The sequence below is a fragment of the Bradyrhizobium sp. BLXBL-01 genome (genome assembly GCF_051853025.1).
GTDB lineage: Bacteria > Pseudomonadota > Alphaproteobacteria > Rhizobiales > Xanthobacteraceae > Bradyrhizobium.
In genome coordinates this window covers 7348676-7459877 of record NZ_CP182471.1, presented here as the reverse complement: position 1 = coordinate 7459877, position 111202 = coordinate 7348676, and the positions used below count along the sequence as shown (strand labels likewise).

The window sequence follows — 111202 nt, the reverse complement described above, 5'->3', positions numbered from 1 at the left end:
GACGAGGACCATGGCTGACCGCGGCGCACTCAAATTTGTTGGATTCATCTTCGCGACTGCGACGCTGGCCGTGATGCTGGTCGCCGGCATGGTGGTGAAGGGCTATGCCGATGGCGCCTACACGCTGGAAGCCTCGACCGTGGAAGCGGCCCGGTAAGAAGTCGTTAATGATCGCGGCCGGCATCCGGCCGCAGCTCAGCGGCTGTAGACGAACGCCAGGATGGCGATCGCAACCGCCAGCAGCCCGACAAAGCGCAGCATGATCGTGCCGAACTGATTCGGCGCGGGCCGCAACGGGATCGGGTCCGTGGTGTCGGGCCGAATGCTTTCCATGACATGTCCCCTGAGCCCGGCCGCGACGGCACGGGCGCTTGGCGTTTGTCGCCGGGAAGGGGCGGTGGGTTCAATGGTGGGCGTTGGCCGCGCCACATTCTCGCTGTCATGCCCCGGCTTGACCGGGGCATCCAGTACGCCGCGGCTTCTCGGCTAAATCGCTGGCGTCTCTGGAATACTGGATCGCCCGGTCAAGCCGGGCGATGACACCTTCGTTGAGGAGAGTGTGCAGCCATCACCTTCCCCAAATCAAAACCGCCGCGTCCCTTCCGGAACGCGGCGGCCAATGATGCGTTCGTGTGGGCGATCAGCTGTTGCGCAGGCCGTCGGCGGCGCGCTTCCACTGCGCGACGTTGTCGGCGATCATGCGGGTCGACTTCATTGCGGCCTGGCTGAGCTGGGCGTAGCCGGAGATCTCGCGCTGGACGCGCTGGCCTTCGGCGTGGAGCAGGTCGCGCAGGCTCTCGAGTTCGGAGATCAAATTCTCGATCTCGGCGAGCGAGGTGCCGGCGACGCGCTGGATCAGCGAATTGACGTTGTTGACGGTGGCTTCCGCGCTCGGATCGAGCGGCGGCGCGTCGGTGGTGCCCGATGCCGGACGGCGCAGATAGGCGATGTCGTTGCGGACGAAATCGCGGATGCCGGCTTCGACCTCGGTCACGGCGGCAAGGTTGGTGTCGACCGTCTCGGTCTCGGTGGCTTCGACCTTTTCAGGACGCATGGCGTTCATCGTTGTTCCCCTGTTCGCGTTGAGCGCAGCGCGAGTGTCCCCCGCACGACGACGTCTGTGAGGCAGGCCGCATCAGGGCGTCCGATTTTGACCGCAAATGGGCCGAGATGCGGCAAGGACGGACCATTCGGGGGTTTTGCCGTGGCGTATGGTTAGGGAAGTGTGAATCGGCGGCTGCGGCGAGGTTAGGGCGCAACTCGGCCGGTGCCTCACTTCCTCGCCCCGCTTGCGGGGAGAGGCGAAGCTACCAGCTCTTCTTGAAGCCCGCGGTCACGCTCTTGTTCAGCGTGCCTTGCGAGGTTTCACCGACCGAGCCGGAAACGGTGACGTTGTCGAACAGCTTCTGCTCCGCGCCGACCTTGCGCAGCCATTTGTCGTCGGTGGTCGACAGCGTCTGGCCGGCAATGACGCTGGTGCCGGTGTCGGTCACGGTGACCTTGGCGCTCTGGTCGGTCTCGTAATTGCGCGTGACGTGGCCGCCGATGCCGGGGACCGCACTGCTGCCCTGCTGGTTGACGCTGTACCCGTTCTGCAGCGTCAGCGAGGTGTCGCCCGACAGCGGCACCGATTTGATCAGTGACGCCCCGATCTTGCTGTGCTCGGCGCCGGGATCGACCCTGGCTTCCACCGCGGTCTTGTCCCAGATCGCGCCCGCGCCCGGCGCGGTTGCCGTCGCCCAGGCGCTGCCCGAGGATTGCGGCAGGTTGCCGCCGTTGCTGGCCTTCTGCGCCAGCAGCTCGGACATCGTCTTGGGCTCGCTGGCCACCGTCATGTCGGCGCCGATCCGCGTATCCCAGAACGAGAATACGGATTGCTTGACCGTCACCGCGGAGGAGCCGTTGGCATTGGGGTTCGATGACCAGTCGAGGCCTTCCCTGGCGGCGGCCTGGGCGCGCTTCTTGGCGGCCATCGGGTCGATGCCGGTCCCCGCATCGACCGCGAGCTGGCTCCAGTCGAGCTTGTCGACGTCGATGCCCTTCATGATGTCGGGATCATTGACCTCGGGAGCTTCGGCCGCCTCGGCCTCGTCGTCGGATGGCGGTGAGGAGAAGGGCGGAATGATCTGCGCCTGTAACGTCAGCGCCGAGCCCAAAATGAATGCGGCCGCCAGCAACGGCAGCCTGGTCCAGCCAAACCCTGTCGAGAATTCCATCGTCCTGCCCACGAACCCCAGCGCATGCTGTCGGCCGCACTATAGCGGCCGCAATGACCATGCGCCATTCCGGCGCTGAAAGTGCCGATTTATCGTTGCGGAATTGTGGCGGGTCGCAAGGGGACGCGAACCAACGGGCCGCGCGAATGGCGCGCGCCCGATGACGAGCTCGTGATGCGACGGCATCCGGCGGGGCTGGAGGCCAGGACGTCGCGATCGCCTTCGTCATCGGTCCCGAACAGCGGGGCCCGTTGGCGTCCCCCCTAAAGCGCGATGATCATCATCGCGCTTCAGGTTGTTGTTTGTGCATGATCTTTTCGGAAAACCGCTTCGCACTTTGCGCTAACGCGGCCCTTCGGGTCCGGATCATGCGTCAGCCGACGCTGGTCATCTTCGGCAGATGAATGGCGCGGCCGAGTGCCTGCTCGACCAGATCGAAGGTGTCGATCAGCACCCGCATGTTGATCAGCTTGCCGGCCTTGAACTGGGCGAACTGCGCCACGCGCAAGCTGATCGGCTTGTTGGAATCCAGGGCCGTCAGCGAATAGCGCAGCATCGAGGCGGCGGAATCGACGCCCAGCATGATGCTCTCGCGGTCGAAGCGGCGGACGTGGAAATTGTCGGCGAGCTGGCGGATGACGTCGAGCACGGCATCCTTGCCCTGGCGCGCGCCGAGGAACGGAAACATGTCGATCGGGCCGTAGAGCGCCCATTCGACGTCCTCGTCGATCAAGGCCTCGATATCCCTAAAATGCCGGTCGTTGATCGCGCGGTGCAACGCGCGCGAGAAACGCCAGAGACTGTGCTCTGTCATTGGGGCAGTCCTGAAGCTGGCTTTGCGGAAGAAACGGAAAACAACCCCACGCGCAGTCGGGCGCCGGAGCTCAACTTATTTGTATACGAATGAAATAGCAGATTTCGGCCAAAACGCAATTCACGTTTTTGCAATGCACACTTGATCGCTCTTTGTGAGATTTACAATAGGGTCCCGTAATTGTCCTGGTCTCGACGCTCACCGCCCCGTGATCAGCGGCCCGATCTCCCGTTCCAGCACCTGCTGCACCAGGTCGTAGGAATCGATTATCTCGCGGATCTGCGCCACTAGCCCGCCGCGGAACGTGTAGAACACCGCGATGTCGAACTGCACGATGCGGTCGTTGCTGCGCTTCTTGAAAAAAGCGTGCAGGTAGGTCGCGACCGCCTCGCCCTCGGCGACGATGTGCGGCATCTTGTAGCGAATCTCCGAATAGCGCGACCAGACCGTCTGCCACAGCTCGCGCAGCTCCTGCTTGCCATGGCGCGGCACCATGTGCGGCAGCACGTCGATCGGCGCGTGGGTGAGGAAATAGACGTCGTCCGTGCAGCAGGCCAGCGCCGTCTCGATGTCGCCGCGCGCGAAGGCATCGAGCAGGTGCACGACGCGTTGGCGATTCAGCTGCTCCACCGTCATTCCGCCGATCCTCGTTGGGCCCCGTGACGTCGCGCAACGCTAACGCGCGGTGCCGCGCACCGGCAATCCGCGAAATCACAGGGATGTTGCAGACGTTTTGACGCATGAGCGCAATGCGCGGTTCATGGCGCGCAACTGTGGGTTGAGTTGTGGGATGGCTGCACGAATTCGAGCCCTATCCAATTGCGTGGCGCGCAGCACGCATGGCGCCGAGCGCAGTGTCACCGCGACGCCGGATCGCGCTGGGAGGGTTGGGAAGTCTCCGCGAGTCCTACGATGATCGGGAGGCAGCGCTCCTTCAACACGTCATTGCGAGCGCAGCGAAGCAATCCAGAGTCTTTCCGCGGACGGGTTTCTGGATTGCTTCGCTGCGCTCGCAATGACGACGTGGAGAGCAGCTGTGGGCTCAACCCGGACTTTGGCTTCCCGCCCGCGTCGCGTGACCCATCTCACATCGCCCCACCGGCGCCGCGGCTACCGTCATCGGCATGTCATCAGGGAGACGTGCCATGGCCGCCATCGCCACCGTCAGAAAGTCCCGCCTGCATAACGCGCTCGAGGGCCTCGCGCTGACCGCGACCCTGCAGAGCTTCCCGACCTTCGCCGCTGCGGCCTTCCTGCTCAAGCTCGTGGGCAACCACGACCTCGTCGGTGACCCCGGCGTCGCCATCTTCGTCGCATTCGCCTCGCTCGCCCACGCAATGCTGGCGGTGACCTTGGGTCCGAGCTTCCCGCAGCTCTTCAAGACCGTCTACGAGCCGAAATTCTTCGAGGCCCATCTGCCGCTCTCCGACAAGATCACGGCCTGGCGCACCCAGCCCGTCGCCTCGCTGCAACTGGTGACGATCGTGCTGCTGCTGTCGGTGATGGCCGTGGTGACGGCGAGCGTGGGGTGAGGGGTAATCTCTCTTCGTGTCATCCCGGGGCGCCGCAGAGCGGCGAGCTATGATGCGCAATTGCGTACCTGAGAATTCATAACCACGAACGTCGCCGATAAACCTGCGCCGCCTACCTCTTCTTCCACCCACCCCGTCTTCCCGGCGCGCCGCCCGTCGACTTCGGCGCGGGCCCGAACTCCGGCCCCGACTGCCGCGAATCCGTCGGCTGGATGATGCGGCTCGTGCTGCCGAACGGCTTTGACGGCAACGCGCGGCTCTCGCGATACGGCAGCGATTCCGGGCCGTGCATCTCGTCTAGATGCGGCTTGTGGACGCGGGAGCCCTTGCCGCCGCCGGCCTTGAGCGCGGTTGCGGCGCTCTTGTTCTTCATGGCGCTGACGGGGAGGTTGGCGGCATTGCCGTATTTCTTCGCCCCCGCATAGGCGCCGGCCTTGCCCGCGACGGTGCGCTGCTTGGCGGTGGGGTCGTCGACCACGGCCAGCTCCGTGGCGCGCAGGCGCTTGACCTCGTCGCGCAGGCGGGCGGCTTCCTCGAAGTTCAGATCGGCGGCGGCCTCGCGCATCCTCGTTTCGAGATCGGCGAGCACGGCTTCAAAGTTGTGGCCGATCGAGATGACGTCGTCGGTCATGTCGTGACCGCCGACCTCGACCAGCACGTGGTCGCGTTCGTAGACCGAGTTGAGGATGTCGCCGATCTGCTTCTTCACGCTTTCCGGCGTGATGCCGTTGGCATTGTTGTACTCGACCTGCTTCTCGCGGCGGCGGTTGGTCTCGGCGATGGCGCGCTCCATCGAGCCGGTCATCTGATCGGCATAGAGGATCACCTTGCCGTCGACGTTGCGCGCGGCGCGGCCGATGGTCTGGATCAGCGAGGTCTCGCTGCGCAAAAAACCTTCCTTGTCGGCATCCAAGATCGCGACCAGCGCGCATTCGGGAATGTCGAGGCCTTCGCGCAACAGGTTGATGCCGACCAGTGCGTCGAACGCACCCAAGCGCAGGTCGCGGATGATCTCGATACGCTCGATCGTGTCGATATCGGAGTGCATGTAGCGGACGCGAATGCCCTGCTCATGCAGATATTCGGTGAGGTCCTCGGCCATGCGTTTTGTGAGGACCGTGATCAGCGAGCGATAGCCCGCTTGCGCGGTCGCGCGCACCTCGCCGACGAGATCGTCGACTTGCGTGCGCGCCGGGCGGATGTCCACGGGCGGATCGATCAGCCCGGTGGGGCGAATGACCTGCTCGACGAACACGCCGCCGCTCTCGTTCAGCTCCCAGCCGCTCGGCGTCGCCGACACCGCAACCGTCTGCGGTCGCATCATGTCCCATTCCTCGAAGCGGAGCGGGCGGTTGTCCATGCAGGAGGGCAGGCGGAAGCCGTATTCGGCCAGCGTCGCCTTGCGGCGGAAGTCGCCGCGGAACATGGCGCCGATCTGCGGGATGGTGACGTGGCTTTCGTCAGCGAAGATCAGCGCGTTGTCGGGCACGTATTCGAACAGCGTCGGCGGCGGCTCGCCGGGGCGGCGCCCGGTGAGGTAGCGCGAATAGTTCTCGATGCCGGCGCAGCTGCCCGTCGCCTCCATCATCTCGAGATCGAAGGTGGTGCGCTGCTCCAGCCGCTGCGCTTCCAAAAGGCGCCCCTGGTTGTTGAGCTGGTCGAGCCGCTGCTTCAATTCGAACTTGATCGACTTGATCGCCTGCACCAGCGTCGGCCGCGGCGTCACGTAGTGCGAGTTGGCGTACATCTTGATGAATTCGAGCTCGTCCTGCTTGTGGCCGGTGAGCGGATCGAACTCCTCGATATTCTCGATGGTGTCGCCGAACAAATTCACGCGCCAGGCGCGGTCTTCATAGTGCGCCGGGAAGATGTCGATGACGTCGCCGCGCACGCGAAACGTGCCGCGGGTGAAATCGGCCTGGGTGCGCTTGTACTGCAGGGCGACGAGGTCGGCGATCAGCTGGCGCTGGTCGATGCGCTCGCCCTTCTTCAGCGCGAAGGTCATCGCGGTGTAGGTCTCGACCGAGCCGATACCGTAGATGCAGGACACCGAAGCGACGATGATGACGTCGTCGCGCTCGAGCAGCGCGCGCGTCGCCGAGTGGCGCATGCGGTCGATCTGCTCGTTGATCGAGGAATCCTTTTCGATGTACGTGTCCGTGCGGGGCACATACGCTTCCGGCTGGTAGTAGTCGTAATAGCTGACGAAATACTCGACCGCGTTGTCCGGAAAAAAGTTCTTGAACTCGCCATAGAGCTGCGCGGCCAGCGTCTTGTTCGGCGCCAGGATCAGGGCCGGGCGCTGCGTCGCCTCGATCACCTTGGCCATGGTGTAGGTCTTGCCCGAGCCGGTGACCCCGAGCAGCACCTGCGAACGGTCGTTGCGGTTGATGCCCTCGACCAGCTCGGCGATCGCGGTCGGCTGGTCGCCCTTGGGCTCGTAGGACGACTTGATCTCGAAGCGCACGCCGCCTTCGGACTTTTCCGGGCGCGGCGGCCGGTGCGGCGTCCACACCTTCATGGAGCCGTCGTTCTTGCGGAACTCCGGCCGGCCCTCGCGGATCAACGATTCCAGCGCATCCGCGGTGGCTTTGACGCCCAGTGCCTCCATCTTGGAACGCGGCGGACGCGCCAGCGCCTCGGCATCGTCCTCCTCGGTGGGCAGGCCGAGCTGTCGCGCCAGTTCCGGATCGAGCGTCGGAATCGTGGCCGCGGTTCCGTAATTGGCTTGCGGCGCCTCCTCCAGCCCAGCAAGCTCACTGGACTGACGAGCGCCCGGCGGCTGCGGATTGGGCCGCAGCGGCATCGGCCGCGCCGTGTCTTGCGGAAACTCCTTCGGCGTCGAAGCCCGCGCGCGATGCGCGGCGGCCTCGCCCCCGGCGCGGCGGTCGCGCGAATTGTCAGGCGGCGGCTGCAGGCCTGTGCCTGATCCCAAGCCCGCATCGCCGCGATTGATCGCGGGATTGAGCAATTCGGCCAGCGCCGGCCCGATCGGTTGCACATCAGGGCGATGCGCCTTCGAGTTCGGAGCCTTGGTTTTGGGGGATTTGGGGAGAGCAGGTTTCTTCGCCATGAGGCGAATATGGGACGAGTCCGCCCCGCAATAAAGGGTGAATGCCCGTGGCCATGCAGGCTGCTGACAGCAGGTTGGCAGCAGCCTTGCGGTTCACGCCGCCGGCAGCGGCCCGTCGTCGTTCCCGGCGGCGACATTCGGCTCGAGGATGTCGAGATGAATGCCACCGCAATCGGTGCAGCGCATGGTCCAGTACTCGCATCCGGCGCGGCCGCCGATCACGCGGAGCACTGTGAGATCGCCGTCGCATTCCGGGCAATTGGACAGCACTGCGCGGGCGTAGATCCGCGGCTGCGCTGCATCGGTTTCGATGATGGACATGACCGGTTTCCCCCCTTTTTCGCCGCCCTGTCGCTGGTCCGCCTGCGGACCGCCTATTCGTCGTCGCTGCCGGCCCGCAGGCGGAAACGATCGATGTGGTGCTTGGCATCGGCAATCGCGGCATCGCGATCGGGCCAGGCGAAGCCGACTTCCATGGCCGGAAACAGCACGCCGTCGATGGCCACCGGGCTGAGATCGGCACGGCGGATCCGCGCGTGCCACAGCCCCTTGCCAGCTTCGAAGGATTCGATGTCAAAGCCGTCGTAGAGGGTCGTCATGAGTGTAGGTCCCACGTTTCTTTTCGGAGGGTCAGGGGACCACATTTGCGGATTTTGGGATGTGAAGCCGTTCACAAGCAGGCGGCTTTTTTTGCCCGCCTTCAGTTCCGCGCTGCAGCGCGGCCGATCTTGCGCGGGCGGGCAGCGGGTTCCGATGCTGCCCGCATGATCCAGCGGCGGAACGCGGCAAAGTCGCGCTGCTCGGTCTGGAAGCTGCGATAGAGCAGGTACCAGCGCATGCCCTTGGGCACCGAGAGGTCGAACGGCGCCACCAGCCGGCCGGCCGCGAGATCGTCGTCGATATAGGGGCGGATGCCCATGGCGATGCCGAGCCCGTCGGCCGCGGCCTGCAGCGCCTGGCCATAGAACTGGAACTCGGGCCCGCGCGCGCTGATCCTCGCCGTGCCGGCCGCCTTCAGCCAGATCGGCCAATCCTCGGGTGAGTGCGCGACGCGGATCAGGCTCGGTCCCTTCAGGTCGGCCGGGCGCTTCAATCCGCCGGCCAGGCGCGGCACGCAGACGGGGGTGAGGTCGCCGGCGAACAGCGGCTCGGCGACGAGGCCGGGCCAGTCGCCGGTGCCGAGCTTGATGCCGCAGCTCCAGTCCTCGCCGAATGGCACCGCGGCGCCGCCGGTGGTGAAGCGCACCTCGATGTCGGGCTCCTCGCTGCGAAACTCCGACAGGCGCGGGATCAGCCAGCGCATCGCGAAGGTGTGGCCGACGCCGATGGTGAGCACGCGCACGCTGGCAGGCGCCGTCACCTGTGCCGTCAGGCTCGCCAGCGCATCGAAGATCGGGGTCAGCCCGCCTTGATAGGCGCGGCCCGCCTGCGTCAGCACCAGGCGATTGGCCTTGCGCTCGAACAGGGCGACGCCGAGCCGTTCTTCGAGCAGGTGCACCATGCGGCTGACGGCGGCCGCCGATACGCTCAGCTCCAGCCCGGCCGCGGCAAAGCTGCCGGTCCGCGCCGCCGCCTCGAACGCCTTGATGCCGTTGAGAAACAACAGCCGCCGCAAATGACCCACCCTCAGGAAAGCTGATGCCAGGGCAAGATAACTCAGTTTGCGCGAGAGGGGCAAGCGAGGCACGTTCCTCTTCGCCTCTCCCCGCTTGCGGGGAGAGGCCGACGCGCGAAGCGCGGCGGGTGAGGGGACTCTTCCGACTGTTACGGTGATCGCGGATATAGCCCCTCACCCCACCCTCTCCCCGTAAGAACGGGGAGAGGGAGCAGACAGCTTTGCGTCCCTTGCTCGCTACCCCGGAGACCCTCGTGACGCCCATCATGATCGCTGCCCTCGGATTGCTGATGGTGGCCACCGCGTTCCTGTCGGGGCTGTTCGGCATGGCGGGCGGGCTGATCCTGATCGGCGTGCTGCTGGCCTTGATGCCGCTGCCGACCGCGATGGTGCTGCATGCGATCACGCAGATGGCCTCGAACGGCTGGCGCGCGTTTCTGTGGCGGGCGCATATCCGCTGGCGGCCGGTTGCGAACTACATGGTCGGCGCGACTGTGGCGCTTGCCGCCTGGTCGCTGACCCGTTACGTGCCGGACAAGCCGACGGCGCTGCTGCTGCTCGGCGCCACGCCGTTCATGGCGCGGCTCTTGCCCGCCAACATCAAGCCGGACCCCGACAGGCTATGGCAGGGCACGGTCTATGGCACGATCTGCATGGGCTTGATGCTGATGACCGGCGTCTCCGGCCCGCTGCTCGACACCTTCTTCCTCGGCGGCGATTTCGGCCGGCGCGAGAAGGTGGCGACGAAGGCGATGTGCCAGCTCATCAGCCATTTCACCAAGCTGATCTATTTCGGCGGCATCATCGACCAGGCCGCGAGCCTCGATCCCGTGCTCGCCGCCGTCGCGATCGCAGCCTCGATGCTCGGCACCACGCTGGCGCGGCGCATCCTCGAGGCCATGACCGACCAGCAGTTCATCGCCTGGTCCAACAAGCTGATCACCACCATCGCCTGCTACTACATCGCCTATGGCGGCTGGCTGTTGCTGCGTGCGCCGGTTCTGGCCGCCTTCGACAAGGGAGGTTTGCAATGAGCTGTAACGCCGATCCCCTGGTGCTGGACTTCGTCGAATGGGTGGCGCGCGAGCCGCGCGCCTACGCCGAGGTGCTCGCGACCTGGAAGACCTCGTGTCCGCGCCTCACCATCTGGGAAGACGCCGCCGAGCGCGGCTACGTCGCGCGCGAGACGATTGCAGGTCTCGGGCTGGTGATCGCGGTGACGGAAGGTGGCGAGAGGCTGTTGCGCGCCAACGGGCGGTGACGCGCACCTCTTTCCACATCGTCATTGCGAGCGCCAGCGAAGCAATCCAGAATGTCTCCGCGGCGGCAGTCTGGATTGCTTCGCTGCGCTCGCAATGACGGAATAACGATCATGTCGCTCAAACTCTACGAACTCGTCGGCACCGATCCTACGCGCCCCTTCAGCCCGTATTGCTGGCGCACGCGGATGGCGCTGGCGCACAAGGGCCTTGTGGCGGAGACGCTGCCCTGGCGCTTTACCGAGAAGAGTGCGATCGCGCCGCACGGCTCGGAGAGGGTTCCGGTGCTGCTGCATCACGACAAGGCCGTCGTCGATTCCTGGACCATCGCGAACTATCTCGAGGACACTTTTTCGGATCGCCCGTCGCTGTTCGGCGGCGAGGGCGGCCGCGCCATGGCGCGCATGATCAATGCGTGGGGCGACATCGCGATCGTCGGCGGTCTCTCTCCGCTTGTTATCGCCGACATCCCGAAGAATCTGAATGAGGTCGATGCCGCCTATTTCCGCAAGTCGCGCGAGGCGCGGTTCGGCAAGGGCCTGGAAGAGGTCCAGGCGAGCCGCGACACCGGCGTCGTCGCGTTCCGCAAATCGCTCGAGATCATGCGCCAGACGTTCAAGACGCAGCCCTTCATCGGCGGGCAGGCACCGAACTACGCCGACTACATCGTGTTCGGCGGATTCCAATGGGCGCGCGTGGTCAGCCCGTTCAAGCTGCTCGACGCGGATGATCCGGTCTATGCCTGGCGCGAAAAGCTGCTGGATGCGTTCGACGGCATGGCGCGGAAGTCGCCGGGACACACGGTGTAGTTTGGTAGGGTGGACAAAGGCGCAAAGCGCCGTCTCTTGATCGCCAAGAATGCGTGGGCACGCTTCCGCCTTCGCTCTTCGAGCTACGGCGGACAAGTCGCATTGCCTACCCTACGATACTACGATACTGCCTCCGCCGCCGCTTTCCTTAAACACTCCCGGCACAGGCAGTCCTCGCCCTCGAGCGGCATCGGCAGCCGTGCCGTCTCCTCCGCGCACCAGCAATTGCCCGAGAGATCGCAGCCGAATTCGCTGCCGCAGCGGGAACAGGTGAGACGGCGCGCAAGTGCCGGCGCTGACGGCATTTCTTTCGGATTTGTCATGATTTACGTCGAAGCTTCGCCGTCATTTTCATGTCGGGTTCATCTGTCGCTGCGGTATATTACGCGCCGCCCGCGTCGCAGGAAAGCACCGCCCAACGCGCGAAGGACAGATCATCGATGGCCCGCGATTCGCAAGCCGCGCTCGTCGCGCTCAACCGCTTCGGCTTCGGCGCCCGCGGCGGTGCATCGGGCGATCTCATCAATGCAAGCTCCGACCCGCGCGGCTTCGTGAAGGCGGAGCTTTCGCGTCCCAATGGCGTGCTGCTGGAAGCGCCGGGCCTGCAGTCGACGCCGCAACTCGGGCAGGCCGTGTTTGCCTATCAGGACGAGGTCAAGCAGGCGCGTGAGGCGGCGAAGGCCGCCGCGCCCGTCGAGACGCCGGCCCAAGTGCCTGCCGATCAGAAGCCGCCCTTGCGCCGCAATCTCTCGCTGAATGCGGCGGCAGAGATCACCGGCCAAATGGCCGATGCGAAGCCCGCCGACGGCGCACCGAAGCCGGAGACCATGCAGCCGAGCGCACCCGCGCCGCAGCCCGCCGCCAAGCCAGCGCCGCAGCCGCTCAATGTGATCCAGAAAACCTTTCGCGCCGAGGCGCTGGCGCGGTTGCAGCGCGCCACGCTCGTCGAGTGCGGCTTCACCGAGCGCCTCGTCGCGTTCTGGTCCAATCATTTCTGCATCTCCGCCAGCAAGGGCGAGCTGGCGCGGATCTGGGCCGGCGCGTTCGAGCGCGAGGCGATCCGGCCGCACGTGCTCGGGCGCTTCGCCGACATGCTGAGGGCGGTCGAGCAGCATCCGGCGATGCTGTTCTTCCTCGACAACCAGCAGTCGCTTGGACCTGACTCGCGCGCCGGGCAAAACCGCAAGCGCGGGCTGAACGAAAATCTCGCCCGCGAGATCATGGAGCTGCATACGCTCGGCGTCGGCGGCGGCTACACGCAAGGCGACGTCACCTCGCTCGCGCGCATCATCACCGGCTGGACCTTTGCCGGCAGGCAGGGGCAGCTCGGAATCCCCGGCTCCTTCGTCTTCAACGTCAATGCGCATCAGCCCGGGCCGCAGATCCTGCTCGGCAAGACCTACGACCAGGCGGGCCTCGCACAGGGCGAAGCCGCGCTCGCCGATCTCGCGCGGCATCCCTCGACCGCGAGTTTCATCGCCACCAAGTTCGTCCGTCACTTCGTCGCCGACGATCCGCCGCCGGCGCTCGTTGCGCGCCTGCGCGACGTCTTCGTCAAGACCGACGGCGATCTCAAGGCGCTGGCGACGGCGCTGGTCGATTCCGATCAAGCATGGAAGGCGCCGCTCACCAAGATGCGCTCGCCATACGATTTCCTGGTTGCGAGCGGCCGGCTGCTGGCGCGCGTGCCGGAGGATCCCGGCGCCTATCTGAACAACCTCAATCTGCTCGGCCAGCCGCTGTGGTCGCCGCCGGGCCCCAACGGCTTTCCAGATACCAATGCCGCCTGGGCTGCGCCTGAAGGCATCAAGCTCAGGCTCGACATCGCGGCGCAGATCGGTGCGCGGCTCGGCAACAACATCGATCCGCTCGATCTCCTGGAGTTTGGCGCCGCCGATGCCGCCTCGGCCGAGACGCGGCGGACCATCGAGCGTGCGGAGTCGCGGCAGCAGGCGCTAGCGCTGCTGTTGATGTCGCCGGAAATGCAGAGGAGATGATGATGACCGACTGCGTCGAGAACCGGCTCCTCACGTCCCGCCGTGGTCTGCTGCTCGGCGGCGCCTCGTTTGCAGCCTGGGCCTACTTGCCGAAATTCGCCCGCGCGGCCGACGGGCGCGATCCGCGGTTGGTCGTGGTGATCTTGCGCGGCGCGCTGGACGGGCTCTCGACCGTCGCGCCGATCGGCGACCCCGATTATGCCGGCCTGCACGGATCGATTGCGCTTGCGGCCGATGGTGCGCATCCCGCGATCATGCTGGACTCGTTCTTCGGCCTGCATCCGGCGATGCCGGAATTCGCGCGCATGTATCGCGACAAGCACGCGGCGGTGATCCATGCGATCGCGACGCCCTATCGCGACCGCTCGCATTTCGACGGCCAGGACGTGCTCGAAAGCGGCTATGCCGGCCCGGGCCGCGTGCAGTCCGGCTGGCTCAATCGCGCGCTCGAAGCGCTGCCGCGCGGCGAGCGCGTGTCGAGCGGGCTTGCGGTCGGTCCCACTACGCCGCTGGTGCTGCGCGGCAGCGCGCCGACCGTGGGCTGGGCGCCGGTCGCGCTGCCGCAGGCCGATGACGACACCGCGATGCGCCTCGTCGAGCTCTACCGTCACCGCGATCCCGCCTTGGCCTCCGCGTTGTCGCAAGGCCTCCAGCTCGACAAGGCGGCGAGCGGCGACGATATGAAAGCGACACGCGGCAACGCCGTCGCGCAGATGCGGCAGGTCGCGCGCGGCGCTGCAAAGCTGATGGCGGCCGATGACGGCCCGCGCATCGCCGCGCTCGCCTTCGACGGCTGGGACACGCATGCCAATGAAGGCGGCCCTGTGGGGCGTCTCGCCTTCCTGCTCGGCGGTCTCGACGGCGCGCTCGCCGAGTTCGAGAGCGGCCTCGGGAATCGCTGGCGCGACACTGTCGTGGTCGTCGCCACTGAGTTCGGCCGCACCGCGCGCATCAACGGCACCGAGGGCACCGATCACGGCACCGGCACGATCGCCTTGCTCGCCGGCGGCGCGGTGAAAGGCGGCCGCGTCATTTCGGACTGGCCAGGCCTCAAGCTCGCAAGCCTGTATGAGGGCCGCGACCTCAAGCCGACGACGGATCTGCGCTCGGTGATCAAAGGCGTGCTGCAGGACCAGTTCGGCCTCTCGGACCGTGTGCTCGCGGAAACGGTGTTCCCCGACAGCGCCAGCGCAAGGCCGATGAAGGGGCTGTTAGCTTAACCTCTCCCCGCTCTTTGCGGGGAGAGGTCGGATCGCGCAGCGATCCGGGTGAGGGGCAGAGAACTCTACTGCCACGAACAAAATCCTTCCGACTCGCAAGACGGTTGCGATTGCGCGCACCGTATCTACAATCCACACCGAACTCGCGGAGACAGCCCCTCACCCCACCCTCTCCCCGTAAGAACGGGGCGAGGGAGTGAGAGGGCGGTGCGTCCATCACGGGCGGAGGCAGTGCAATGCGTGGCCACAACGAAAAATCCATCCGACTCGCTCGACGCTTGCGCGCCGATCAGACAGATGTCGAGACGGTTCTCTGGAATCGCATTCGCAATCGGAGGATCGATGGGCACAAATTCGTCAGGCAAGAGCCGATCATCGGCTACATCTGCGATTTCGTATGTCGCGAGAAGCGGATCGTCATAGAGGTCGATGGCGGGCAGCACAATGAGTCCGCAGCGGATGCAATTCGAGACGAGCGCTTGATCAAGAAGGGCTACAAGGTGCTTCGCTTCTGGAACAACGATGTCCTTGGGAATATCGAAGGTGTTCTCACCGTGATTCAGACCGAGCTCGCGGCAGCGGGAGACGGGACCTAACCTCTCCCCGCCCTTCTGCGGGGAGAGGTCGGATCACATCGCAGATGTGATCCGGGTGAGGGGCCTGGCACACTGTTTCCGAGAGGGCAGTCCATCCGACTCCCACATTCACCGTGCGTGCATCGCGCACATCGCCTACAATCGAAACCGAACTCGCGGAGGCAGCCCCTCACCCCACCCTCTCCCCGTAAGAACGGGGAGAGGGAGCGAGAGAGCATCGCATCCCTGACGATCGCGCCTAGAGGAGACACCACCCCATGTACATCGCCATGAACCGCTTCCGCGTCGCCAAGGGCTCCGAGGCTGCCTTCGAGCAGGTCTGGCTCACGCGCGACACCCATCTCGACAAGGTGCCGGGCTTCGTCGAATTTCACCTGCTGCGCGGGCCGGAAGCCGAGGACCACACGCTGTACGCCTCGCACACCGTATGGGCGAATTATGCGGCGTTCGAGGCCTGGACCAAGTCGGAGGCGTTTCGCGCCGCGCATCATAGGGCGGGCGACAACAAGCCGCTTTATCTCGGCCATCCCCAGTTCGAAGGTTTCGAGGTGATGCAGACGGTGGGGCGCGGCGCGAAATAGCGCCGCGCCGCAAAGGTCGGTCGTCGCAAAATCAATCCAGCGTGATCCTGTCGATCTCCGCCGTCTCCTCCGCGCTGAGCTTCCAGGCGATCGCCTTGACGTTCTCCTCGATCTGCTCGACGCGGGTCGCGCCCGCGATCACGCTCGAGACCTGCGGGCGCGCAGCGAGCCAGGAGAAGGCGAGCTCCAGCATCGAATGGCCGCGTGCCTTGGCGAAGGCGGCGAGCTTCTCGACGATGTCCTCGTTGCGCGGTGTGACGTAGCGATCGCGCAGCCGCGGCACCTTGCCGAAACGGGTGTCCGCAGGCGCGGCCTCGCCCTTCCGGTATTTGCCGGTCAACAGGCCGCTCGCGAGCGGGAAGAACGGCAACAGGCCGAGCTCGTATTCCGTCGCGGCCGGCAGCAGGTCCTTCTCGATGTCGCGCACCAGCAGGGAATATTCGTCCTGACAGGAGACGAAGCGGCTGACATTCATCGCACGCGCGACGTATTCGGCTTCCGCGATCCGCCAGGCCGGAAAGTTCGAGTTGCCGATGTAGCGGACCTTGCCTTGGCGCACGAGATCGTCCAGCGCGCGCAGGCTCTCCTCGATCGGCGTCAGCGGGTCGTAATCGTGCTGCTGATAGAGGTCGATGTAATCGGTCTTCAGCCTTTTCAGGCTCGCCTCCACGGCCTCCATGATGTAGCGGCGCGAGGCGCCCTGCTTGGTGCCGTCCTCGGCCATTGGCTTGGCGTATTTCGTCGCCAGCACGATGTCCTTGCGGCGATCGCCGAGCACGGTGCCGAGCACGGTCTCCGAGCCGCCCATGTTCGAATAGATGTCGGCGGTGTCGAATAGCGTGATGCCGAGGTCGAGCGCGCGATGGATCACCTTGCGCGAGGTCTCGAGGTCGGTGCGTTGGCCGAAATTGTTGCAGCCGAGCCCGACCGCGGACACGCGAAGGCCGGAGGCGCCGAGATTGCGAATTTCCATGAATGATCCTGTCGGAGATGAGCGGCGGGACCACCACGCGCCGCAGCAGCAAGCGGGCGGCCGCGCTGCTGCCATGCCGGCAGCGCGGACAAAAAAATGCGGCCCCTGTCAGACGCGGCGACTGACGGGGACCGCTTGGGGCGCATGATCGGTGACGGGGGCCTGACCAGACGCAGGGGCAGCCTAGTCTTGCTATGTTACGCGCGGGTGACAGGCGGAGTTATCCACAGGCCCCCGGGGCTCAGAAGATCTTGCGATAGACGATGAAGCCGGAGCGCTCCGCGACCTTGTCGTACAGGCGCTGCGCCGTGAGATTGGTCTCGTGCGTCTGCCAGTAGACCCGCGGCGAACCCGCCAGTTTCGCCCGATCATACACGCCGTAAATCAACGCCGACGCGACGCCCTTGCCGCGGGCGGCTGGAAGCGTGAACAGGTCCTGCAGATAGCAGGACGGCTCGATCGCGGTGGTGCTGCGATGGAACAGATAATGCGTCAGGCCGAGCAGGCGGCCGTTGTCCTCGGCGACCAGCCCATGCATCGGCTCATAGGCATCAAAGAAGCGCTGCCACGTCATCCGCGTGATCTCGGGCGCGAGCGCGGTCGGACCGGAGCGGCCGTAAAAGGCGTTGTAGCCGTCCCACAGCGGCAGCCATTGATCGTAGTCCTGCCTGGTGACGGCGCGAATGATGAGCGACATGTGAATTTCCGCGATCTCGGGGGTGCGCGACGAAGGGATATCCTTCATACGTGATGATCGTACTGCCGATCAATCGCACACTCGCCTCACTCCGCAGCGCGCAAGTACCGGATCAGCTTGCGGCCGGTCGGATCGCGCAGCGAGCGGTAGTAGTCGGCACGCGCCGGCGCATCGGTGTGGCGCACGAGGTCGGTGACCGGGGTGTAGCTCAGCATCCGCCCGCCGTCGCGCAGTGCGGTGCAGACGAAGCGCAGCACCTCGCCGTTGCGCAGCTTGATGTTGATCGGCGGCGCATCGCCGACCCGCACCATCTCCATGCGCTGCGCGATGAAGGTGCCGAGCTCGTCCTCGGGCAGCTCGAACGCGCCGGTGTCGCGGCCGTGATACATCAGCGCGATGAAGGGCGGCTTGGCGTCGGCGATCTCGTCCGGCACCGCAAAATAATCGCGGAACGCGCGGTTGATGAATTCGGCCCGGGTCTCGGCATCGAGCAGCACGATGCCGATATCGACCTTGTCGAGCGCGGCCGACAGCCGCGCGGCAGTGGCGTGGCTGCGGCGCTCGGCGGCGAAGCTGCCGAGCAGCCGCTCGCGCATCAGCCCGGTGATGCCGGCGGTGCCGAAAGCCGTGACGGCCAGGAGGCCGAGCGGCACCAGATCGGCGGCACCATGGCCGGAAACGCCGTGGCGATGGAGGAAGAACAGTGCCGCGCCGATCACCGCGACAATCGCGGTCGTCACGGCGGAGGCGAGTCCTGCGAGCGCGCCGGCGAGGGCCACGATGCCGACGAACAGCGGGGCGGGCGAGGGCGCGGGGACGAGGCGATCGAGCAGCATCGCCGGCAGCAGGGCCGCTGCCGTCAGCGCCGGACCGGAGATCGCACGCCATCCGAACCGCATGGACCTGTCTCGCTCCTCCCGAACGAGGTAAGGCCGCAACACTGGCTGATTGTTGCGTGACAGCGCTGCGATTTCATGCGGCGTGCTTAAGATGCGCTTGTGCGCAAGCGTAAGGCTTTCGGAAGATTTTAGACCATCTGCGCGTGCTTGACGCGCTGCTGCAGCGTCGGCGCGTTCAGCGTCGACGTGCCTGCGCCCTTGCGCGTGCCGACGATGATCAGCAGCGAGGCCGCGACCAGGATGGCCGCAGTCAGGGTGATTGCAACGACTACCACAGGTGATTTCATCGACGTCCTGTCGCGATGCCGGTCGGCGCGGGCCGCACGGCGCCCTGAAGGCTGGTCCAGGATGAAACGGGAATCAGACCGGCAGGCCCATCGCCATGGTCGCCTTGGTCGACAGCACCGTGAGGGTGACGATCAGGCACAGCGAGAGCGCGGCGACGGCGAGAGAGGCCGCGACCGCATGGGTGAGCCGGGAAGACGCGACGGTAGCGGATGGGCTCTGAAAGCCCGCCGTGCCGGACGCCCGCATCATGGTCTAAATCCTTCAACACGCGAGCGAATCACCCGCGACTTTCCAGAATTTCCAAGTTTCAACCGGCAATATTGCGGCGGCGCCCGCGCCGAAAGTGGCGGGATTGCGGCAAAGACGGCCGTTATGCCCGCTATTCGCCGCAGCGGGGCGCGCCGTCAGGCGCTCGCGGCGATGCTGGCGGGGTCGTCGATGTCGGCCGGGCGCCAGTCCATCGTCACGAAGCCGGGCGTGGCTTCGACGCGTTTCAGCCAGTCCCGGATCGCCGGGAAAGCCTGGAGGTCGAAGTCGCAGCGTTCGGCGAGGTGGGTGTAGCCGTACAACGCGATGTCCGCGACCGTGAGCTGGCGCGCGGCGAAATAGGGGGTGGTCTTGAGGTGGTTCTCCATCACCTGGAGCGCGCCGTAGCCGCGCTCCATCCAGTCCTCCAGCGAATGGGTCTGCAGGTCGCGACCACCCTTGACCAGCGACAGCCAGAAATAGGCCGCGCCGATATTCGGCTCGAGCGCGTGCTGCTCGAAGAACATCCATTGCAGCGCCTCGGCGCGGTCGATGCGGTTCTCCGGCGCGAGCGGTGTGCCGACGGCAACGTACCAGAGGATGGCATTGGATTCGGCGAGATAGCGGTCCTCGCCGACCTCGAGCAGCGGCACCTGGCCCGACGGGTTCTTTGACAGGAAATCCGGCGTGCGGCTCTCGCCGCGCAGAATGTCCACCTCCACAGCTTCGTAAGGCAGGTTGAGCAGCGCCAGCGCAAGGCGGACCTTGTAGCTGTTGCCCGAGCGTTGCATCGAATAGAGCTTGTACATTCTGGCGTTCGAATCCGAGGACGAGAAGACGCGGCGCTCGTTGCCCCGCGAGGCGGTTAAACAATGATGCCGATGCGAATCCGCCGCAAGAGCCGGCCGATAGAAAAACTCGAAAACCCTACCGCATTGCGATGCCTGGGAAGATCATTTCCGCGACGATGCAATTTAGTTCACGCTTGCGTCAACGCGGAGCGGGGCGCGTCGGATAGTCGTTAAGTCGGGGACGATCGCGCACGCTCCCGCGTCGTCATGCCCGGGCTTGTCCCGGGCATCCACGTTCTTCGTGCTGCGCGGCCAGACGTGGATGGCCGGGACAAGCCCGGCCATGACGGAGAAGAACCTGACTCGCAACACGCAGAATTGCTCCGAGGACACGCTTTGCCGGATATGAGCAATTCCGGAGGCAAAGTTGCGCAAAATTGCGGGAAATCGCGGCTTGAACCGCTCCAAATCGTAAACTTTTCCGGGATCGGGCCGAAGTTTCTTGCGGCGCAGCGGCACACGTTTTAGGGTGGCTCATTCCCACAATCAGAGTCGTGAGGCGAAGGGCTTCACGACGCTCGCCAGGAGATGATGATGTCCTTCCTTGCCGCTGCGCTCGACCGTGTGAAGCCGTCCGCGACCATCGCGGTCACGGATAAAGCACGTGCGCTGAAAGCGGCGGGCCGCAACGTCATCGGCCTCGGAGCCGGCGAGCCCGACTTCGACACGCCCGCCAACATCAAGCTGGCGGCCATCCGCGCCATCGAGGCCGGCAAGACCAAGTACACCGCGGTCGACGGCATCCCCGAGCTGAAGGAAGCCATCATCGCGAAGTTTCAGCGCGAGAACGGCGTCGCCTACAAGCCGAACCAGATCATCGTCGGCACCGGCGGCAAGCAGGTGCTCTACAACGCGTTGATGGCGACCATCAATCCGGGCGACGAGGTGATCATTCCCGCGCCCTATTGGGTCAGCTATCCCGAGATGGTTGCGCTCGCGGGCGGTGAGCCGGTGCCGGTGGTCTGCACCGCCGCGACCGGCTTCAAGCTCCAGGCCGAGGCGCTCGAGCGCGCGATCACGCCGAAGACCAAATGGGTCATCCTGTGCTCGCCGTCGAACCCGACCGGAGCTGCCTACACGCGCTCGGAACTGAAAGCGCTCACTGACGTGCTGATGAAGCATCCCCACGTCTGGGTGATGACCGACGACATGTACGAGCATCTCGTCTATGACGACTTCCAGTTCACCACCGTCGCGCAGGTCGAGCCCGGTCTCTACGACCGCACGCTCACGGTGAACGGCGTCTCCAAGGCCTATTGCATGACCGGCTGGCGTATCGGCTATGCCGGCGGCCCGGCGCAGCTCATCAAGGCGATGTCGACGATCCAGTCGCAATCGACCTCGAACCCGTCGTCGATCGCGCAATGGGCTGCGGTGGAAGCGCTGAACGGGCCGCAGGACTTTATCCCCGCCAACAACAAGGTGTTCAAGGAGCGCCGTGACCTCGTCGTCTCCATGCTCAATCAGGCCAAGGGCATCGAGTGTCCGCGCCCCGAGGGCGCCTTCTATGTCTACCCGTCCTGCGCCGGCACGATCGGCAAGACCGCGCCGTCGGGCAAGGTGATCGACAATGACGAGACGTTCGTCACCGAGCTCCTGGAGACCGAAGGCGTCGCCGTGGTGCAAGGGTCGGCCTTCGGCCTTGGACCGGCGTTCCGCATCTCTTACGCGACCAAGACCTCGGACCTCGAAGACGCCTGCAAGCGCATCCAGCGCTTCTGTGGCAATCTGCGGTAAAGCATCTCGCGATAGTGCAGGTTGGAAAGGGCCCGCTTCATGCGGGCCTTTTTTGTTCTGGCATGTGAAGATTTGCTTTGGGCTAGAGGCGCACCTCCATCCCCGTCATTGCGAGCGCAGCGAAGCAATCCAGAATCCCTCCGCGGAAACAGTCTGGATTGCTTCGCTGCGCTCGCAATGACGGAGGATCTGGCACGCTCACGGCTCTTGTGGCATAGACCATCGCGCGGCACCCGCCGCGCCGTCCTGCTCGCATCACATCATCGCCGGAGATATTCATGCGCCGTTCGTTCCTCTTCGCCGGACTCACCGCTGCCGGCCTCATTGCTTCCGTCGTGAGCACTGGTGCGCAGCAGCGGATGGCGCGGGTCGGCGTGCTCGAATGCCGCGGTGGCGCCAGCGTCGGCTTCATCGTGGGGTCGGTGACCCATCTCGGCTGCGTGCTGCGCGCCGACGGCTTGCCTGACGATCGCTACGTCGCGACCATCCGCAAGGTCGGTCTCGACATCGGCATCACCCAGGAGACGGCTTTGGCCTGGGGCGTGTTCGCACCGGTCGACCGGCTCGGCCCCGGCGACCTCGCCGGCAATTACGCCGGCGCGCAGGGCAGCGCCTCGATCGGCGTCGGCCTCGGCGGCAACGTGCTGGTCGGCGGCTCCAACAATTCGATCGCGCTCCAGCCGCTCAGCGTGCAGGGCCAGGTCGGCCTCAATATCGCTGCGGGCCTCGAGAGCCTGGAACTCCGTCCGGGCCGGTAACACTTTTGCGTGTGATCGCGCCGCGCGAAGCGGCGCGATTTTACGGACGACGCACCGCAGCGACGTTTGTTGCTTGCCAAATCTCGGGGAGGGGCAGAGCATCGGCGTTTGCCGACCCAATCATGGGCCGAGCTCCACAAGAAGGAGGCGGCGAATGGGACAAGACGTCAGAAGTCCCCGAGGTCCACGGTGCATCGCGCTGGTGGGCCCTTTCCAAAGCGGTAAAACCACACTTCTGGAAGCAATATTGGCGCGAACGGGCGCAATCCCGCGCGCCGGCAGCGTGGACGCCGGAACGTCCGTCGGCGATGCCACGCCGGAGGCCCGTCATCACAAGATGACCGTCGGCCTCACTGCCGCCACCACGAGTTTCATGGGCGACAGCTACACCTTCCTCGATTGTCCCGGTTCCGTCGAGTTTGCCCACGACATGCGCGCCGCGTTGCCTGCGGTCGACGCCGCAATCGTGGTCTGCGAGGCCGACGAGAAGAAGCTGCCGCAGCTTCAGATCATCCTGCGCGAGCTGGAACAGCTGAAGATCCCGCGTTTCCTGTTCCTCAACAAGATCGACCGCGCCAGCGAGCGCATCCGCGAAACCCTCGCGATGCTGCAGCCCGCCTCGCGCGTGCCGCTGGTGCTGCGCCAGATCCCGATCTGGAAGGGCGAGCTGATCGAGGGCTTCGTCGATCTCGCGCTGGAGCGCGCCTTCATCTATCGCGAGCACAAGGCCTCCGAGGTGATCGCGCTCGAAGGCGGCGATCTCGATCGCGAGAAGGAAGCCCGCTTCTCGATGCTGGAGAAGCTCGCCGATCACGACGATGCGCTGATGGAGCAGCTGCTCGAGGACATCCAGCCGCCGCGCGATGCCGTCTTCGACGATCTCGCCCGCGAATTGCGGGAAGGGCTGATCTGCCCGGTGCTGCTTGGCGCCGCCGCGCGCGAGAACGGCGTGTTGCGCCTGATGAAGGCGTTGCGCCACGAGGCGCCCGGTGTCGCGGAGACGGCCAGACGTCTCGGCGTACCCGAGACCAAGGACGCGCTCGGCTACGTCTTCAAGACGCTGCATTCGCAGCACGGCGGAAAGCTGTCGCTGACGCGGCTGCTCGCCGGCCATCTCGACGACGGCGCCACGCTACAATCCTCATCCGGCGGCGCAGGGCGCATCTCCGGCATCCTCGCCGTCAACGGCGCCTACGACACCAAGCGCGCCTCGGCCGAAGCCGGCGACACCGTGGCGCTCGCCAAGCTCGATCCGGTCAAGACCGGTGACACGGTTTCGAACGGCAAGACGGCGCCCGCGGCATTGATCACAATCGAGCCGACGCCGCCGGTGCTCGCGATCTCGGTCGCGGCCACCGACCGCAAGGACGACGTCAAGCTCGGCCAGGCGCTGACGCGCCTGCACGAGGAGGATCCCTCGCTCATGATCGTGCAGAACGCCCAGACCCACGACACCGTGCTGTGGGGCCAGGGCGAGATGCACCTGCGTGTCGCCAGCGAGCGCTTGCGCGACCGCTTCGGCGTCAAGGTTACCTCGCATCCGCCCGCGATCGGCTATCAGGAGACCATCCGCAAGCCGATCACCCAGCGCGGCCGTCACAAGAAGCAGTCCGGCGGCCACGGCCAGTTCGGCGATGTCGTGCTCGACATCAAGCCGCTGCCGCGCGGCGACGGCTTCAAGTTCGCCGAGAAGGTGGTGGGCGGCGCGGTGCCGCGCAATTACATCCCGGCGGTTGAGGAGGGCGTCGTCGATGGCTTGACGCGCGGTCCGCTCGGCTTCCCCGTCACCGACGTGCAGGTGACGCTGACCGACGGCTCCTATCACAGCGTCGATAGCTCCGATCTCGCCTTCCGCACGGCGGCGCGGGTCGGGCTCAACGAAGGCCTGCCGCAATGCCAGCCGGTGCTGCTGGAGCCGATCCACATGGTCGAGATCGTCTGCCCGACCGACGCCACCGCCAAGATCAACGCGATCCTGTCGGCGCGGCGCGGCCAGATCCTCGGCTTCGACACCCGCGATGGCTGGACCGGCTGGGACTGTGTCCGCGCCATGATGCCGGAAGCGGAGATCGGCGAGCTGATCGTGGAGCTGCGCTCGGCCACCGCCGGCGCGGGCAGCTTCACGCGCCAGTTCGACCACATGGCCGAAGTCACCGGCCGCGCCGCCGACCAGATCATCGCCGCACATCAGCACGCGGCGTGAGTCCGTCTCTCGCGCAGTGAGGGACGCACGCTCTCTCACGCCCTCTCCCCGTTCTTACGGGGAGAGGGATGTGCGGCGCTGTCTCTCCACGCGTCATTGCGAGCGCAGCGAAACAATCCAGAGTCTTTCCGCGGAGGGATTCTGGATTGCTTCGCTTCGCTCGCAATGACGGAGGAGACGCTTGCACCAGCCTCATGATGATGTATTTTACATCATTGTATATGTACAGAATATCACATATAAAATCTGATACGTGAGGCCAAGGTGATCACCTCGTTCCAGATGCGGGCAGCCCGCGCGTTGCTCGGCATCGACCAGAAAACCCTGGCCGAGCTCGCCGGCGTGTCGCTGCCGACCATCCAGCGGATGGAGGCCTCGACCGGCAATGTTCGTGGCGTGGTCGAGACCCTGATCAAGGTGGTCGAGGCGTTCGACCGGGCCGGCGTCGAGCTGATCGGCGAGCAGGCCCGCAGCGACAGCGGCGGACGTGGCGTTCGCTTGAAGGAGCCGGGGCCGCCGCGCCGCGTCGGAGCATGATCGCGCGTTGATCGTGCCCGGCATCAAGTTGGGCTAGCGCATCGTCGCACCTTGGGACGCACGATGCTTCGGAGCATCGTGGGGCCAGCGGAGCACTTTGCTGACATGAGCATCACAGGCGATCAGGCAGGCCGGCTGCACCAGCTGCGTCAGCCGACCTTTGCCGAATTGTATCTGCCGAAGCTCGTCACCGTCTTTCGTGAAGGCTACGGCCTCGCCGATTTCCGCGCCGACGTCTTCGCCGGCCTGACGGTTGCGATCGTCGCCCTGCCGCTGTCGATGGCGATCGCGATCGCCTCGGGCGTGACGCCGGACCGCGGCCTCTACACCGCCGTCGCCGGCGGCTTCATCGCCTCCATGCTCGGCGGCAGCCGGTTCCAGATCGGCGGCCCGGCCGGTGCGTTCATCGTTCTGGTCGCGGCGACCGCGGAGCGGCACGGCGTCGACGGAGTCATCCTCGCCACCATGATGGCGGGCCTGTTCCTGATCGGCGCGGGGCTGCTCAGGGTCGGCACCTACATCAAGTTCATTCCCTATCCCGTCACGGTCGGCTTTACCGCCGGCATCGCCGTCATCATCCTTGCCAGCCAGCTCCGCGATCTCTTCGGCATCACGCTCGCGGGGAAGGAGCCCAGCGAGTTCGTGCCGAAACTCGTCGCACTCGCCGGCGGCCTCAGCACGATCAATCCGTCCGCAGTGCTGGTCGCGATCGTCAGCATCGCCATCATCGCATCCTTGCGGGTCTGGCGTCCGTCCTGGCCCGGCATCCTGATCGCGGTCGTCTTCGCCGCATTCGTGTGTGCAATATTCGCGCTGCCGGTGGAAACGATCGGCTCGCGCTTCGGCGGCATCCCGCGCGAATTGCCATCGCCGGCGCTGCCCGCGTTCTCGCTGGAGAAGGCACGGGCCGTGCTGCCGGATGCGATCGCGTTTGCGCTGCTGGCGGCGATCGAATCGCTGCTGTCGGCCGTGGTGGCCGACGGCATGACCGGCCGCCGTCACCGCTCCAATTGCGAGCTGGTGGCGCAAGGCGCGGCCAATATCGGCTCGGCGCTGTTCGGCGGCATCTGCGTCACCGGGCTGATCGCGCGCACGGCGACCAACATCCGCGCCGGCGCGCGCGGGCCGCTCGCGGGCATGCTGCATTCGGTGTTCCTGCTGCTGTTCATGCTGATCGCGGCCCCGCTCGCGAGCTACATTCCGCTGGCCGCGCTCGCCGCGGTGCTGGTCGTGGTGGCCTGGACCATGGCGGAGAAGCACGAATTCGCCACGCTCGTGCGCTCGTCATGGGGCGATGCCGTGGTGCTGCTCGCGACCTTCCTGCTCACGATCTTCCGCGATCTCACTGAGGGCATCCTGGTCGGCTTCGCGCTGGGTGCGGTGCTGTTCATCCATCGCATGGCGGAGATGACGGGCATCGAGGAGCGCTCGCCGCTGGTTGCGGATGATCGTCCCGACGACGGCAACGGCGACCGCGTGCGTTACGATCCCGCGCTTGCGGTCGACCGCGACGTGCTGGTCTATCGCATCACCGGCGCGTTCTTCTTCGGCGCGGCCTCGGCGATCGGCGGCGTGCTCGACGGCATCGCCGACAAGCGCAAGGCCTTCGTGGTCGATTTCGCGGCGGTGCCGTTCCTGGATTCGACCGCGGCCAACGTGCTCGGCCGCGTCGCCGCCAAGGCGCACCGCCAGGGCATCCGGCTGTTCATCACGGGGGCCTCGCCCGCGGTCCGGCGCGCGCTGCTCACCCATGGCGTCACGCCGCCGCGGGCGCGCTACCGCACGAGCCTCGAGCGGGCCATCGCCGACATCAAGGGCCGGGCCGCCGACGAGTCCGCTGCGAGCTGACCGCGCGCTTGACAGAGCGGGCGCGACGCGAAATGGATCGCCTCGGAAACGACCCGAGGGAAAGATGACCGCGTCCAGGATCCCCGCAGCCTGTCTGATCGGATGGCCGGCCGCGCATTCGCGCTCGCCGCTGATCCACCGTCACTGGCTGCGCACGCTCGGCATTGAGGGCGGCTATGTCATCGAGGCGGTGCCGCCGGAGGATCTGCGCGATTTCGTGCTGCGGCTGTCGCTGCGCGGCTTCGTCGGTGCCAACGTCACCATCCCGCACAAGGAAGCCGTGCTGGCGCTGTCGACCCCCGACGCGCGCGCCCGGGCCGTCGGCGCTGCGAACACGCTGTGGTTCGCCGAGGGCGAGCTGCGCTCGACCAACACCGATGTCGAAGGCTTCATCAACAATCTCGACGCCAGCGCGCCCGGCTGGGACATGGCCAAGGAGGCGCTGGTGTTGGGCGCTGGCGGCGCCGCGCGTGCGGTCGTGTTCGGCCTGCTGGAGCGCGGCATCAGCTGCGTTCATGTCGCCAATCGCACCCTTGCACGAGCCGGGACGCTGGCAAGGCAGTTCGGATCGAATGTGCATCCGCTGCCGTGGGATGCGATCGGGGACGTGCTGCCGGGCGCAAGACTTCTCGTGAACACGACCTCGCTCGGCATGCATGGCCAGCCTTCGCTCGATATCGACGTCGCGCGCCTGCCGCAAGACGCCGTCGTCGCCGACCTCGTCTATGTTCCCCTGGTGACCCCCCTGCTCGCCGCGGCCATGGCGCGCGGCCTGAAGACCGCCGACGGGCTCGGCATGCTGCTGCATCAGGCGGTGCGCGGTTTCGAGCTGTGGTTCGGGCGGCGGCCCGAGGTCACGGCCGAGCTGCGCGCGTTAATCGAGGCCGATCTCACGAAGTCTTGAGAGAATAGTGCGGGGTCTTTCGGAGTTCTCTCTTCCTGGGGACAATCGGAGACCGTCATGTCTGTTCAACGTGCAACTTTCACACGTCCGCTGATCGCCGTCGCGATGGTGGCCGTCTCGACCTATTGCGCCTTCGCCCAGAAGGCGCCGGTGCCGACGCGCGTGCGCGGCACCATCGAAAGCGTCAATGGCGACACCATGCAGGTCAAGTCGCGCAGCGGTGAGGAGGTCAAGCTTCGCCTCGCCTCCGACGTGAACGTGTCGGGCGTTACCAAGATCTCGCTCGCCGACATCAAGCCGGGCTCGTTCATCGGCGCGACCACCGTGCCGGGGCCGGACGGCAGCCAGAACGCCGTCGAGGTGCACGTGTTTCCGGAAGCCATGCGCGGCACCGGCGAAGGCTCGCGGCCCTGGGACCTCAAGCCCAATTCCAGCATGACCAATGCGACGGTGGCCGAGAGCGTCGTCGGCAATGACGGTCACACGCTGCTGGTCAAGTACAAGGACGGCGAGAAGAAGGTGTTCGTCGCCGACGACACGCCGGTCGTGACCTTCGTGCCCGGCGACAAATCCGAGCTGAAGGCCGGCGCCAAGGTGATCGCCTTCCTGAAGCAATTGCCGGACGGCTCCTTCGAGACCAGCCGCGTCAGCGTCGGCCGCGACGGCTTGACGCCGCCGATGTGAATGATCGAGCGCTGAACTCGTAGGGTGGGTTAGGGGGAGCCGTAACCCACCATGCTTCCGCATATGGCGATCTAAGGTGGTGGGTTACGCGCAGCGACCGCGCTTCGCGCAGCCGCTGAGCTAACCCACCCTACGGCACCGCCGCGCACTCACACTGCAATGACGTGATCGTCGATCTCGTCGATCCGGTTGACGCCGCACAGGCCCATCGTGGTGAGCAGCTCCTTCTGGATGATGTCGATCGCCTTGGCGACGCCGGCCTGGCCGCCGGCACCGAGGCCATAGGCATAGGCGCGGCCGATCATGCAGGACTTCGCGCCGAGCGCGAGCGCGCGCATCACGTCCTGGCCGGAGCGGATGCCGCCGTCGAACATGATCTCCATCCTGTCGCCGACCGCGTCCGCGATCTCCGGCAGGACCTCGATCGAGGACGGCGCGCCGTCGAGCTGGCGGCCGCCATGGTTGGAGACGACGAGCGCCTGCGCGCCGGTCTTGGCGGCTTCCTCGGCGTCCTCGACGTCGAGGATGCCCTTGATGATGAGCTTGCCCGGCCAGATGCTGCGGACCCACTCGACGTCCTTCCAGTTCAACGAGGTGTCGAACTGCGAAGCGGTCCACTCGGCGAGGCGGTTGAGATCCTCGGTGTTCTTCACGTGTCCCGCGATGTTGCCGAAGGTGCGGCGCTTGCCCTGCAGCACGCCGGAGACCCAGGCCGGCTTGCTGGCGAAGTCGAGCAGCTTCGACAACGACCATTCGGGCGGCACCGTCATGCCGTTCTTGATGTCGGCGTGGCGCTGGCCGATCACCTGCAGGTCGACCGTGAGCACCAGCGCGCTGCACTTGGCAGCCATCGCGCGCTGGATCAATTCCTTGATGAAGCCGCGGTCCTTCATCACGTAGAGCTGGAACCAGAACGGCTTCTCGACACTGGCGGCGATGTCCTCGATCGAGCAGATCGACATGGTCGATTGCGTGAACGGGATGCCGGCGGCCTGCGCGGCGCGGCAGGCGTGGATCTCGCCGTCGCCGTGCTGCATGCCGAGCAGGCCGACCGGCGCGAGGATCAGCGGCATGGTCGAGGGCTCGCCGAGGATCGTGGTCGAGGTATCGCGCTTGGAGACGTCGACCAGGATGCGCTGGCGGAACTTGATCGCCTGCATGTCCTCGCGGTTGGCGCGCAGCGTCTCCTCGGCATAGGAGCCGCGGTCGCAATAGTCGAAGAACGCCTTCGGCACGCGGCGCTGATGCAGCGTGCGAAGATCGTCGATACAGGTAATATGCTTCATGTCGTTTCCCCGGCCCGTCATGTCCCAACAGTCTTGCATCGGAAGATTTCGGGGTCATCTAGCATGGTTGGATGCACAGCCAAATCGTTTGCAGAACGTTTTGGAAGGAGAGCGCCAAGGAGAGCGTCATGACGAAGCCGCACGCGCCACCTTCGCCGGAAGAGATCAAGGAAAAGCATGATCTCGAGGAGGCGCTGGAAGAGGGACTGGAGGAGACCTTCCCGGGCTCAGATCCAGTCAATGTCACCCAGCCGGCCCCGAGCCGCGCCGACAGCCATGTGAAGCGCTCGGATTAGGCGAGTTCCGCCGCTTTTCGCTGGTCACGCAGGAATTACAATGTTAACAATATGTTATCGGGGCGGTCGCGGCGCCGGTTCCGTAACGATTCATCATATTTTTTGAAGCCAAGTTAGCCGCGATAGCTTTATAAGACCTCGGCAAATCAGGGATGCGGGTCCCGTTGGGGCAGCCCGTGGTTGTAGAGGGGACTCCCTGGTTGTTGCTTGGGGGACGATATGAGCCGCAAATATTTCGGGACGGACGGGATTAGGGGCCGCGCCAACGGACTGATCACGCCGGAGCTCGCGCTCAAGGTCGGCCAGGCCGCGGGCCTTGCGTTTCAGCGCGGCGACCACCGCCACCGGGTCGTGATCGGCAAGGACACCCGCCTGTCCGGCTACATGATCGAATACGCCATGGTCGCAGGCTTCACCTCCGTCGGCATGGACGTGCTGCTGGTCGGCCCGATGCCGACGCCGGCGGTCGCGATGCTGACCAAGTCGATGCGCGCCGATCTCGGCGTCATGATCTCCGCCTCGCACAATCTGTTCGAGGACAACGGCATCAAGCTGTTCGGCCCGCAGGGCTTCAAGCTCTCCGACGACGTCGAGCGGCAGATCGAGCAGCTGCTCGACGAATCCCTCGACAAGCGGCTCGCGCAGAGCGCGAGCTTGGGCCGCGCCCGCCGTATCGACGGCGTGCATGACCGCTACATCGAGTTCGCCAAGCGCACGCTGCCGCGCGACCTTTCGCTCGAGGGCCTGCGCGTCGTGATCGATTGCGCCAACGGCGCCGCCTACAAGGTGGTGCCCGAAGCGCTGTGGGAATTGGGCGCCGACGTGGTGCCAATCGGCGTCGAACCCGATGGCTTCAACATCAACAAGGATTGCGGCTCGACCTCGCCGGAGGCGCTGTCGAAGAAGGTACGCGAGATGCGCGCCGACATCGGCATCGCGCTGGACGGCGACGCCGATCGCGTCATCCTGGTCGACGAGCGCGGCCATGTCGTCGACGGCGACCAGCTGCTCGCGGTGATCGCGCAGAGCTGGAAGGAGGATGGGCGGCTGTCGCGTCCCGGCATCGTCGCCACCGTGATGTCCAATCTCGGCCTCGAGCGCTTCCTCAAAGGGCAGGGGCTCGATCTCGTGCGCACGCCGGTCGGCGACCGCTACGTGCTCGAGCAGATGCTGAACGGCGGCTACAATCTCGGCGGCGAGCAGTCCGGCCACATCATCCTGTCCGATTACGCCACGACGGGCGACGGTTTCGTCGCGGCGTTGCAGGTGCTCGCCGTGGTGCAGAAGCTGCGCCGTCCGGTGTCGGAAGTCTGCCACCGCTTCGATCCGCTGCCGCAGATCCTCAAGAACGTCCGCCACAAGGGCGGCAAGCCGCTCGACGATTCCGACGTCAAGTCGGCGATCTCCGACGGCGAGAAGCGCCTCAACGGCCACGGTCGTCTCTTGATCCGCTCCTCCGGCACCGAGCCCGTGATCCGCGTCATGGGCGAGGGCGAGGACCGTCACCTCGTCGAGGACGTCGTCGACACCATCGTTCTGGCATTGGGGCAGGCGGCGGCGTAAGGCGCGATCGTAGACCGGATGGAGCGCAGAGCATCGTAGGGTGGGCGAAGCGAAGCGTGCCCACGCGTCTGTCGCCGTATCGGAAAGATCGTGGGCACGGCGCAAGGGCGCCTTTGCCCACCCTACGATATCCGACTCGCGGAGAGGGCCTCGCGCATCCCAGCCATTTGCGATTGACGGTGGTTTCACCGCGGCTTGCATCGTAATGAGCGGATGCTGCGGTTCGCCGCGCCTGCCGGGATTGCCGTCTTGAACAAGCCTGTCGTCGTCTCAGAGGAAACGCTGACCGAGCCCGTCGTCGTCGCCGACGTGGCGCCGGTTGCCGTCAAGGCGGCGGGGCCGGCTTACCTCGTGCTCGCCGGCATCAGCGTCTCGCACTTCCTCAACGACACCATGCAGTCGCTGATCGCCTCGGTGTATCCGATCCTGAAGGACACCTACGCGCTCGACTTCGCGCAGATCGGCATGATCACGCTGGCCTTCCAGTTCACGGCCTCGCTGCTGCAGCCGGTAGTCGGGCACTACACCGACAAGAAGGCGCAGCCCTATTCGCTGGCGGTCGGCATGGCCTCGACCTTCTTCGGCCTCTTGCTGCTCAGCGTCGCGCACCAATATCTCGTCATTCTCGTTGCCGCCGCGCTGGTCGGCCTCGGCTCGGCGGTGTTTCACCCGGAATCGGCGCGCATCGCGCGGCTCGCTTCCGGCGGCCGCTATGGTTTTGCGCAATCGGTGTTTCAGCTCGGCGGCAGTTTCGGGACCTCGATGGGGCCGGTGCTCGCCGCGTTGATCGTGGTGCCGTTCGGGCAGGGCAGCATCGCCTGGTTCTCATCGATCGCGTTTCTCACGATCCTCATTCTCTGGCGCATCGGGCGCTGGTACGCGCCGCAGATCACGACGAAGCAGGCGGCGGCCGCCGACACCCATCCGGGCGCGCCGAGCTCGCGTCGCGTCGCGCTCGCGCTTCTCGTGCTGGTCGCGCTGTTGTTCTCCAAGCAGCTCTACGTCTCGAGCCTGTCGAGCTATTACATTTTCTACCTGATCGACCGTTTCGGCGTGTCGACGCAGGTGGCCCAGATCTATCTCTTCGTCTTCCTCGCGGCGAACGCCGTGGGTGCGTTTCTCGGCGGTCCCCTGGGCGACCGCTTCGGCCGCAAGATCGTGATCTGGATCTCGATCCTCGGCGCGCTGCCGTTCACCCTGGCGCTGCCCTATGCCGGGCTCGCTGCCAGCGCCGTGCTCAGCGTCGCGATCGGCCTGATCATCTCCTCGACGACGTCGTCGATCATCGTGTTCGCGCAGGAGCTGGTGCCGCATCGCTTCGGCATGATCTCCGGCGTGTTCTTCGGCGTCGCCTTCGGCATCGGGGGCCTGGGCGCGGCCGTGCTCGGCAAGCTCGCCGACCACACCTCGATCGAGTTCGTCTACCAGGTCTGCGCCTGGCTGCCGGCGATCGGGTTGCTCGCGGTATTCCTGCCCAAGCTGCCGCGGCACGTGCGTTAACGCATCCTCTCTTGCCGCGTTGCGGCTTCACACATCGTTAGGGAATGCGGCGCCGATGTCGCATTTTGCGCGGCAATTTTGCAACGCTCGCGCGGCGCGCGCGTGTAGGGTCAGAAAAAATCAACCTTAAAAATTAGGGTTAAGTGGCGCTTAAGCATTTGCTGGCATCGTCCTCCCCGTGAGTTTCCAGAACGTGAGGCGCCCGTATTTTGCCTCACCGGCCATAAGGACGAAGCCAATGCGTAGCGTTAAGTCTCTCCTTGCCGCGGGTGCGGCGACCCTGATCTCGTCGATGGCGTTCGCCGCCGACATGCCGATCGCCGCTCCCCCTCCCATGTACGCGCCGCCGGCTCCGCCCGCCGACTTCGGCGGCTGGTATCTGCGCGGCGACATCGGCATGACCAACCAGAGCGCCAAGCGCATCGAGAGCACCCTGCCGGCAGGGTTCACGAAGACGACAGAGGGCCTCGGCTTCGACTCATCCCCGCTGTTCGATCTCGGCGTCGGCTATCGCTTCAATAACTGGTTCCGCGCCGACGTGATCGGCCAGTACCGCGGCAAAGCCAATCTGCACGGCAGCGATAACGTCGTTGGGCCCGGCTTCGTGGGCGTCAACAACTACACCGGCAGCAAGTCCGAGTGGGTCGTGATGGCCAACGCCTATGTCGATCTCGGCACCTGGTGGTGCGTCACGCCGTTCATCGGCGCGGGCGTCGGCGGCTCCTACAACAAGATCAGCGGCTTCCGGGACGACGGCGTGTCCTTCAACCCGTTGCTCAGCAACAGCGTCGCCTACTTCGCCGATAACGGAAAGTGGAACTTCGCCTGGGCCGCTCATGCCGGTCTCGCCTACAAGGTCAATCCCGGGTTCACCGTCGAACTGGCCTACAGCTACATGAATCTCGGCGATGCGGCGCCCGGCAACTTCCGCTTGTTCGACAACAGCGCCTCCGGCCCGACCTCGATCAAGATCAAGGAGCTCACCTCGCACGACGTCAAGCTCGGCGTGCGCTGGGATCTCAACAGCCCGCCGGCCTACGTGCCGCCGCCGCCGCTGGTCACCAAGGGCTGATCGGAAGGCGGATCGGTTAGGACTTCTTAACGGCGCGGGATCATCCCGCGCCGTTTTGCTTTGCGTATTTTTCATGGCGAGCATCGACCAAAGCGCCTGGCGCAACCATTGGTTAAGGTTAACGGGCGATGATCATCGCAACAGTTCGAGTCCGATGGAGCGTGGTGATGCGTAGGCTGGTGTTGGCAGCGGCGATGTTGGGGACGGTATCGGCCGCGCAAGCGGCTGACATGCCGGACCTGCCCGTGCTGCGCGGCGGCTTCACCGACGGTCTGTCGAAGACGACCCGTAATTGGGATGGCCCCTACGCTGGCGGTCACTTCGGTTACACGACCGACTCGACCGATTTCGGCCAGAGCGTGGTCGGCCTGACCAACTACATCTTTCGTGACAGCGTGCTTCAGCAGCCGACCGCGTCATGGTCGCTCCTCAGCAAGAACACGGCACAGAGCACGAATTTCGGTGGGTTCGTTGGCCGCAACTGGCAATGGTACGACGCGGTGCTTGGTCTCGAAGGTACCTACACCTACTTCAACAACCTCAAGACCGCGTCGACCGGCTCCAACGCTCTCGACATCATCAACCCGCCTGGCGACACGGTGCCGCCAGGTGCCTTCAATCATTGGAACGTGACTCTGACCGGGGCCGCCACGGCTCAAGTCAAGGATATGGTCACGTTGCGTGGGCGCATGGGCTGGGATGGTGGTGACTTCATGCCGTATGTCTTCGGCGGCGCTGCCGTCGGCCGCATGGATGTTTCCCGCACGGTATCCAGCAACGTAACCCTGCGTACCGATACGACCACGACAGACCTATTAGGTAACACCATAATCGTGCCAGGAACGACGAATCCCGTTCCAGCTCAGTCGCAGACGCAGGGTCAGCACAAGACCAACGCCTTCGTGGTCGGCTGGACCGCCGGCATCGGACTCGAATATTGCCTGTGGGGTGGCTTGTTCGCGCGAATTGAATATGAGTACGTGCAGTTCTCGCCCGTCATGAACACGTCGGTGACGCTGAACAACGCGCATGTCGGCCTCGGCTACAAGTTTTGAGCCCTTCCTCCCTGGTTGACAAGTTTCTCGCCCCCTGATGCTCTGTCGTTCCGAAAGCGGGGCGGCAGCGATGAAGATCTACGGCGACAGCAATTCCGGAAACTGCCTCAAGGTGAAGTGGGTCTGCGACAAGCTCGCATTGCCCTACCAGTGGATCGAGATCGACACCCGCAAGGGCGAGACGCGCACGCCGCAATTCCTGAAGATGAACGGCGCCGGCCAGGTGCCGACCGTTGCATTCGGCGACGGCCGCACGCTGGCGCAGTCCAACGCCATCATCCGCTATCTCGCCCGCGACAGCGCGCTCGTTCCGCGCGACGCCTTCACGGCGGCCAAGATGGACGAATGGCTGTTCTGGGAGCAGTACAGCCACGAGCCCTACATCGCGGTGTGCCGCTTCCTCATGGTCTATCTCGGCAAGGACGCCTCCGAGCTCGATCCTGAAAAGGTCAAGCGCGGCTATGCGGCGCTCGATCGCATGGAGCAACATCTCTCATCCAGCCGCTTCTTCGCCGGTGACGAGGTGTCGCTCGCCGACGTGTCGCTGCTCGCCTATACCCGCCTCGCGCATGAAGGCGCCTTCGACCTCGGCCGCTATGCGTCCGTCCGCCGCTGGATCGGCGAAGTCGAAGCGTTTCTCGGCCTACCGCCGGCGCGTTGAATCCGGAGCTGTCTGACATGAGTGCCGAAACGGTCTCCATCCGTCCCGCGCGCCGCGAGGACGTCGCCGCGATCGTTGCGATGCTCGCCGACGATCATCTCGGCCGCGCGCGCGAGCGCGTGGAGGATCCGTTGCCCGCCGTCTATTACGACGCATTCGCGCGGGTCGAGCGCGATCCGAATCTCACGCTGGTGGTTGCCGAGAGCGCGGGCAGGGTGGTCGGCTGCCTGCAGCTGGCGATCCTGCCGGGCATCAGCTCGCAGGGCGGCATTCGCGGCCTGCTCGAGGACGTTCGCGTTGCCGCTGATTGCCGCAGCCGCGGCATCGGCGAGCGATTGGTGCAATGGGCCGTGACGGAAGCAAAGGCGCGGGGCTGCAATCTGGTCGAGCTTCTGACGCATCAGACGCGCGTCGATGCGCAGCGCTTCTACGAGCGGCTTGGTTTTGCGGCGAGTCACGTCGGCATGATTGTCCGCTTTTGAGGCAGCACCACGCGGCCGTTGCGCAATCAGCGAAATCGGATCGCGCGTTCGTTCATGTTAAGAGCCGGTAAACTACCCAGCCGTCGTTCACGTTGATGAAGGAACGAACGGTGCTACGCAGCGTCAGGCACCGAGCTCGGTCGGTTCGGGGATTTCGATGACAAGCTATTCCATCATCAAGGTCGGCAACGATTACGTCGTGCAGGCCAATGACAAATGCATTTTGAAGGTCGGCAGCCGCCGCAAGGCCGCGCAATTGATCAGCGAAGCCACGGACTTGCTGAATGCGCTCGCTGTCGTCGAATCCCCTGATATTGCACCGGAAGCGCCATCATTGGCGCGTGGGGCCCCCGAACTTCCTTGACGGACCTTCCCGATTCCCGTATCAGCCGCGGCGGGACACCTCCCCCCAACGGGAGGCTTACTATCTGGAAGGGTAGATCATGACTGTAGCGAAGCCCGCTTCGCGGCCGAACGTGCCGCATTTCTCCTCCGGCCCCTGCGCCAAGCGCCCCGGCTGGAACGCCCAAAATCTCAAGGACGCAGCCCTCGGCCGCTCGCATCGCGCGAAGATCGGCAAGACCAAGCTCAAGCTCGCCATCGACCTCACCCGCGAAGTGCTCGAGGTCCCCGCCGATTACCGCATCGGCATCGTGCCGGCCTCCGATACCGGCGCGGTCGAGATGGCGCTGTGGTCGCTGCTCGGCGCACGGCCCGTCACCACGCTCGCCTGGGAATCCTTCGGCGAGGGCTGGGTCAGCGATATCGTCAAGGAATTGAAGCTCAAGGACGTCACCAAGCTCAATGCGGCTTACGGTGAGATCCCCGATCTGTCGAAGGTCGATCCCAAGAGCGACGTCGTCTTCACCTGGAACGGCACCACCTCCGGCGTGCGCGTGCCTGATGCCAACTGGATCAGCGCGAGCCGTGAAGGCCTGACCATCTGCGATGCGACCTCGGCCGCGTTTGCGCAAGCTCTCGACTGGGCCAAGCTCGATGTCGTCACCTTCTCCTGGCAGAAGGCGCTCGGCGGCGAGGCCGCGCACGGCATGCTGATCCTGTCGCCCCGTGCGGTGGAGCGGCTCGAGACCTACAAGCCGGCCTGGCCGCTGCCGAAGATCTTCCGCATGACCAAGGGCGGCAAGCTCAATGAAGGCATCTTCGTCGGCGAGACCATCAACACGCCGTCGATGCTCTGCGTCGAGGATTATCTCGATGCGCTGAACTGGGCCAAGTCGATCGGCGGTCTCAAGGCGCTGATCGCGCGCGCCGACGCCAACACCAAGGTGCTCGCCGACTGGAAGGCGAAGACGCCCTGGATCGACTTCCTCGCCAAGGACGCCTCGATCCGCTCCAACACCTCGGTGTGCCTGAAGTTCACCGATCCCGCGATCACCTCGCTTTCCGAGGACGCGCAGGCGGAGTTCAGCAAGAAGCTGGTGGCCCTCGTCGAGAAGGAAGGCGCGGGCTACGACTTCGCCTATTACCGCGATGCGCCGGCGGGCCTGCGCATCTGGTGCGGCGCCACGGTGGAAGCAAAGGATGTTGAGCTGCTGACGCAGTGGATCGACTGGGCCTTCGCCGAGACCAAGGCCACGCTAGCCAAAGCAGCGTAAGTTCTTACCCTCCCCTGGAGGGGGAGGGTCGACGCACCGTCAGGTGCGGCGGGGTGGGGTGATCTCTCCACACGGCGCACCGGCAATTTTCTTTGTTGCAGCTTCACCCCACCCCGGCGCTTCGCGCCGACCCTCCCCCTCCAGGGGAGGGTGTGAAGGACACATCCTCATGACCAAACCCAAAGTTCTCATTTCCGACGCCCTCTCGCCCGCTGCCGTGCAGATCTTCAAAGATCGCGGCGTCGAGGTCGACTTCCAGCCCAATCTCGGCAAGGACAAGGACAAGCTCGCCGAGATCATCGGCAATTACGACGGCCTTGCGATCCGCTCCGCGACCAAGGCGACTGCCAAGATCCTCGAGAAGGCGACGAAGCTGAAGGTGATCGGCCGCGCCGGCATCGGCGTCGACAATGTCGAGATCCCGGCCGCGACGGCCAAGGGTATCATCGTGATGAACACGCCGTTCGGCAATTCGATCACGACCGCCGAGCACGCCATCACGCTGATGCTGGCGCTGGCCCGCGAGATCCCGCAGGCCGACGCCTCGACCCAGGCCGGCAAGTGGGAGAAGAACCGCTTCATGGGCGTCGAGATCACCGGCAAGGTGCTGGGCGTCGTCGGCTGCGGCAACATCGGCTCGATCGTCGCCGACCGCGCGCTTGGCCTGCGCATGAAGGTGATCGCGTTCGACCCGTTCCTGTCGCCTGAGCGCGCCAAGGACATCGGGGTCGAGAAGGTCGAGCTCGACGATCTGCTCAAGCGCGCCGACTTCATCACGCTGCACACGCCGCTGACCGAGAAGACCAGGAACATCATCGATGCGGCGGCGATCGCCAAGATGAAGAAGGGCGTGCGCCTGATCAACTGCGCCCGCGGCGGCCTCGTCGACGAGCAGGCGGTGGTCGAAGCGCTCAACGCCAAGCACATTGCGGGCGCCGCCTTCGACGTCTTCGTCGAGGAGCCCGCGACCAAGAACGTGCTCTTCGGCCATCCCAACGTGATCTGCACGCCGCATCTTGGCGCCTCCACCACGGAAGCCCAGGAGAACGTCGCGCTGCAAGTCGCCGAGCAGATGTCGGATTACCTGCTCACCGGCGCGATCTCGAACGCGGTCAACTTCCCCTCGATCACGGCGGAAGAAGCGCCGAAGCTGAAGCCGTTCATCGCGCTTGCCGAGAAGCTCGGCTCGTTCGCCGGCCAGCTCACCGAGAGCGGCATCCTCAAGGTCGAGATCACCTATGAGGGCCACGTCGCCGAGATGAAGATCAAGGCGATTACCTCCGCCGTGCTGTCGGGTCTGCTGCGCCCGATGCTCGGCGAGGTCAACGTCGTGTCGGCGCCCGTCGTCGCCAAGGAGCGCGGCATGGTGGTGGACGAGATCGTCCGCGCCGCCCAGAGCGACTATGAGAGCCTGATCACCGTCACCGTCGCGACCGAACGCCAGGAGCGCTCGGTCTCCGGTACCGTCTATCACGACGGCAAGCCGCGCCTCGTCGACGTCAAGGGCATCCGGGTCGATGCCGAGTTCGGCAGGTCGATGATCTACGTCACCAACGAGGACAAGCCCGGCTTCATCGGCAAGTTCGCGGGGCTTCTGGGCGACGCCAAGATCAACATCGCGACCTTCCATCTCGGCCGCGTCGCCCCCGGCAGCGATGCCATTGCGCTGGTCGAGGTTGACGGTGTGGTACCGGCCGACGTGCTCGCCAAGGTGCAGGCCCTGCCGCAGGTCAAGCAGGCCAAGGCGCTGACGTTTTGATCTTCACCTCTCCCCGCTGGGGAGAGGTGACACAGCAGGCCAACAGAGTCGAATTCCTTCGCCTTCTACAGACATATTCCGACCCGCGGAACAACGCCGCTTCCTTCGCCGGGAGGCGGCGTTTTATTTTCCCCGCGCCTGCCAAACTGTGTACCAATGGCGCCAGAACGCCTCGTAAATACGCTCCGTTCAAAATCGTTCGACAAGGGAGAAAACAATGCGTGAAGCCGTCATCGTTTCCTATGCGCGCACGGGCCTCGCAAAATCCGGCCGCGGCGGGTTCAACATCACGCCGCCGATGTCGCTCGCGGCCCACGCCATTCACCACGCGGTGGACCGCGCCGGGGTCGAGAAGGACTATGTCGAGGATTGCTATCTCGGCAATTGCGCCCATGGCGCGCCGAACATCGGCCGCCAGGCCGCGCTGCTCGCCGGCCTGCCGAAGACCACGGCCGGCGTCTCGGTGAACCGCTTCTGCTCCTCGGGCCTGCAGACCATCGCGATGGCCGCGAACTCGATCCGCTCCGACGGCGCCGATTGCATCGTCGCCGGTGGCGTCGAGAGCATCTCGATTCCGGGCGGCGGCTCGCCGAAGGAATCGATCGATCCGGAGCTGCTCAAGGTCGCCCCCGACATCTTCATGGCGATGATCGACACCGCCGACATCGTCGCCGAGCGCTACAAGCTCAGCCGCGAATATCAGGACGAGTTCTCGCTGGAATCGCAGCGCCGCATGGCCGCGGCGCAGCAGGCGAACAAGTTCAAGGACGAGATCGTCCCGATGAAGACCAAGATGAAGGTCGTCGACAAGCAGACCAAGGCCGAATCGATCGTCGACTACGTCGTCGATCGCGACGAATGCAATCGTCCCGACACCACGATGGAAGGTCTGGCAAAGCTCGAGCCGGTGAAGGGCCCGGGCAAGTTCGTCACCGCCGGCAATGCCAGCCAGCTCTCCGACGGCGCCGCCGCCGTGGTGCTGATGGAAGCCAAGGACGCCGAGAAGCGCGGCCTCAAGCCGCTCGGCCGTTTCGTCGCCTGGGCCACCGCCGGCTGCGAGCCGGACGAGATGGGCATCGGTCCTGTCTTCGCGATTCCGAAGCTCTTGAAGCGCACCGGCCTCAAGATCGACGACATCGATCTGTGGGAGCTCAACGAGGCCTTCGCCAGCCAGTGCTTGTATTGCCGCGACCAGCTCGGCATCGATCCCGCCAAGTACAACGTCAACGGCGGCTCGATCGCGATCGGCCATCCCTTCGGCATGACCGGCGCCCGTCTCACCGGCCACCTGCTGCAAGAAGGCGCCCGCCGCAAGGCCAAGTGGGGCGTGGTGACGATGTGCATCGGCGGCGGCCAGGGCGGCGCCGGCCTGTTCGAGATCTACAGCTGATCCAGGCCGCAGCAATGCGAAAGGGCACGGCGCCGCAAGCGCCGTGCTTTTTTTTGCTCGAGCTGTATCCCCATCGTCATTGCGAGCGAAGCGAAGCAATCCAGAGTCTCACCGCGGAGGCAGTCTGGATTGCTTCGCTTCGCTCGCAATGACGGAGGACGAAGGCGATAGCCGTCGCGCCTACGCCCCCGCCAGCGCTGGCGCGAGCACCACCTCGATCAGCGTGCCGTGGCCGGCGCTCTTGATGTTGAACCGCGCGCGGTTGGCTTCGACCAGCGCTTTGGTCAGCGACAGGCTCAGCGCCGAGCTGTCGGCGGCGTCGCCCGGCGGCGGGGTGCGGAACGGCTCCATCGCGGCGGCGACCTCGCGCTCGGAAAGGCCATGGCCGGTGTCGCGGATGCGCAGCGCGATCTCGCCGCGGTCGGTCAGCGCGGTCGAGACGATGACCTGGCCGCCGGCGCTGGCAAGCCGGATCGAGTTCGAGATCAGGTTCATGGTGATCTGCCGCATCGCGCGCGCATCCACGCTCACCTGCGGCAACGCATGGGCGAGCGAGGTGCGGATGATGATGCGCTCGCGGTTGGCCTGCGGCTGCATCACCGTCACGCAGGCTTCGACCAGGTCGTTGAGGTTCAGATTCGAAAAATTCAGGTCGAGCTTGCCGGTCTCGATCCGCGACAGCTCCAGCAAATCGTCGATGATGGCGATGACGCGCTCGCCGGACGCGCGGATGTCCTTCATGTATTCGCCGTAGCGCTCGTTGCCGAGCGTGCCGAAGCGCTCGGAGATCATCACCTCGGCAAAGCCGATGATGGCGTTGAGCGGCGTGCGGATCTCGTGGCTGATCCGCGCCAGCATGTCGGCCTTGGCATTCGCCGCACCGTCGACGAGGCGGCGGGCGTGGGTCAATTCGCTCTCGCCCTTCTTGGCGTGCGAGAGATCGCGGAACACGGCGAAGAAGTTCGGCCCGTCGGGCCGCGTGCGGCCCATGATCATCGCGAGCGGAAGCACGCCGCCCTTCTTCTCGCGGCCCAGCACCTCGCGGCCGTGATCGAGCAGGCTGGAGATGTCCTGGCTCTTCAGGCTTTGCAGATAATCGGCGACGATTTGCTGGCTCTCGGGCGCGAACAGCGTCAGCAGATTCTGCTGCAGCAGCGCCTCGCCGTCATAGCCGAACAGCGCCTCCGCGCTACGATTGCAGGCGTGGATGTTGCCTTCGGCATCGAACATCACGATGCCCTCGGCCGTGGTGTCGAGGATGGCGGCGAGATCCTCGGCCTCGGCTTCGCCGGCCGCTGGCTCCGCGTCAGCTGCATCAGATTCTGCTGCCACCACGGTCTCCGCAACGGCAGGCGCGGCGATCGGTGCCGCCTCCGGCAGCGCGCAGATCAGCGCATGCGCGCCGTCGCCGTCCCAGTCGATGGTGTGCAGATGCGCTTCCGTCGTCGGAAGCGGTGCGTCGCCATTCGCAACCGCCGCGCTGATCGTGACAGGCGTGCCGCCTTGCGAGGTGCTGCTGGCCGCCGACACGCCCGGCTCGACATAGAGCGCGTCCAGCCCGCCGGCATGCTCCAGCGCGGTCAGGCTGTCATAGCCCATGCGCGCGAGGAAGGCGGGATTGGCGTAGAGCAGGCGGTCGAGCCGGTAGATCAGGATGCCCGTCGGCAACAGGTCGAGCAGCGTGCGGTCGCGTGCGCTCATCCCGCGCGGTGGTATTGCCGGCTCGGTCAGCCATTCAGCTGCGGCCTGCGGCGCCTCCGGCACTGGCGCTTCGGCTGTGATTTCCGCCACCGGCTCGGCCGCGTCGGTGGCGATGCTCTCGCGCTCGCGTTCGAGCCGCTCGGACAATTGCCGCGCGAGCTCGTTGAACGCGCTGTTCTCGACCGGCGTCAGCGTCGGAGACCGCGCATCGCCGTGCGGGCGGAACGGCACGACATTGGGAGGCGTTTCCACGGGCGTGTCCAGTTCGGTTGGGTGTGAAGTCGTCTCGCTTGTGGGCTCTGGCAGGTCGGGCTCGGCTTGCGGCGCGGGCTCGGATGGCGCGATCGGCGGCGGCGCCGCCACTGCTTCGCCCTCAACCTCTGTTTCCGCCGCTTCAGGCTCGGCCTCCGCATCGGGCGCGACGGCCTCAGTGGAGCGATCCTGCTCCGGCGGTTCGACGAGCAGCTCGAAGCGCCTGAGCGCCTCGAGCCGGTTGAGCGCATCGAGATCGCGGCAGACGCCAAAGCCGCGGAAGCCGGCGAAGTTGCGGTTGCGGTCGTAGACCGGCAGGCCCGCGAGCTCGACCGGAATGTGCTCGCCGCCGTCGGCCGGCCAGTTCACTGTGATGCCGGCCCAGGTGTCCTGGCTGTCGAGCGCCTTGGCCACGCGTCCCTCGGGATCGATCGAGAATTCCGCGGCGATCTCGCGCCAGGGGCGGCCGAAGCCGGCGGCCGTGTGCGTGCCCATCAGGCGGATGAAGTCATCGGAGCCGAGCACAAAGCGGCCCTCTTCATCCATCTGCCAGAGGAAGCGCAGCGGATGCTGACGCGGTGCGGCCGGCTCTTGCTGGCCCGAAGAGTCATGGCCTGAAGAGTCATGGCCTGAAGAGTGCTGGCCCGAAGTCGGCTCGACCATGCCCGCATTGATCGGCGCGGGCTGCGGCGACACAATGGCTTGCGGCTGGTTTTCAACCGGAGTTTTGGGCGCCTCGGGGACATCAGGCGCGTTCGTCTCGACCGGTGCCTCGGCCGGCTCGGCGAAAGCATCGAACAGCGCGATCGCAGACGGCGCCTCATCCGGCAGCGCAGGCTGCGCGTGATCCGGCACTGGGGCCGGCTGCTCGACGGGCGTGACCTCCGGCGCGGCATCGCGCGCCGCTGTGGTGGCGGCCGGCTCGATCAGCGCGACCAGCCCGACATCGGCGCCTTGGCCGACCCGTTGCAGCACCATCTGGCCGATGCCGATCGGCGTTGCGGCGCGACCGGTTGCCAGCGCATCGCTGCGCGCCCGGTCGAGCCCGGCCTCGAACAGATCGCGGAAGCCGAGCAGGGCGTGCGCAGCCTCGCTCGCGCCGACGAACAGCCCGTCCGGCGCGAACGCCGCCATCGGCACCTTGGCGCCGGCGACCAGCCGATGCAGCCGCTCGACCAGCGGCATCGTGCGCAGCGTCGGGTCCATCGCGATGATGAGCACCGCATGGCTGCCATCGGCAAAGTCGAGCCGTGCGCAAGCACAGGTCATCAGCGCCCCTAGCCGGGCGCCGAAGCCGCGCAGCCGCTCGAGCCGCATGGCGCCGCCTCCCGGCAGCTGCCGGGCGAGCCTGACGACCTGGCGGCGATGGCTGTCGGCGGGGCCGAACACCTTGTCCGCGAGCCCTGCGCTGTTGGCCGCGCCGAACAGTTTTGCGCCGACCGGATTGGCCCACAGCACGCGCGCGCCGTCGGTCGACCACAGCCAGGCCGGCAGGGCAGAGGTCGCATGCACGGCCAGCCGCGGATCGCCCACCCCTCGCAACTGGAAATCCGAACGCGTCATCAGGCCGGCTGCATCTCACGCTTCACGTGTGGCGGCTGCCGGGAATGACAGCCTTAAGAAAGGGTTAGTATCGCCCGGAAGGCGCGACCAGGTCCACGGCCCAAAGCCCGCAAGCGCCCCCCAAGCGGCGATAACCTTAATCCCGCCCACCTCGCAAGCCGAGCCGATGTTGCATCCAAGGGATTTGCGGGTTGGGGAGGGGCGCGCGGCATGCGCGCTGCCATCCTCCCTTGGAGGGGGAGGATCGGTTCGCACGCAGCGAAGCGGAGAGCGAACCGAGGTGGGGTGACAGTCTCTCCCCACGGGCGGTCCCCGAGTGGAGAGATCACCCCACCCCGCCCGCGCTTCGCGCGATCGACCCTCCCCCTCCAGGGGAGGGTAAGAAAGCCGCTCGCCTCCGTGCCTCTTCACTTCAACCCCCGGTTCCCCGCCTCCGGAACCTCATCCTCCCCGAGATTAAATTTCGCACCGCACGTCTCTGCCGCGTTGCGATGCACAATGTTGACATGATAGGCAGTCATAGTGCTTGGCGCTGGGCGAGCCATCTCGATTGTTTCGCGTTTCCAGTCTTCGTTCCCGCTCAATGCGAGGGCCCATGATGGGGGCCGGCGGGCGCGCCAGAAGGCTCACTCCATTTTTTCAATTAGCGTGAGGGACCAACATGACAGGTGCGACTGATCCGTTTTCTGCCTCGATCATCCCGTTCGAGGTTCCCGAGCAGATGCGTGCGTTCGCCGAGAAGGGCGCGGCGCAGGCCCGCGAGAACTACGCCAAGTTCAAGGACGCCGCCGAGACCCACAACGGCACCGTCGAGGCCGTCTTCACCTCCGCCTCCAAGGGCGCGAGCGAGTACACCGCCAAGCTGGTCGAGTTCATGAAGGCCAATTCGAGCGCCCAGCTCGACTTCGCCCAGCAGCTGTTCGGCGCCAAGTCGCCGACGGAAGCGATGGAGCTGTGGACCGGCCACGCCCGCAAGCAGCTCGAGACCTACCAGGCCCAGGCCAAGGAGCTGGTCGAGCTCACCCAGCGCGTCGCCGCCGAGACCGCCGAGCCGATCAAGGCCAGCGCCTCGAAGTACTATCCGTCCGCCGCCTGAGCGGTCGGATTGGTGTGAGATGCGAAGCCCGGGCCAAAAGGCCCGGGTTTTTTCTTTTGAAATGGGTTCGCTCCGCTCGCGCCCAGCACTCCGTCCACTTCTCCCGGAGGGAGAGGTCGGATCGCCCCCGGCGATGCGAAGCATCGTCCGGCGCGATCCGGGTGAGGGGCTCAGGTCTCACTGCGGGATGCGGCCCCTCACCCGGATCGCTCCGGCGCGCATTCGCGCACCAGAGCAATCCGACCTCTCCCCGCCGGGGAGAGGTGATCCCGCCCGGCCGATCGACCTGGTTTCCTGGTGTTTAAGAGGGGAAATATCGGGTTTTGCGGCCTTGCCAAACCGGGCCGTTGCACCTAGTTTCCGCCCCGTCCAGCCCCCTCAGGCGTCAGGCCCTTTCAGGCAGCCCAAGGCGCGGCTCGCAAGGATGCAGTTGTAGCTCAGTTGGTTAGAGCGCCTGTCTGTGGAACAGGAGGTCGGTGGTTCGAGCCCACCCAACTGTACCAGCGGGATCAAATCCCTAGCAGAAGTGACCCCAATATCGGGCTAGGGTGAAGAACGCCGCCCTTTGGTTGCGTTCGCGCTGCGGGCGCTTTCTCCGCAACCATGGCGCGAAGCGTTGAAACTCACATCATTCAGTTTACATTTTGCGCTAAGGTGACGCGCAATGGCTATCGCCCAGAAAAAAGAAAGAGCGCCGTTCAATCGCGACGTCCTTCAATGGGCGCGGAAGCGCGTGCGTCTGTCCGTGGAGAGCGCTGCGAAAGGAGCCGGGGTAACGCCCGATCACATACAGCGATGGGAGGCAGGCGCAGACCTCCCAACCGTGAAGCAAGCCCGTAAGCTAGCGAATGTCTACGACGTGCCGTTTATGGAGCTTCTGTCCAAGGAGCAGCCGCAGATAAAGGAGCTGCAACTGGTTCCGGATTTTCGGCTCCATTCAGAAGCCGAGGCTCCAAATGAGCAATACGAACTTCTACTAATCCAGGCAGAGGCCGAACAGACACGCCTCAATGCGCTCGACCTCTACGAAATTCTGGGAATCAAACCGCCCGTCCTTGACAGCTCATTCTACTGGCCCCTTGGGAAAAACCATGAAGCGGCGGCGGCGACTGTTCGCGAAGCGCTGAAGCTACCGATGGATGAGCAGTATTCGCGCAAGGGTAACGATAAGGCCAAGTTCGTCAGCGCATTCCGGGACTACCTAGAACGCGCGGGCATCATAACTATGAAGAATTCGGGTCTAGCGGCCTTCGGCGCGAGAGGCATGTGTCTCTTTGCAAGTCCTCTGCCCGTACTCGTCTTCAGCAAGGAAGCTCCAACCGCACAGGCTTTCACGCTTGCACATGAGCTCGGACACGTGGTCCTTAAGGAGAGTGGGATCAGTGGTCCAATAGGATCAGCGCCAAGCAAGACGCGGGCGCGGTCGGTAGAGGATTGGTGCGACGGCTTTGCGGGCGCATTCCTAATGCCCAAAACCGAAGTCGTTCGGCTACTCCAGCCAGTGCCGCGTCGACCAGAGCGCAGCATAGACGACGGAAAGATTGCAGCCGTGGCTAACGCATTCTGTGTGAGTCGACACGCTGCACTAGTTCGGCTCGTTGAGCTCGGTTACGTCGATCAAGATTTCTACTGGCGCGTAAAGAGACCTCAATTCCTTCAGCAAGAGAAGGAATTCAAGGGCGGCGGTCGTCCCGAATACTATGGTTCAAGATTTCGGTCATCCCGTGGTGACCTTTACACTGGACTTGTCCTTGAGGCGTGGTCCAACGGAATGATCACGAACCACAATGCGGCAGAATTTATGGGCATCAAAAATCTTGCCCACCTCGATGACATCCGAAATCATTTTAGAACCTGATGAAGAGATATTGCCTCGACACATCGGGGTTGAGCAACCCTCTGGAGTTCATGCCAGAGGACATCCATCCAACTATATGGGCGAAAATCGCTGGATTAGTTGTAGACGGGACGTTTGCCGTGACCGTCGAGATATTCGAAGAGCTCGAACACCTTCCCGGTCCGATTGGAGAGTGCATCAAGAATAACGCAATCGCACTTCAGATGGAAATAGAGGAAGAGAGCTGGGACTGGAAGACGTATGTGGCTCACTACGAGGAGATGAAGGTCCGACACGCGGCCGCCATCTCTGAGTACAATGGCAATCGGAAGGGTACTATCGGATTGAACGATCTAACGATCATTGCCCTGGCGAAGACTCTTGGACTTCCTGTTATCAGCAGTGAAAAGAAAACGAACGTAGATCAGGATAGCAGCAAACGACAAAAGATCCCTGATATTTGCGACAAGGAAGGTGTGATCCACCTCAGTTTCAACGACCTACTTCGCGCGGAAGGGATCAAGAACTAGGTGATCGGGTGGCAGTACATAAACCCCGATGCTGCAGAGCGCGTGCTATCTGGGGCGTTGGTCAAGATCAATTTGGTAGACCGTCATCCTAATTGCGCTTCCGTGCGTATCAACCGAGCTGCGGGTCCTTGCAGTTGTGCGACTGGAAGAATTCTGCAGGGACTCGCTCTTTCCCCCAGATTTTGTTGCCAGCCCTTCGCGGATTCGCGCGGAAATGCTCATTCCTTTCCTCAAAATATCGGTCGATCGCCGCTCTTGCCTCGTCAGGCGAATGGTAGTTGCTATTGTGAATGATGGCGCGTGCCATGCCGCTAAAGACCGATTCAATGACGTTGAGAAACTGCGCCCGAGCGGGCAACGGTGCGATCACTACTGTAGGCCCGACGATCCGGCTGTTGTGATCCTCTACCGCTTGGCTCAGCTCCTTCGAGATGTGCCAAGAGGCGGCGTCCCAAGACAGATAGATGCATCTGCAATTCTCGTATTGATCGAGCAGAATCTTCATCATCCGGATCATTTCGGCCGTGTTCTTCTTCTCGCTATAGAAGTGCGTTACCTGATTGGACGAAAGCTCGATTGCCGCCGTCAGCGTGACCTTTCCCCGAGATTTTTGCCATTGCTGAACGAGCGGCCGTTCGCCGGGACCCGTAAGCGATTTCCCGGGCTGGTGCTTGATGGCAAAGGGCCCAAACTCGTCGATTGAGAAGAATGCTTCGTCGGGGGCAAGGTTGCTTAAGATCGACTTGATGCGATCGAGCTTCTGAGAAAATTCCGGGTCGTTCGAGGTCAGCACGACGCGGGCTTTGCGCCACTTGTAACCCGAAGAGTTTATGATCTTGCGGACCGTATCCTCGCTCACTGGCTGTCCTTGCAGCGTGAGGACACCAGCAAGATCGACAACCCTCCATGTGGTGCGGTTGATCCCGAATCCGCTTGGCGGCCGGTGCAGGGTGTCAAAAAGGGCGTTCTTGAGTTCTTCTCTATCAAATTTTCGCGCAGGACTTCGGCGCCGCGCGAACAATGCATCCGCACCTCCTTCCGTGTAGATGCGAAGACACCGCCGCCAAGTGACAGGACTTAGCCCGATCAGTCCACACAACTTGCTTTGTCGAACACCGAGCCAATGTGTTATTAGCACTATGGCTCGCCTGCGGTCGAGTATCCGTCCGCTCAGCAAATGCTCGCCGACAATGCGGAGATCGAATCTGTCGATAGTGGGAGGCATCTTCGCCTTCCAGCACGCGGGCAGCTCGCCGGCTGGGTCGCCCGCGAGACGGGCGATCGCGGCCATAGCGTCCGCAGAGCTCAGTGCACCTCTTCGTGAGAGGATAGTTGAGATTGTCGATGGAGCCGGGATTCTTGCTCGACCGCTTTTGCGAAGTTCGCCCGCGATCCGCCGGGCGCCCCAGAGCGGATGAAGCGCCCGGACCGACAAGACTTCGTCCTCGATTTCTGCTGGCGTTCTCGAAGGATGGTGCCGAGGCCGCCGGGAGCGATCCTGATACCCATCAGACCCCATTGTACGAACACGCGCGAGCAGCTTGTAAGCCGTTTTGGGGCTGACGTTGAACTTGCGACAGAGGGCTCGGATGTTTGCGTGAGGCGAATTGGCTAAAGCGACAAACTCCTGCTTCGCCTCAATGAGCGTTCTGGATGTCCACGGCATGCTCTCCTCCATCGCTTGATGTTAAGAGCCGCAGCTGTTCTGAGTCAGCACAAGCGAGGGTCGCGTACCGATTTACACTGTACGCGGTCGCGCCGGCCACCGCGATCGTCGGCAGACGAGCCTCAATTCAGTCTCATCCCGCCTCACCCAATCACCGCCTTGATCTGCGCGGTATCCGCAAACTCGATCAGCTCGACGATCTTGCCATCCTGAAATCTGAACAGGTCCAGGATCTCGGTGCTGAAAGTCTTTCCGCCTGGATTGTATCTAACGAGAACCCGGGAATGGACTGCGACGCGATCGCCGTCGACGAGCTCGGCGAGGATCTCGCGGCTTTCGAAGCCGAAGGTGTCAGTGAACTGAGTGAAAGCGGCGCGCAGGGTCGGGTGCCCCTCCATGCGCCCCGTCAGTTCGAGCGCGCTCTTGTCGCCCATCAAGGTGAAGTGGCCCTCGGGATGAAAAGCCGTCACCAAGCCTTCGATGTCGCCCTTGCCGCGCGCGGCGTAGGCGGTCCTGATCAATGCGAGCATCTCTTCGCGCTGTGCCATGGGCCCCTCCCTGAAATGTGTATCGGGGCAGCCTAGCGACCTTTGCGTGCAAAGGCAAAATGATTGGGACCGTGCTGCGCGACCTCACCTCGCTACCACCTACACCACCACCGGCAACGTCACCGCCGCCAGCAGCGTCCCCAGCGCCACTGCGCCCGACACCGGGTTCACCAGCCGCTGATACTGCACGGCAAAAATGTACGCATTCGCGCCGATCGGCATCGCCGCGAACAGCACGCTGACGCCGGCAGCAGGGTCGAGCAATCTTGCCAGACGAACGCAGCGCCTGGCATTGCCGAAAGCTGGAGCGGCACGCATCACCACAATGCTCAGCCGCTCGCTCTTCACCTCGCGCGAACGAATAGATGCCGAGCTTGATCAGCGCCGTCGGCGAGCCCGAATGCACCAAGGATGTGATGATTGTTTCGGAAGACTGCCGAGATTGCAGGTCGTGCATCACGTAAGGCAGTCGATCTTACTCTTTGGGGCGCGACCTCAAACTCTTTTCGACGAAAGCGAGGACAGTGTAAACTGTTTCACAGCAGCGGGCTTGCTGCAATCTTAAGATCGTTCTGCACTTCTACGTTCTTGCGCGGCTCATCCGTACAAGATGTCGCTCTCTGTTGAAACAACGAGGAGCATGAAGATGAAGACGTTTCTTGCAACGAGATCTCCATTCCTGATCGTCGCCACTCTTGCAGTCTGCATCGGCACTGCGCGTGCCGATGTCATCATGGACTGGAACGCGAAAGCAGATGCGATTGCCGCCGAAAAGAAGGTGCTGCCTGTGCCACAGGCCCGCACGATGTCGATGCTTCACGTTGCCATGTTCGAGGTCGTCAACGCGATCGACAGGCGATACACGCCATACAAGCTGGATCTCGTAGCAGACCGCTCCACGTCCAAGGAAGCCGCAGCATCGACTGCGGCTTACAACATTCTTCTGACGATCTATCCGGACCAGAAATCTGCCCTTGATGCGGCATTGATCGCGTCGCTTTCCGGCATTCCGGACACGGAGGGAAAGGCGAATGGAATCGAGCTTGGAAAGCTTGCCGCTTCCGGCGTGATAGCGTTGCGCAGGGATGACGGCAGTGACGTTCAGGAGACTTATCGTCCCTATACTGCCCCGGGGACCTATGTGCCGACGGTGGTGCCGATCGGCACGACGGCTGGAGGAATGTCCCCTTGGGTCATGACATCGGTCTCACAATTCCGTCCAGCGCCACCACCGGCGCTTGATTCCGAGACCTGGACCAGAGACGTCAACGAAATTCGGGAGCTCGGCGCTCGCAACAGCACCAGCCGAACGGCAGAGCAGACCGCGATCGGACGAGTCTGGTTTCTGGTCGGGCCTCCCAGCTTCAATCCAATCGTCCGGCAGGTCGCCTTGGCCAAGCACATGGACGTCGTTGACTGCTCGCGCCTCTTCGCCCTCACCGAGATCGCTGCGAACGACGCAATCGTTGCCGTCCTTGATGCGAAGTACCATTACAACTTCTGGCGGCCTGTAACGGCCATACGCAACGCGGACATCACGCACAACCCGATGACGCCACGCGAACCGTCTTGGTTGCCGCTGGGTGAAACGCCGTTGCATCCCGAATACCCCTGCGCCCACTGCATCGTATCGGCGGCGGTTTCCACGGTTCTCCGGTCCATCGCCGGCGACGAGGTCGGAGAGCTGACGATGACCAGCCCTACTGCGCCAGGGGTGACTCGCAAATGGACCAAGCTCCAGGATTATAGCGATGAGGTCGCAAATGCCCGCATCTATGCCGGTTTCCATTACCGTTTCTCGACGGAGGTCGGAAAGGACATGGGCCGTAAGATCGGTGACTTGACTGTCGGGACACAGCTTCGCGGGCTGGAAGCGCGAGCTGAACCGAAGCAGTAAGCTGCTTCGCAGCCTCTCAGGATGAGGCTCAGCGCCATGGTTGACTGTTGCCGCGCCCGCCATCCTCATCCTGAGGGCCCGCGAAGCGGGCGTCTCGAAGGATGCGCCGCAGGGGGACTCGACCTCAACGCCGCTACGATCCCAGCTCGATGATCCGGCGCGCCATCCGCACATTGGCATAGTCGATCATCTTGCCGTCCAGCGTCACCGCTCCCTGTCCCAACGCCTCGGCCCGCTCCATGGCTTCGACGATCCGCCGCGCCTGCGCGAGCTCCTCGGCCGACGGCGTGAACGCGCGCAGCGTCGGCTCGATCTGGTCGGGATGGATCACCTGCTTGCCGTCAAAGCCCATCGCCGCGGCCTTTTGCGCGCTGGCCTCGGTCAGCCTGGCATCGCGGAACGCGCCGCAGGGGCCGTCGATCGCGCGCAGGCCGCACGCGCGAGCGGCGACGAGCAGGCGCATCATCGGATAGGCGAACAGGTCGAGCGGCGCGGCAGCGTAGCCGCTCTGCGCGGAGCCGACGTGGCGGTAGCCATCCGGCGAGATGCCGATGTCGGAGGTGCGGGCGCCGAGCGAGGCCGCGAGGTCGCCGACGCCGAGATGCAGCGCGGCCACGCTGTCGTGGCACGCGGCGAGGGCGTCGACATTGACGAGGCCGAGCGCGGTCTCGATCAGCAGCTCGAGCGCGAGTGGCGCGGCGCGATCCGGCGCGGCTGCGCGGAAGCGATCGGCGATGGCGACGATGTCGCTCACGCGCTCCGCCTTCGGCACGATCACAGCATCCAGCCGGGGCAGGGCCGCCAGCGTGCGGATCTCCTCTGCGATGAAGGAGCTGTCGACCGCATTGAGCCTGACCGCGACGTGCTTGTTGCCCCAGTCGAGCGAGGACAGCGCGCGGGCGGCTTCCTCACGCGCAACGCCCTTCTCGCCTGCCGGCACGGCGTCTTCGAGGTCCATGAATACCGCGTCCGCCAATGATGCCGCCGCCTTGGCGACGAGACGGGCGCGATGCGCGGGAACGGCGAGATAAGCCCGCGTCGGCCGGAGCGAGACCATGCTCACGTTCCCTTGCTGAGGCCGAGTTCGCCGAGGATCGACGCGTTGTGCTCGCCGACATCAGGCACCGGATCCATCCGCGGCGTCACGCCGGGAATGGTGAGCGCGGGCAGGAAGCTCATCACCGGCCCGCACGGTGATCCCACGCTTCTCACCCGCGCGCGGGCGTGAAGCTGCTCATGCTGCAGGAAAGCCTCGACCGAGTTCAGATGCGCATTCGCAATCGCGGCTTCGTCCAGCAGCCGCTGCACCTCCTCGCTGGTCATGGATGCAAAGCGCCGCTCGATATGGGATTGCAGATCGTCGCGGTTCTGCATGCGCAGCGGATTGGTGCGGAAGCGCAGGTCGTCGGCGAAGCCGGCATCGCCGAGCACGATGCGGCACAGCGACCGCCATTCCCGATCGTTCTGGATGCCGAAGAAGATTGTCGTTCCGTCGCCGACCCGGAACGGGCCGTAAGGCGCGATCGTGGCATGCCTGGCGCCGGTGCGCGGCAGCGGCCGGCCCGTACTCTCGGTGTAGAAGGCGGGATAGCTCATCCAGTCCGTGATGGAATCGAACAGCGAGGCCTGGAACGCCGTACCCTTGCCGGTGCGCTCGCGGGCGTACAGCGCCATCAGCACGCCGTTCAGGATGTACATGCCGGTGGCGATATCGACCACGGAAAGCCCGACCTTGGCCGGCTCCGCCTCGGTGCCGTTGATGGCGAGCACGCCGGCCTCGCACTGCACCAGCAGATCATAGGCCTTCTTGTCGCTGTAGGGGCCCCCTAGGCCATAGCCGGAGATGTCGCAGGCGATCAGGCGGGGATATTTGCGCAGCAGCGATGCGGCATCGAGGCCGAGCCGCTCCGCCGCGCCAGGCGCGAGATTCTGGATGAACACGTCCGCCCGCGGCAGCAGGGCGTCGAGCACCTTGCGTCCCTCGGGGCTCTTGATGTCGATGGCGAGGCTTTCCTTGGAACGGTTGGTCCAGACGAACTGGCTCGACATGCCGTTCATCACATGATCGTAGTCGCGGCAGAAATCCCCGGTGCCCGGCCGCTCGATCTTGATCACGCGCGCGCCCCAATCGGCGAGGTGCCGGCTCGCCAGCGGCGCCGCGATCGCCTGCTCCAGCGAAACCACCGTCACCCCGGACAGCGGCAGCTCCGCCTCATTCCCCGTCATGTGACCGCCTCCACTCCCGCTCGCTTCTGATCAGCGCGGGAGAACGAGCACCATCCACGCGCATTTTGATGATGACATGATGCCCCTGTTTTGCCCGACGAGTCAAACCGGGCTTCGAAAAATCCTAAAATTTAGCGACGTGAGTGTTTGCAATGACTTGGCTACTGTGCATGGGGTTGTTTTCGCAGTTTTTTGTTTGAGGCCCCGACGGCGGGGTCGTCGTCGCGTTCCCCGGGAACTGCCGAGGCTCCTGACCCCGCCCTGTTGCCGAGACCGCACACGTGTCGGCTTTCGCAACCCCCTCGGTTGCCAACGAACCGCCGTTCACCCACTATTCGCAACCGACTCGTCATGTGGGGGGATCGATGCCGGCGTTTCGCTTGAAGTCCTTTGCTAAGCCCTCGGCCGTTGCAAGCCTCGCGCTTGCCCTGGCCGTCCTGGCGCTGCCGCGCGCCGGTTTCGCCTATACCCAGGAGGAGCAGCAGGCCTGCACGCCGGATGCGATGCGGCTGTGCGGCGAGTTCGTCCCGAACGTCGATGCCATCACCGCCTGCATGATCAAGAAGAAGGCGCAGCTCTCGCCGCAATGCGCGGTGTTCTTCCGCCGTGGACCGGAGCCCGGCCAGGCCCGTGCCGGCAAGCCGACCAGCATCGCGCCGAAGAAGGCGTCAACGACCGCGAAGAAGAGCGCCAAGCCGGCGACGAAGAAGAAATCCAGCCAAGGCTAAGCGCCTAGCGGTCAAGGCTGAGCGACAGCCCCCGGACTCGTTTTGTTCGCACGACGCCGGCAGGCTTGCTCCGATTGACGCGCGTGGGCGCTCGAAAAGAGTCGGTGGCGGGTTTGCGCGGCAAGGTTGCATTTCAGTTTCCGCCTCGCTGCTCAAAAAACACACAGACCCCCCCCCACGAGCGGCCTTTCGTTGCGGCCCGTGTCTTTATCCTGCGAAGCAGTGTGACTCAAAAGCCAACACGCCTTGTTATTTCGTGGCTGTCGCGCGGCCCCCGACAAATTTTTCTTTCCCGAATCAGCGGCGTGATTCATTTTCGCGGCCTGGGGTCAATCTGGAGGCCGAAGGTATGAACGTCATTGTTTTTGCATCGCGTAAAGGCGGCTCGGGCAAGAGTACCCTGGCTGCACATCTTGCTGCGCAGATCAAGGCAAGCAAGCAGGTCATGCTCGTGGACGCCGATCCGCAGGGCTCGCTCACGTTGTGGCACAAGCTGCGCGGCACCAACGAGCCGCCGATCAAGGCGGCCGTCAACTCCGTCAGCGGCATCGTCTCCGCTGCCAAGCGCGACGGTTATGAATGGGTGTTGATCGACACGCCGCCGAACCTGTCGGCCGTCGTCGACGACGCGATCAAGAACGCCACCATGGTGGTCATCCCGGCGCGTCCCGGCGTGTTCGACGTCAACGCCGTGCAGGAAACCATCCAGATGTGCCGCGCGGCGCGCAAGCCCTACGCGGTCGTCCTCAACGGTGCTCCGGCCAAGCGCGACGAAGCCGAAAGCCCGATCGTCACCATCGCCCGCGAAGCGCTGGCGAAATTCCGCGCTCCGGTGTGGGGCGGCCAGATCACCAATCGTTCGGATTTGCTGATGGCGCTGAGCCACGGCGAAGGCGCGCGCGAGTATCAGGCCGAGAGCCGTGCGGCTCAGGAAATCGCAAGGCTCTGGGCGGCGATCGAGCGTTCGGTGAAGGCTATTCGCGGCACGGCGTCGGCATCCGGCGCGATGCACAAGCAGGCTGCTTGATTTTTCATTGTTTCATTTCGAGCGGCGAAAAACGCGCGGGAAGTCCGCGCGTTTTGCGTTTCCGGGCTTTCGCTCACGCCACCATCAGCATGTAGAACACGATGACCGGCGACAGGGTCAGGATCACCGACCAGATGCCGACGGCCCAGAGAATGTCCTCGGTGGTAAAGCCCTGCTGTTCTGCGTCGAAATGCGACGCCATTTCATTCTGACTATTCACAAACGCCCCCGCGATTTCTTCGCTTATGGGCATCAGTGATAGCAGCGATGTTTTAAGATCCGGATCGCATCGGCCAGTGGATTTTGAACACAGGTGCTACCACGGATTAACCATCCCGCGCGCCGGCCTCAGCCGACCAGCCAGACGCGAAACAGCAATACCGGCATCAGGCCGAGCATCACGGCCCAGAACCCGAACGACGAGACGACGAGAATTCCCCGCAAGAGATCGGCGGGCGCGAACTGGCTCGCGGCCGTAGGCCGGTTGCGATACCCCATGGTCATTCCCCCTTCGGTGACGTTGAGGACAACGATAGGCGCTGTCACGTAAACGAGACGTGGATGCGGATTGCGGCGGCTGCGAAGGCCGTTGGGGCGCGGTTAACCACGCGGGCCTCAACCCTCTCCCCTTGCGGGAGAGGGTGGCTCGCCGCGTAGCGGCGAGGGGGGTGAGGGGTCTCTCTCCTCACGAACAGTGTTGCGCGTCGAGAGAACCCCTCATCCGGCGCTTCGCGCCACCTTCTCCCGCAAGGGGAGAAGGAAGAGCTCGCGCGTAGAGAGAGAGCGCTACGCCGCGACCTTCATCCGTAGCTCGATCTCGCGATCGATCGTCGCCGCGAGCTCGCTGCTCACTTCCACCATCGGCAGGCGCACCTCCGGGCTGTCGATCAGGCCTGATCGCCACAGCCAGTACTTCGCCGGCGCGGGGCTCGGCTCGGCGAACAACAGCCGCGTCAGCTCGGCGACCTCGTGCCAGCGCGCCTGCGCCGCATCGTGGTTGCCGCGCTTCGCCTCCGTGTACACGGCTGCGAACGTCGCGGTCTCGACATGGGCTGACAGCACGATGCCGCCGTCGGCGCCGTCACCGAGCGCCTCGAGATAATTTGCGTCCTCGCCGGTGAGCACGCGAAAACCCTTCGGCCGGTCGCGCAAGAGCGCGATCGATTGCTCGCGGCTCGCGCCGCAATCCTTCAGGCCGATGATGTTCTTGTGCTCGGCAAGCCGCAGCATGGTCTGGTTGGTGATGTTGACCGCGCAGCGATAGGGAATGTTGTAGAGCGCGATCGGCCATGCCGCGTGGTCGGCGAGCGTCTCGAAATGCGCCAGCAGGCCGCGCTGCGACGGCCGCACATAATAGGGGCTGGCGATCAGGTAACCGTCGATCGGCCAGTCCGCGGTCTCGTCGAGGCGTTCCTGCAGGCGCGAGGTGTCGGCGCCCGACAGACCGAGGCAGATCGGCAGGTTGCCGCCGCCGGCCGCCATCTCCTCGCGCACCACGGCGACGAGGCGTTCGAGCTCGGCCGCGCGCAGCGTCATGCCTTCACCGGAGGTCGCGCCCAGGATGAAGCCGTCGATGCCGTGCGCGCCGTAGTGCCGGGTCAGCCGCCGCAGCGACCTCTCATCCAGCGCGCCGTCCTGGAACGGCGTCACCAGCGGCAGCCACAGCCCGTGCAAATGATCTCGAAGTCCGGTCATGTTTCCATCTCCTTCTCGGGAAAAAGCCTGAGACGGAGGGCACATGAAAAAACCCCGTCCAGGCGGCGGGGTTTTCGAAGATTTGCAGCGATGACGAAGTCAGCTAGCGCGCGCAAAGATCCGAGGCCCCGGGATGGGGGCCTTTTTTCGAGACGATGGCCTCGAACGAGATTGCGCACGACTTCGTGATCATTCGGAAATAATGCGGGGGATAGGTGGAACTGTCAATACACGCGGAGCGCGAAGCCACATTTTGACGAAAAAAAGCCGGACCCGAGGGCCCGGCTTAGGTATTGGCCACGTGAGGCCGACACAATCACCTTCCAAGAGGGATTACTGAACTCCCGCGCCACTGGAGGAGGGGGACAAATGCGCAACGCGAAGGCTCAGCGTGCAAACATTATGAGCTTGCCGAGTGCCTTGCAGCAACAGCCGAGGCCGCATGTCAGACATGCGGAAATCAGGACGGCCAGCGTTGCGCCTTGCTCACCACGAAGTCGCGGAACACCTGCACGCGCGCGACCGTCTTCAACTCCTCGGGATAGACGAAGTAGGTGTCGAGCTGGATCGAATCCGACTCGCCGAACAGCTGCACGAGCTTGCTCTGCTCCTCGACCAGGTAATCGGGCAGGGCGGCGATGCCGAGGCCCTGCGCGCAGGCGCGCACGAGACCGAGGATGTTGTTGACCTTGAAATAGGCTTCGCGCGGACCCGAGCCGTTGCGCCCGGCTTCGATCAGCCAGTTGCGGTTCTGCAGGTGCGGCGCGAAGTTGCCGTCCGACAGCGTGATGATGCGGTGGGAGTCGAGCTCCTCCAGCGTGCGCGGCGTGCCGAAGCGCTTGATGTATTCCGGCGAGCAATAGGCGTGGAAGCCCATCGCGAACAGCTTGCGCTGGATCAGATCCGGTTGCGTCGGCTTGCGGGTGCGGATCGCAACGTCCGCCTCGCGCATCGACAGATCGAGCTCCTCGTCGGTGACGATCAACGAGATGCGGATCTCGGGATAGAGCGCGGTGAATTCGCCGAGCCGCGGGATCAGCCAGTTGATGCCGACGCCGGGCGTGGTGGTGATCTTGAGATCGCCGCTCGGCCGCTCGCGGCTGTCGGTCAGCTTGGCGCGCGCCGCCTGCAGCTGCATGAACACGTCATGCGCGGTGCGGAACAACAGGTCGCCCTGCTCGGTGAGGATCAGGCCGCGGGCGTGGCGGTGGAACAGCGAGACCGAGAGCTCCTGCTCCAGCGCCGAGACCTGGCGCGATACCGCCGATTGCGACAGGCCGAGCTGCTCGCCCGCATGCGTGAAGCTGCCCGCTTCCGCCGCGGCGTGAAACACCTTCAGCTTGTCCCAGTCCATATCCGTAAATCCGTCGCGTGTTCGGGGCATGATTCTATTCCGCTGCCGCGCGCTCGCTGGCGCGAAGGGCCAAGAAACGTTCGGCTTCGAGTGCGGCCATGCAGCCGAGGCCGGCGGCCGTCACGGCCTGGCGATAGGTTTCGTCGGCGACGTCGCCGGCGGCGAACAGGCCGGGCACCGAGGTCGCGGTCGAGTTCGGGGCGACCTCGACATAGCCCGAGGGTTTCAGCTTGACCTGATCCTTGACGAGCTCGGTCGCCGGCGCATGGCCGATGGCGATGAAGATGCCGTCGGCCTTCACGTCCGTGAGCGCGCCGGTCTTGACGTTCTTGAGCCGGACATGGGTGACCTTGTTGGGGTTCTCGGTGCCGCAGATCTCGTCGACGGTGGCGTCCCAGATCACCTTGATCTTTGGATGCCTGAACAGGCGCTCCTGCAGGATGCGCTCGGCCCGGAAGTGATCGCGACGATGCACGATCGTGACCTGCGAGGCATGGTTGGTGAGGTACAGGGCTTCCTCGACCGCGGTGTTGCCGCCGCCGACCACGATCACCTCCTTGCCGCGGTAGAAGAAGCCGTCGCAGGTGGCGCAGGCCGACACGCCGCCGCCCTGGAACTTGGCTTCCGACGGCAGCCCGAGCCAGCGCGCTTGCGCGCCGGTGGCCAGGATCACGGTCTCGGCGAGATAGACGTCGCCGCTGTCGCAGGTGAGGCGGAACGGCCGCCGCGCCGTCTCCAGCTTGGTGACCAGATCGGTGACGATCTTGGTGCCGACATGGACCGCCTGCTTCTCCATTTGCTCCATCAGCCAGGGGCCCTGGATGACGTCGGCGAAGCCGGGATAGTTCTCGACGTCGGTGGTGATGGTGAGCTGTCCGCCGGGCTGGATGCCCTGGATCAGGATCGGCTCCAACATCGCGCGCGCGGCGTAGATCGCGGCGGTATAGCCGGCCGGGCCGGAGCCGATGATGACGACCTTTGCATGAACAGGAGCGGACATTTCGATGGACGCCTTTCACGGGGGATTTGCAGCGCGGGCGCGGAATGTGCCGGGAGGCCTCGCGGAGGCGCTGAAATATCAGAGCTAATCTAAGCCTTCTGGCGAGCCATGCAAGAATTGCATTCCCTCTCGGCGGATTTTTCCAACAGGGAACAAAAGTCGATTGCGCTGCACGCGCAATAAAATTGCGCTAGCTGTGCTGGTTAGGCTATGAGGATTTCGACAAATCACCCAATACCGCCGCAAAGGCCAGGAGTTCCAATCACGTGTCGCGGAACCTAGACGAGATCGACCTCAAAATTCTCGCCGAGATTCAGGCCGACGGTCGAATCACCAATGTCGAGTTGGCCAAGCGCGTCGGCATCTCGCCGCCCCCCTGTCTGCGCCGCGTCCGGGCGCTGGAGGAGGAGGGCTATGTCCACGGCTATCGCGGCCTCCTGGACGCACGCAAGCTGGGCTTCGACGTCACCGTTTTCGCCGCCGTGCACCTGTCCAGCCAGGCCGAGGCGGATTTGCGCGCGTTCGAGGAGTTCGTTCGCGCCGAGCCTTTGGTGCGGGAATGCTGGATGCTGTCCGGCGAGGTCGATTTCATCCTGAAATGCGTCGCCCCCGACATGGCGACCTTCCAGGATTTCGTGACGCACCTGACCGCCGCACCGCACGTGCGCAACGTGCGCACGTCATTGGTGCTGCACAATTCGAAATACGAGGCGGCGGTGCCGCTGGAGGTGAAGGGGCGGCGGTGAGGGTCTTCTCCCTCTCCCGTTCTTACGGGGAGAGGTGAAGACCGGTCCACAGTCCTCGTCATTGCGAGCGCAGCGAAGCAATCCAGAGTCTTTTCGCAGAGGCAGTCCGGATTGCTTCGCTGCGCTCGCGAGGACGTGTGGTGAGAGCGTGTGTCCACAACCCCAGCAACCCGCTGAAACAAAAAGGCCGCGCGTCGCGCGGCCTTTTCGAAACGTCAGCGCAGCGGCAAATCCTTACCGCCACTCCACCTTGGTGATCTCGTACGCCTTGGCGCCGCCAGGCGTGTTGACCTCGACCGTGGCGCCCTTCTTCTTGCCGATCAAGGCGCGTGCGAGCGGCGAGGTGATCGAGATGCGGCCCTTCTTGGCGTCCGCCTCGACCTCGCCGACGATCTGCCACACCGTCTTCTTCTCGGTGTCCTCATCGACCAGCGTCACGGTGGCGCCGAACTTGATGGTGTCGCCGGAGAGCTTGGAGATGTCGATGATGTCGGCGCGCGCGAGCTTGTCCTCGAGCTCGGCAATGCGGCCCTCATTGTGCGACTGCTCTTCCTTCGCGGCATGATATTCCGCGTTCTCCGACAGGTCTCCGTGCGAGCGCGCCTCGGCGATATGCTCGATGATCCGCGGACGGTCCACGGACTGGCGCTGCTTCAATTCTTCCCCGAGCGCGACAAAGCCGGCCTGGGTCATCGGAACCTTTTCCATCGTCTCTCTCGTCCTTCGATCGTGCGCCCCAGAATGCGGATGGGCGCCGCAACCTTGATTCGTCAGTCCTCCAGAGCCCAAAGAGGGGCTTCCGGACCTTGACAGATATGGGCTTTAGCGCCGGAACAGAACTGCCACCTGGCCGGACAGTTCCTCCGGCCATTGTGGCTTCATTGCCAATCACTTAGCGGAAGCTTCGCTGCCGCTAGCGATCAGGTTTCCGAAAAGTAGCTCTGCAGGGTACGAACCTCAAGGTCCCCGCCCAGATAGGCGCGGATGCCCTGCGCGGCCGCCACGGCCCCGGAAAGAGTGGTGTAATATGGCACTTTATGCAAGAGGGCCGCGCGCCGCAGCGAGCGGCTGTCGGCCAGTGCCTGCGGGCCTTCGGTGGTGTTGAAGACGAGCTGGACGTCGCCATTGGTGATGGCATCGACGATGTGCGGCCGCCCCTCCAGCACCTTGTTCACCTTCTCGGTCGGGATGCCCTGGTCGGTCAGGAAGCGTGCGGTGCCCGAGGTCGCCAGCACCTTGAAGCCGAGCGAATGCAATTCGCGGACGGCATCCGCAATGCGCGTCTTGTCGCTTTCGCGCACCGAGACGAACACCGTGCCCTTGCGCGGCACCCGCGTTCCGCCGCCGAGCTGACTCTTGGCGAAGGCCACCGCAAACGAGCGGTCGATGCCCATGACCTCGCCGGTCGAGCGCATCTCCGGGCCGAGCACGGTGTCGACGCCGGGGAAGCGTGCGAACGGGAAGACCGATTCCTTGACGCCGACGTGCTTGAGCGTTGCCTTCTTCAGCTTGAAATCGGCGAGCTTCTCGCCGGCCATGATGCGCGCGGCGATCTTGGCGACCGGCGTGCCGACCACCTTGGCGACGAACGGCACGGTGCGCGAGGCGCGCGGATTGACCTCGAGCACGTAGATCTCGCCATCCTTGATGGCGTATTGCACGTTCATCAGGCCGATGACGTCGAGGCCGAGCGCGAGCTCGCGCGTCTGCCGCTCCAGTTCCTCGATCATCTTCGCATCAAGCGAGTGCGGCGGCAGCGAGCAGGCGCTGTCGCCGGAATGGATGCCGGCTTCCTCGATGTGCTCCATGATGCCGACGATGAAGGTGTCCTTGCCGTCGCACAGGCAGTCGACGTCGATCTCTGTCGCGTCCGACAGATAACGGTCGAACAGCAGCGGGTTCTTGCCGAGCACGGTGTTGATCTGCCCGGTCTTGTCGTTCGGATAGCGCGCCTTGACGTCGGCCGGCACCAGCTCCGGCAGCGTGCCGAGCAGATAATCGTTGAGCTGGTTCTCCTCGCGGATGATCTGCATCGCGCGGCCGCCGAGCACGTAGGACGGCCGCACCACCAGCGGCAGGCCGAGATCGGCGGAGACGAGGCGGGCCTGCTCGACCGAATAGGCGATGCCGTTCTTCGGCTGCTTGAGGCGAAGCTTGTCGAGCACGCGCTTGAAGCGGTCGCGGTCTTCGGCGAGGTCGATGGCGTCGGGCGACGTGCCGAGGATCGGCACTTCGGCGGCTTCCAGCGCGCGCGCCAGCTTCAGCGGCGTCTGGCCGCCGAACTGCACGATGACGCCGTGCAGCGTGCCCTTGCTGCGTTCCTTGGCAATGATCTCCAGCACATCCTCGGCGGTGAGCGGCTCGAAATAGAGCCGGTCGGCGGTGTCGTAGTCGGTCGACACCGTCTCGGGATTGCAGTTGACCATGATGGATTCGTAGCCGGCGTCATGCAGCGCGAAGCAAGCGTGACAGCAGCAATAATCGAACTCGATGCCCTGGCCGATGCGGTTGGGACCGCCGCCGAGAATGATGACCTTCTTCTTGTCGGACGGCGTGCTCTCGTCCGCGGGTAGGCCCGCGAACGGCGCCTCGTAGGTCGAGTACATGTAGGCGGTCGGCGAGGCGAACTCGGCCGCGCAGGTGTCGATGCGCTTGTACACCGGGTGAACGCCGAGCGCGTGGCGCTTCGCCTTGACCTCGGCCTCCGTCGTCTCGGCCAGCACGGCGAGCCGCGCGTCGGAGAAGCCCATGGCCTTCAGCGTGCGCATGCCGAAGGCGTTGCCGGGCAGGCCGTTCTTCCTGACCTTCTCCTCCATCTCGACGATGCCGCGCATCTCGGCGAGGAACCACGGATCGATCTTGCAGGAGTTGAAGATGTCCTCGTTCGACCAGCCGAGCCGCATGGCCTGGGCGACCTGGAGAATGCGATTCGGCGTCGGCGTGCCGAGCGCGGCACGGATCGCGTTCTTGTCGTCGTCGCGGCCGAGGCCCTCGATCTCGATCTCGTCGAGGCCGGTGAGGCCGGTCTCGAGCCCGCGCAGGGCCTTTTGCAGGCTTTCCTGGAAGGTGCGGCCGATCGCCATGACTTCGCCGACCGACTTCATCGAGGTGGTCAGCGTGGTCGAGGCGCCCGGGAATTTCTCGAAGGCAAAACGCGGCACCTTGGTGACCACGTAGTCGATGGTCGGCTCGAACGAGGCCGGTGTTGCGCCGCCGGTGATGTCGTTGGCGATCTCGTCGAGCGTGTAGCCGACCGCGAGCTTGGCGGCGACCTTGGCGATCGGAAAGCCGGTGGCTTTCGAGGCCAGCGCGGAGGAGCGCGACACGCGCGGATTCATCTCGATGACGACCATGCGGCCGTCCTCGGGATTGACGCCGAACTGCACGTTGGAGCCGCCGGTCTCGACCCCGATCTCACGCAGCACCGCCAGCGAGGCGTCGCGCATGATCTGGTATTCCTTGTCCGTCAGCGTCAGCGCCGGCGCCACCGTGATGGAATCGCCGGTGTGCACGCCCATCGGATCGAGGTTCTCGATCGAGCAGACGATGATGCAATTGTCCTTCTTGTCGCGCACCACCTCCATCTCGTACTCTTTCCAGCCGAGCACGGATTCTTCGATCAGCACTTCGTTGGTGGGAGACGCATCGAGGCCGCGCTCGATGATGTCGAGGAACTCTTCCTTGTTGTAGGCGATGCCGCCGCCGGTGCCGCCCATGGTGAAGGAGGGACGGATGATCGCGGGCAGGCCGATCTCGGACAGCGCCATCATCGCCTGGCCCAGCGCATATTCCTGATAGCGCTTGCGGCGGTCGCCTTCGCCGAGGGTCCATTGCCGGTCGAGCTCTTCGAGCGCCGCGCCCGACAGCTTCTCGCGTTCGGCGTGATATTTGTCGCGGAACGACTTCTTCAGCTCCGAGGCGTTGGCAAGCCGCGACTTCGGGGTCTGCAGCCCGATCTTGGTCATGGCGTTGCGGAACAGCTGGCGGTCTTCGGCCTTGTCGATGGCATCGGCGGTGGCGCCGATCATCTCGACGCCGAACTTCTCCAGCGTGCCCTGCCGGCGCAGCGACAACGCGCAGTTCAGCGCGGTCTGGCCGCCCATGGTCGGCAGCAGCGCGAAGCCGCCGGGAATGACGTGACGTTCCTTCTCGATGATCTTGGCGACGATCTCGGGCGTGATCGGCTCGATATAGGTCGCATCCGCCAATTCCGGGTCGGTCATGATGGTGGCCGGGTTGGAATTGACGAGGACGATGCGGTAGCCCTCTTCCTTCAGCGTCTTCACCGCTTGCGTGCCCGAATAGTCGAACTCGCAGGCCTGGCCGATCACGATGGGGCCGGCGCCGATGATCAGGATGGTGGTGATGTCTGTACGTTTGGGCATCAACTCTCGCCGAAGTGGAATTTGGGCACAAAAAAAGGGCGCGCTTGCCGCGCGTCCCTTTTGCGAGAGCGCGGGGTCTTCCCTCGCGCGCGGGTGGGTCTTAGACCAGTTTTCAGGACGGCGAAACCCCGAAAAACGCCCATCAACCGGCAATTTTGACCGGTTTTGGCCGTGCCTGCCAGCCGCGGGCGAGGTGCACCAGAAGCGAGGCCGCAACGCTCGTTCCGCCGATCCAGCCGAGGTCATCAGGCGAGAGGGTGGCCAGCACCGCGCCGCCCAGCGCTCCACCAATGGCGAAGCCGAGATACATCGACGAGGCGTTGAGCGAGAGCGCGATCATCGAGGCCTGCGGCTCGATCCGGATGATGCTGGCGATCTGGGCCGGATAGAACGCCCAGCCCGAGAGTCCCCAGAGGAAGATCGTGCCGAGCACCGCATAATGCGCCTGTGCGGGCATCAGCTTCAGGACCAGCGAATGCAGGATCAGGGCGCCCGCCATGCCGGCGAGCCCGAGGCCTGCGGTCGCGAGCGTGCCGAGCCGGTCGGCCAGGACGCCGCCGAACATGTTCCCGATCGCCGCCGCGCCGCCAAACACCAGCAGAGCAAGGCTGATCTGCGAGGCGTCGAAGCCGAGGCCGCGCAGCGGGACTGCGAAATAAGTGAACACCGTGAAGCCGCCCAGGGCCCACAACATCGTGATCAGCAGCGCGACCACGACGTTGCGATGGCGCGCCACCGCCAGCCTCTCGCCGAGCGAGGCCGTATTGCGCGGCAGGCCGCGCGGCAGCCCGAGCAGCAGGCCGGCGAGCGCAACGGCGCCGATCAGGGCGACCATGGCGAAGGTTGCACGCCAGCCGAACAGGCTGCCGACGAGATTGCCGAAGGGAACGCCGATCACGGTCGCAACCGTGAGGCCCGCGGTGACGAGCGCCACCGCGCGGCCGCGCCGTTCGGGCGCGGCGACCGCCACGGACACGGCAAGCGCCGTCGGCATGCACAGCCCTGAGCCCAGCGCCATCAGCATCCGCGAGGCCAGCAGCAGGGCGTAGTTGGATGCGACCATCGCGGCGAGGTTGCCGGCGATGAAGGTCGATAGCGCCAGGGCCAGCACGGTCCGGCGATCGATATTGTTCAGCACGACTGCGAGGATGGGCGAGCCCACCGCATAGGTGAGGGCGTAGGCCGTGACCAATTGGCCTGCGGCCGAGACGGAAATCGACAGGTCGGAAGCGATCGCCGGCAAAAGCCCTGCAATGACAAAGCCTTCAGTGCCGATCGCAAAGGCCGCCAAGGCCAGCCAGAGCACGCTCATCGGAAACGTTCCTTATGTTCAAGATTCATTGAACTATCGAACGAAGCGATTTCGCTGTCAATTGGTTCAAGAACTATTGAACATTGCCGGCGCATCGTTATGATTCCCGGACCATGAGCCGCACGCCGCACCATCCCACCCGCGAGCAGATCGAACTGCCGATGGTCCTGGATTGCCTGAGCGATCCGATCCGTCTGGCGATCGTCTACCAGCTCGCCCAGCAGGAACGTGTCAGCAGCGAACTCCGCTGCAGCGACTTCAGCGCGCTGAGTGGCAAGTCCAACCTCGCCTATCACTTCGCCAAGCTGCGCGAATGCGGCCTGATGCAGACGCGCATCGCGGGCACCAACCGCTTCATGCGGCTGCGACGAGAGGATCTGGAGGCGCGCTTCCCGGGCCTGCTCGATGCGGTGCTCAGCTCCGCAGCCAAGGATGCCGACCGGCTTCCGCTCGTGTCCGGCTGCGACTTGATCGAGGTCGATCGAAAATGAGACGGTTGCCCCGCCGCCGCTCTGCGAGCTACGGCGCGGCAAGGCTGGCTTGCCGAGCCGAAGCTGCGGTAGCAGCGAAGGCTGGAGACCCGGCCTGGATTTGAACCAGGATGTAGAGCGTTGCACCGCCCTCGCGTAGACGCTTCCGCCACCGGGCCGCGGCGATCATTACCGATTGCAGTGCGACAAGCCACAACGGCTAATTGTTATGCTTAACGGATCAGAGGCGGCCTGGCGATGAAGGTCATGCGCCAGCGGTTGTGGCCGATATTGCTGTGGGCGCGCTGGGGCGCGAAGCCCGCCGCCTTCAGCTTGGCCGTGACCTCGTCCTCGCTGTAGCGCTGCAGCCCGATCTTCGAGCGCAGCTGGCGATAATCCGACAGCGCGGTGCTGATCAGCCCGATCAGCGCGTCCTTCAGAAAGCCGTGGCGCAGACCGAAGCCGAGCAGCGCCATCACGTCCCTGGCCATGCCGACCTGCGGCTGGAGAATATCGCCGAGCACCAGCTTGCCGGAGGGTTTCAGGATCCGGCGGATGTTCAAGAGCGCCGCATCGAGCTCGTCCGGCGTCATGTATTGAGCGACCGAGTTCATCACGACGAGGTCGATCGATTGGTCCTGCATCTTGCGGACGTCGTCGAGCGAGCGGACGCGGATCTTGGTGTTCGGGGCAAAGCGCGCGATCAGCCGGCCGCGCACGCCGGGCGCGGGCTCGGCCAGGATCAGCTTGCCGCAGGCGGCTGCCACCTGGTTCGCCGACAGCGCTTCCCCGCAGGCATAGTCCAGCACCGTCGCATCGGGCGAGGGGATGTAGCCGATGATGTCCCGCGCAATGATCTGGAAGTGCAAGTCGCGATGCAGCTTGCTGACATAGATCGTATGCGTCGAGTCGTAATAATCGATCCAATCGTCCATGGTATTCGAAGGTCCCGGCCTAACGGTTCCGCTAGAGGAACCGGCGCTGTCCGCCTTGCGTTAGGGGTGCGACGGCGCGCCGTCAATGTCCGCGTCCTAACAGGAAGGTCTCCCGTGAGCAAAACCAACAACAAGGTCTCGCCCGAACTCGATACCCCCACCGATCTGTCGCCCGACGGGGTCAAGAAAGTCTCGGAGGCGCTCAACGTGCTTCTGGCCGACGCCTTCGCGCTTTATCTCAAGACCAAGAATTTCCACTGGCACATCAGCGGGCGCCACTTCCGGGATTACCACCTGCTGCTCGACGAGCAGTCCGACCAGATCTTCGCCACCACCGACCAGCTCGCCGAGCGTGTCCGCAAGATCGGCGGCACCACGCTGAAGTCGATCGGCCAGGTCGCAAAGCTCCAGACCATCAAGGACAACAACGAGGACTACGTCCCGCCGCGCGAGATGCTGCGCGAGCTGATGCAGGACAACAAGCTCGTCGCAGCCGCGATGCGCAAGGCGCACGACGTCTGCGACGAGGCCGGCGACGTCGCCAGCGCCAGCATTTTGGAAAACTTCATCGACGAGACCGAGCGGCGGACCTGGTTCCTGTTCGAAGCGACCCGGCAGGAAGGTGGCAACGAAGCGTAGGACACAGGGCGGTAGGGTGGGCAAAGCGAAGCGTGCCCACCAACTGGATTGTACGGATGGAGTGGTGGGCACGGCGCGCAAGGGCGCGCCTTTGCCCACCCTACCGCACCGCGCTTGTGGCTACCGCCACAACCGCATCAATGCCCCATCCTTCCCCGTCACGGGATCAGCCGGCGGCAGCGCGACGCGTGGAATCGTCTTCAGCGCTTTGGCATGATTCTCCGGCGTTGCCCGCGTGATCTCCATCTTCGCGCCCGGTGGATAGGCGCCGATCACGCAGAAATCATCGCTCGCCTTGATGCATTGATGTCCGGTGCCGGCGGGCAGGATCGCAATGTTGCCGGCCTGGATCTGAAGCTCCTGGCCATGGTCGCCGCCAAAGCGGACGCGGGCGCTGCCGCGCGCGACGCCGAGCACCTCATGCACCGTCGCATGATAATGCAGATAATCGTAGACGCCGTTGCGCCACGTCCCGCCCCAGCCGTTCGCTTCGAACAGAAGTTCGATCGTCTCTTCCGGGCGCTTTGGGTCGAGCTTCACCGCGCCCTGGTAGACCAGGAACGGAAGGATGTTGTTCGGCACGAGCCCGTCATCCTCGAACACGATGGCGAGCGGCTCGGCCTTGTCGCGGACGACGGACATGGCTGGGCTCCTGCTTCAGGGTAGCAGGAATCAACGAGAACAGTGAGGCGGCGTTCCTGGTTCTGTCATTCCGGGGCGACGCGCAGCGTCGAGCCCGGAATCCATCGTGCTGCAGAGTCTGTTGGCCGATGGATTCCGGGCTCGCGCTACGCGCGCCCCGGAATGACGAAAAAGCCCGGGCTTTGTCGTGAAGTATCCGAGGAGAACGCGTCTTACGCGCTCTTCTTCTGCCGCATCAGGTCGGCGAAACGCTGGAACAGATAGTGCGAGTCGCGCGGGCCGGGTGAGGCCTCGGGGTGGTACTGCACCGAGAACACCGGCTTGCCGTCGAGCTGGATGCCGCAATTGGAGCCGTCGAACAGCGAGATGTGGGTTTGCGTCGCGCCCTTCGGCAGCGTCGTCTCGTCCACCGCAAAGCCGTGGTTCATCGAGGTGATCTCGACCTTGCCGGTGGTCTCGTCCTTGACTGGATGATTGGCGCCGTGATGACCCTGATGCATCTTCTTGGTTCTAGCGCCGACGGCGAGCCCCAGCATCTGGTGGCCGAGGCAGATGCCGAAAGTCGGCGTGCCCGACTTGATCACGTCCCGGATCACGGGCACGGCATATTTGCCGGTCGCAGCCGGATCGCCGGGCCCGTTCGACAGGAACACCCCATCCGGCTTCATCGCCAAAATGTCTTCGGACGAGGTCGTCGCCGGCACCACGGTCACCTTGCAGCCGACGCCGGCGAGCAGGCGCAGGATGTTGCGCTTGATGCCGTAATCGATGGCGACGACGTTGAACTCGGGCTTGTCCTGCCGGCCGAAGCCCTTGTCCCAGGCCCAAGGCGTCTCGTCCCAGGTGAAGCGCTGGCCGCTCGTCACCATCGGCACGAGGTCCATGCCTTCGAGGCCCGGCCACTCGCGCGCCTCTTCCTTGAGGCCATGCAGATCGAACTCGCCGGTCTTCGAGTGCGCGATCACGGCGTTGGGCATGCCCTTGGAGCGGATCAGCGCGGTCAGCGCGCGGGTGTCGATGCCGGAGAGGCCGATGATGCCGCGGGCCTTGAGCCAGGCGTCGAGATGCTTGGTGGCGCGATAGTTCGAGGGATCGGTGATCGCGGTGCGCAGGATCACGCCGCGCGCGCCCGGCGTCGCCGCCATATTCACCGTCTCGATGTCGTCCTCGTTGGTGCCGACATTGCCGATATGCGGGAAAGTGAAGGTGATGAGCTGGCCGGCATAGGAGGGATCGGTCAGGATCTCCTCATAGCCGGTCATCGCCGTGTTGAAGCAGACCTCCCCGACGGCGTGGCCTTCGGCGCCGAGGCCAAAGCCCTCGAGTACCGTGCCGTCGGCAAGCACGAGGAGCGCGGTCGGTTTATGGTCCGGCCAGGCGGGATCGTTGTCATGTTGTGTCATGAGCGCGTTTCATAGTCCCCCCGCGCCCGCCCGTCAAAGCGGGAGAGGCCGGATTCACATGCGTTTTTGCATATTTGACAGGCGGCTTCAGGCACTTTGAGCCGGAACGGGCAATTTTGCGCCATTTCAACCGGTGGCGAGGAAACAATGAACCGGCGATCGCTCCGGTATGGCCTCTTGCCCGCGAACGGCTTAGATCAGGGGGTCAGATTGAGAGGACCCGACATGCTGCGCGACGACATCAACAATGCGGTCAAGGAGGCCATGAAGGCCAAGGACGAGCGCAAGCTGTCCACGCTGCGCATGGTCAACTCGACCATCAAGAATGCCGACATCGACGCGCGCGGCAGCGGCAAGCCGCCGCTGTCGGATGGCGACATTCTCGCGGTGCTACAGAAGATGATCAAGCAGCGCCAGGAGGCGGTCGAGCTCTACGACAAGGGCGGCCGCGCCGAGCTTGCCGCGCAGGAGCGCGAGGAGATCGCGGTGATCTCGGCGTATCTGCCGAAGCAGATGTCCGAGGACGACGTGAAGAAGGCGATTGCGGACGCGATCGCCGAGACCGGCGCAGCCGGCATGAAGGACATGGGCAAGGTGATCGCTGTGCTGCGTGCGAAATACGCAGGGCAGATGGATTTCGGCAAGGCCAGCGGTTTGGTGAAGGCCGCGCTGTCGGGTTAGCCGTCATTCCGGGGCGACGCGAAGCGTCGAGCCCGGAATCCATCGTGCTGCCGGCTCTGTTGCGAAATGGATTCCGGGTTCGCGCTACGCGCGCCCCGGAATGACAACAAAAACAAGGGAGGCACGGTGACCGCCATCCATCCATTTCGCATCGCCATCGGCGACGACATCCTCGCCGACCTGAAGTCGCGCCTCGCCCGCACGCGCTGGCCGGAGGCCGAACTGGTCGACGACTGGAGCCAGGGCGCGCCGCTGAAATGGATCCAGGAGATCTGTGCCTACTGGGCCAAGGACTACGACTGGCGGGCCCGCGAGGCGAAGCTAAATCGCTTCGCGCAGTTCACCACCGGGATCGACGGGCTCGATATTCATTTCATTCACGTGCGCTCGAAGGAGCCGTCGGCCCTGCCGCTGATCATCACCCATGGCTGGCCCGGCTCGATCGTCGAGTTCCAGAAGGTGATCGCGCCGCTCACCGATCCCGCCGCGCATGGCGGCAATCCCGCCGATGCCTTCCACGTGATCTGTCCCTCGCTGCCGGGCTTCGGCTTCTCGGGCAAGCCAAGGACCACCGGCTGGGGCGTCGATCGCATTGCCGCGACCTGGGCCAAGCTGATGGACCGTCTCGGCTATGCGCGCTACGGCGCGCAAGGCGGCGACTGGGGCTCGGCGGTGACGACCTCGCTCGGCGCGCATGACCCCGCTCATTGCGCCGGCATCCATATCACGCTCGCCTTCAACGCGGCGCCGAAGGTCGAGGGTGAGCCGACGGCAGAGGAGAAGCGCGCGCTTGCCGGCCTCAAGCATTATGTCGATCTCGATTCCGGCTACTCCAAGCAGCAATCGACGCGGCCGCAGACGCTCGGCTATGGCCTGACGGATTCGCCGAGCGGGCAGGCGGCCTGGATCCTGGAAAAGTTCTGGGCCTGGACCGATTGCAATGGCCATCCCGAGAACATCTTCAGCAAGGACGAGCTGCTCGACAACGTCATGCTCTATTGGGCGACAGAGACGGCGACGTCGTCGGCGCGGCTCTATTGGGAGAGCTTCGGCAAGCGCCGCACCACGCCGGTGGTGAAGGTGCCGACGGGCGTCGCGGTGTTTCCGAAGGAGATCATCACGCCGGTGCGGCGCTGGATGGAACCGAACTTCCCCAACATCACGCATTGGAGCGAGATGGAGAAGGGCGGTCACTTCGCCGCCTTCGAGCAGCCGGAGCTGTTCGTGCGCGATGTCAGGAAGTTCTTTGCGACGGTGCGGTGACCCCTGTCATTCCGGGGCGCCCGCAGGGCGAACCCGGAATCCATTGGGCCGCGGCAAACGCTACGCAATGGATTCCGGGCTCGACGCTGACGCGTCGCCCCGGAATGACGTCCCGAGCTCTTGTTCCGAGCATTCACAGCTCTAGACTGGGCCATAACAACACACCGGGAAACGACCAAGCCCATGCTCACCGAAGCCGCAACCTACGACGAGCTCGTCCGCAACTTCCGTTGGGACATCCCCGCGCGCTTCAACATGGTGGAGGCGTGCTGCGATCGCCATGCCGACGGCAGCGGCCGGCTTGCGCTGATCTATGTCGACGAGAACGGCGCCACCAGCCGCACCTCGTTCGACGAGGTCGCGGAGATGTCGCGCCGTTTCGCCAATGTGCTTAAGGCGGACGGACTTGTCCGCGGCGACCGCGTCGCGGTCTTCCTGTCGCAGTCGCTGGAATTGCCGATCGTGCACATGGCGGCGTTTCGCTCCGCCATGATCTCGATCCCGCTGTTCGCCCTGTTCGGCGAGGACGCGCTGGAGTTCCGCCTGTCGAACTCCGAGGCCAAGGCGATCGTCACCGACGAGGGCGGCTGGGAAAAGCTGTCGAAGATCCGCGACCGCCTGCCGGAGCTGAGGAACGTCTACATCGTTGGCGCGCGCGCCCCCGCCGGCACGAAATCGTTCTGGGCTTCGGTGAAAGCCGCTTCGCCCGACTTCGCGCGCGCGGATACCTCGGCCGACGATCCCGCGCTGATCATCTACACCTCGGGCACGACGGGTAATCCCAAGGGCGCTCTGCATGCGCATCGCGTCGTGCTCGGCCATTTGCCGAATGTGGAGATGTGCCACAACTTCTTACCCAAGCCCGGCGATCTCATGTGGACGCCGGCGGACTGGGCCTGGATCGGCGGGCTCATCAACGGCCTGCTCGCGTTCTGGTACCACGGCATTCCGCTGGTCGGCCATCGCGCGCGAAAATTCGAGCCGCAGGCAGCGATGCAGATGATGGCCGATCTTTCCGTCCGCAACGTCTTTCTGCCGCCGACCGCCCTGAAGCTGATGCGGCAGGCCGGCGTCAGGCATTCCGGCGTGAAGCTGCGCAGCATCTTCACCGGTGGGGAGTCGCTCGGCGGTGAATTGCTCGGCTGGGTGCGCGAGACGTTTGGTATCGATGCGCATGAGGTGTTCGGCCAGACCGAGTGCAACCTCGTGATCGGCAGCAATTCCAACCTGTTTCCGATCCGCCCGGGTTCGATGGGCAAGGCAACGCCCGGCTTCGACGTTCGCATCGTCAACGACAAGGGCGAGGAATTGCCGCGCGGTCAGCGCGGCATCATCGGCGTGCGCCAGCCATGTCCCGTCACCATGCTGGAATATTGGCGCAATCCGGAGGCGACGGCGAAGAAATATGTCGGCGACTTCCTGCTCACCGGCGATCTCGGCGTGCAGGACGAGGACGGCTATTTCTGGTACGTCAGTCGCGAGGACGACGTCATCATCACGGCCGGCTACCGCGTCGGCCCTTCCGAGATCGAGCACACGCTGATGAAACATCCGTCGGTGGCAATGGCTGCGGTGGTCGGCATTCCCGATCCGATCCGCACCGAATCGATCAAGGCCTGGATCGTGCTGCGTCCGGGCTTTGCCGGCAGCGACGCGCTGGCGCGCGAGATCCAGGACTTCGTCAAGGTGCAGCTCGCCGCGCACGAATATCCGCGCTTCGTCGAGTTCGCCGAGACGCTGCCGATGACGGCGACCGGCAAGGTACTGCGCCGCGAGCTGCGGGCCAAAGGCTGACTTCTGACAAGGACTGGCTTCCGACCATGGCAAAGACGTCTCAAGCCGCGGGGCTTCACCGCGCCTCGCTTGCAAAGCTGCACGAGCTCGATGCGGCGCTGGAGCTCATGTACTACGGCTGGCGCGGCATGACGCTGGAGGCCGACGCATATCTTGCCAAGCAGGGCCTGTCGCGTCCGCACCATCGCATCCTCTACGTGGTGGCGCGCCGGCCCGACATCGCCATCGGCGCGCTGATCGAGATCCTCGGCATTTCCAAGCAGGCCCTCAACCGGCCGCTCAATCTGCTCGTGGAGCGCAAGCTCCTGACCTCGAAGCGCGCGCCGGAGCAGCACCGCTCGAAACTGCTGCGCCTGACCGAAGCGGGGCGGCGCATCGAGCAACGGGCCTCGGACCACGAGCGCCAGGTCCTGCGCGAGGCGTTCGAGCGCGTCGGGGCGAGCGGTGCGGCGGGATGGATCGGCGTGATGGAGGCGATCGCCGACAACAATTGATGGAAATCTCAAGTCAACATAGTTGACATGAGGCGTGCGCTTTGCCACCTTCCCGGCCACGAGCCAAGGGGAGGATCCGTGTCGTGAGCGGACAGGCAATGAACCGCGCGACCGCCGCAAGCTTCGTCGCGGCATGGTGCGCGAATTGGTGCAGGGTCGATATCGACGCGGTCGTCGCCCATTTCGCCGACGATGCGCAGATGCGCAGCCCTCTCGCTCTCACCCTGACGGGGTCTCCGACCGTCACCGGCGCCGAGAACATCCGCGCCTACTGGCGCAAAGCCTATGGCCACATCGAAACTGCCGACCTGAAGATCCTGGGCTGGAGCTGGGACGAGGCGATCGCGCGGCTGACGGTGTGGTGGCAATTGGGCGACACGCGCGCCAGCGAATTCATGGACTTCGACGATGCGGGCCGTGTGGTGCGCAGTGAAGCTTTTTACGGGAAATAGCCATGCGGTTTTCGGACATCGTCCTGTTCCTCAACACGCTCTGGTTCGTCGGGGCGTTCATCCAGTTCAGCATCGCGCAAACCAACACGTTGAAGATCCTGCTGCCGCGGGAGGAGCGCAGCAATCCGATCGCGCCGACCCTTGCGGCGAGCGTCGCGTTCCTCGGCGGCATGAATCTGCCGATCGGGCTCTTGTCGCTCTATCTGCTGGCGGCCCGTCCGTCCTTCTTCCAGCCGGTCGAAGCGCAGCTCGCGCTGTTTCTGTTCTTTGCCGCCTGCCATTTCAGCCAGTTCGCCTACAATGTCCCGGTGCTGATGCGCGGCGGCCGCGTCGGGGTGGCCTATTGGCCGGTGTTGAAGGGGCCGATGCTCCGGATCTTCGTCATCGATGCGGCTCTGTTCGCGGCCAATCTCGCAGTGGCGCTGCAGCTCACGATCGCGTCCTGATCTACCGCGGCGGCTCCGACAGGGCCGTACGCAGCATCGCGGCGAGATCCTTGCGCCGGAACGGCTTGGTCAGAATGCGGGCGTCGATCCCGTCGGGCGTCTTGACCGGATCCTGGCTGTAGCCGGACGTGAAGAGCACCTTGAGTCCAGGCCGCAGTTGAACGGCCTGTCTCGCCAGCTCCGGCCCGAACATGCCGCCGGGCATCACGACGTCGGTGAACAAAAGCTGGATGTCCCCGGACTGGCGCAGCGCGTCCAGCGCCGCAGGTCCGTTCGCCGTCGAGATGACGCGGTAGCCGAGCGCCCTCAGCTCGTTCTCGACATAGGCGCGCACCATGTCGTCGTCCTCGACGACGAGGATCGTCTCGTGGCCCTCGGGTGCGGCGACACGCTCTGCCGGTGACGGCTCCTCGTTCGGCGGCGTCGCGAAGCGGGGAAAGAACAGCCGGACTACGCTGCCATGACCCGGTTCGGACTGCATCTGCACGAGTCCGCCGGATTGTTGCGCAAAGCCGTAGACCATGCTGAGGCCGAGGCCGGTCCCCTTGCCGACCTCCTTGGTGGTGAAGAACGGCTCGAACGCGCGCCCCAACACCTCGCTGCTCATGCCGGACCCGGTATCCTTCACGGCCAGCATGACGTAGTCGCCGGGCCGCGGCTCGCCGTTGACATCGAGGTCGGATTCGCCGAGCGATGCATTGCGCACCTCGACCGTCAGCTTGCCGCCGTCAGGCATCGCGTCGCGCGCGTTGAGCACGAGATTGAGCACGGCTGTCGCCAATTGGCCGGGATCGACGCTGGCGAGCCAGAGATCCGGCGCGAACGCGAAGCTGGATTCGATGTGCTCGCCCAAGGTCCGCTGCAGAAGCTGCGTCATGCCGGTCACCTGCTCGGCGATGTCGATCTCTCGCGGCCGCAGCGGCTGCTTGCGCGCGAAGGCGAGCAGGCTCCGTGTCAGGTCGGAGCCGCGCTCGGCGGCGGTGGCAATGTCGTCGGCGATCCGGTGCAATTCCTTGTTCCCCGCAAGCCTGTCGGCGAGGTGCTCGGAATTGCCGAGAATGACGGTCAGGAGATTGTTGAAATCGTGCGCCACGCCGCCCGTGAGCTGGCCCATGGCTTCCATCTTCTGGGACTGGCTGAGCTTGTGGCTGAGATCGGCGATGGCGGCACGCTGCTGCTCGAGCGATTCGGCCGTGCTGTTGAGCAGGGTCATCAATCCGCCGAGCTCGCCGCCCGGGTGAGGCTCCGGAATGCGCGCGCTGAGATCGCCCCGCCCGAGGCTCTTCGCCATGGCAGCGAGCCGCCCAACCTGCCGTCCGATGCTCACGGTCGTGAGAATCCAGAGGCCGGCGAGGAGCAGCAGCGAGGCCACTGCCAGAATCGCCATGTCCTCGTAGAGCCGGCGGTTCGCTGCCGCGACCAGTCCGTCCTTGGACCGCCCAACCAAAATGTAGAGTCCGGCCTTGCGGATCGCCGGCGAGCGGGCAACGCCCCAGATCTGCGTGCGGCCCCCGCGATCGGTGATCTCCCGGAATGGCTCGCCATCGGGCGCTGCCGCGAAGCGGAACAGGTCGGAGCCCGCAATGGATCCGCCGACGGGTACGCTCCAGCCGCCACCCTTGGGCGCGGCCAGGACCGTGCCTTTGGCGTCGACGAACAGGATGTCCTTCTCGGCGAGCAGCCGCTTGTGGTGAAACTCCGCGAATTTGTTCAGGTTGAACGATGCGAGCAGCACGAATTTCAGCGCGCCCGTATCCGATCGCACCGGATAGGCGATCTGCAGCACCGACAGTCCGGTGAGGCGGCCGAACACCGGCTCCACCGCGACGACGCCCTGGAGATTCTTGACCTCCTTGAAATAGCTGCGGTCGTTCAGGTCGAGCGTGCGGTTGGTCCGCAGCGAGTCACAGAACAGCCTGCCGTCGGGATCGATGGTCAGGATACCCGTGAACTGCGGATATTCCTCGCGGACATCCGACAGAAACGCCGAGCATGCCGCCTTGTCGCGCGTGTCGAGGTCGCGGGCGCGGGCGAGCCCGTAATGAAGTTGCGCAGTGCCCTGGATCTTCTCGCCGAGATCGCTGGCGATGTCGTCGGCCGATGCGGCGAGATTGGCCAGCGCCGCGTCGATCTCGCTGGCCCGGTTCTGCACGAAGCGCAGCCCGACCAGAATCGCGGGCACGAGCATGGCCGCGATGACGAGGATCAGTAACCGGGTACGCAGGCTCATCGGTGGGTGATCTGCTCTCTCGGGCGAGGGTGCTCGGAGGTACAATTTGCGGCACGAGCATCCGCCCCGTCCATAGCCGTCGGCGCGAAAATCGCGCGAAAGGCTTAAGATTTCCGAGTGCGAGCGGTGTTGCGTCGCTGCTCCCGATCGCGCCGGCCGGCCTCGAGTTGCGCCGCCGCGCGGCGGCGCTAATATCGCGGCATGCGCGCGACGAAGATCGCGCCGATGTGCGGAGGGAGCTGATGTCCATCTCGGGCAAGGTCGATCCGGTGGTGCGTCCGGTGGCGGCGGCCGACATCGCCGAGGCGCTGGTCGAAGGCCTGCGCGATTTCCAGGCGCTGCCGCTCTACGGTCTCTGCTTCGGCGCGCTCTACGCCGCCGGCGGCATCGTCATCATGCTCTGTCTCACCGCCTTCGGCATGGTCTATCTGGTCTATCCCCTCGCTGCCGGTTTTGCGCTGATCGGTCCGTTCGTTGCGATCGGCCTTTACGAAGTCAGCCGGCGCCGCGAGCGCGGCGAGCCGGTCTCGTTCTCTGCGATCTGGTTCGCAATCCGCGCGCGCAGCGAGATCGGCTGGATGGCCTTCGTGACGTTGTTCATGTTCGTGATCTGGATGTACCAGGTGCGGCTCCTGATCGCGCTGCTGCTCGGCCTCAACGCCTCGTTCTCGAGCTTGCAGGAGTTCATGACGGTGGTGCTGACGACCAGCGAGGGCCTGCTGTTCCTGGCCATCGGCAATGCGGTCGGGGCCGTGCTGTCGCTGATCCTGTTCTCGCTGACCGTGGTGTCGTTCCCGCTGCTGCTCGATCGCGAGGTCGATTTCGTCACGGCGATGGTGACGAGCGTGCGCGCGGTGGTGACGAGCCCGCTGCCGATGATCGGTTGGGCCGCCGTGATCGTGATGCTGCTGATCGTCTCGGCGCTGCCCTATTTTCTCGGGCTGATCGTGACGTTGCCGGTGCTGGGGCATGCGACGTGGCATCTGTACCGGCGGCTGGTGGCGCCGGTGCCTTAGTGTCGGCGCTCTTCCTTCTCCCCTTGTGGGAGAAGGTGGCGCGAAGCGCCGGATGAGGGGTCTCTCTCCCCGGACTCATTGAGAGAAGTGCGCGCGGAGAGAAACCCCTCACCCGTCTCGCCGCTACGCGGCGAGCCACCCTCTCCCACAAGGGGAGAGGGGAAGATGCTTGTCCTTCTTCAATCACGGCGTCTCGATGCCCATCGCCTTCAGCGCTTCCAGCAACCTCACCGGCGGGGACATCTCGATCTTCGGCGCCTTGCCCGTTTCCAGCAGGCTCTTCAATCCGGAGAGGATCGCGGGCCAGCCGGTGCGGCCACCGGAGAGGATGTCGTCGCTGAGCTCGCGGTCGTGACGTTCGCTCATGGTGAGGCGGACGGCTTCGCCGGCCTGCTCGATCTCATAGGTGACAATGGTGGTGCCGAGCTTTTCCACGAGGCCCGGCCAATTGACGTTCCAGCTCACCGTGAGCCTCCTCGGCCGATCGTACTCGAACACTTCGCCGCGGATGTGCTCGGAGCCGTCGGGCGCGTGCACAATGAAACTGCCGCCGAGCTTCGGCTCCATCTCCACCGCAAAGCCGGAGAAATATTTTCGGCTGAACTCGGCGGACGTCAGCGCCTCCCACACCTTCTCCGGCGTCGAGGCGATGTAGATGGTGTAGACGGTCAGCGGCTTGAATTGATCGAGGTTCATTTTGCGTCGAATCCCTTGTTGAGCGCCGTGCGCGGGATGGCGAGGACCTGGCCTCTCTCCAGCAGGCTCTTGAGCCCGGACAGGATCGCCGGCCAGCCGTTGGAGACGGCGCCGAGATATTTGCCGCCCTCGACGAAGCCGTCATGCAGCACGGTCAAACGCACGAGCGGGCCGAACGGTTCGAGCGTGAAGACGACGCGCGAGGCCGGCTCGTCGCGCAGCTCCTCGAACTTGTGGTGCTTGAAGCTGTAGGACAGGCGCCGCGGTGGATCGGATTCCAGGATCTCGCCGGAATCGGTGACCTCACCATCGAGCAGAAGCGCGAAGGGCGAACCGAGCTTCCAGTCCGAGCGAACCTCGGCGCCGAACCAATATTGCCTGGTGAACTCGCTCGACGTCAGCGCCTGCCACAGCTTCTCGGGCGTGGTCTCGATGTAGGTCACGTAGACGAACTCCGGCTTACTCATCGCGCTTCTCCAACTGGCGTTTCAATTCGCTGAGCGCGGCTAACTTGCTGCGCTCGAACTTCTTGATCCAGCGTTCGCCGATCTGATGGATCGGCACCGGGTTGAGATAATGCAGCTTCTCGCGGCCCTGCCTGATGGTCGTGACCAGGTTGGCCTCTTCGAGAATGACAAGGTGTTTTGTGACGGCTTGCCGCGTCATGGCGAGGCCCTCGCAAAGCTCGTTCAATGTCTGGCCGTTCCTGGTGTGAAGCCTGTCGAGCAGCGACCGTCGTGACGCATCGGCGAGCGCTTTGAAGACGTCATCCATGCCAGCGATAATAGGCAACCAAATGGTTGCATGTCAAGCCGCGAAAGCGAGAAGACGAGAGGAGAGAGGGAACGTCTTCCGTTCCAGCCCTCGCCATGCATTAATGCGGCGAAACCGCCGTCAGCGAGTCCTTCCATGATGTCCATGCAAGCCTATTTCGCCTTCGTCGCCGCCTGCATTGCGCTGGCGCTGCTGCCGGGGCCGATCGTCACCCTCGTGATCGCCAATGGCTTGCGCCACGGCACGCGTGCGGCGCTCATCAACGTGGCCGGCGCGCAGGCCGGGCTTGCCATCGTCATCGGCATCGTCGCGATCGGCCTGACCTCGCTGATGGCGACCATGGGCTATTGGTTCGATTGGGTGCGCTTTGCCGGCGCCGCATATCTCGTCTGGCTCGGCATCAAGCTGATCTGGGCGCCGGTCGAGGGCGTGGATATCGACGCGCCGCCTCCGCCGCCGCGCGGCGGCTTCTTCCTCCAGGGATTCCTGGTGCTGCTGTCGAATCCGAAGGTGCTGGTGTTCTTCGGCGCTTTCATCCCGCAGTTCATGGACATGAGCCAGCCGCACTTCCCGCAGGTCGCGCTGCTGGGTGTCACCTTCATGGTAACGGCCGTGCTGACCGATGCGCTCTACGCGATTGCCGCCGGGCGCGCGCGAAAATTCTTCTCGGCGCGGCGCACGCGGATGATGTCGCGCATCTCCGGCGGCTTCATGATCGGCGGCGGCATCTGGCTGGCGCTGACGCGGGCGAAGTGACCGCTTACGCCATTCCCTGGTTGCGCAGCGTTGTCTCGATCTCTCTAAGGATCCGCGCCAGCCGCTCGGCCCATTGCTGCTGGCCGCTCTCCTCAGTGATCAGGTCCTGGCGGATCTCGATGCCGGTGTTGACGAGGCCGCGCGCCTCGCCGTGGACGGGAATGGTGTAGTCGGTGATGTCGCTCACCGCGTAAGGTTGGTTGTCGCCGACGACGAGCGCGCTCTCGTCCCGCAAATGCTGCAGCATCAGCCGCGGCAGCACGGTGTCGCGCCGATAGAGCGTGCCGATGTGCCAGGGCCGCGGCTCGCCGTAATAGACCGGCGTGAAGCTGTGCAGCGCCACCAGCACCGTCGGTTTGCCAGCGTTGACGCGCGCATCGATCGCCGCGCCAATCCGGCGGTGATAGGGATCGAAGATCTCGCGCCGGCGCATCTCCTTGGCCGCGGCCGATAGATCCTCATTGCCGGGGATGGCGGTTGCCTCGGAGATCACCGGAATCGAGCTTGCGACACCGGGCGGGCGGTTGCAGTCGATCACCAGGCGCGAATAGCGCTGCGCGATCAGATGCGCATCGAGCATCGCGGCGAGCCGCTCGGCGACACCGGCGATGCCGATGTCCCAGCCGATGTGCCTGACGAGATCGCTGTCCGCGACGCCGAGATCGCCGAGTGCGCGCGGCAGCACCCGTCCGTAATGGTCCGCGGTGAGCAGGAACGGCGATGTCCCTGCCGCATTCACCTCATGTACGGGCGGAATGTCGCCCTCTCCGAGCAATTGATCTGCTACGTCGGCAATATCCAAAGCCATCCTGATTTGCCTATGGAATGACAAAGTGTGTAAACGGAGTAGCGGTATCGCACCGACGCCGCAACGTTGGAACAGCATGAGCTCGGATCGACTCTTCGTTTACGGCACCCTGATGCGCGGCTTCGACCACCCGATGGCGCGGCTGCTCGCGGGCCATGCCGAATTCCTCGGCGAGGCCACCTGCCGTGGCCGGCTCGTTCTGGTGAAGCACTATCCGGGATTGCTGCTCTCCGAGGCGCCGGCGGACATCGTTCATGGCGAGCTCTTTCACCTGCGCGTGCCGGACGAGCTCTTGCGCGAGCTCGACATGTACGAGGCCTGCGGCGAGGGCTTTCCCGAGCCGACGGAATATCTGCGGCAGATGATCGAGGTGACGTTGCCCGGCGGCACCACCGAGAAGGCCTGGACCTACGTCTACAATTGGCCGGTTACCGATCTGCCGCGCATCGAATCCGGGCGATTCCTGGAGCACTGACAGCGAATGCGGGTCTTCACCTCTCCCCGCTTGCGGGGAGAGGTCGGATTGCATCGAAGATGCGATCCGGGTGAGGGGGTACAGGTCTCTCGACGACCTCAAGTGTGGAGAGAGGCCCCTCACCCCAACCCTCTCCCCGTAAGAACGGGGCGAGGGAGCGCACCATTGTTGCCGCTTCAAGCCGACAGCACTTCCTTGACCACGCGCACGTCGACCTCGCGCTCGACATAGCTCCACTCCTCGGTCCGCCGCAGCATCGCCACCAGCTCCTCGAACAGCGAGGCGTGCGCGGGGGCGAATTCGAACCAGGTCAGGAAATCGAAGGGGCCGCCGAGGTCGCGGCAATGATAGAGCTGGCGTGCGATCGCGGGCAGAAAACGAAGACTGCTGGCGATGTGGTGCGACTTGTCCTCAAAAATCCTGCGGCGCTCTTCCTGGGTCAGGTCCCACCAGGCCTGCGACTTGCGGATCGGGATCAGCGCCGCGCTGGTTGCTTCCAGCCGGCCGAGGCCGGCCTGCACGGCGACGAGCTGCTGCTTCTCGGCCCGCTCGGTGTAGCGCAGGCTGCTCGCAACGCCGACCAGCCGCCAGGCATTGCGCGAGGGTACCAGCGGCAACGAGACGGCGTCGCTGTCGGTCACCGACAGCGCCGGCACAAAGGGCAGGGGCTCGCCCGTCACTGGCGAAATCGAGGTCACCCGCCAGCCCCCGCTGTGGCCGCCTCGAAAGGTCCTGAACATGGCGGTATGGAAGCGTGGAACTGGGCGCGGTTCAAGTGGCTCGTCATTCCGGGGCGCGCCCCTTGGCGCGAGCCCGGAATCCATTTCTCCGAGCGTCCCGGCGGCGCCATGGATTCTCAGGTGCGCAATTGCGCACCATAGCTCGATGCTTTCGCATCGCCCCGGAATGACGGGAGATGACGGAGGCCCTGTGCATAGGTCGAATAACCCGGATAAGCCCGACAAACCTGGCCTTTGGCCGCGCCGCACCTATATCCCTGATCCTTCGCCCGACTCACCCCGGTTCGCGCTACACAGAGCCCATGCGCTTCACGCCCCAGTTCCTCGACGAGCTTCGTGCCCGGCTTTCGGTCTCCGAGGTCGTGGGCAAGCGCGTCAAGCTGAAGAAGGCGGGGCGGGAGTGGAAGGGGCTGTCGCCGTTCCAGCAGGAGAAGACGCCGTCCTTCTACGTCAACGACCAGAAGGGTTTTTACCACGACTTCTCCTCGGGCAAGCACGGCGACATCATCAGCTTCGTGATGGAGACCGACGGCCTGCCGTTCGCTGAAGCCGTGGAGCGTCTCGCCAACATGGCGGGCCTGCCGCTGCCGGCGGTGACGCCCAACGCGGCGCGCGAAGAGCAGCGGCGGCGCTCGCTGCATGACGTGATGGATCTCGCGGCGAAATTCTTCGCCGAGACGCTGGCCTCGCGCGTGGGCGCGAAGGCGCGCGGCTATCTCGCCGATCGCGCCATCTCCCCGGCGACGCAATTGCAGTTCCGCCTCGGCTATGCGCCGGGCGAGAAATTCGCGCTGAAGGAGCATCTCGGCAAGCTCGGCGTCTCCGTCGAGGACATGGTCGAGACCGGGCTGCTCATCGGCGGCGAGGACATTCCCGTGCCTTACGACCGCTTCCGCGATCGCGTGATGTTTCCGATCACGGATCTGCGCGGCCGCGTCATCGCCTTCGGCGGGCGCGCGCTGGAGAAGGACGTTCCGGCAAAGTACCTGAATTCGCCGGAGACGCCGCTCTTCCACAAGGGCGACAATCTCTACAACCACCAGACCGCGCGCAAAGCCACCCATGACGGCAGCCCGCTGGTCGTGGTCGAAGGCTATGTCGACGTCATCGCCATGGTCACCGCCGGCTTTGCCGGCAGCGTCGCGCCGCTCGGCACCGCGCTCACCGAGAGCCAGCTTGCGCTGCTCTGGAAGATGGCGGACGAGCCGATCCTCTGCTTCGACGGCGACCGCGCCGGACAGAAGGCGGCGTATCGTGCTGCGGACCTTGCCTTGCCATTCCTCGCACCCGGCAAGAGTCTTCGCTTTGCGCTGCTGCCGGAAGGGCAGGACCCCGACGATCTCGTGCGCTCGGGCGGCCGTGGCGCGATCGAGGAGGTGATCGCCGCCGCCCGTCCGCTCGCCGACATGATCTGGTCGCGCGAGCTCGAGGGCGGCAATTTCGCCACGCCCGAGCGGCGCGCCGCGCTCGAGGCCCGCATCAAGGACCTCACCAACGGCATCCGCGACGAGGTGGTGCGGCGCTATTATCGCGACGACTTCGTCGAGCGGCTGCAGCGCACCTTCGCGCCCGAAGGCGGGCGCGGCTTTGGCGGCCGGGGCAATTTCCGCCCCGGTGGCGGCCGGCCGTTCCAGCCGCGGAGCGGGCCGAATCGATTCGGCGGACAAGGGTTCGGCGGCGGCCGTCGCGGCGCCCCGGGTCCGACCCTGCTGCCCTCCGGCCCCTACCAGGCGGCGAGTCCCCAGTTGGCGGCAAGCCCAATCATGCGGGGCCAGCGCAGCGCCATCTCCCGTCGCGAAGCCCTGATTCTGCAAAGCCTGATCAACCACCCCTGGCTGCTGCACGAGCATTTGGAGGAGGTCGCCGCCCTGGAGCTGGCCCATCCCGAGGCCCACAAGCTCCGGGCCGGCATCATCGCCGCCTTCGCCAACGACCATCACCACTCGCCGGACCCCGGCGAGCTGGCCGAAAAGATGCGCGGCGACCTCGAAAAGGGCGGATTTACTCAAACTCTTCAAAGGGTTGAGAATGTCATCACGACCCAGGCGGTGTGGGCCGCCCGCGAGGGCGCGGCCCGGGATGACGTTCTTGCCACCTGGCACCAGCTGGTTGCCTTGCATCGGCAATACCATTCACTACTTAGAGAGCTGAAAGACGCCGAGCTGGCCTTGGGGGAGGATCCCAGCGAGGCCAATTTGGCGTGGCTGCGAGACGTCAAGGCTCGGATAGGGGAAGTCGACGGTACCGAGGCCCTGATCGAGGGTTTTGGCGAGCTGTCGGGCCGGCTCCAGAAGAGCATGTGATGAAAGAATCATGCGGACGGCCGCGGCCGGAACCGCTAAAAGACTCGCCAAATCCATGATTTGGCGGCAAAAACAGGGTTAATCGAGGCTTAACGGTCTTGTAGCACTTTGGCCCGGAGGCGGCCGCAGGCATAACAGACGCGTCAGGAATGAATCCGCGCAATCGCTGTTGGCATTACACCTGCATCCGCCGCGACAAAGAGGCTGACGAAGCGTTAGGCAATTCCGGCGAGAGAAAGTTGGGGGTGGCGAGAGGTTTGTGCGCCGCCCTTTCCGTGTCGAGAGCTGCCGAAGCGAGAGCGTCGAGCAACAGGTTCATGTGAATTCACGCGAAGGCGCGGCGGGCGTCTCGCATGAAGCGCGTTTAGGAGCAATGGATGGCCACCAAGGCAAAGACGCTGCAGGCGAAGGACAAGGAAAAAGACGACAAGGCAGCGGATGCGCCGGAGAAGGATTCCCAGGACGCGCCCTCGCCCTTGCTCGACCTGTCCGACGCGGCCGTGAAGAAGATGATCAAGCAGGCCAAGAAGCGCGGCTTCGTGACCTTCGATCAGCTCAACGAAGTCTTGCCGTCCGACCAGACCTCGCCCGAACAGATCGAGGACATCATGTCGATGCTCTCGGACATGGGCATCAACGTCACCGAAGCCGACGATAGCGAAGGCGAGGAGGAGAAGGACGAGGGCGAGGACGAGACCGATAACGAGCTCGTCGAGGTCACCCAGAAGGCGGTCACCGAGGTCAAGAAGAGCGAGCCGGGCGAGCGCACCGACGATCCCGTGCGCATGTATCTGCGCGAGATGGGCACGGTCGAGCTGCTCTCCCGCGAAGGCGAAATCGCGATTGCGAAGCGCATCGAGGCCGGCCGCGAGGCGATGATCGCGGGCCTCTGCGAAAGCCCGCTGACCTTCCAGGCCATCATCATCTGGCGCGACGAGCTCAACGAGGGCAAGATCTTCCTCCGCGACATCATCGATCTCGAAGCGACCTATGCCGGCCCGGACGCCAAGGGCGGCATGAACACCGCGATGATCGCAGGTCCCAATGGCGAGGGCGGCGAAGCCGCTGCCGAAGGCGGCGAAGCCACCGCGTCTGCAGCCGCGCCCGCCCATGTCGCGCCGCCCGCGGCGCCGCCGTCACCGACCCCGTTCCGCGCCGCGCCTGCCGGCGGCGGTGCTGATGCCGGCGAGGAGAAGGATCCCGGCGAGGCTGCGGCCGAAGCCGACATGGACGACGACGAGTTCGAGAACCAGATGTCGCTCGCGGCGATCGAGGCCGAGCTCAAGCCGAAGGTGGTCGAGATATTCGATCGCATCGCCGACAGCTACAAGAAGCTGCGCAAGCTTCAGGAGCAGGACATCCAGAACCAGCTCCAGAACGAGTCGCTCTCGCCGCACCAGGAGCGCAAGTACAAGAAGCTGAAGGACGAGATCATCGTCGAGGTGAAGTCGCTGCGCCTCAACCAGGCCCGCATCGACAGCCTCGTCGAGCAGCTCTACGACATCAACAAGCGCCTCGTCTCGCACGAGGGCCGCCTGATGCGCCTTGCCGACAGCCACGGCGTCGCGCGCGAGGATTTTCTGCGCAACTACACCGGCTCGGAGCTCGACCCGCGCTGGCTCAACCGCGTCTCGAAGCTGTCGGCGAAGGGCTGGAAGAACTTCGTCCACCACGAGAAGGACCGCATCAAGGACCTCCGCCACGAGGTGCATCAGCTCGCCGCGCTGACCGGCCTCGAGATCGTCGAGTTCCGCAAGATCGTGCACTCCGTGCAGAAGGGCGAGCGCGAGGCCCGCCAGGCCAAGAAGGAGATGGTGGAAGCCAACCTCCGTCTCGTGATCTCGATCGCCAAGAAGTACACCAACCGCGGCCTGCAGTTCCTCGACCTGATCCAGGAAGGCAACATCGGCCTGATGAAGGCGGTCGACAAGTTCGAGTACCGCCGCGGCTACAAGTTCTCGACCTACGCCACGTGGTGGATCCGGCAGGCGATCACTCGCTCGATCGCCGACCAGGCCCGCACCATCCGCATTCCCGTGCACATGATCGAGACGATCAACAAGATCGTGCGCACGTCTCGCCAGATGCTCAACGAGATCGGCCGCGAGCCGACCCCGGAAGAGCTCGCCGAAAAGCTCGGCATGCCGCTGGAGAAGGTGCGCAAGGTCCTCAAGATCGCCAAGGAGCCGCTGTCGCTGGAGACGCCGGTCGGTGACGAAGAGGATTCACATCTCGGCGATTTCATCGAGGACAAGAACGCGATTCTCCCCATCGACGCCGCGATCCAGTCCAACCTGCGCGAGACCACCACGCGCGTGCTGGCCTCGCTCACCCCGCGCGAAGAACGCGTGCTGCGCATGCGCTTCGGCATCGGCATGAACACGGATCATACGCTGGAAGAAGTGGGGCAGCAGTTCTCGGTGACGAGAGAGCGTATCCGCCAGATCGAGGCGAAGGCGCTAAGGAAGCTGAAGCATCCGTCGAGGAGCAGGAAGCTGCGGAGCTTCTTGGATAATTGATGCGAATTTCGATCAGAACAAAAACGGCGGGCCAACAGCCCGCCGTTTTTCTTTGACCCGGCTCTCGCCACGTCATTGCGAGGAGCGCTTGCGACGAAGCAATCCAGGCTGCGCTTGTACTCACCAGGCGATTGCCCGACCCATGTCCGCTGCTATTCCAACAGCAACGAAAGAGCGGACGGCGCCCGACTTCCGAGATGGGCCAAAAGAGACCCTACTCCGGTGGCACACCAAATTTGATTTTACACCTCGAGTGATCGGCGATGGTCACGACAGAGATTTTGCTTTTTGATCTTGAACCGTCCTGCATACGCGTGCAAATTCTATGTGCGCGATTGAGCGGCCGCCAGCGCACAAGTAGCCGTCATACCAATGCAGCTCGCTGATGCCGACGCTATTTGCGATCGGCATATGGGGGTTTGTTGCGGGGATTCTCTGATGCGCAAGGAGAAGAACATGACGGCCAAGACCCTAATAAGCTCGTTGCTTCAATACAAAGCCGCCTCGAATGCGGAGTTGCTTCTCGCCTTGAACACCGTCGATGCTGAACCGCACACAACGGAATATCGGGCAGCACTGCGTGTTCTGAATCACGCCCACATGGTTGACCGAATATTTGCCGCAAATCTTCAAGGCGAACGTCACTCATACGCGGCGAATTGGAGCGCTGACACGCCCGTTCTTGCTCAACTCGCCCCCAGCATTCGACTAACGGACCAGTGGTACGTTGACTACATTTCGCGAGCGAGTTCTTCTGACCTCGAAGAACTGGTCGATTTCACCTTTACAGATGGGACGCAGGGGCGGATGTCCCGAGAGGAGATGCTTGCTCATGTGGTTACCCACTCCGGGTATCATCGAGGTGAGGTAGGTCGCCTTCTTCCGAAAATTGAAAGTACGGCGATGCGTGATGTGTTCGCTGGATATCTGCATAGGTCCGATCCCTCGCGTACCCAGCGTTGATTGCATCAGCCGATGCTAGATGGCAGTTCTGGGTCAAAATCGGCGGTCCAGATTGCTGCGATCAGCGTCCGCTCCACGCCCGACAGCCGACACCTCAACGGGCATTCTGCTTGGCCGCGACGGGCCACAAGCAGGCATGTTACTCGCCCCTATAGACAGACACCTCAATGCCCATCCCTGCCTCCCCCGCAGCCGCGACAACATCGGCGGGGATGGTTAGATATTTGGCCATGAGCGAGTCGGGAAAGACCATAGCCACGTCCACGCTCGGTCGCCCGATCTCGCCTTTCGCCAACAGACCCGGAATGACGGCGCCAATCGAACGGATAAGATCGAGTAAAGCAGCCCATTGATCTTCATGATCTCCGTTATCGATTTGGGCATACGCAAGACGAGATGACGGTTCATAACGATCGACTTGTAGCTTCAATGATGTGTCCAGATCGGAACGCGAGAGAGCTACGTTTGGTATGCGAATTACGACGGTCAGCGGCTGGGATAGCTTCATACATAACCTCCCGTTTTTCTCAAGGCGTCCGCCGAGGTTCATAAGCGGTGCTCAGCGGGCATCGCCATGTAAGTAGCCACCGACCGAGTGCGGACCTTCAAGACTGCCGAACTGCGCTCCCTATGATCGAAGGGGCAAACTTTTCAAATCCCAGGTAGGGCCGATCGGCTCGCGCGCTACTGGGCGTTCCACCAGCGTCGTACATTGGAGAACAGCCGTCCGAAAATGAACAGCCCAGCAGCAATGACGAGCACGGCTGTCACGAGAGCCGATACAAAGGTGATTGGGTCGCTCTCAAAGCTGACGGGTCTTGACCAGCCCATCCAACCAGGGCCGTAACCGCGCGAGTACAGTTCTCCTGTCGTGAATACGCGACATATCTGGGCTAGCCCAAGCCACGTCGCGAAGGCGAAGAAGGGCACGCCGACGGCGAATGTGGCTATTGCCTTACCGGTTTGCAGCAATTCCCGCATTCGAACTAGTCGGTTCCCCCACAATACGATGATCGCTCAAGCGGCGGCCTTCCACAATCATAGTTGCAGCAAGGAAACCGACAAACAACCTTTGAAGGTTCACGAAAAGCCGCGACATCGATAATGAACCGTTAAGGAAGCGATACCTCGACTGGCCGCTCGCCGCGAAAGTTTCGCTGCTATTCGAGGTCTGCATGGGTCAAAATGTGAGAACTCAAGTTTCAAAAATCAGGTCTGCTCTGCCGCCCATCCCCACAGACGCATCTCTGGATTGCTTCGCTGCGCTCGCAACGACGGGGACAGGGCCGAAGCCTACCTCTTCTTCGCCCCACCCTTTGAATCCGCTCGATCTCCAGCGCCGGTCTCGCGCTCTTTTCCGCGACTCGCGATCCTGCTCCCCAATGAAGTTTGAGCGCGGGCTCGTCGCCGTCGAGGCCGCCGCGTAATTCGGCGGGCCTAGGGCGGCCGCCCTTCCTTGTGCCTTCGTATCGGCAGCTTTCAGCCAAAGACGTTTATCTAGCTTTCCCTCGGACTATAATTCCGACGAGAAAGGCGCATTGATGCCTACCCACCTCACCGTCTACTACAACACCCGCTGCCCCGTCTGCGACGCCGGCATCGACTGGTAGCGCAACAAGCTGCTGGCGTTGGTGCGCGGTTGAGTTCAGGGACATCAACGAGCAGCCTGATGCGCTGGCGCACTTTGGCGCCTCGCTCGACGACATCAGGCGCCGCCTGCATGCGACCGATGAGGCCGGCCGGCTCGTCGTCGGCGCGGATGTCGCGATTGCGCTTTCGCGGCTGACGCCGGGGGAGGGGTGGCTTGCGGCGCTATCAGGCAATCGCGTTGCCGGTCACGCGGTTTGTCTATGACCGGTTTGCCGATCTGCTGTTTGCCTGGAACAGATGGAGCGGGCGCTGGTGAGCGCCTGCCTTAGCCCGCCTACTTCTTCTTCGCCCCCACCCGCTCGATCCGCTTGATCTCCAGCACCGGCTTGCCGCTCTTTTCCGCGATCTCGCGGTCCTGCTCCATAATGAAGGCGCGGGCGGGTTCGTCGCCGTCGAGGCCGCCGAGCAGCTCGGCTGGCACGCGGCGGTTGGAGCGTTGGGAATCGTCGGCGTAGACGACGTTGAAGAAGGCGAATTCGCCTTTGGGGTTGGTTCCGGGTTTCTTGGCCATGGCGGCTTGTCCTCGATCAGGACGCCGCAGTCAAATGACTTTCGGGGTCGTCGCCACGCCCTTCAATAAACGGCGGGCCGAAGCCCGCCGTTTATCTCTTCAGCGTCGCCCGGGGCTGGCAGGGCGACAACCTAAAATAGAAGGCTATAGAAGGCGCGCCGCGATGGCAAGGCAAATCGTGGTGGCGTCGATGTCGCAGCCGGCGTATCAGATATGCACCCCTGTGCGACGTGTGATGCAGCTCCGCATCGAAACGATTGTTTGGAGTTCCAAATCAATTTGTTCATGTCGCCCGCTCTCGCAATGCAGCGAGCGCGCGACGTTCCTCCCGAGAGTGCGTTTGTCTGCACGTCTTCCCCCTCGCGTGCAAACCGTGGCATCCCACGTTCAGACGCAGGGTCGGATCGTTCGTCTTTCAATGCGCGCGCGGGCGCTGCGTCACCTCCTGCACGGCAAGGCGCGACCCGTGTCCGCCGCCTTTGGCGCCAGGCTCTCTTCGTCCCTGCGCCGTGATCGCGCTGCCCATCGCGGCCGAGCCGAAGGTGATGAGGAAGGAAGCGAGCAACAACACGAGCGTAATACCGGGCGTGCGGTCCGCGAAGATCAACTCGCGCAGATGCCCGGGGTTGAGCCAGAGCAGGCCGCCGACCAAGAGCACGGCGGCGCAGGCGCCGATCGCAAGATTGATGGCGAGCAGGCGAAACAGCGGGATGCGCAGGAGTGGCATGTGTATTAGAAGCCGGAACATCGTGGCGAACATCGCGAGTTCGAGAGGTTCAGCGCTCTCCGTACACGCTGACCGAGCATGTGCCTTGTTATTCGTGTCGATTTGTGGCGAAATTGCCATTTTTAAGGATAGCATATGGCGGACGCGCCTACATCAGACGTCGATGCGACGCGACCTGAGCGACCGCTCACACGAGCCCTGCGTACTGCCGTAGCGGACCTGAAGGGAATAGCCGGTCTGCTGTTGGCCTTGGCGGGCATGATCGGTGCCTATGTTGGACTTAGAGATGCGATCCATCTTCCACCGCCTTGGCCCATTATAGGCTGCATCGTACCTGTCCCCATCTTCTTTCTCTTTTATGTGCTGCCAGCCTGGCGGGAGGCGGTGGCCAACCGGCAGCTACACGATCTGGGCGTGAGGGGCCGGTTGAGGGAGCCTGGCTACTTCCGGTTGACGCCTTACGAAGCTCACGAAACGGACAAATACGTCAGACCGGATAAGGCCGATATCCTGGTCGCCCGCTGGATCAAGGAGTCTGCAGCCTCGGTGCTGTATCTGTCGGGACAGTCCGGCACAGGTAAAAGCTCTCTTCTGAGTGCGTCGGTGCTGCCCGAGCTTTCACGCAATCAATGGCGGGTCTTCCCGGTGAGGCCGCATGACGACCCATTGGGCGCGATCAGTCGATCGATGTTCGGTGGAGATGAGGCACCATCCAAGTTTGACGTCGCATCGACGCTGGAGCGGATCGATATTGAGGTCGATCTCGCCGTCGCGCAGGGCGAACATGTTTTGATAGCGATCGACCAGTTCGAAGAAGTATTGATCCTTCTGCAGGAGGAGGAGGAACGCAGGCCGTTGATCGAATTGTTCCAGAATTTGATCGGCAAGCCGCGGCGCGGCCTGACTATCCTCCTGTCTCTCCGATCCGAATATCTCTCGGATCTGGAGAGTCTCTCGCTGCCGCCGCCGACGCTGGGTCGCAATTGCCTGGAGGTTCGTCCCTTCTCGCATGCCGATGCGCAGGACTTTCTGGAGCGGTCACAGATCGACGTCGGTACCAGCCTGATGAGCGAGATCTTTGCCGAGGCTTCGGAAATCGAGGACATGCCGGACCGTGTGCGTCCAGTGGTCCTGAACATGATAGGTCTTGTTCTGGCGTCGTTCAGAGGCGCGCTTCCAAAGGGCGTTTATCCGGGTCGACTGTTGTCGGGTTATGTGCATCGTGCGATGTCGGCCACAGACGTGCGCGCCCACTCCGCGAACATATTGCGCCCCCTCGTCACGAACGTGGGAACGAAGCGTTCGCTGCCTCTCGTCTCAATTGCGAGGGAAGCCAAAATCTCGACTGCGGTTGCGCGTGGCTGTTTGCTGCGGCTGGCGGATAGCGGTCTCGTCAGGGACATCGATCGAACGAGCGACCGCTGGGAAATCGCGCATGACTTTGTGGCGCGGCTGGTCCAGCCGATCGTCCAACACTGGACGAGGTCCTTTTGGGAGGTAGCAAGGGTGTGGGTCGCCCCGGCTGCGCTCACCCTTTGGATCATTGCGGTTTTGACCGGAGCCGTTTTCTATCCCAACTGGCAAGACGAACAGATCCGCAAGGAGCTCGATGCTGCCGGAATTGTTCCTGCGCCGTCCGATAAGAGCGGAGAAGTTGCGTTCCAATATAACGGCCAGGAAGCAGACGAAGATCAGCTGAAGCGGGCCACTCTGTTGCTGTCCAAGCTGCGGACACCCGTCGTGAAGCTCGATCTCAACAGCGCGAGTCAGCTGAAGAGTCTGAAGGGGGTCTCTTTTCCACCCACGCTTACGTCGCTAAGCCTGGGCGGGATGAGGAGCTTGGAAGGATTTCCCACCCTTCCCAATCTAAAGTTACTCGCGGTGAGTGGCTTCGCCTTGAAGAGCCTGTCGGGGCTGCCGGACCTTCCCGTTCTTGAGAGTCTGAATGTCCGATTTGGATCTTTGGAGGACCTGGTGAGCCTGCCTCCACTTCCCACCCTGCGACACCTTGCAATTTCGACCTATTCGGACAAGGCGACGCTGGTGGGAATGCCGCTGCTTCCCAGCCTGGAGAGCTTCGAGATCGACATCGACCTGCTGTCGAGCCTCAAGGGCATGCCGACGTTCCCGACCCTGCGTACGCTCTCGATCAAGGGCAACTCGCTTTCCACGCTATCGGACCTCCCGAAGCTGCCGGCGCTCGTTCGTCTTGAATATCGCCCCACTCGCACCGTCAACTTGGCTCGGTTGCCGATGTTTCCGGCCCTCAAGACCTTTGTCCTCGGCGAGCGGATTGGCGGATATTCGAACAATCAGCCGGTGGAGGTTTCACTTCACGGCATGCCGGCGCTACCCGCGCTCCAAACTCTCAGAATTCGAAACCTTCGAATGGAAAGTTTGGATGGAATTGCCGTATTGCCTGCTCTTAAGCGCCTGCAGCTGGCGGACCTTCGCGACCTCCAGAAATTGGATCTCCCTATCTATCCATCGCTCGAAAATCTCGAGATTTCGGGGATGCTAAAGCTCAAGAGTCTCAAGGGAATTGGATTGCAGCCCACGTTAAAGCGGATAGCCGTGGGCTCTACGTTCCCCGTTTCCGACAATGGACTTGAAACCCTGAGCGACATGCCTCTGCTGCCGGTCCTCGAAACGCTCGACCTGGCCGATGTTCCCCGGCTGACCACTCTGGCTGGTATGCCGAACTTTCCGGCGATCGAGCAATTGAGACTGTCCAATGTGCCTCTCAAGAGCTTTTCGGGCATGCCCGGGTTGACGACGTTGACGTCCCTGTTTGCCGTTAATCCGTCGATGGTAAATCGATGGAGAGTAACTGATCCGGGATTCGGCAGCATTGGAACGTTGGCTGATTTGCCGCCGCTTCCCAATTTGAAGGTTCTCACCGTGTCCGAAGACTTGGTCGAGAGCATCCCGGATCGCCTGAGGCCCGAGAAGATAGCGCTCTATGGCCAAGTGAAATCCCTGTATTCGCTTGCACGTTTCAAATCGACTTTGCGGGATTTGGAAGTGTATTCCGACGGGCCCGCAGACTGGAATTCCATCGCGGCACTCTCCAATTTGGAGAGGCTGAAAGTGTACTACAACAATAATTTCCGCGCGTTCAACGTCGTGCTCTCGATGCCCAACCTCAAGTCGCTGGTATTTGATGGTAGCGGCGAACTCGACCTCGAGCCTCTGGGCGGCTCAACAAAAGAAATGGAAATTGTCCTCGGGGAAGAGAACAGGAAGTCGATCAAACTTCCGTCGGCCCACCATCTCAAGGTCACGTGGCAGCGAGCGCGAAGATTCAGTCCGGCAGAAGACGACTGAGCTGGGCGCATGCAGTGGCGTGATCGGACTGACCCTGGCGGAGCTTCGCTCGGATTCCCGATCGCACGCGAGGGCCTCGCGCCGCCGGCGCAGCGCGCGCCGCCTGCTGCCGTTCCATCATGGTCTGCCACAGCGTCGCAATGCTCTCCTGCGTCTGCGGCGCGTCAGGCAGTGGCCCTCATTGTCGAAGCCGCAGAACCGCACGGAGGCGTCCTTGCCTCATGCTTTGACGGTCGCGGCGTTCCCGGGCATGATCCTTAGCACTGCTTCGCACTGGGATTCTCTAGGGGTTTGCTCCACATGCCGAGACTGCTTCTCGCCGCTGCGTTCGTCGTGTCTCTGGCCGGCGGATCGGCGCAGGCCGCCCGCTGCGGCGGCGACTTCAACGGCTTCATCGCCAGCATGGCGCAGGAGGCGCAGGCTGGCGGCGTCTCGGGAAGCGTGACCAATGCGGCGCTCAGCGGCGTGGCGCCCGACCCTGCGGTTCTCGCCTTCGACCGGCGCCAGCGTTACACCTTCAACAAGACCTTCGAGCAGTACGTCTCCACCCGCGTCGGCCCCGGCCGCATCAATGGCGGGCGCGCGCTGCTGCAGCGTCATGCCGCGCTGCTCTCGCGCATCGAGCAGCAGTTCGGCGTGCCCCGCTACATCCTCGTCGCGATCTGGGGCCTCGAGAGCGATTTCGGCAAGGGCGACACCGGCAAGCTGCCGGTGATCCGTACGCTGGCGACGCTCGCGCATGATTGCCGCCGCACCGATCTGTTCCAGGGCGAGCTGCTCGCCGCGCTCAAGATCGTGCAGCGCGGCGACCTGCCGCTGCGCGACCTCATCGGCGCCTATGCCGGCGAGATCGGCCAGACCCAGTTCCTGCCGTCGTCCTACATCAAGTACGGCGTCGATTTCGACGGCGACGGCCATGTCGACCTCCGCCACAGCATCCCCGACGTGCTCGCCTCGACCGCGAACCTCCTGAAAACGAGCGGCTTCAAGATGGGCCAGCCCTATGGCGAGGGCACGCCGAACTTCGAGGCGATGCGCGAGTGGAACCGCGCGGTGGTCTATCGCAAGACGATCGGCTATTTCGCCGACCGGCTGATGGGGCAGTGAGGGCGACACCCCGCCAGCCACACTCGTCATTGCGAGCGCAGCGAAGCAATCCAGAGTCTTTCCGCGGAGGCAGTCTGGATTGCTTCGTCGCTACGCTCCTCGCAATGACGGTGGAGAGACATTGCCTCCCCCAACTCACGTCCCCTTCGCCATCTTTTCCAGCTTCCGCTGCAACGGCGCCCAATACGTCCCAGGGCGGAAGCGCTGCAGCAGGTCCATGAAGCGGGCGTCGTTGCCGATCAGGATGCGCGGCTCGTTCCGCTCGATGCCCCGGATGATGCGCAGTGCGGCGTCCTTCGGCGAGGTCTTCGCCGCGTTCTCGAACCGCTCGATCGATTGCGCGCGGCGGGCATTGTCGGTGACGCCGACGCCGGTGCGGGCGTTGCGCGCGATCGCGGTGGCGACGCCGCCGGGATGCACGACCGACAGCTTCACGGGGCTGCCAGCGACGCTGAGCTCGTGCCGCAGGCTCTCCGAGAAGCCGCGAACCGCGAACTTCGCCGCGGCATAAGCCGATTGGCCCGGCGGGGCGATGATGCCGAAGATCGAGGAGAGATTGACGATGTGCGCCTCGCCCATCGTCTTCAGATGCGGCAGGAAAGCGCGCGTGCCGTGCACCACGCCCCAGAAATTGATGTCGAACAACCAATCCATCTGGGACTGGTCGATCTCCTCGAACGAGCCCATCAGCGCAACGCCGGCATTGTTGACGACGATGCCGAGGGCGGGATGCGCGGCGATGGCCTCGCTTGCGAATTGCGCGATGTCATCAGGCTCGCCGACGTCGACGCGATGCAGGCTGACCTTGCGCGTTGTTCCGATCTCTGCTCCGAGCGCCTTCAATCCGCCCTCGTCGCGATCGGCCAGCGCGAGGTCGCAGCCGCGTTGCGCGAGCTCGATCGCCAGTGCCCGGCCGATGCCGCTCGCGGCTCCCGCGATGGCGGCAGCGCCCCGAATCGTCGTCATGAATTTCCCCCGTCAAGCCCCTGATGATGGAACTATGCTTTACATTTTTTCAGAATGGAACCGAACCGTAGCGGGTCTCGGTTTTTAACATTCGTTATGGAGGCAATGCATTGGGAGCCGCCGATGGGACAAGCGACGCCATTTCGCGCGACAGCGCTGATCGTTGAAGACGACGCCATGCAGCGGGAGATGCTTTGCGTCCTGCTGGAGGAGAGCGGCTACCAGGTGATCCAGTGCGAGAGCGCCGAAGCCGCCGAGCGCGTCCTCGACAACAACGCCGGCGCGCTCTGCCTGATGCTGACCGACGTCCAGCTGGCCGGCCGCATGAACGGCGTCGAGCTCGCGCATGTCGCCAAGGACCGCAATCCGAAGCTCGACGTCGTGGTCACCTCGGGCCGCCCCTTGAAGCAGCCCTTGCCCGACGGCGCCAAGTTCTGGGCCAAGCCCTGGGCGCCGCTCGACGTGCTGCGCGAGGCCGAGATCGCTCAGCTGTCCTGACGCGCTCGCTTTCTCGCAGCGCGCTGCGGTGATAAGGTCGGACCATGACCTGGTCCTTCCTGCTCACCTCGCTCATCGTCGTCGCTTCGCCCGGCACCGGCGTGCTCTACACGCTGGCCGCGGCGCTGACCCGCGGTTCGCGCGCCAGCGTGGCGGCCGCCTTCGGCTGCACGCTCGGCATCGTGCCGCACATGGCGGCGGCGATGCTCGGCCTTGCCGCCGTGCTCCACACCAGCGCGCTCGCGTTCGCCGCACTGAAATGGTGCGGCGTCGCCTATCTGCTCTACATGTCCTGGCAGGCGCTGCGCGAGACCGGGGCGCTGGCGGTTGGCGGCGAGATCACGGAGCGCTCGAGCAGCCGGGTCATCGTCACCGGCTTCCTGATCAACATCCTCAATCCAAAGCTGTCGATCTTCTTCCTCGCCTTCCTGCCGCAATTCATCGCGGCGGACGAGGCCCATGTGCTGGCGCGCATGCTGGAATTGAGCGGCGCCTTCATGGCGATGACCTTCGCGGTGTTCGTCCTCTACGGCTTCTGCGCTGCCGCGGTGCGCGAGCGCGTCATCTCCCGCCCGGCCGTCATGGCCTGGCTGCGCCGCAGCTTTGCCGCCGGCTTCGCCGCACTCGGCGCCAAGCTGGCGTTGTCGGAGCGGTAGCACTTCCTTCACCTCTCCCCGCTTGCGGGGAGAGGTCGGATTGCATCGAAGATGCAATCCGGGTGAGGGGTACAGATATCTCGACGGCCGCGCGTGTGGATAGAAGCCCCTCACCCCACCCTCTCCCCGTAAGAACGGGGGAGAGGGAGCGAGAGAGTGGAGCGGGTCCAATCCAATAAAAAAGCGGGCCTTGCGCCCGCCAATTTCGATCGACCCGACGCCCGGGCGGAGCTGAGTCCACCCGGGCTAAGAAACAGAAGCCTCGTTACTTCTTCTTCGCCTTCTTGGCCTTTTTCGCCTTCTTCTTCGCCGCCTTCTTCGCTTTCTTAGCCATAGTATCCTCTCAAGGGTTAATGGTGGAACGCGACACGAGGGATGCTCGGCGGAGGGCCAGCCTCGCAACATCCTCGACGACAAACTCAGCAGATTCGGAGGCGGCTGCCCCGCGTCGTCACATCCGTGTCATCCTGTTATCCACAGCTCAGATGCATTTTCGGGTGATTTTTGGTCGCGAATCCGCCTCACGCGCCAGCACGGCCATCGGCGGCGACAGACTTAACGATCCGACAATGGCGCGTGTCGTTCATGAATCCAAAACCAAGGGCGCGTTTTCAGAGGTCGCAGTGAGACTCCATTAAGCGCAACCGTCGCATTGTCTTCCGCAAGAAAACGGGGATGGGTCATGGACGGACGGCTGCCGGGAACGGGGGGCGGGACGCGGCGCGTGCTGTATGCGCCATGCTGAACGTACCGACATTGTGGACGGTCTTCGTCGTCAACTTCCTGGCGCTCGGCGTGATCTGGGCCTACGTGACGCGTTCCTATCCGAATTTCGCGGCTGCGCGGTTCTGGATGGCATCGGCCTTCGTCGGTTCGGCCGGCGCGATGACCGCCTTGATCCGTCTGTTCGTCGCCTCTCCCCTGCCGCTGCTGCTCGGCGCTGGCGGCGTCATCGCTGCGAGCTGCCTCGCCGCCATGGGCATTCAGCGCTTCTACGATCGGCCGGTGTCGTGGCGCCTGATGACCGCGACGGGGTGCTTGAGCCTCGTCGGCGTCGTGGTCTTCATGGTCGGCTTCGAGCACATGCAGCTGCGCATGCTGAGCTACACGTTCGGACAGGCCCTGCCGCTGGTGCTGGCGCTGCGTCTGTTGTTGTCGCCGGAAGGCCGCGTCAGTCCGGGCGCCAAGCTGTCCGGCATCGTCATCCTCAGCATCATCGCGATTCTGCTCGTGCGCACCGTGGGCAATCTGCTCGGCTACGATCTCTCGGCGCGCGCCGGAGGCCAGGCCCATGCCATCATGGTGCTCGGGCTGCTGTTCCTGTCGATGACCCTCAATTTCGGCTTCCTGCTGATGGCGATGGACAGCTTGCGGGGCGAGGTCGCCGACCTCGCGCTGCTCGACGATCTCACCGGCGTCGCCAACCGGCGGCATCTGCTGCAGCGTCTGTCCGAGGAATGCGCACGGTCGGAGCGCAGCGGCGAGCCGTTCTCGCTGCTGGTGATCGATCTCGACGGCTTCAAGACCATCAACGACACCCATGGCCATGCCGCCGGCGATGCCTGCCTCAAGCACTTCACCCTGATGGCGCAGACCCGCCTGCGGCCCGGCGACATGCTCGCCCGCACCGGCGGCGACGAGTTCTGCGTCGTGCTGCCGTCCTCGTCCCTGCGCGAGGCTGCCGCGATCGCCCGCCGCGTGCTCGAGGTCTGCCGTCAGGACGCCGCCAGCTGCAGCGGCCGCGACATTCCGATCGCGATCTCGATCGGGGTTGCGGAGTGGGATCGCGGCATCGGCGCATTTCCCGACCGGCTGATGGCCAATGCCGACCACGCCCTCTATGCCGCCAAGAAGAACGGCAAGAACGATTTTGCGGTCTATGACCCCGCCCCGCCGCTGGCGCCCGAGGCTGTCGGGACGGTGCGGACATTCGCGTAAAGCCTGTTAGGCTCGGCGTCGCATGGGGCCCTGCATGATGATGTTTCGCCTGCTCGCGGCTGTCCTCGCCGCTCTCGTTCCGATCGTCCCCGCCGCTGCTGCGGATGCCGAGCTCGCCAGGCTCGCGCGCGCCTCCGGCACGCCCGATATCCCCGGCCTGAAGATCGTCTGGCTGGCGCCGTGGGGCGAGGTCGGCAACGCAAGACCCTGGCGCAACATCATCGTGCACCAGACCGAGGGACCGGCCGGCTCCGCCCGCGGCGGCGCGCAGGCGCAGGCGAGGAACCCGACGCGGCGCGGCGTTGCGGTCTGGGTCGAGACCGACGGCACGGTCTATTGGGCGGTCGCCGAGAACCTCGTGCCGACCCACGGCGACGGTGCCAACCGCAATGACAACAAGTACATCGACAACCGGCCGACCTACCGCCAGGTGGTGCGCGACAATTCGATCGGCGTCGAGTTCGCCGGCAATTATCCTGATGTGACGGCGGGGCCGACCGAGGCGCAGGTCGCGGCGTGGAAGATCCTCGTTCGGGTGCTGCGCGCGCGCTACGACATCCCGCCCGAGCGCGTCTATGCGCACAACTGGATCGACTACAAGGACGCCCGCTATTGCGAAGGCTGCATCCTCGCGACGATGGCACGGGAATGGGGCGAGTAGGCGGTGTGCCCGCACACCCCGCTATCGGGTGCAGCTCCCATCACAGCAACAAAAAAGCCGGCGTTGCCGCCGGCTTTCTGTCTCTTTCGATCCGCCAATCTCTGGCGCTGAACCCCCGCGCTTAATGCGCGGCTTCCAGCGCGGCCTGTTCGGCCTTTGCGATCGTGCCCTTGACCGCGGACTGCACCTTCTCGAAGGCGCGAACCTCGATCTGGCGGACGCGCTCGCGCGACACGCCGAACTCGGCAGCAAGGTCTTCCAGCGTCATCGGCTCATCGGCGAGGCGGCGGGCCTCGAAGATGCGGCGTTCGCGCGGGTTGAGCACGCCCATGGCGCCGTTCAGCGCGTCACGGCGGTGATCATATTCCTCGTGCTCCGCCATCATGGCTTCCTGGTTGGGCGTGTTGTCGACCAGCCAGTCCTGCCATTCGCCGGCTTCGCCGTCGTCGCGGATCGGTGCGTTGAGCGACGCGTCGCCGCCGAGGCGGCGGTTCATGTCGATCACGTCCTGATCGGTGACGCCGAGGCGCTTGGCGATCACCTTGACCTGGTCGGGGCGGAGATCGCCTTCGTCCAGTGCGTTGATCTTGCTCTTCGCCTTGCGCAGGTTGAAGAACAGCTTCTTCTGGTTCGCGGTGGTGCCCATCTTCACGAGCGACCACGAACGCAGGATGTACTCTTGAATCGACGCCTTGATCCACCACATGGCGTAGGTGGCGAGACGGAATCCCTTCTCGGGTTCGAAACGCTTCACCGCCTGCATCAGGCCGACATTGCCTTCCGAGACGACCTCGGAGATCGGCAGGCCGTAGCCGCGATAGCCCATGGCGATCTTGGCCACGAGGCGGAGATGGCTGGTGACGAGTTGGTGCGCCGCGTCGCGATCGTCATGCTCGCGCCAACGCTTGGCGAGCATGTACTCCTCCTGCGGTTCCAGCATCGGGAACTTGCGGATCTCGGCGAGGTAGCGGGAAAGGCCGGATTCTCCATTGAGGACCGGCAAAGCAGCGGTACGGGCCATAGTGCGCCCTCCAAAAGGTTCAGGCCCCCGATAGCGGCGGGCCAGGCAGACGACCGCTGTGTTAAAGCCGGCCGTAGCTGCGATGTTCCGCGTTGGTGATTTCAACGCAGGCGCAATATACCCCATCGGGGGTCAAAAAGGGAAGGATTGCTGACGTCACGTCCCCGTGTGGCAGCTATAACTTTTTGTAATGTAAAGGCTTTCTGAAGCGACCTGCGTCATAGCGCCGCTTTGAGGGTGCGTTCGAGGAGAAGCAAATCCTCCGGCAAAGGCGCCTCCCAGTGCAGTAATTCTCCCGTCCTTGGGTGCTCCAATACCAGCAGGTAAGCGTGTAAGGCCTGCCGCCCCAGCGCCGCCAAAGCTGTCCGCGACTCGGGGCCGAGCTGGTTGGCCTTGGTCTTGAAATGCGGGCCATAGACGGCATCGCCCATCAGCGGGTGGCCGATATGGGCGAGATGGACGCGGATCTGGTGGGTGCGGCCGGTCTCGAGCTCGCAGGCGAGCAGGGCGGCGACGCCCTTGCCGTCGCGCCCATGAAAGGTCTCCAGGATTTCCCAATGCGTCACCGCCTCGCGGCCGCCCTGGCGCACTGCCATCTTCTCCCGCGCATGCGGATGCCGGTCGATCGGCGCATCGACGGTGCCGCGGTGGCGGTTCGGCACCCCCCAGGCAAACGCCATGTAGCCGCGCCGCATCGCGCCGGTGCGGCCGTGGTCGGCGAACTGGGCCGACAGCGAGGCATGGGCGAGGTCGTTCTTGGCGACGACCATCAGCCCCGTCGTGTCCTTGTCCAGCCGGTGCACGATGCCGGGCCGGCGCACCCCGCCGATGCCCGACAGCGAGGCGCCGCAATGGGCGATCAGCGCGTTCACCAAGGTGCCGGTCTCGTGGCCGGCCGCGGGGTGGACCACCAGGCCTTTGGGCTTGTTGATGACGATGATGTCGTCGTCCTCGAACACGATATCGAGGGCGATATCCTCCCCCTTGGGCTCGGCGGGCGCGGCCTCCGGCACGTCGATTATGATCGTATCGCCGGATGCGACGTGATAAGCGGGGTCGCGGACCGCGGAGGCCTTCAGGCGCACTGCGCCCGCCAGGATCAGGGCTTTCAGCCTCGATCGCGACAGCTCCGGCAGGCGCGCCGCCAGCACGCGGTCGAGCCGGGGCGAGCCCTCGGAGCCGGCGACGACAACCTCCAACCTTTGCGCTGACCCAGAGCTTTCCATGACGACGTCTGATACCGCTGTTCCCGAACCGACCCCCGAGCAGGCCGTGCTGTTCGCGCGGGTGCGGCGGATGATGCTGATAGCGGGGTTGACCACGGCGCTTGCGATCTGCGCCGTGCTGATCGCGGTGGGCTACCGCCTTTTCAAGTCCGAGGGAAGGGCGGCCGAGCCGGCGGGCGATGTCACCGCAACCCTGCCCAAGGGCGCCAAAATCGTCTCGACCGGGGTCGCCGGCGACCGCCTCGTGGTCACGCTGGATCTCGGCGGAATCATCGAGATCCGCACCTTCGACGCCCGCACATTGAAGCCGGCCGGACGGCTGAAATTCGCCAATGAGCCGTAAAAGGCCCGCCGGGGTCCTTGCGGCGGACAAATTTCGAGGCTATTGGCTAGCCCTCACGCTCCCTTCGTCTAGCGGTTAGGACGCGGCCCTCTCAAGGCTGAAACAGGGGTTCGATTCCCCTAGGGAGCGCCATATTCACGATATCCCAGCGCAAAACTCAAAATGAGCCATATCGCGACGTTGCTTCTGCGCCGCGCGATGGTTGCATGAGCGCATGAGTCCGGCTCCCCTTACCGCCTGTTCGGGCGGGGGATCGCGAGAGGAGCCTTGGCCATACCCTGGCCGCAAGTTCAGTGATGCGCCGAAACGCTCCTGACGGTCTCGGTCAGCATATCACCGGACGCGGAATGGCTGACGTCACCCAGGCTGATGATGCCGACCATCCGCTTGCTCTTGTTGATCACCGGCAGCCTGCGGACCTGCAGCTTCTCCATGTGATGCATCGCCTTGGCGAGGTCATCGTCCTCGCGGCAGCAATGGATGCCTTCGGTCATCACGTCACGTGCCTTCGCGCGGCCGGCATCGAAGCTGTGGCTCGCGAGTCCTTTGCAGACGATGTCGCGGTCGGTCACCATTCCGACCAGCTTGTCGTCCTCGCCGATCGGAATGCAGCCGATGTCATGCGCCCGCATCAGTTTGGCTATCTCGGTGATTGGCGTATCGGGGCTGACCCAGTCGACACCCTTGTGCATCACGTCTTTGACTTTCATGGCGAGCCTCCGTTCGTGGGTTTCAAGTGCGTTGATGCAATCAATGCAGCGGCACCCCCAATCTTCCGAACTCCGACCAGGCAAGCGCAGAAACTCTCGCCGCCACCTGCTGATCAGTATGACGGCGACCTCGCGGCCAGAGTTCCCGCCCAGGATCGCAACGGCAATGGGCGGTCTCCAAAAAATCCTCAGTCATGCGCGCTGAAGCGCCCATGCGGTGCGTTGGCCATCAGGCGCGCAAACTGCGCGTGACCCATATGGAGCAGCGTCTCATGATCGCCGGCTTCCATATAGATGTCCGGCTGTGCCTCGATGCTGTCGTCGACGATCGTTTCCAATCCGTAGCATTTGCCGACGGCGGGAACCGCACCGTGTGCACAGTCGCTGAACAGCCGATTGACCTCGGTTTCATTGGCCATGTGGACATTGTCGCCGAGGCTTGTCCTCAGGTCCGCCAGACGGAGATGATGCGAAGCGGGCAAGATCGCCAGCATGTATCCGCCGTCGCGCCGCAACACGATGCCCTTGGCGAGGCGGTCGCCCGGGATATGGCATGCCTCGGCCGTTCGAGCGGACGTCATGCTGAGTTCGTGCGGGATCACCTCGTACTGGATGTTCTCAGCGGCGAGGTATTTCTGGAGCGTGGGAGCAATGGCCATGGCATCACCTCCGATGCGGAATGCAAACCATCCACCGTGAGGTCGACCCTGCAGACTCTCGCCATACGATGGGCGGCTGCCTGACTAGAGACCCAACATAGGTCTTCCATCCGCAAGCTGCAATTCATCATGGTTGACCAACTTCATGGCGAGATGGTCAGCCAATCGTACGGTCCAGCGGTGGAGAGTATGGTGATGCCGCACTGCGCCTCCTCCTTCGAACCGGCGCCGGCTGCGCTCCGTTTGGTGACATCAGGCATCGTCGAAGTTATATAATAATTTCAATGACATAAGCGTTTGCGATGTTGTTCTGAAAAGCGCGCCATCCAAATCCTAAGCCATTGAAAACCCGCACACTCTAGGCAACCATGTGAGCCTGGAGAGACCGCCTTGTTGCACGTAGCTCACAAGGTGGTCCGCTAATGGTGCTCGCGGTCGTGACATGGCAATCCTGATCCCGAGTCTCGGCTTCGCGCGCTTCGATAGCCGTGGGGAGCTACGACTGGCGGAACGACTGAAGGACTTCCTCGAAGAGAACGCCGTCGTTTGGCACAACCTGCCTGTCGGGCCTCGCAACCGGCATCCGGATTTCATCATCATTCATCCCGCGAACGGCCTGCTCGTGCTCGAGGTGAAGGACTGGCGCCTGGAGACGATCGTCTCAGCGGACAAGACGAAGGTCGAGCTGCTGACAAGTCGTGGTGAGGTGCGGGAAAGCAATCCGCTGGAGCAGGCTCGCAAATATACGTTCGAGGTCGTGCGCACGCTGGAGCGCGACGGGCAATTGTTGTTTCCGCGGGGGCATCGCCTCGCGGGCCGGTCCATCGTTCCGTTCGGCTTCGGGGCCGTGTTCACCAACATCACGCGCAAGCAGTTCGACCAGACCGATCTCAAGGAGGTGTTCTGCGAGCATCTCTGCCTGTTCAAGGACGAGATGACCGAGGGCGCGGACCCCGAGGAATTCCGGTCGAGATTATGGCGCATGGTTCATCCGCGTCTCGAAGGGCCGCTGTCCATGCCGCAATTCGACCGCCTGCGCGCGCTGCTGTTTCCGGAGATTCGCATACGGCAGATTGCCCTGCCTTTGGACGATGCGCCTCGCGCCGATTCTTCGGATCGCACGCTTGCGGTCATGGACCTGCATCAGGAGCAGTTCGCGCGCAGCCTGGGCGAGGGGCATCGCATCATTCGCGGCGTCGCCGGATCGGGCAAGACCCTGATCCTCGCCTTTCGCGCCGAGTATCTGGCGCGTGCGGCGGCAAAGCCGGTGCTCATCCTGTGCTACGCCAACGGCATTGCCGGCCGGCTCGAGGATGCCATGCAGAGCAGGGGCGTCGAGGACCGCGTTCAGGTTCTCACCTTCCACTCGTGGTGCTACCGGATGCTGCGGACTTACGGGATTCCCGCCCCATCCGAGCGAGATTATCCAGACTACGCAGAGCGCCTGGCTGCGAGCGTTTCAGAGGTCGTGAAGGCGGTCGATCAAGGCCATATCCCGGCAGAGCAGTACGACGCCGTCCTGATCGACGAGGCACACGACTTCGAGCCGCAATGGCTCGCGCTTGCGGCCAAGATGGTGAACCCGCGCACCAAGGCGCTGATGGTCGTCTACGACGATATCCAGGCCATCTATAAGGGGCGTGAGCGCCCGGTGTGGAGCCAGCTCGGCATTGAAGCCAAGGGCAGAACGACCGTGCTGAAGGTCAACTATCGCAACACCGCCCAAATCGTTGCCTTCGCAAGACGGTTCGCCGCGGACGTCATCGGCGCTCCCGGCATCACGGCCGACGACGAGCACGCCATCCTGCTGCCGGAAGATGCGGGCCGGCAGGGATTGGAGCCGGACGTGCGGCGGTGCGTGAGCATCGACGCAGAAGCTCACTGCGTCGCCGAGTGGTTTCTCGACCGCAAAAAAGCCGGCTACGAGTGGTCGCAGATGGCGTGTCTCTACCCGGAGCACTGGATCGGCGGGCGGGTCGCGCAGATTCTCGCCAGGCATGGCGTGCCGATCGACATGGCCAAGGACAATCGCAACAGGGTTTCGGTCAAGCGGGTGGCCGTGCGGTTCTTGAGCATGCACAGCGCGAAAGGGCTGGAGTTTCCCTGCGTCGCCATTGCCGGCTTGGGCCTGCTCGGCCGCCACGGCGAGACCGTCGAGGAATGTGTCCGCCTGACCTATGTCGGGGTCACCCGGGCAACTCACGAGGCGCTCCTGACGTATTCGAGCGAGTCGGCATTGGTGCAGCGCCTGATCGCTTAGACGAATGCGTGCAGGCGCTGTTTCACGCCGTCGTGCCGTCGATCGAGCGGCGGATCACCTTCTGCACTTCCGTATTCGACAGGAACAGATCGTGGTTGATGATGCCCCAGCCTTCCTGGGAGGCATCGACCACGCGCACACCGAGCCCCGCGATGGCGGCCTTCTCGGCCGCGCCGACGCGGGTCATGCCGCCTGCGAGCTGCCCCGACAGTGCCAGTGCACGATCGTTGGTCGAGGCGATCACCGTGATCTTGCCGGCGAGCGGACCGATGCGCTGGATCGCCGACGAGAACACGTCCATGTCGATGTCGGGCGCGGCAAACACCACCGCGCCGATCTTGCTCGTCACCGTGTCGCCGTATCGCCCATGGAGCTGGCGCAGGCTTTCGAGCGTCAGCATGGTTCCCATGCTGTGCGCGACGATGTGCACGCGGCCGCCGCCTGGCGCCGACACCAGCGCCGAGAGCACGCGCTCGAAATTGTCGCGCGACCACATCGCGCTGTCGCGGTCATAGGCATAGTCGAACAGTCCTGCCTTGGATGGCCAGGAGAATGCCATGGTCCGGCCGCGGAACTTGATCCCGTCGGAAAGATGGGCCGCATCCAGTACCGCCGTCTCGAATGTCTGCTTGAAGCCGTGCACATAGATCAGCACGTCTCCTCCGCCCGCCTGCGCAGCGAGATCGCCGGCGTCAGTCGGCACCGGTTCGATCCGGTCAAGACGCCAATCCTCGAGTCCAACCGAGGCGAGCGAAAGTCGGCTCTCGTCCGGCGCCGCCAGCTTCGCCCGCGCGACCGTCATGCTCGTCGCACGCTCCGGCCCGAACCAGGGTTTCGCGCGGGCACCGTTGACGGGCTTGCGCGTGGTGACGACAAGCAACGTGGGGTCAGCGGACAGTGACGATGCGTCAAAGCGCGCCCCGGTCGCACCGAGCCCGGCGCATCCGCCGAGCGCGAGCGCGCTCCCTGCCGACAGGAGTCCGCCGAGAAACGCGCGGCGCGACATGGAATGATTTGTGTGTAGAAGACGTCGGCCTATCACAAGGAACCCATCGGAACTTGCCCCCGACAGCATCGCCCCATCTGCTCTCTGAATGACAATGGAGGCGAGATCGCGGCGGAGCCGCCTCGCGCATGTCATGGCGTTCAAGTGAATGCCGGGTCAGTCGACGATCTCGATGGAATGGATCTGGCACCAGTCGCGTAATGCCCGCTCCGTCGCCTTGTTGCGGTAGTGATGCCAGGCATCGATCGCTCCTCGTCGGGAGAGCAGGCCCTTGAACTTCTGATAGGCGCCGCGTTTGCTGAAGATGTAGCGAACGTCGTCGAGATCGTTCGGCAGGAACTCGCGGACGAAGGCAATCACGAGAGGCTTGCCCAGGTCGAGGTCTCGTGTGTTCGGGATCTTCAAGTATTTGGTCTGGTCCTCAATATCGTCAGGCAGGTCGTCATCCTCGATCTCCTCCAGGTCGTCCTGATCGAACTGGTAGTAGATCTTTCCTGTCTGCCTGCAGACGAAGGTGTGGCATTGCCCCATGCCGCCGTCGATGTCGGCAAATTCAAAAGCCTGGACGATGTCTCCGAATTTTACGGGCATGGGACACCTTGCCAACGGAACGACGGCGCAATGTCTGCGATCGACCCGAAGAGTATAGGCGGATAGTCCTTCGAGGCAATGAACCCTCCCAGTGTCCAGAAGGCAACAGGCCCGGCGTCGACGGGCAAAACACCCCGATCCGCTGTCAATCCCTCCCGCCAAAGATATTCCACTTTGCCGAAATTCTCCCAGCACGGACCTGCCTCCAGCAAGCATGCCGCCTCGGCGTCCGTGGTGGTGGCCGTTCTCCCCAGAATCTGCACTATGCGTTCCGCCTCCGAAGCTGCTGCCGGGCCTTTGGAGATTTGGCAATTTGCTTTTCGGAGTGACGAGATGAGTGGTTTGGTGATCTCTGGCGGCCGGGTGGTGGATCCCGCGAGCGGGATGGACGCCGTCGGTGATGTGGCGGTGGTGGACGGCAAGGTCGCCGCCATGGGCACGGGTCTCGGCGGCGCCGAGCGGGTGATCGACGCCACAGGCCTCGTGGTGGCGCCCGGCTTCATCGACCTGCACGCCCATGGCCAGTCGATCCCGGCCGACCGCATGCAGGCCTTCGACGGTGTCACGACGACGCTCGATCTCGAGGCCGGCGTGCTGCCGGTCGCGTCCTGGTATGAGCGCCAGGCGCGGAAGGGCCGCGTGCTGAACTACGGCGCGGCCACCAACTGGGCCTTTGCCCGCATCGGCGCGATGACGGGCTCCAACGCGGAGAGCTCGCTGGAGGCGTTCGGCAACGCCATGCGTGATCGCCGCTGGATGGACAACGTCGCGACCGATGCGGAGGTCGCAGGCATTCTCGAACGTCTCGGGCGCGGCCTCAACGAGGGCGGCATCGGCATCGGCATTCTCAACGCCTATGCGCCCGGCGCCGGCGTGCAGGAACTGACCGCGGTGTGTCAGCTCGCGGCGGCCAATGACGTGCCGACCTTCACCCATGTCGCCTTCATGTCGCGCATCGATCCCGAGAGCGCGGTGGAAGCCTATATCCGCCTGATCGGCTATGCCGGCGCCACCGGCGCGCACATGCACATCTGCCATTTCAACTCGTCGAGCAAGACCGACATCGAGCGCTGCCGCGTGCTGATCGAAAAGGCGCAGGCGCAAGGACTGCCGATTACGGTCGAGGCCTATCCTTACGGCACCGGCTCGACCGTACTGGCCGCCGCCTTCTTCAGCGATCCCAAATTCGTCGAGCGCAACGGCACTGGCTACGATTCCGTGCAGCGCGTCACCGACGGCTACCGCTTCCACGACCGCGAGGAGCTCTTGAAGGCGCAGGCCGAAGAGCCGTCCTCGCTGGTGCTCTGGCACATCCTCGACACCGAGAACAATGCGCATCACCGCGACCTGCTCGACATGTCGGTGCTGTATCCCGGCGGTGCCATCGCCTCCGACGCGATGCCGTGGACGCTGTCCGACGGCTCGACATATACCGGCGACGCCTGGCCGCTTCCGGATGACGCCACCTCGCATCCGCGCTCGGCGGGCTGCTTCACGAAGTTCATCCGCGAATGGGTGCGCGAGCGCAAGGCGGTGTCGCTGCTGGAAGGCGTGCGCAAATGCGCGCTGATCCCGGCCGAGATCCTGTCGCAGAGCACGCCGGCGATGCGCGCCAAGGGTCGGCTTACGAAGGACGCGGATGCCGACATCGTCGTGTTCGACTATGAGAAGCTCTCTGACCACGCAACCTTCACGGCGATGAACCGCCCGTCGGAAGGCGTGCGGCACCTGATCGTCAGCGGTCAGCCGTTGATCAGCGACGGCATTCTCGATGTGACGGCGCGGCCGGGAAGACCGGTGCGGCGCCCCGTCGTGGAGAGCTGAGCCATGCCGGTCCCGGTTCTCCTGGTGACGGGTTTCCTCGGGGCCGGCAAGACCACCGTCGTCAACCATCTGCTGGCGCATGCGGACGGGCGGCGCATCGCCGCCGTCGTCAACGATTTCGGCGCCATCAACATCGATGCGGAGCTGATCGCGGGCGCGAGCGACGGCGTGGTCAGCCTCGCCAATGGCTGCATCTGCTGCTCGCTCGAGGGCGATCTGCTGCGCACGCTCGCGACGCTGCTGCGCCGTGATCCCAAGCCCGACTATATCGTCATCGAGACCAGCGGCGTCGCCGATCCCGCCGACATCGTGCGCAACCTGATGGACCCGGTGATCCTGCGCGAGGCGCCGCTGGAAACGGTGCTCTGCGTGATCGACGCGGGGACACCGCCATCGGCCCTGGACGACGCGCTGCTGCGGTCGCAATTGCGCGTCGCCGATA

General features: G+C 64.3%; 108 protein-coding genes, 3 tRNA genes and 1 pseudogene (1 of these 112 only partly in view). 61 read left to right on the top strand and 51 right to left on the bottom strand.

The genetic code is table 11. The features are described 5' to 3' along the window. Positions 1-10 precede the first annotated feature (10 nt). Complete coding sequence (locus tag ACNJYA_RS34495; RefSeq protein ID WP_027545961.1) at positions 11-157, top strand: hypothetical protein; 147 nt, start codon at positions 11-13, stop codon at positions 155-157. Positions 158-195: 38 nt separating this feature from the next. Here ACNJYA_RS34495 and ACNJYA_RS34490 read toward each other — a convergent pair whose 3' ends face one another. The 5 genes from ACNJYA_RS34490 to ACNJYA_RS34470 all read right to left on the bottom strand — a co-directional run bounded on the left by ACNJYA_RS34490 (position 196) and on the right by ACNJYA_RS34470 (position 3666). Then, entirely contained in the window at positions 196-333 is a 138-nt protein-coding gene (locus tag ACNJYA_RS34490; protein ID WP_007614812.1) for a hypothetical protein, read from the bottom strand. A 307-nt stretch (positions 334-640) separates the two neighbouring features. Further along, complete coding sequence (locus ACNJYA_RS34485) at positions 641-1063, bottom strand: hypothetical protein (protein ID WP_197953693.1); 423 nt, start codon at positions 1061-1063, stop codon at positions 641-643. 244 nt (positions 1064-1307) lie between these two features. After that, positions 1308-2216: a hypothetical protein gene (locus ACNJYA_RS34480; protein ID WP_439401544.1), complete on the bottom strand. Its 909-nt coding sequence runs from the start codon at positions 2214-2216 to the stop codon at positions 1308-1310. 373 nt (positions 2217-2589) lie between these two features. Beyond that, positions 2590-3030 (bottom strand): nuclear transport factor 2 family protein, encoded by a 441-nt coding sequence (locus ACNJYA_RS34475; protein WP_271509043.1) that lies wholly within the window; start codon positions 3028-3030, stop codon positions 2590-2592. 198 nt (positions 3031-3228) lie between these two features. After that, positions 3229-3666: a nuclear transport factor 2 family protein gene (locus ACNJYA_RS34470; protein ID WP_439401543.1), complete on the bottom strand. Its 438-nt coding sequence runs from the start codon at positions 3664-3666 to the stop codon at positions 3229-3231. Positions 3667-4175: 509 nt separating this feature from the next. Here ACNJYA_RS34470 and ACNJYA_RS34465 point away from each other — a divergent pair. Then, positions 4176-4562 carry a hypothetical protein gene (locus ACNJYA_RS34465; RefSeq protein ID WP_439401542.1) on the top strand — a complete coding sequence of 129 codons (387 nt, stop codon included), beginning with the start codon at positions 4176-4178 and terminating at the stop codon, positions 4560-4562. A gap of 112 nt (positions 4563-4674) precedes the next feature. Here ACNJYA_RS34465 and uvrB read toward each other — a convergent pair whose 3' ends face one another. The 4 genes from uvrB to ACNJYA_RS34445 all read right to left on the bottom strand — a co-directional run bounded on the left by uvrB (position 4675) and on the right by ACNJYA_RS34445 (position 9250). Beyond that, a complete protein-coding gene (gene uvrB, locus ACNJYA_RS34460; protein ID WP_271509035.1) occupies positions 4675-7635 on the bottom strand; it encodes an excinuclease ABC subunit UvrB in 2961 nt (986 codons plus the stop codon). A 93-nt stretch (positions 7636-7728) separates the two neighbouring features. Beyond that, a complete protein-coding gene (locus ACNJYA_RS34455) occupies positions 7729-7956 on the bottom strand; it encodes a hypothetical protein (RefSeq protein ID WP_271509033.1) in 228 nt (75 codons plus the stop codon). Between the two features lie 53 nt (positions 7957-8009). Next, on the bottom strand, positions 8010-8234 hold the full coding sequence (locus tag ACNJYA_RS34450) for a hypothetical protein (RefSeq protein ID WP_260372654.1): 225 nt from the start codon (positions 8232-8234) through the stop codon (positions 8010-8012). Positions 8235-8335: 101 nt separating this feature from the next. Continuing rightward, positions 8336-9250, bottom strand: coding sequence for a LysR substrate-binding domain-containing protein (locus ACNJYA_RS34445; RefSeq protein ID WP_271509028.1), 915 nt, complete (start codon positions 9248-9250; stop codon positions 8336-8338). A 254-nt stretch (positions 9251-9504) separates the two neighbouring features. On the opposite strand from ACNJYA_RS34445, the gene ACNJYA_RS34440 reads away from it, so the two are divergent. The 3 genes from ACNJYA_RS34440 (at position 9505) to ACNJYA_RS34430 (ending at position 11318) form a co-directional block, all read left to right on the top strand. Beyond that, a complete protein-coding gene (locus ACNJYA_RS34440) occupies positions 9505-10284 on the top strand; it encodes a sulfite exporter TauE/SafE family protein (RefSeq protein ID WP_172788733.1) in 780 nt (259 codons plus the stop codon). Further along, positions 10281-10511, top strand: a complete 231-nt coding sequence (locus ACNJYA_RS34435) for a hypothetical protein (RefSeq protein ID WP_271509025.1) — start codon at positions 10281-10283, stop codon at positions 10509-10511. Before ACNJYA_RS34440 ends, ACNJYA_RS34435 begins: the two co-directional genes overlap by 4 nt. 111 nt (positions 10512-10622) lie before the next feature. Next, the gene (locus ACNJYA_RS34430) at positions 10623-11318 is read left to right on the top strand and encodes a glutathione S-transferase family protein (RefSeq protein WP_439401541.1); all 696 of its coding nucleotides are present in this window, start codon (positions 10623-10625) and stop codon (positions 11316-11318) included. A gap of 119 nt (positions 11319-11437) precedes the next feature. Here ACNJYA_RS34430 and ACNJYA_RS34425 read toward each other — a convergent pair whose 3' ends face one another. Continuing rightward, on the bottom strand, positions 11438-11641 hold the full coding sequence (locus tag ACNJYA_RS34425; RefSeq protein ID WP_172788730.1) for a cysteine-rich CWC family protein: 204 nt from the start codon (positions 11639-11641) through the stop codon (positions 11438-11440). A 117-nt stretch (positions 11642-11758) separates the two neighbouring features. Between ACNJYA_RS34425 and ACNJYA_RS34420 the strand changes: the two genes are divergently transcribed. From ACNJYA_RS34420 to ACNJYA_RS34405, 4 genes are all read left to right on the top strand, one after another. After that, a complete protein-coding gene (locus ACNJYA_RS34420; RefSeq protein WP_439401540.1) occupies positions 11759-13315 on the top strand; it encodes a DUF1800 domain-containing protein in 1557 nt (518 codons plus the stop codon). Positions 13316-13317: 2 nt separating this feature from the next. Then, positions 13318-14535, top strand: a complete 1218-nt coding sequence (locus ACNJYA_RS34415; protein ID WP_439401539.1) for a DUF1501 domain-containing protein — start codon at positions 13318-13320, stop codon at positions 14533-14535. A gap of 236 nt (positions 14536-14771) precedes the next feature. Then, positions 14772-15131: an endonuclease domain-containing protein gene (locus tag ACNJYA_RS34410; RefSeq protein WP_260380962.1), complete on the top strand. Its 360-nt coding sequence runs from the start codon at positions 14772-14774 to the stop codon at positions 15129-15131. Positions 15132-15388: 257 nt separating this feature from the next. Next, positions 15389-15712 carry an antibiotic biosynthesis monooxygenase family protein gene (locus ACNJYA_RS34405; protein ID WP_439401538.1) on the top strand — a complete coding sequence of 108 codons (324 nt, stop codon included), beginning with the start codon at positions 15389-15391 and terminating at the stop codon, positions 15710-15712. 31 nt (positions 15713-15743) lie between these two features. On the opposite strand, the gene ACNJYA_RS34400 is transcribed toward ACNJYA_RS34405, so the two are convergent. The 6 genes from ACNJYA_RS34400 to ACNJYA_RS34375 form a co-directional block, all read right to left on the bottom strand. Further along, on the bottom strand, positions 15744-16685 hold the full coding sequence (locus ACNJYA_RS34400) for an aldo/keto reductase (protein WP_439401537.1): 942 nt from the start codon (positions 16683-16685) through the stop codon (positions 15744-15746). A gap of 241 nt (positions 16686-16926) precedes the next feature. After that, positions 16927-17382: a GNAT family N-acetyltransferase gene (locus ACNJYA_RS34395; protein ID WP_439401536.1), complete on the bottom strand. Its 456-nt coding sequence runs from the start codon at positions 17380-17382 to the stop codon at positions 16927-16929. 86 nt (positions 17383-17468) lie between these two features. After that, the gene (locus tag ACNJYA_RS34390) at positions 17469-18281 is read right to left on the bottom strand and encodes a PAS-domain containing protein (protein WP_439401535.1); all 813 of its coding nucleotides are present in this window, start codon (positions 18279-18281) and stop codon (positions 17469-17471) included. A 128-nt stretch (positions 18282-18409) separates the two neighbouring features. Further along, positions 18410-18556: a hypothetical protein gene (locus ACNJYA_RS34385; RefSeq protein ID WP_260383840.1), complete on the bottom strand. Its 147-nt coding sequence runs from the start codon at positions 18554-18556 to the stop codon at positions 18410-18412. 85 nt (positions 18557-18641) lie between these two features. Continuing rightward, complete coding sequence (locus ACNJYA_RS34380; protein ID WP_162832045.1) at positions 18642-18818, bottom strand: hypothetical protein; 177 nt, start codon at positions 18816-18818, stop codon at positions 18642-18644. Positions 18819-18973: 155 nt separating this feature from the next. Beyond that, positions 18974-19624 carry a glutathione S-transferase family protein gene (locus ACNJYA_RS34375; RefSeq protein WP_172788723.1) on the bottom strand — a complete coding sequence of 217 codons (651 nt, stop codon included), beginning with the start codon at positions 19622-19624 and terminating at the stop codon, positions 18974-18976. A gap of 576 nt (positions 19625-20200) precedes the next feature. Between ACNJYA_RS34375 and ACNJYA_RS34370 the strand changes: the two genes are divergently transcribed. The 7 genes from ACNJYA_RS34370 (at position 20201) to ACNJYA_RS34340 (ending at position 28337) form a co-directional block, all read left to right on the top strand. Then, complete coding sequence (locus ACNJYA_RS34370; protein ID WP_172788722.1) at positions 20201-21403, top strand: pyridoxal phosphate-dependent aminotransferase; 1203 nt, start codon at positions 20201-20203, stop codon at positions 21401-21403. 278 nt (positions 21404-21681) lie between these two features. Then, positions 21682-22161 (top strand): DUF992 domain-containing protein, encoded by a 480-nt coding sequence (locus ACNJYA_RS34365; RefSeq protein WP_172788721.1) that lies wholly within the window; start codon positions 21682-21684, stop codon positions 22159-22161. A 154-nt stretch (positions 22162-22315) separates the two neighbouring features. Beyond that, the gene (locus ACNJYA_RS34360; protein WP_439401534.1) at positions 22316-24364 is read left to right on the top strand and encodes an elongation factor G; all 2049 of its coding nucleotides are present in this window, start codon (positions 22316-22318) and stop codon (positions 24362-24364) included. Between the two features lie 264 nt (positions 24365-24628). After that, on the top strand, positions 24629-24901 hold the full coding sequence (locus ACNJYA_RS34355) for a helix-turn-helix domain-containing protein (protein WP_008566993.1): 273 nt from the start codon (positions 24629-24631) through the stop codon (positions 24899-24901). A 105-nt stretch (positions 24902-25006) separates the two neighbouring features. Next, a complete protein-coding gene (locus tag ACNJYA_RS34350; protein WP_212259392.1) occupies positions 25007-26749 on the top strand; it encodes a SulP family inorganic anion transporter in 1743 nt (580 codons plus the stop codon). 64 nt (positions 26750-26813) lie between these two features. Continuing rightward, complete coding sequence (locus ACNJYA_RS34345) at positions 26814-27653, top strand: shikimate dehydrogenase (RefSeq protein ID WP_172788718.1); 840 nt, start codon at positions 26814-26816, stop codon at positions 27651-27653. 57 nt (positions 27654-27710) lie between these two features. Next, positions 27711-28337: a hypothetical protein gene (locus tag ACNJYA_RS34340; RefSeq protein ID WP_172788717.1), complete on the top strand. Its 627-nt coding sequence runs from the start codon at positions 27711-27713 to the stop codon at positions 28335-28337. Between the two features lie 149 nt (positions 28338-28486). Here the strand turns inward: ACNJYA_RS34340 and ACNJYA_RS34335 are convergent, their stop codons facing one another. Beyond that, the gene (locus ACNJYA_RS34335) at positions 28487-29623 is read right to left on the bottom strand and encodes an alpha-hydroxy acid oxidase (protein WP_172788716.1); all 1137 of its coding nucleotides are present in this window, start codon (positions 29621-29623) and stop codon (positions 28487-28489) included. Between the two features lie 128 nt (positions 29624-29751). On the opposite strand from ACNJYA_RS34335, the gene ACNJYA_RS34330 reads away from it, so the two are divergent. The 11 genes from ACNJYA_RS34330 (at position 29752) to ACNJYA_RS34280 (ending at position 41017) form a co-directional block, all read left to right on the top strand. Further along, on the top strand, positions 29752-29919 hold the full coding sequence (locus ACNJYA_RS34330; RefSeq protein ID WP_172788715.1) for a hypothetical protein: 168 nt from the start codon (positions 29752-29754) through the stop codon (positions 29917-29919). A 219-nt stretch (positions 29920-30138) separates the two neighbouring features. Beyond that, the gene (gene glmM / locus ACNJYA_RS34325) at positions 30139-31482 is read left to right on the top strand and encodes a phosphoglucosamine mutase (protein ID WP_260380953.1); all 1344 of its coding nucleotides are present in this window, start codon (positions 30139-30141) and stop codon (positions 31480-31482) included. Between the two features lie 249 nt (positions 31483-31731). Beyond that, positions 31732-32982: an MFS transporter gene (locus tag ACNJYA_RS34320; protein ID WP_439401533.1), complete on the top strand. Its 1251-nt coding sequence runs from the start codon at positions 31732-31734 to the stop codon at positions 32980-32982. 238 nt (positions 32983-33220) lie between these two features. After that, the gene (locus tag ACNJYA_RS34315; RefSeq protein ID WP_172788712.1) at positions 33221-34054 is read left to right on the top strand and encodes an outer membrane protein; all 834 of its coding nucleotides are present in this window, start codon (positions 33221-33223) and stop codon (positions 34052-34054) included. 167 nt (positions 34055-34221) lie between these two features. Then, positions 34222-35109 carry an outer membrane protein gene (locus tag ACNJYA_RS34310; protein WP_172788711.1) on the top strand — a complete coding sequence of 296 codons (888 nt, stop codon included), beginning with the start codon at positions 34222-34224 and terminating at the stop codon, positions 35107-35109. A gap of 70 nt (positions 35110-35179) precedes the next feature. Then, positions 35180-35770, top strand: coding sequence for a glutathione S-transferase family protein (locus ACNJYA_RS34305; protein WP_172788710.1), 591 nt, complete (start codon positions 35180-35182; stop codon positions 35768-35770). 17 nt (positions 35771-35787) lie between these two features. Beyond that, entirely contained in the window at positions 35788-36252 is a 465-nt protein-coding gene (locus ACNJYA_RS34300) for a GNAT family N-acetyltransferase (RefSeq protein WP_439401532.1), read from the top strand. Positions 36253-36409: 157 nt separating this feature from the next. Beyond that, positions 36410-36616 carry a hypothetical protein gene (locus tag ACNJYA_RS34295; RefSeq protein WP_439364627.1) on the top strand — a complete coding sequence of 69 codons (207 nt, stop codon included), beginning with the start codon at positions 36410-36412 and terminating at the stop codon, positions 36614-36616. 79 nt (positions 36617-36695) lie between these two features. After that, positions 36696-37868: a phosphoserine transaminase gene (locus ACNJYA_RS34290; RefSeq protein WP_260380949.1), complete on the top strand. Its 1173-nt coding sequence runs from the start codon at positions 36696-36698 to the stop codon at positions 37866-37868. 169 nt (positions 37869-38037) lie between these two features. Beyond that, positions 38038-39627: a phosphoglycerate dehydrogenase gene (gene serA / locus ACNJYA_RS34285; RefSeq protein ID WP_212259967.1), complete on the top strand. Its 1590-nt coding sequence runs from the start codon at positions 38038-38040 to the stop codon at positions 39625-39627. Positions 39628-39844: 217 nt separating this feature from the next. After that, positions 39845-41017: a thiolase family protein gene (locus ACNJYA_RS34280; protein ID WP_172788976.1), complete on the top strand. Its 1173-nt coding sequence runs from the start codon at positions 39845-39847 to the stop codon at positions 41015-41017. A gap of 180 nt (positions 41018-41197) precedes the next feature. Here the strand turns inward: ACNJYA_RS34280 and ACNJYA_RS34275 are convergent, their stop codons facing one another. After that, complete coding sequence (locus tag ACNJYA_RS34275; RefSeq protein WP_439401531.1) at positions 41198-44533, bottom strand: PAS domain S-box protein; 3336 nt, start codon at positions 44531-44533, stop codon at positions 41198-41200. A 661-nt stretch (positions 44534-45194) separates the two neighbouring features. On the opposite strand from ACNJYA_RS34275, the gene ACNJYA_RS34270 reads away from it, so the two are divergent. The 4 genes from ACNJYA_RS34270 (at position 45195) to ACNJYA_RS34255 (ending at position 47996) form a co-directional block, all read left to right on the top strand. Then, positions 45195-45629, top strand: a complete 435-nt coding sequence (locus ACNJYA_RS34270) for a phasin (RefSeq protein WP_172788978.1) — start codon at positions 45195-45197, stop codon at positions 45627-45629. A gap of 426 nt (positions 45630-46055) precedes the next feature. Further along, positions 46056-46132 (top strand) — tRNA-His (locus tag ACNJYA_RS34265). A 161-nt stretch (positions 46133-46293) separates the two neighbouring features. Beyond that, positions 46294-47487, top strand: coding sequence for a helix-turn-helix domain-containing protein (locus ACNJYA_RS34260; protein WP_439364625.1), 1194 nt, complete (start codon positions 46294-46296; stop codon positions 47485-47487). Positions 47488-47537: 50 nt separating this feature from the next. Next, complete coding sequence (locus tag ACNJYA_RS34255) at positions 47538-47996, top strand: DUF4411 family protein (RefSeq protein WP_246709012.1); 459 nt, start codon at positions 47538-47540, stop codon at positions 47994-47996. 109 nt (positions 47997-48105) lie between these two features. Here the strand turns inward: ACNJYA_RS34255 and ACNJYA_RS34250 are convergent, their stop codons facing one another. From ACNJYA_RS34250 to ACNJYA_RS34240, 3 genes are all read right to left on the bottom strand, one after another. Then, positions 48106-49662: an IS630 family transposase gene (locus ACNJYA_RS34250; protein WP_439364624.1), complete on the bottom strand. Its 1557-nt coding sequence runs from the start codon at positions 49660-49662 to the stop codon at positions 48106-48108. Positions 49663-49805: 143 nt separating this feature from the next. Beyond that, the gene (locus ACNJYA_RS34245) at positions 49806-50210 is read right to left on the bottom strand and encodes a nuclear transport factor 2 family protein (protein ID WP_439364623.1); all 405 of its coding nucleotides are present in this window, start codon (positions 50208-50210) and stop codon (positions 49806-49808) included. 99 nt (positions 50211-50309) lie between these two features. Continuing rightward, positions 50310-50528, bottom strand: a complete 219-nt coding sequence (locus ACNJYA_RS34240; RefSeq protein WP_439364622.1) for a hypothetical protein — start codon at positions 50526-50528, stop codon at positions 50310-50312. Positions 50529-50856: 328 nt separating this feature from the next. On the opposite strand from ACNJYA_RS34240, the gene ACNJYA_RS34235 reads away from it, so the two are divergent. After that, positions 50857-52107: a vanadium-dependent haloperoxidase gene (locus ACNJYA_RS34235; protein WP_439364621.1), complete on the top strand. Its 1251-nt coding sequence runs from the start codon at positions 50857-50859 to the stop codon at positions 52105-52107. 133 nt (positions 52108-52240) lie between these two features. Here ACNJYA_RS34235 and ACNJYA_RS34230 read toward each other — a convergent pair whose 3' ends face one another. Both ACNJYA_RS34230 and ACNJYA_RS34225 read right to left on the bottom strand, forming a co-directional pair. Further along, positions 52241-53164, bottom strand: a complete 924-nt coding sequence (locus ACNJYA_RS34230; protein ID WP_439364620.1) for an HpcH/HpaI aldolase/citrate lyase family protein — start codon at positions 53162-53164, stop codon at positions 52241-52243. 2 nt (positions 53165-53166) lie between these two features. Continuing rightward, a complete protein-coding gene (locus ACNJYA_RS34225; RefSeq protein WP_439364619.1) occupies positions 53167-54333 on the bottom strand; it encodes a CaiB/BaiF CoA transferase family protein in 1167 nt (388 codons plus the stop codon). 365 nt (positions 54334-54698) lie between these two features. Between ACNJYA_RS34225 and ACNJYA_RS34220 the strand changes: the two genes are divergently transcribed. Together ACNJYA_RS34220 and ACNJYA_RS34215 are read left to right on the top strand one after the other, a co-directional pair. Next, the gene (locus tag ACNJYA_RS34220) at positions 54699-55061 is read left to right on the top strand and encodes a hypothetical protein (RefSeq protein ID WP_439364618.1); all 363 of its coding nucleotides are present in this window, start codon (positions 54699-54701) and stop codon (positions 55059-55061) included. 349 nt (positions 55062-55410) lie between these two features. Then, on the top strand, positions 55411-56088 hold the full coding sequence (locus ACNJYA_RS34215; protein WP_025032179.1) for a ParA family protein: 678 nt from the start codon (positions 55411-55413) through the stop codon (positions 56086-56088). Positions 56089-56161: 73 nt separating this feature from the next. Here ACNJYA_RS34215 and ACNJYA_RS34210 read toward each other — a convergent pair whose 3' ends face one another. The 5 genes from ACNJYA_RS34210 to trxB all read right to left on the bottom strand — a co-directional run bounded on the left by ACNJYA_RS34210 (position 56162) and on the right by trxB (position 60137). Further along, positions 56162-56341 (bottom strand): hypothetical protein, encoded by a 180-nt coding sequence (locus tag ACNJYA_RS34210; protein WP_210268521.1) that lies wholly within the window; start codon positions 56339-56341, stop codon positions 56162-56164. A 95-nt stretch (positions 56342-56436) separates the two neighbouring features. Next, positions 56437-56592 (bottom strand): hypothetical protein, encoded by a 156-nt coding sequence (locus ACNJYA_RS34205; protein ID WP_172788974.1) that lies wholly within the window; start codon positions 56590-56592, stop codon positions 56437-56439. 282 nt (positions 56593-56874) lie between these two features. Next, positions 56875-57783 (bottom strand): 4-hydroxy-tetrahydrodipicolinate synthase family protein, encoded by a 909-nt coding sequence (locus tag ACNJYA_RS34200; protein ID WP_439401530.1) that lies wholly within the window; start codon positions 57781-57783, stop codon positions 56875-56877. A 460-nt stretch (positions 57784-58243) separates the two neighbouring features. Continuing rightward, positions 58244-59167 carry a LysR family transcriptional regulator gene (locus ACNJYA_RS34195; protein ID WP_025032176.1) on the bottom strand — a complete coding sequence of 308 codons (924 nt, stop codon included), beginning with the start codon at positions 59165-59167 and terminating at the stop codon, positions 58244-58246. A 4-nt stretch (positions 59168-59171) separates the two neighbouring features. Next, positions 59172-60137, bottom strand: a complete 966-nt coding sequence (gene trxB, locus ACNJYA_RS34190; protein WP_439364616.1) for a thioredoxin-disulfide reductase — start codon at positions 60135-60137, stop codon at positions 59172-59174. Positions 60138-60403: 266 nt separating this feature from the next. Here trxB and ACNJYA_RS34185 point away from each other — a divergent pair, with 266 nt between their 5' ends. Next, positions 60404-60883 carry an Lrp/AsnC family transcriptional regulator gene (locus ACNJYA_RS34185; protein ID WP_172788989.1) on the top strand — a complete coding sequence of 160 codons (480 nt, stop codon included), beginning with the start codon at positions 60404-60406 and terminating at the stop codon, positions 60881-60883. A gap of 234 nt (positions 60884-61117) precedes the next feature. On the opposite strand, the gene greA is transcribed toward ACNJYA_RS34185, so the two are convergent. The 3 genes from greA to ACNJYA_RS34170 all read right to left on the bottom strand — a co-directional run bounded on the left by greA (position 61118) and on the right by ACNJYA_RS34170 (position 66580). Next, positions 61118-61591, bottom strand: coding sequence for a transcription elongation factor GreA (gene greA, locus ACNJYA_RS34180; protein WP_036009537.1), 474 nt, complete (start codon positions 61589-61591; stop codon positions 61118-61120). Between the two features lie 212 nt (positions 61592-61803). Continuing rightward, the gene (gene carB / locus ACNJYA_RS34175) at positions 61804-65268 is read right to left on the bottom strand and encodes a carbamoyl-phosphate synthase large subunit (RefSeq protein ID WP_172788990.1); all 3465 of its coding nucleotides are present in this window, start codon (positions 65266-65268) and stop codon (positions 61804-61806) included. Between the two features lie 142 nt (positions 65269-65410). Beyond that, positions 65411-66580 carry an MFS transporter gene (locus ACNJYA_RS34170; protein ID WP_172788991.1) on the bottom strand — a complete coding sequence of 390 codons (1170 nt, stop codon included), beginning with the start codon at positions 66578-66580 and terminating at the stop codon, positions 65411-65413. Positions 66581-66693: 113 nt separating this feature from the next. Between ACNJYA_RS34170 and ACNJYA_RS34165 the strand changes: the two genes are divergently transcribed. Further along, complete coding sequence (locus tag ACNJYA_RS34165; RefSeq protein WP_172788992.1) at positions 66694-67071, top strand: ArsR/SmtB family transcription factor; 378 nt, start codon at positions 66694-66696, stop codon at positions 67069-67071. An 82-nt stretch (positions 67072-67153) separates the two neighbouring features. Here the strand turns inward: ACNJYA_RS34165 and ACNJYA_RS34160 are convergent. After that, positions 67154-67229 (bottom strand) — tRNA-OTHER (locus ACNJYA_RS34160). Positions 67230-67283: 54 nt separating this feature from the next. After that, entirely contained in the window at positions 67284-67985 is a 702-nt protein-coding gene (locus tag ACNJYA_RS34155; RefSeq protein ID WP_439364615.1) for a class I SAM-dependent methyltransferase, read from the bottom strand. Between the two features lie 114 nt (positions 67986-68099). Here ACNJYA_RS34155 and ACNJYA_RS34150 point away from each other — a divergent pair, with 114 nt between their 5' ends. After that, a complete protein-coding gene (locus tag ACNJYA_RS34150) occupies positions 68100-68624 on the top strand; it encodes a Dps family protein (RefSeq protein WP_172788994.1) in 525 nt (174 codons plus the stop codon). 120 nt (positions 68625-68744) lie between these two features. Here the strand turns inward: ACNJYA_RS34150 and ACNJYA_RS34145 are convergent, their stop codons facing one another. Continuing rightward, positions 68745-69266, bottom strand: a complete 522-nt coding sequence (locus ACNJYA_RS34145; protein ID WP_439364614.1) for a hypothetical protein — start codon at positions 69264-69266, stop codon at positions 68745-68747. A gap of 212 nt (positions 69267-69478) precedes the next feature. Beyond that, positions 69479-70669 carry a glutamine-hydrolyzing carbamoyl-phosphate synthase small subunit gene (carA, locus tag ACNJYA_RS34140; RefSeq protein WP_439364613.1) on the bottom strand — a complete coding sequence of 397 codons (1191 nt, stop codon included), beginning with the start codon at positions 70667-70669 and terminating at the stop codon, positions 69479-69481. 225 nt (positions 70670-70894) lie between these two features. On the opposite strand from carA, the gene ACNJYA_RS34135 reads away from it, so the two are divergent. The 6 genes from ACNJYA_RS34135 to ACNJYA_RS34110 all read left to right on the top strand — a co-directional run bounded on the left by ACNJYA_RS34135 (position 70895) and on the right by ACNJYA_RS34110 (position 75799). Further along, positions 70895-71350 (top strand): GatB/YqeY domain-containing protein, encoded by a 456-nt coding sequence (locus ACNJYA_RS34135; RefSeq protein ID WP_172788999.1) that lies wholly within the window; start codon positions 70895-70897, stop codon positions 71348-71350. 126 nt (positions 71351-71476) lie between these two features. Then, complete coding sequence (locus tag ACNJYA_RS34130) at positions 71477-72613, top strand: epoxide hydrolase family protein (protein ID WP_439364612.1); 1137 nt, start codon at positions 71477-71479, stop codon at positions 72611-72613. Between the two features lie 183 nt (positions 72614-72796). Beyond that, positions 72797-74407, top strand: coding sequence for an acyl-CoA synthetase (locus ACNJYA_RS34125; RefSeq protein ID WP_212259936.1), 1611 nt, complete (start codon positions 72797-72799; stop codon positions 74405-74407). A 26-nt stretch (positions 74408-74433) separates the two neighbouring features. After that, on the top strand, positions 74434-74901 hold the full coding sequence (locus tag ACNJYA_RS34120; RefSeq protein ID WP_172789002.1) for a MarR family winged helix-turn-helix transcriptional regulator: 468 nt from the start codon (positions 74434-74436) through the stop codon (positions 74899-74901). 98 nt (positions 74902-74999) lie between these two features. Further along, positions 75000-75353 carry a nuclear transport factor 2 family protein gene (locus ACNJYA_RS34115; RefSeq protein WP_172789031.1) on the top strand — a complete coding sequence of 118 codons (354 nt, stop codon included), beginning with the start codon at positions 75000-75002 and terminating at the stop codon, positions 75351-75353. A 2-nt stretch (positions 75354-75355) separates the two neighbouring features. Then, positions 75356-75799 carry a hypothetical protein gene (locus ACNJYA_RS34110; RefSeq protein WP_212259934.1) on the top strand — a complete coding sequence of 148 codons (444 nt, stop codon included), beginning with the start codon at positions 75356-75358 and terminating at the stop codon, positions 75797-75799. Between the two features lies 1 nt (position 75800). Here the strand turns inward: ACNJYA_RS34110 and ACNJYA_RS34105 are convergent, their stop codons facing one another. Next, positions 75801-78029: an ATP-binding protein gene (locus ACNJYA_RS34105; protein ID WP_260382217.1), complete on the bottom strand. Its 2229-nt coding sequence runs from the start codon at positions 78027-78029 to the stop codon at positions 75801-75803. 242 nt (positions 78030-78271) lie between these two features. Here ACNJYA_RS34105 and ACNJYA_RS34100 point away from each other — a divergent pair, with 242 nt between their 5' ends. Beyond that, complete coding sequence (locus ACNJYA_RS34100; RefSeq protein ID WP_172789004.1) at positions 78272-79045, top strand: DUF2189 domain-containing protein; 774 nt, start codon at positions 78272-78274, stop codon at positions 79043-79045. A gap of 183 nt (positions 79046-79228) precedes the next feature. Here the strand turns inward: ACNJYA_RS34100 and ACNJYA_RS34095 are convergent, their stop codons facing one another. From ACNJYA_RS34095 to ACNJYA_RS34085, 3 genes are read right to left on the bottom strand one after another with little or no spacing between them, the layout of a single operon-like run. Further along, on the bottom strand, positions 79229-79741 hold the full coding sequence (locus ACNJYA_RS34095) for an SRPBCC family protein (RefSeq protein WP_439401529.1): 513 nt from the start codon (positions 79739-79741) through the stop codon (positions 79229-79231). After that, on the bottom strand, positions 79738-80208 hold the full coding sequence (locus ACNJYA_RS34090) for an SRPBCC family protein (protein WP_439401528.1): 471 nt from the start codon (positions 80206-80208) through the stop codon (positions 79738-79740). The genes ACNJYA_RS34095 and ACNJYA_RS34090 overlap by 4 nt, the downstream gene beginning before the upstream one ends. Beyond that, the gene (locus tag ACNJYA_RS34085) at positions 80201-80515 is read right to left on the bottom strand and encodes an ArsR/SmtB family transcription factor (protein ID WP_439401527.1); all 315 of its coding nucleotides are present in this window, start codon (positions 80513-80515) and stop codon (positions 80201-80203) included. The genes ACNJYA_RS34090 and ACNJYA_RS34085 overlap by 8 nt, the downstream gene beginning before the upstream one ends. Before the next feature lie 135 nt (positions 80516-80650). Between ACNJYA_RS34085 and ACNJYA_RS34080 the strand changes: the two genes are divergently transcribed. After that, the gene (locus ACNJYA_RS34080) at positions 80651-81271 is read left to right on the top strand and encodes a LysE family translocator (protein ID WP_212259924.1); all 621 of its coding nucleotides are present in this window, start codon (positions 80651-80653) and stop codon (positions 81269-81271) included. Between the two features lie 4 nt (positions 81272-81275). On the opposite strand, the gene ACNJYA_RS34075 is transcribed toward ACNJYA_RS34080, so the two are convergent. Continuing rightward, a complete protein-coding gene (locus ACNJYA_RS34075; RefSeq protein WP_439401526.1) occupies positions 81276-82079 on the bottom strand; it encodes an N-formylglutamate amidohydrolase in 804 nt (267 codons plus the stop codon). Positions 82080-82155: 76 nt separating this feature from the next. Here ACNJYA_RS34075 and ACNJYA_RS34070 point away from each other — a divergent pair, with 76 nt between their 5' ends. Further along, on the top strand, positions 82156-82554 hold the full coding sequence (locus ACNJYA_RS34070; protein ID WP_439364607.1) for a gamma-glutamylcyclotransferase family protein: 399 nt from the start codon (positions 82156-82158) through the stop codon (positions 82552-82554). A 176-nt stretch (positions 82555-82730) separates the two neighbouring features. Here the strand turns inward: ACNJYA_RS34070 and ACNJYA_RS34065 are convergent, their stop codons facing one another. Beyond that, complete coding sequence (locus ACNJYA_RS34065) at positions 82731-83294, bottom strand: chlorite dismutase family protein (RefSeq protein ID WP_172789010.1); 564 nt, start codon at positions 83292-83294, stop codon at positions 82731-82733. A 302-nt stretch (positions 83295-83596) separates the two neighbouring features. Between ACNJYA_RS34065 and dnaG the strand changes: the two genes are divergently transcribed. The 3 genes from dnaG to ACNJYA_RS34050 all read left to right on the top strand — a co-directional run bounded on the left by dnaG (position 83597) and on the right by ACNJYA_RS34050 (position 89079). After that, complete coding sequence (gene dnaG, locus ACNJYA_RS34060; RefSeq protein ID WP_439401525.1) at positions 83597-85597, top strand: DNA primase; 2001 nt, start codon at positions 83597-83599, stop codon at positions 85595-85597. A 377-nt stretch (positions 85598-85974) separates the two neighbouring features. Continuing rightward, positions 85975-88116, top strand: coding sequence for an RNA polymerase sigma factor RpoD (gene rpoD, locus ACNJYA_RS34055; RefSeq protein ID WP_439401524.1), 2142 nt, complete (start codon positions 85975-85977; stop codon positions 88114-88116). 456 nt (positions 88117-88572) lie between these two features. Next, positions 88573-89079 carry a DinB family protein gene (locus tag ACNJYA_RS34050; RefSeq protein ID WP_439401523.1) on the top strand — a complete coding sequence of 169 codons (507 nt, stop codon included), beginning with the start codon at positions 88573-88575 and terminating at the stop codon, positions 89077-89079. A gap of 139 nt (positions 89080-89218) precedes the next feature. On the opposite strand, the gene ACNJYA_RS34045 is transcribed toward ACNJYA_RS34050, so the two are convergent. Then, complete coding sequence (locus ACNJYA_RS34045; protein WP_212259912.1) at positions 89219-89587, bottom strand: hypothetical protein; 369 nt, start codon at positions 89585-89587, stop codon at positions 89219-89221. Between the two features lie 1033 nt (positions 89588-90620). Between ACNJYA_RS34045 and ACNJYA_RS34040 the strand changes: the two are divergent. Beyond that, positions 90621-90985: pseudogene (locus ACNJYA_RS34040) on the top strand (thiol-disulfide oxidoreductase DCC family protein). Between the two features lie 18 nt (positions 90986-91003). On the opposite strand, the gene ACNJYA_RS34035 reads toward ACNJYA_RS34040, so the two are convergent. After that, positions 91004-91240, bottom strand: coding sequence for a hypothetical protein (locus tag ACNJYA_RS34035; protein ID WP_212259907.1), 237 nt, complete (start codon positions 91238-91240; stop codon positions 91004-91006). 415 nt (positions 91241-91655) lie between these two features. After that, positions 91656-92000: a hypothetical protein gene (locus ACNJYA_RS34030; RefSeq protein WP_439364602.1), complete on the bottom strand. Its 345-nt coding sequence runs from the start codon at positions 91998-92000 to the stop codon at positions 91656-91658. Positions 92001-92102: 102 nt separating this feature from the next. Here ACNJYA_RS34030 and ACNJYA_RS34025 point away from each other — a divergent pair, with 102 nt between their 5' ends. Then, a complete protein-coding gene (locus tag ACNJYA_RS34025; protein WP_439401522.1) occupies positions 92103-95294 on the top strand; it encodes an nSTAND1 domain-containing NTPase in 3192 nt (1063 codons plus the stop codon). A gap of 300 nt (positions 95295-95594) precedes the next feature. Beyond that, the gene (locus ACNJYA_RS34020) at positions 95595-96401 is read left to right on the top strand and encodes a lytic murein transglycosylase (RefSeq protein ID WP_439364599.1); all 807 of its coding nucleotides are present in this window, start codon (positions 95595-95597) and stop codon (positions 96399-96401) included. Between the two features lie 135 nt (positions 96402-96536). On the opposite strand, the gene ACNJYA_RS34015 is transcribed toward ACNJYA_RS34020, so the two are convergent. Further along, positions 96537-97367 (bottom strand): SDR family NAD(P)-dependent oxidoreductase, encoded by an 831-nt coding sequence (locus ACNJYA_RS34015; RefSeq protein WP_439401521.1) that lies wholly within the window; start codon positions 97365-97367, stop codon positions 96537-96539. A 123-nt stretch (positions 97368-97490) separates the two neighbouring features. Here ACNJYA_RS34015 and ACNJYA_RS34010 point away from each other — a divergent pair, with 123 nt between their 5' ends. From ACNJYA_RS34010 to ACNJYA_RS33995, 4 genes are all read left to right on the top strand, one after another. Continuing rightward, positions 97491-97865 carry a response regulator gene (locus ACNJYA_RS34010; protein ID WP_172789018.1) on the top strand — a complete coding sequence of 125 codons (375 nt, stop codon included), beginning with the start codon at positions 97491-97493 and terminating at the stop codon, positions 97863-97865. A gap of 44 nt (positions 97866-97909) precedes the next feature. Beyond that, positions 97910-98521, top strand: a complete 612-nt coding sequence (locus ACNJYA_RS34005; RefSeq protein ID WP_212259901.1) for a LysE family translocator — start codon at positions 97910-97912, stop codon at positions 98519-98521. A 738-nt stretch (positions 98522-99259) separates the two neighbouring features. Continuing rightward, positions 99260-100459, top strand: a complete 1200-nt coding sequence (locus ACNJYA_RS34000) for a GGDEF domain-containing protein (RefSeq protein ID WP_439401520.1) — start codon at positions 99260-99262, stop codon at positions 100457-100459. A gap of 34 nt (positions 100460-100493) precedes the next feature. Continuing rightward, positions 100494-101120, top strand: a complete 627-nt coding sequence (locus tag ACNJYA_RS33995) for a peptidoglycan recognition protein family protein (RefSeq protein WP_439401519.1) — start codon at positions 100494-100496, stop codon at positions 101118-101120. Between the two features lie 121 nt (positions 101121-101241). Here ACNJYA_RS33995 and rpoH read toward each other — a convergent pair whose 3' ends face one another. After that, a complete protein-coding gene (gene rpoH, locus ACNJYA_RS33990; protein ID WP_172789022.1) occupies positions 101242-102141 on the bottom strand; it encodes an RNA polymerase sigma factor RpoH in 900 nt (299 codons plus the stop codon). Positions 102142-102359: 218 nt separating this feature from the next. Then, on the bottom strand, positions 102360-103367 hold the full coding sequence (locus ACNJYA_RS33985) for an RluA family pseudouridine synthase (RefSeq protein ID WP_439401518.1): 1008 nt from the start codon (positions 103365-103367) through the stop codon (positions 102360-102362). On the opposite strand from ACNJYA_RS33985, the gene ACNJYA_RS33980 reads away from it, so the two are divergent. Next, the gene (locus ACNJYA_RS33980) at positions 103366-103710 is read left to right on the top strand and encodes a hypothetical protein (protein ID WP_172789024.1); all 345 of its coding nucleotides are present in this window, start codon (positions 103366-103368) and stop codon (positions 103708-103710) included. The two genes, ACNJYA_RS33985 and ACNJYA_RS33980, sit on opposite strands and share 2 nt — an antisense overlap. A gap of 57 nt (positions 103711-103767) precedes the next feature. After that, a tRNA-Glu gene (locus ACNJYA_RS33975) sits at positions 103768-103842 on the top strand. Between the two features lie 158 nt (positions 103843-104000). Here the strand turns inward: ACNJYA_RS33975 and ACNJYA_RS33970 are convergent. Next, a complete protein-coding gene (locus ACNJYA_RS33970) occupies positions 104001-104420 on the bottom strand; it encodes a CBS domain-containing protein (RefSeq protein WP_212259892.1) in 420 nt (139 codons plus the stop codon). Positions 104421-104608: 188 nt separating this feature from the next. Then, positions 104609-105079 carry an aminoacyl-tRNA deacylase gene (locus ACNJYA_RS33965; RefSeq protein WP_172789025.1) on the bottom strand — a complete coding sequence of 157 codons (471 nt, stop codon included), beginning with the start codon at positions 105077-105079 and terminating at the stop codon, positions 104609-104611. Positions 105080-105521: 442 nt separating this feature from the next. Between ACNJYA_RS33965 and ACNJYA_RS33960 the strand changes: the two genes are divergently transcribed. Further along, positions 105522-107339: a DEAD/DEAH box helicase gene (locus ACNJYA_RS33960; protein ID WP_439401517.1), complete on the top strand. Its 1818-nt coding sequence runs from the start codon at positions 105522-105524 to the stop codon at positions 107337-107339. A gap of 22 nt (positions 107340-107361) precedes the next feature. Here ACNJYA_RS33960 and ACNJYA_RS33955 read toward each other — a convergent pair whose 3' ends face one another. Together ACNJYA_RS33955 and ACNJYA_RS33950 are read right to left on the bottom strand one after the other, a co-directional pair. Then, positions 107362-108345 (bottom strand): alpha/beta hydrolase, encoded by a 984-nt coding sequence (locus tag ACNJYA_RS33955; RefSeq protein WP_439401516.1) that lies wholly within the window; start codon positions 108343-108345, stop codon positions 107362-107364. A 156-nt stretch (positions 108346-108501) separates the two neighbouring features. Next, positions 108502-108936 carry a hypothetical protein gene (locus ACNJYA_RS33950; protein ID WP_172789028.1) on the bottom strand — a complete coding sequence of 145 codons (435 nt, stop codon included), beginning with the start codon at positions 108934-108936 and terminating at the stop codon, positions 108502-108504. 333 nt (positions 108937-109269) lie between these two features. On the opposite strand from ACNJYA_RS33950, the gene ACNJYA_RS33945 reads away from it, so the two are divergent. Both ACNJYA_RS33945 and ACNJYA_RS33940 read left to right on the top strand, forming a co-directional pair. Continuing rightward, complete coding sequence (locus tag ACNJYA_RS33945) at positions 109270-110760, top strand: amidohydrolase family protein (protein ID WP_439401515.1); 1491 nt, start codon at positions 109270-109272, stop codon at positions 110758-110760. Between the two features lie 3 nt (positions 110761-110763). Next, on the top strand, positions 110764-111202 hold the start of the coding sequence (locus tag ACNJYA_RS33940; protein ID WP_439401514.1) for a CobW family GTP-binding protein. The gene runs 491 nt beyond the window's last position; the window shows 439 of its 930 coding nt (coding positions 1-439); its start codon is at positions 110764-110766; its stop codon lies off the right edge, out of view.

Excerpts from the sequence above, each read along its gene's own strand:
- ACNJYA_RS34125 (WP_212259936.1), top strand. The coding sequence starts at position 72,797 with ATGCTCACCGAAGCCGCAACCTACGACGAGCTCGTCCGCAACTTCCGT.
- ACNJYA_RS34295 (WP_439364627.1), top strand. The coding sequence starts at position 36,410 with ATGACAAGCTATTCCATCATCAAGGTCGGCAACGATTACGTCGTGCAG.
- ACNJYA_RS34455 (WP_271509033.1), bottom strand. The coding sequence starts at position 7,956 with ATGTCCATCATCGAAACCGATGCAGCGCAGCCGCGGATCTACGCCCGC.
- trxB (WP_439364616.1), bottom strand. The coding sequence starts at position 60,137 with ATGTCCGCTCCTGTTCATGCAAAGGTCGTCATCATCGGCTCCGGCCCG.
- ACNJYA_RS34450 (WP_260372654.1), bottom strand. The coding sequence starts at position 8,234 with ATGACGACCCTCTACGACGGCTTTGACATCGAATCCTTCGAAGCTGGC.
- rpoD (WP_439401524.1), top strand. The coding sequence starts at position 85,975 with ATGGCCACCAAGGCAAAGACGCTGCAGGCGAAGGACAAGGAAAAAGAC.
- ACNJYA_RS34350 (WP_212259392.1), top strand. The coding sequence starts at position 25,007 with ATGAGCATCACAGGCGATCAGGCAGGCCGGCTGCACCAGCTGCGTCAG.
- ACNJYA_RS34065 (WP_172789010.1), bottom strand. The coding sequence starts at position 83,294 with ATGTTCAGGACCTTTCGAGGCGGCCACAGCGGGGGCTGGCGGGTGACC.
- ACNJYA_RS33985 (WP_439401518.1), bottom strand. The coding sequence starts at position 103,367 with ATGGAAAGCTCTGGGTCAGCGCAAAGGTTGGAGGTTGTCGTCGCCGGC.
- ACNJYA_RS34495 (WP_027545961.1), top strand. The coding sequence starts at position 11 with ATGGCTGACCGCGGCGCACTCAAATTTGTTGGATTCATCTTCGCGACT.
- ACNJYA_RS34215 (WP_025032179.1), top strand. The coding sequence starts at position 55,411 with ATGAACGTCATTGTTTTTGCATCGCGTAAAGGCGGCTCGGGCAAGAGT.
- ACNJYA_RS34120 (WP_172789002.1), top strand. The coding sequence starts at position 74,434 with ATGGCAAAGACGTCTCAAGCCGCGGGGCTTCACCGCGCCTCGCTTGCA.
- ACNJYA_RS34240 (WP_439364622.1), bottom strand. The coding sequence starts at position 50,528 with ATGCGTGCCGCTCCAGCTTTCGGCAATGCCAGGCGCTGCGTTCGTCTG.
- ACNJYA_RS34490 (WP_007614812.1), bottom strand. The coding sequence starts at position 333 with ATGGAAAGCATTCGGCCCGACACCACGGACCCGATCCCGTTGCGGCCC.
- ACNJYA_RS34245 (WP_439364623.1), bottom strand. The coding sequence starts at position 50,210 with ATGGCACAGCGCGAAGAGATGCTCGCATTGATCAGGACCGCCTACGCC.
- ACNJYA_RS34085 (WP_439401527.1), bottom strand. The coding sequence starts at position 80,515 with ATGGATGACGTCTTCAAAGCGCTCGCCGATGCGTCACGACGGTCGCTG.
- ACNJYA_RS34195 (WP_025032176.1), bottom strand. The coding sequence starts at position 59,167 with ATGCCCCGAACACGCGACGGATTTACGGATATGGACTGGGACAAGCTG.
- ACNJYA_RS34480 (WP_439401544.1), bottom strand. The coding sequence starts at position 2,216 with ATGGAATTCTCGACAGGGTTTGGCTGGACCAGGCTGCCGTTGCTGGCG.
- ACNJYA_RS34030 (WP_439364602.1), bottom strand. The coding sequence starts at position 92,000 with ATGTTCGCCACGATGTTCCGGCTTCTAATACACATGCCACTCCTGCGC.
- ACNJYA_RS34305 (WP_172788710.1), top strand. The coding sequence starts at position 35,180 with ATGAAGATCTACGGCGACAGCAATTCCGGAAACTGCCTCAAGGTGAAG.
- ACNJYA_RS34090 (WP_439401528.1), bottom strand. The coding sequence starts at position 80,208 with ATGAGTAAGCCGGAGTTCGTCTACGTGACCTACATCGAGACCACGCCC.
- ACNJYA_RS34255 (WP_246709012.1), top strand. The coding sequence starts at position 47,538 with ATGCCAGAGGACATCCATCCAACTATATGGGCGAAAATCGCTGGATTA.
- ACNJYA_RS34100 (WP_172789004.1), top strand. The coding sequence starts at position 78,272 with ATGTCCATCTCGGGCAAGGTCGATCCGGTGGTGCGTCCGGTGGCGGCG.
- ACNJYA_RS34310 (WP_172788711.1), top strand. The coding sequence starts at position 34,222 with ATGCGTAGGCTGGTGTTGGCAGCGGCGATGTTGGGGACGGTATCGGCC.
- ACNJYA_RS34155 (WP_439364615.1), bottom strand. The coding sequence starts at position 67,985 with ATGGACGATTGGATCGATTATTACGACTCGACGCATACGATCTATGTC.
- ACNJYA_RS34380 (WP_162832045.1), bottom strand. The coding sequence starts at position 18,818 with ATGATGCGGGCGTCCGGCACGGCGGGCTTTCAGAGCCCATCCGCTACC.
- ACNJYA_RS34170 (WP_172788991.1), bottom strand. The coding sequence starts at position 66,580 with ATGAGCGTGCTCTGGCTGGCCTTGGCGGCCTTTGCGATCGGCACTGAA.
- ACNJYA_RS34410 (WP_260380962.1), top strand. The coding sequence starts at position 14,772 with ATGCGTGGCCACAACGAAAAATCCATCCGACTCGCTCGACGCTTGCGC.
- ACNJYA_RS34020 (WP_439364599.1), top strand. The coding sequence starts at position 95,595 with ATGCCGAGACTGCTTCTCGCCGCTGCGTTCGTCGTGTCTCTGGCCGGC.
- ACNJYA_RS34270 (WP_172788978.1), top strand. The coding sequence starts at position 45,195 with ATGACAGGTGCGACTGATCCGTTTTCTGCCTCGATCATCCCGTTCGAG.
- uvrB (WP_271509035.1), bottom strand. The coding sequence starts at position 7,635 with ATGGCGAAGAAACCTGCTCTCCCCAAATCCCCCAAAACCAAGGCTCCG.
- ACNJYA_RS34470 (WP_439401543.1), bottom strand. The coding sequence starts at position 3,666 with ATGACGGTGGAGCAGCTGAATCGCCAACGCGTCGTGCACCTGCTCGAT.
- ACNJYA_RS34360 (WP_439401534.1), top strand. The coding sequence starts at position 22,316 with ATGGGACAAGACGTCAGAAGTCCCCGAGGTCCACGGTGCATCGCGCTG.
- ACNJYA_RS34290 (WP_260380949.1), top strand. The coding sequence starts at position 36,696 with ATGACTGTAGCGAAGCCCGCTTCGCGGCCGAACGTGCCGCATTTCTCC.
- ACNJYA_RS33945 (WP_439401515.1), top strand. The coding sequence starts at position 109,270 with ATGAGTGGTTTGGTGATCTCTGGCGGCCGGGTGGTGGATCCCGCGAGC.
- ACNJYA_RS34235 (WP_439364621.1), top strand. The coding sequence starts at position 50,857 with ATGAAGACGTTTCTTGCAACGAGATCTCCATTCCTGATCGTCGCCACT.
- ACNJYA_RS34025 (WP_439401522.1), top strand. The coding sequence starts at position 92,103 with ATGGCGGACGCGCCTACATCAGACGTCGATGCGACGCGACCTGAGCGA.
- ACNJYA_RS34485 (WP_197953693.1), bottom strand. The coding sequence starts at position 1,063 with ATGAACGCCATGCGTCCTGAAAAGGTCGAAGCCACCGAGACCGAGACG.
- ACNJYA_RS34280 (WP_172788976.1), top strand. The coding sequence starts at position 39,845 with ATGCGTGAAGCCGTCATCGTTTCCTATGCGCGCACGGGCCTCGCAAAA.
- ACNJYA_RS34010 (WP_172789018.1), top strand. The coding sequence starts at position 97,491 with ATGGGACAAGCGACGCCATTTCGCGCGACAGCGCTGATCGTTGAAGAC.
- ACNJYA_RS34050 (WP_439401523.1), top strand. The coding sequence starts at position 88,573 with ATGACGGCCAAGACCCTAATAAGCTCGTTGCTTCAATACAAAGCCGCC.
- ACNJYA_RS34400 (WP_439401537.1), bottom strand. The coding sequence starts at position 16,685 with ATGGAAATTCGCAATCTCGGCGCCTCCGGCCTTCGCGTGTCCGCGGTC.
- ACNJYA_RS34135 (WP_172788999.1), top strand. The coding sequence starts at position 70,895 with ATGCTGCGCGACGACATCAACAATGCGGTCAAGGAGGCCATGAAGGCC.
- greA (WP_036009537.1), bottom strand. The coding sequence starts at position 61,591 with ATGGAAAAGGTTCCGATGACCCAGGCCGGCTTTGTCGCGCTCGGGGAA.
- ACNJYA_RS34250 (WP_439364624.1), bottom strand. The coding sequence starts at position 49,662 with ATGCCGTGGACATCCAGAACGCTCATTGAGGCGAAGCAGGAGTTTGTC.
- ACNJYA_RS34105 (WP_260382217.1), bottom strand. The coding sequence starts at position 78,029 with ATGAGCCTGCGTACCCGGTTACTGATCCTCGTCATCGCGGCCATGCTC.
- ACNJYA_RS33980 (WP_172789024.1), top strand. The coding sequence starts at position 103,366 with ATGACGACGTCTGATACCGCTGTTCCCGAACCGACCCCCGAGCAGGCC.
- ACNJYA_RS34165 (WP_172788992.1), top strand. The coding sequence starts at position 66,694 with ATGAGCCGCACGCCGCACCATCCCACCCGCGAGCAGATCGAACTGCCG.
- ACNJYA_RS33950 (WP_172789028.1), bottom strand. The coding sequence starts at position 108,936 with ATGCCCGTAAAATTCGGAGACATCGTCCAGGCTTTTGAATTTGCCGAC.
- ACNJYA_RS34035 (WP_212259907.1), bottom strand. The coding sequence starts at position 91,240 with ATGGCCAAGAAACCCGGAACCAACCCCAAAGGCGAATTCGCCTTCTTC.
- carA (WP_439364613.1), bottom strand. The coding sequence starts at position 70,669 with ATGACACAACATGACAACGATCCCGCCTGGCCGGACCATAAACCGACC.
- dnaG (WP_439401525.1), top strand. The coding sequence starts at position 83,597 with ATGCGCTTCACGCCCCAGTTCCTCGACGAGCTTCGTGCCCGGCTTTCG.
- ACNJYA_RS34395 (WP_439401536.1), bottom strand. The coding sequence starts at position 17,382 with ATGTCGCTCATCATTCGCGCCGTCACCAGGCAGGACTACGATCAATGG.
- ACNJYA_RS34420 (WP_439401540.1), top strand. The coding sequence starts at position 11,759 with ATGGCCCGCGATTCGCAAGCCGCGCTCGTCGCGCTCAACCGCTTCGGC.
- glmM (WP_260380953.1), top strand. The coding sequence starts at position 30,139 with ATGAGCCGCAAATATTTCGGGACGGACGGGATTAGGGGCCGCGCCAAC.
- ACNJYA_RS34435 (WP_271509025.1), top strand. The coding sequence starts at position 10,281 with ATGAGCTGTAACGCCGATCCCCTGGTGCTGGACTTCGTCGAATGGGTG.
- ACNJYA_RS34430 (WP_439401541.1), top strand. The coding sequence starts at position 10,623 with ATGTCGCTCAAACTCTACGAACTCGTCGGCACCGATCCTACGCGCCCC.
- serA (WP_212259967.1), top strand. The coding sequence starts at position 38,038 with ATGACCAAACCCAAAGTTCTCATTTCCGACGCCCTCTCGCCCGCTGCC.
- ACNJYA_RS34465 (WP_439401542.1), top strand. The coding sequence starts at position 4,176 with ATGGCCGCCATCGCCACCGTCAGAAAGTCCCGCCTGCATAACGCGCTC.
- ACNJYA_RS34260 (WP_439364625.1), top strand. The coding sequence starts at position 46,294 with ATGGCTATCGCCCAGAAAAAAGAAAGAGCGCCGTTCAATCGCGACGTC.
- ACNJYA_RS34205 (WP_172788974.1), bottom strand. The coding sequence starts at position 56,592 with ATGACCATGGGGTATCGCAACCGGCCTACGGCCGCGAGCCAGTTCGCG.
- ACNJYA_RS34405 (WP_439401538.1), top strand. The coding sequence starts at position 15,389 with ATGTACATCGCCATGAACCGCTTCCGCGTCGCCAAGGGCTCCGAGGCT.
- ACNJYA_RS34005 (WP_212259901.1), top strand. The coding sequence starts at position 97,910 with ATGACCTGGTCCTTCCTGCTCACCTCGCTCATCGTCGTCGCTTCGCCC.
- ACNJYA_RS34300 (WP_439401532.1), top strand. The coding sequence starts at position 35,788 with ATGAGTGCCGAAACGGTCTCCATCCGTCCCGCGCGCCGCGAGGACGTC.
- ACNJYA_RS34275 (WP_439401531.1), bottom strand. The coding sequence starts at position 44,533 with ATGACGCGTTCGGATTTCCAGTTGCGAGGGGTGGGCGATCCGCGGCTG.
- ACNJYA_RS34070 (WP_439364607.1), top strand. The coding sequence starts at position 82,156 with ATGAGCTCGGATCGACTCTTCGTTTACGGCACCCTGATGCGCGGCTTC.
- rpoH (WP_172789022.1), bottom strand. The coding sequence starts at position 102,141 with ATGGCCCGTACCGCTGCTTTGCCGGTCCTCAATGGAGAATCCGGCCTT.
- ACNJYA_RS33960 (WP_439401517.1), top strand. The coding sequence starts at position 105,522 with ATGGCAATCCTGATCCCGAGTCTCGGCTTCGCGCGCTTCGATAGCCGT.
- ACNJYA_RS34015 (WP_439401521.1), bottom strand. The coding sequence starts at position 97,367 with ATGACGACGATTCGGGGCGCTGCCGCCATCGCGGGAGCCGCGAGCGGC.
- ACNJYA_RS34230 (WP_439364620.1), bottom strand. The coding sequence starts at position 53,164 with ATGGTCTCGCTCCGGCCGACGCGGGCTTATCTCGCCGTTCCCGCGCAT.
- ACNJYA_RS34315 (WP_172788712.1), top strand. The coding sequence starts at position 33,221 with ATGCGTAGCGTTAAGTCTCTCCTTGCCGCGGGTGCGGCGACCCTGATC.
- ACNJYA_RS33965 (WP_172789025.1), bottom strand. The coding sequence starts at position 105,079 with ATGGCCATTGCTCCCACGCTCCAGAAATACCTCGCCGCTGAGAACATC.
- ACNJYA_RS34095 (WP_439401529.1), bottom strand. The coding sequence starts at position 79,741 with ATGAACCTCGATCAATTCAAGCCGCTGACCGTCTACACCATCTACATC.
- ACNJYA_RS34220 (WP_439364618.1), top strand. The coding sequence starts at position 54,699 with ATGCCGGCGTTTCGCTTGAAGTCCTTTGCTAAGCCCTCGGCCGTTGCA.
- ACNJYA_RS33955 (WP_439401516.1), bottom strand. The coding sequence starts at position 108,345 with ATGTCGCGCCGCGCGTTTCTCGGCGGACTCCTGTCGGCAGGGAGCGCG.
- ACNJYA_RS34080 (WP_212259924.1), top strand. The coding sequence starts at position 80,651 with ATGATGTCCATGCAAGCCTATTTCGCCTTCGTCGCCGCCTGCATTGCG.
- ACNJYA_RS34045 (WP_212259912.1), bottom strand. The coding sequence starts at position 89,587 with ATGAAGCTATCCCAGCCGCTGACCGTCGTAATTCGCATACCAAACGTA.
- ACNJYA_RS33995 (WP_439401519.1), top strand. The coding sequence starts at position 100,494 with ATGATGATGTTTCGCCTGCTCGCGGCTGTCCTCGCCGCTCTCGTTCCG.
- ACNJYA_RS34335 (WP_172788716.1), bottom strand. The coding sequence starts at position 29,623 with ATGAAGCATATTACCTGTATCGACGATCTTCGCACGCTGCATCAGCGC.
- ACNJYA_RS34330 (WP_172788715.1), top strand. The coding sequence starts at position 29,752 with ATGACGAAGCCGCACGCGCCACCTTCGCCGGAAGAGATCAAGGAAAAG.
- ACNJYA_RS34390 (WP_439401535.1), bottom strand. The coding sequence starts at position 18,281 with ATGCGGTTCGGATGGCGTGCGATCTCCGGTCCGGCGCTGACGGCAGCG.
- carB (WP_172788990.1), bottom strand. The coding sequence starts at position 65,268 with ATGCCCAAACGTACAGACATCACCACCATCCTGATCATCGGCGCCGGC.
- ACNJYA_RS34115 (WP_172789031.1), top strand. The coding sequence starts at position 75,000 with ATGAACCGCGCGACCGCCGCAAGCTTCGTCGCGGCATGGTGCGCGAAT.
- ACNJYA_RS34345 (WP_172788718.1), top strand. The coding sequence starts at position 26,814 with ATGACCGCGTCCAGGATCCCCGCAGCCTGTCTGATCGGATGGCCGGCC.
- ACNJYA_RS34210 (WP_210268521.1), bottom strand. The coding sequence starts at position 56,341 with ATGCCCATAAGCGAAGAAATCGCGGGGGCGTTTGTGAATAGTCAGAAT.
- ACNJYA_RS34225 (WP_439364619.1), bottom strand. The coding sequence starts at position 54,333 with ATGACGGGGAATGAGGCGGAGCTGCCGCTGTCCGGGGTGACGGTGGTT.
- ACNJYA_RS34000 (WP_439401520.1), top strand. The coding sequence starts at position 99,260 with ATGCTGAACGTACCGACATTGTGGACGGTCTTCGTCGTCAACTTCCTG.
- ACNJYA_RS34075 (WP_439401526.1), bottom strand. The coding sequence starts at position 82,079 with ATGGCTTTGGATATTGCCGACGTAGCAGATCAATTGCTCGGAGAGGGC.
- ACNJYA_RS34475 (WP_271509043.1), bottom strand. The coding sequence starts at position 3,030 with ATGACAGAGCACAGTCTCTGGCGTTTCTCGCGCGCGTTGCACCGCGCG.
- ACNJYA_RS34415 (WP_439401539.1), top strand. The coding sequence starts at position 13,318 with ATGACCGACTGCGTCGAGAACCGGCTCCTCACGTCCCGCCGTGGTCTG.
- ACNJYA_RS34370 (WP_172788722.1), top strand. The coding sequence starts at position 20,201 with ATGTCCTTCCTTGCCGCTGCGCTCGACCGTGTGAAGCCGTCCGCGACC.
- ACNJYA_RS34340 (WP_172788717.1), top strand. The coding sequence starts at position 27,711 with ATGTCTGTTCAACGTGCAACTTTCACACGTCCGCTGATCGCCGTCGCG.
- ACNJYA_RS34365 (WP_172788721.1), top strand. The coding sequence starts at position 21,682 with ATGCGCCGTTCGTTCCTCTTCGCCGGACTCACCGCTGCCGGCCTCATT.
- ACNJYA_RS34145 (WP_439364614.1), bottom strand. The coding sequence starts at position 69,266 with ATGTCCGTCGTCCGCGACAAGGCCGAGCCGCTCGCCATCGTGTTCGAG.
- ACNJYA_RS34425 (WP_172788730.1), bottom strand. The coding sequence starts at position 11,641 with ATGACAAATCCGAAAGAAATGCCGTCAGCGCCGGCACTTGCGCGCCGT.
- ACNJYA_RS33970 (WP_212259892.1), bottom strand. The coding sequence starts at position 104,420 with ATGAAAGTCAAAGACGTGATGCACAAGGGTGTCGACTGGGTCAGCCCC.
- ACNJYA_RS34110 (WP_212259934.1), top strand. The coding sequence starts at position 75,356 with ATGCGGTTTTCGGACATCGTCCTGTTCCTCAACACGCTCTGGTTCGTC.
- ACNJYA_RS34375 (WP_172788723.1), bottom strand. The coding sequence starts at position 19,624 with ATGTACAAGCTCTATTCGATGCAACGCTCGGGCAACAGCTACAAGGTC.
- ACNJYA_RS34200 (WP_439401530.1), bottom strand. The coding sequence starts at position 57,783 with ATGACCGGACTTCGAGATCATTTGCACGGGCTGTGGCTGCCGCTGGTG.